Genomic DNA, 88999 nt, shown 5'->3' on the forward strand with positions numbered 1-88999 from the left:
AGAAGCAGGATACAGCATCGATGACCTGCAGGACGCTGATTGGGAGAAAGTAATTGAAATCGGTAAAGCAGTGAAAGATGCTACAGGCAAGCAAATGATCACGCAGGATCCAAAAGATCTAGGTCTGTTGCGTATGATGATCCAGACAAGTGGTGCATGGTATTTGGAGGAAGATGGAGTAACTCCGAATATAGCTAATAATGATGCGCTGAAAGAAGCATTCCGTCTGTATAAGGAAATGATCGATGCAGACTTGGTGAAACCTCATGCAGACTGGAGCCAGTACATTGCCACAATCAATAATGGAGACATTTCCATGCTGCCAAGTGGTAACTGGATCACTCCTTCTGTTAAAGCGGAAGCATCTCAGTCAGGTAAGTGGGCAGTAGCACCATTCCCGAAACTTCCTGGCATGGAATCAGTGAATGCATCCAACTTAGGCGGGAGCTCCTGGTATGTATTGAACATCCCTGGTAAAGAAAAAGCAGCTGAATTCTTAGGCCAGACATTCGGTGCCGACGGTGATTTCCATCAGCAGTTCGTTGAAGAAGTAGGCGGTGTCGGAACCTATCAGCCTGCAGCTGAAGGAGAAGCTTATCAAGCAGAAGATGAATTCTTTGGCGGTCAGAAGATAATGTCTGATTTCGCAGCTTGGACAGAAGAAATTCCACAGGTCAATTACGGTCTTCATACGTATGTGATCGAGGATATCCTTGCGAATGAAATCCAGAAATATTTGCAGGGCGAAGATTTAGATACGGTTATGGAAAACGCACAATCGCTGGCAGAACAGCAAGCGAAGTAAACCAAGTGCCCTGGGACGCCGCGAACAAAAGCTGCCTCCCGGGGCTTCTTTCGAAAGGAGCCCACATTCATGAATATTCCTGAAAAACTAGGACCGGAAAAACTTGCAGAAAAACCAGCACCTCGTCCAGCACGATCCCTCAGGCTGAAAAATACATTGGTCGGCTGGTCATTTGTTGCGATAGCTTCACTTTTAATTGGAATATTTTATTTCTTCCCGATGGTGCAGGCATTGATAATGTCGTTCCAGTCTGGCAGCGGTGTGAATCTGTCATTTGTCGGATTTGAGAACTATATCCGTCTATTTCAGGACCCTGTATTCCTGACTACGGTTAAGAATACGGTCATCTATTTGATCATTCAAGTACCAGTCATGATTTTGTTAGCATTATTCCTGTCTGTTGTACTGAACAATAAGACACTGAAATGGAAGGGATTCTTCCGAACAGCCATTTTCCTTCCATGTGTAACATCACTTGTTGCTTACTCAGTTGTGTTTAAATACCTGTTTGCACCAGACGGTATCGTGAACATGGCCTTGCTGAAGATCAATCTGGTTTCTGAGCCAATTCAGTGGTTGACAGACCCGTTTTGGGCGAAAATCACCATCATCCTGGCAATCACATGGAGATGGACTGGTTACAATATGATCTTTTATTTGTCTGCTCTTCAAAACGTGGATCGATCCATCTATGAAGCTGCAAAAATCGATGGTGCTTCTGCTATCCAGCAGTTCTTCAAGATTACGATTCCAATGCTGAAGCCGATCATTCTATTCACATCCATCACATCGACAATCGGGACATTGCAATTGTTCGATGAGGTAATGAACATTACAGCTGGGGGACCAGGAAATGCCACCATGACCATTTCCCAATATATTTATAACTTGTCCTTCAAGTACACGCCTGACTTTGGCTATGCTGCAACTGTTTCCTATGCCATCGTAATCTTGATTGTTATCTTCTCGATCATCCAATTCAAAGCGGCAGGTGATAAGAAATGAGACTATCCAACAAAGTAATCGGTTATCTTTTCCTCAGCATCTGTGCGATCATTTCCATCTTCCCGTTTTACTGGATGGTTGTCAGCATGACAAACACGTCTACTGATGTTACGAGAGGGAAATTACTGCCCGGTGGACATTTTATTGAGAACTTCAAGAATCTGCTTCAAACAGTAGATTTAGTTCCAGCGTTGACGAACTCAGCAATTATTGCAGTCGCTACAACAGTCCTTAGCTTGCTGATAGCTTCTTTGGCGGGATATGGATTTGAGATTTATCGCAGCAAAGCAAAAGATGTCGTATTCAATATCTTACTATTGTCGATGATGATTCCATTTGCGGCCTTGATGGTGCCTTTGTTCCGTATGTTCGGCAGTATCACACCAATCTTTCCGTTTCTCGGAATTGATACACTAACTGCTGTAGTTCTGCCGAGTATTACGACAGCATTCCTTATCTTTTTCTTCCGTCAGAGTACAAAAATGTTTCCTAAAGAAATTTTGGAAGCAGGCCGGATCGATGGCTTGAAGGAGATTGGTATCTTTTTCCGAATTTATGTACCAACGATGAAGACAACATACGCCGCTGCAGCCATCATTACATTCATGGCCAGCTGGAATAACTATCTCTGGCCGCTAGTCGTCTTACAGTCACCAGATAAACAGACGATTCCATTGCTTATTTCGAATCTAGGTTCCAGCTACTCGCCTGATTACGGCATGATCATGATGGCAATCGTTATTGCGACATTGCCGACAGCGATTATCTTCTTCTTCATGCAGAAGCATTTCGTAGCTGGAATGATGGGTTCCGTGAAGTAACAGAAAGAGAGGGAGGAAGTAAATATGACAATCAATACAAATGTAATTCCAAGTTTGGATTGGCTTTCGGATACAAGTGTGTTCGCGGTGAATCGTGTGCCAGCTCATTCTGATCATGTGTATTTTGAGACTTTGGAACAGGCCAAGGCAAAGAAGGAAATGCCTTGGCGCCACAGTCTAAATGGAAAATGGAAGTTCCATTACGCACAGAATCCTGCTGTTCGTCCTGCGGATTTTTACAGTGCAGCATACGACAATAGTCGTTGGGATTCCATTACTGTCCCAGCTCATATCCAACTGGAAGGGTACGGGACACCGCAATATGTGAATACGATGTATCCATGGGATGGAATACATGATATCCGGCCTCCTCAGGTGCCGATGGAGGATAATGCCGTCGGCAGCTATGTGAAACATTTTACTGTACCAAAGCATATGGAAGACATGCCGTTATATATCTCTTTCCAGGGTGTAGAGTCGGCATTCTACGTTTGGCTGAATGGTCAATTTGTCGGTTACAGCGAGGACAGTTTTACCCCAGCAGCATTCGATCTGACAGCATATCTCCAGCCAGGTGAGAACAAATTGGCGGTAGAGGTGTATCAGCGCAGCACAGGCAGCTGGCTGGAGGACCAGGATTTCTGGCGCTTCTCGGGTATTTTCCGAGATGTGTATCTATACACGACACCAGAGCTGCATGTTTTTGATTTGTCTGTACAAGCACGATTGGATGAAACATATTCAAAAGGATCGCTAAAGGCAGCAATGCTATTCCAAGAGGATATACCAGCGGCTGCAAAAATAACAGGCAGCCTTTATGACAAGCATGGAAGCTTAGTACAGGAAGCTGAAGGATTATTCCATGAAAAAACAGCTGTCGTTTCATTTCATGTAGATTCACCGCAACTATGGAGTGCGGAAAATCCTAATCTATATTCTCTTTATCTGCAAGTTTACAATGAGGAAGGACTGCTTGTCGAAGTCATTCCGCAGACCGTCGGCTTCCGCCGTTTCGAGATGATAGACAAAGTGATGTGCCTAAACGGTAAGCGGGTTGTTTTCAAAGGTGTCAATAGACATGAGTTCAATGCGAGATCAGGAAGGGTCGTTACCGAAGAAGATATGCTGTGGGATATTAGAACGATGAAGCAGCATAATATCAATGCAGTCCGGACTTCTCATTACCCGAACCAGACTCGGTGGTATGAGCTATGTGATGAGTATGGTTTGTATGTTATCGATGAGATGAACCTGGAATCGCACGGTTCCTGGCAGAAGCTTGGACAAGTGGAGCCATCCTGGAACGTACCGGGCAATTTGCCTGAATGGCAGGATATCGTAATGGACCGGGCAGTATCCATGCTGGAACGGGATAAAAACCACCCGTCCATTCTGATCTGGTCCTGTGGTAATGAATCGTACGCTGGCGAAGTCATCGTCAATGTTGCGAATTACTTCCGTGAAAAGGACCCGAGCAGACTTGTCCATTATGAGGGCGTGTTCCACGCACGGGAATACGATGAAGCAAGTGATATGGAAAGCCGGATGTATGCCAAAGTGGAAGACATTATAGAGTATTTGGAAAGTGAACCGGAGAAACCATTTATCAGCTGTGAATATTCCCATGCGATGAACAACTCGTTGGGCGGCATGTACAAATATACTGATTTGGAAAATGCCTATCCAATGTACCAAGGCGGTTTTATCTGGGATTACATGGACCAGGCACTTCTGAAAAAGAATCGTTACGGTCAGGAATTCCTGGCATATGGCGGCGATTTCCAGGATCGGCCGACTGATTATATTTTCTGTACAGATGGCATCGTTTTTGCCGATCGTAAACTTTCTCCGAAAATGCAGGAAGTGAAATATCTTTATCAGAATATCAAATTGGATATAGATGATAAAAAAATTGTAGTGCGCAATGAAAATCTCTTTGCCGATACAAGTGCCTATGAATTGGTCTTGGCAGTGCGTAGAGAAGGAGAAAGCTGTTATGAACGAAGCATTGAACAAGATGTTTCAGCTGGTCAGCAAGCAGAATATGAGATGGATATTCCAGCAAGTGTTATAGCAGAACCAGGAACATACACAATCGATGCCAGCATGAGATTGCGTGAAGCAGCATTATGGGCGGATGCGGGATTTGAAATCGCATTCGGACAATATGTTTGGGAGAGAAAAGCAGAGATTCCTAAAGCTTCTGGTACGCTCCGTGTTGTCGAAGGAGATGTAAATATCGGCGTATATGGCAATGATTTCAGTGTTCAATTCTCAAAAGCAGCAGGCAGTTTGACGTCGCTTCGTTATGACGGAGAGGAACTGATTGAGACACCTCCTCATCCGACATTCTGGCGGGCAAGCACGGATAATGACAACGGCTATCAGCATAGCTATACAGCAGGGGTCTGGCTGGCAGCCAGTGTTGCGAGGAAATGTACGGATGTGGCTTTGGATATAGGGACTGAGCAAGTGGATGTGACATTTACCTATGCATTTTCAATAGCACAAAAGCTGCAAGTCCAAACAATCTATTCCGTGTTCCCGGATGGTTGTATCCGTGTGAAAGCAGTGTACCAAGGGGCAGAAGGATTACCAGATCTGCCGACATTTGCTCTTTCTTTCCGGACTTCTGCAGATTATAGCAATTTGGAATGGTTTGCCCAGGGGCCAGAAGAGAACTACGCGGACAGAAGTCATGGAGCGAGGCTCAGCCGGTTCCGGAATACGGTTCAAACAAACGGTACAGCTTACGTACGACCGCAGGAATCTGGCACAAGGACGGGAGTTCGCTGGCTGAGGCTTACCAGTGAAAAGGGAAGCGGGATTGAACTTCAATCTGATGATAAGCCGATTACATGCAATGCATCTCCGCATACTGCCCTGGAGATTGAGCAAGCCGGTCATGCTTATGAATTGCCGCCAGTACATTATACTGTGCTGACTGTTTCTGGCAAGCAGATGGGTGTGGGGGGCGATGATAGCTGGGGAGCACCGGTGCACCCGGAGCATAGGCTATCATCTGATGGAGATCACAGCTTCACTTTTACTATCAAAAGGGTATAAAGAACCCCCCCCTCTGCTTAGGCAGAGGGGGGGTTCTTATTATACGAAGCTTGCTTCTTCATATTGCAGCAATGTCTTCGTCATGACAGGTGCTTGATCTTTGTCTTTATTTTCTTTGCGCATTGCACGGTGCTCTGCTACATGTGATTCTCGGGAGATCCAGGCTACGAAATCAGCTTTTTGATCCCACTTGGTAACAATAGCATAAGCGACTGTATCACTTTTTTTCGTATCTTTGTTCCAGCATTCGGCTGAATGCAAGCCAGCCACATCAGTCAGTTCTTCCATCGTATGCTTTACTTTATTTATAATTTTATCTTGGGCGTCGAGTGCACCTTCGAAAATAACTTGATTGACAAACATAGGATTGCCTCCTCATAAATCTCGTTCTCCTTTAAAGCTACCAGAAAGCTGGGGAACAGTCAATGAGAATGATTATCAGTGTTGAAGGGGAAGTTGTAGAATATAAACTGTCTGTCATACTTTTACAACGTGAGGATGTCCTGTCATATATATATATATATATATAAACTGAATTTTTCGATATAAGGAGCGCGGTATGCTTAAGTCTGACTTCGTTAATCTGATTTAGAAATTATAAGCATGTTGGCATTATATCTCAGTGTAACCTATACCATTTTTGACGATATTAGACAGGATGCGTTTATGCTTATATTATTCATCATTATGTCTATTGTGTTGATCAAATCTATCGTCATGAGAATAGTGAAATTCATTTAGAGCAATCAAAAAGCTGACTGATGTATCAAATGAAATACGTCATGAAATAAAAAACTGGCTGTCGGTATTAACGCGACAGCCAGTTTTATCAATAAACTTTATCGCCATTAAAGATGCTGTTTTTAACAACAACATAATCAACGTTGCGGATTGCTTCTAATTTTGTACCGCCAGCATAAGAGATGGAAGACTGAAGGTCTTGTTCCATTTCTGTCAAAGTATCTTGAAGTGAACCTTTGTGCTCAACGAACATTTTCTTGCCTTCGACATTACGTTTTTCGCCTTTTTGGAACTCAGATGCAGAACCGAAGTATTCTTTGTACAGCTTGCCATCTTTTTCTACCGTGTCGCCAGGTGATTCTTCATGACCAGCGAACAAGGAGCCGATCATGACCATAGATGCTCCGAAGCGAACTGATTTGGCGATGTCGCCATGAGTGCGGATACCGCCATCAGCGATGATTGGCTTGCTTGCTGCTTTCGCGCACCAGCGCAGTGCTGCCAGCTGCCAGCCTCCAGTTCCAAAGCCAGTTTTGATCTTTGTAATACAAACCTTACCTGGACCGATGCCTACTTTCGTTGCATCAGCTCCAGCATTCTCAAGCTCCCGGACTGCTTCTGGTGTACCGACGTTTCCAGCAATGACAAAGCTTTCCGGCAAATGCTTCTTGATGTGCTGAATCATGCGGATAACAGCATTGGAATGACCGTGAGCGATATCAATCGTAATAAATTCAGGTACCAAAGCTTTGCTTGCCAGTCCTTCTATGAAACCATATTCGTCTTCTTTTACTCCTACACTAATGGATGCGATCAGATTATTTTCCTGCATTTTCTTGATAAAGGCTTCTCTTGTTTCAGGTTCGAAACGATGCATCACATAGAAGTAATTATTTTCAGCCAAATAAGTGGCGATGTTTTCGTCAATGATCGTCTGCATATTTGCCGGTACGACTGGCAGACGGAATGTATGGTTTCCAAGTGTAGCAGTCGTATCGCATTCTGAACGGCTGTCTACTACGCATTTTGCGGGAATTAATTGAATATCTTCGTAATCAAATACATTTTCCATGTTTATACCCCTCTAAAGACGAATTATTTTTGGTGGTGTCTTTTATTTCGTTCGCCCTTTGGTACTATACAATAATTCAGAAAACAAAGCAAAGGTTTTATTCAAAAAATAAAAATATAATGAAATGGGGTAGAATAAGAGGGGAGGGATAGTAAAGTGAAATTGCGAATGAAGATGATCTATCGTACACCTAAAGGAACAGAAGCGGAATTCTTATCAGATTATTTGCTGCCAGGTGCTGCGCTTTTACTGATGGAAGATATGCAGCAGAGCGGAAGAGTACCGCAGTTAGAGCTTCTGGATCAATATGAGACAGAATGGACCATAAAGGAATTGCGCAGCTACATGAAGGAACTGGAAACAGAACCGCATAATGTCCGCGTGTATGTGGATGGAGGTTTTGATAAGGAAACAGGCAGAGGCGGCCTGGGATGTGTTGTTCATTACGACCAAAATCAAAAGGAGTACCGTCTTCGGCGTAACCAGGAGATGGAGCAGCTTATCTCAAATAATGAAGCGGAATATGCAGCTCTGCATTTTGCGATAGGAGTTTTGTCGGAAATAGGAGTGAAAGATCAGGAAATAGAGGTATACACAGATTCCCGAACCGTCGTCAATCAGATGTCGGAAGAGTGGCCAGTTTATGAGAAAGAACTGAAATACTGGGCAGATAAAGTGGATGATGTCGTGAAGAGAATTGGGTTAACGGTGCAATATGCCCATGTGGATAGAAATCAAAACAAAGAAGCAGATCAGCTTGCAAGCCAAGCTTTGAAAAGTATCCAAATCGACAGCACGATACAAAAATAACCGCCCAAGCTAGGCTTGAGCGGTCATTTTTATTTGGAAGTCTGTTGATCAAGAGCTTCAATCAAGCTAGTCTTGGTAGAACCAGATGCTGCTTCCACTAATGCTTGGAAACGTTCTGTCAGCAATTCCTTGTTTTTATACTCCTGCGGATGGTTCTGATTGTAATAGAAACGGAAGATAGCTTCCTCAGAGAAATGCTGTTTTCCGATCTTAATCATGAATCCTACTGGAAGCTTATCATAAGCATATGCTGCTTTTGTCTCGACTAGCGGCGTTTCCGCTACAGCTGTTTGGTGTTCAGTTGCCAGCTGTTGAATTGCCTGCTTGATGAATTTCTTGCGGGCACGCTTCTTCTTAGAACGCATGTTCATCTCAGCAAGAACTTTATCCAGACTTTCGGTTTTCGTAAGTACTGTCACGACTAAAAACTCCTCTATTATTGTCTGCAACCTCTATCATATGATATTTTCGCAGATTTTAGAAGTCTAGCAGTAGAATTGCTAACTTTCTGACAAGTTATCAATAATAGTATGTGTCGGAATACGTTGGATCTGATTCAAATAGTGCGATGCCGAGAATCATGAAAATCATGAAGATAATGAAATAAATTACGATAACTGCGGCCATTACAATAAATGTAGCAATGGCAAAGTTCCTTCTTGGATTGGCACGATCAGCTGCCCAGATGATCAGCATGATGATATTGACTAGAGGGATACCTGTTAATACCAATGTCCATACCCATTGCATGATTCTCATTTGACCATTGCTTTGATGGTCTCTTTGTTGTGGTTCCATAAAAAATCGCTCCTGACATAGGTAAAATAATGACAAAAATAACTATAATGGATAGTTTCTGTTAATTCAACCAGTGTCAGTAAGTTTAGAAAAGCTGTCGTTGAGCCATTTTAAGGACTTTTTTCCTGATTTGCAGCTTGTTCCAGCCTTTGCTTTGTTTCCAGCATTTCCAGTCGCGTCATTGGGTCAAAAAGTCCTTCGGCAAGCGTCATATCAATGTATTGGATAGCTTTGTCCAATTGGGAATCCATTTTATTTACACTCCCTCTCCATAGGTTTTCTCTACTACCGTGTTTTGTTAACACTTCCAGTATAATGGCACATAATCGCATCCTTTATACTAGGTAAATTGCAGCCTGTTCTCCGAAAATACTTCTTTCTAGAAGTTGTCCGCCAACTCCTCTTTCGATATGCTTAATTTACTGAAAAGATGAGGTGAGGAACATGCTATACGACATCATCATTCTCGGAGCTGGTTCAATGGGAATGAGTGCAGGTTATCAGCTGGCAAAGCAAGGACAGAAGGTATTGATGCTGGACAGCTATCATCCTCCGCATACCCACGGAAGCCACCACGGGGAAACAAGGATTATCCGTCATGCATATGGCGAAGGGGAGGCTTATGTGCCATTTGCTCTCCGTGCCAGAGAATTGTGGAAGGATCTTGAGCAGAGGATCAAAAGAAACATTTTGCTTGAAACAGGTGTATTAAACTGCGGGCCTGAATCAAGTCCTTTTATACAGAATGTCTTAAAGAGCGGTGAAAAATATGACTTGGATGTGCAAAAGCTTACTTCGGACGAAATGAAAAAACGTTGGTCAGGTTTGACTATTCCCTCTGATTATTTCGGCGCTTATGAAAAGGATGCAGGTTATCTGTTAACGGATCAGATCTTGAATGGATACGCTGAACTTGCTGCTTCCCATGGAGCCAAACTTGCAGGAGGCCAGCGTGTAGAAAAAATACATATAAAAAAGGGCAAAGTCAAAGTAAAGACTGATAATGAGATATATAGTGGAAAGAAGCTGATCGTAACAGCAGGAGCATGGGGAGGAGAATTGCTGTCACAGCTAGGACTGCAGCTGCCGATTACAGTCACCCGGAAGACATTCGCTTGGCTGCACGCTGATGAATCTTTTCAGGAAGGCAAATTTCCTTGTTTCAGCTTTGACACGGATATGGGTACATATTATGGGTTTCCTGATGTAAACAGGACTGGATTGAAAATCGGACGTCATGACACCGGGTTGCAGATACACCCAGATCGGAAGAGTGATCCATTCCATGATGGTGACGCAGAAGAGCTGTTAAGCTTCCTGTCTCGATTTATGGGCGGCGGAACATTTCGGCTTCGGGAAGGGAAAACATGCATGTACAGCATGACTCCCGATGAAGATTTTATCATTGATCATCATCCGGATTACCCTGAAGTCATGTTCGCACTCGGCTTTTCAGGCCATGGATTCAAATTCGCCAGTGCAGTAGGTGAAGCTCTCAGTGAAATGGCACTGGAGAAGGAATTGACAGTGGATATGAAGCCTTTTCGTTTAAATAGATTTGAATAGATGCAGTGTTTGAATGTTATTGTTAAAGAATGGACATAAATCAAAGCAAGGTGACTTTCTATCATGTTATAATAAAGGAATAGACTATTTTTTGTAAGGAGATGCTGTATCATGCCACCAAGCGTGCGTTTGATTCTGATCTTGGCGGTGGCCTTGCTTACTGTCGGGCTCTTATTTTATGGAGCTGTCAAAAGTAAGCAGATGAGGGTGCCTTTCATGATTTTGGGGATATTATTAGCATTCATCTATATCGTTTCATTTATCGTATTATTTGTTATATAAAAAGCATGCACAACTATCGTGCATGCTTTTTATATTTTCTACAGGAAAGCTTACCATTCATTTCTAGTAACGGTGAAATTGAAACATTATTGTAATGTTTTGTCACACTTTCGTATAGTATACTGTTTCCGGAGATTACTTTATTTTCTATTCATTACAGATTAATCATACTAGGGCTATAAGAAACAAAAATCAAATAAATAGATTCACAGGGGGAACGGATTTGAGAAAAAAATGGCTGCATATCGGTTTGGCTGCAGTGATCGGAACTGCTGCACTTGTCTTGCCGGTATCTAGTAATGTTGCTTTTGCCTATGAGGATTTGGATGAACAAAGAGAAGAAGTCGAACGGAAGAAATCGGAGAATGAAGAGCAGCAAACAGAGAAGTCAGAGAAGCAGGATGACTTGCAGGCTGCTGCTGAGAAACTCCGCACTGAGTTAGAGGAAATCGATGGCAAAATCGGTGAAACGAACACCAAACTAGCAGATACAGAATCTGAGATTTCCAGCTTGGAATCTGATATTGATACATTGAAGAAGGAAATTGCTGATCTTGAAGTCCGGATCGAAGAGCGTCACGGTTTGCTGAAGGATCGGATGCACTCTTTGCAGAAAAGTGGGGGTCAGGTAAAATATTTGGATGTCATCATGGAATCCAAGAGTTTTTCGGACTTCCTGAACCGTGTTGATGCTGTAAGCACAATCATGGGAGCCGATCAGGATTTGATGGAAGCTCAGCAGCAGGACTTAGAAGATGTTGAATCCAAGAAATCAGAGCGTCAAACAAAGCTTGTTCGTGTAGAGAAGCAGGCAGATGTCTTAAAAGAGACAAAGCAAACCTTGACAGATCAGCAGAAAGAGAAGGACAAGCTTATTGCAGATGTTATGGAAGAATATGATGTAACTTCTGAAGAACTTGTCAGTCTGAGTGAGGAATCCGCATTGCTGGCTGCCCAGGAAGAAGCTATTGCTGCAGAGGTTGCTTACCGTGATAAGCAGAAAGCAGAGGAAGAAGCACGCAAGGAAGAAGAGCGTCAGCGTGCAGAGCAAGCAAAGCAGGAAGAAGCTGCTAGAGTAGCAGCAGCTGAAAAAGAGGCAGCTGCCGAAGCGGAAAAAGCTTCTGCATCTGCTGCAAGCGAATCGGCAGTAAAACAAGAGCCGAAGCAGAAAACATCTGAGCAGAAGCAAATAGCAGATACGAAGTCGGCATCTGCTAAGTCAGCTTCAGCTCCAGCTAAACAGGCAAATACTGCACCAAAACAGAAGCAGCAAACATCCAAGGCTCCTGTGTCCAGTGGTGATTTCATTACACCAGCACCTGGCAGTATTACTTCCGGTTTCGGACCAAGATGGGGTACATTCCATTACGGAATCGATATTGCAAAGCGTGGATCTAATGTGCCGATTTGGGCAGCAGCTTCTGGTACGGTGTCACAAGCCTATTATTCTTCCAGCTACGGAAATGTGATTTTTGTGAGCCATTCTATTGATGGAAAAACATATACCACTGTATATGCTCATTTAACCTCGATGAAAGTTAGTGCAGGTCAGCGTGTCTCCCAAGGGCAGCAGATCGGAACAATGGGGAATACAGGTATGTCACAAGGACAGCACCTTCATTTCGAATTGCACACAGGTGCATGGAACGGCAGTAAATCAAATGCAGTGAACCCGATTCCATATTTGAATTAAGTAATACTCCAACACTCGTAAAGGGTGTTGGAGTTTTTTTGCATTTCGTGTAAAGTGGAAGGAATATATGGAAAAAGGAGGGAGCTGAATGCACCAACCAGCATTAGATAGACTAGCAGATATTTTAGCAAATGAAGAGGAAGTCAAAGCCATATTCGTAAAAGGATCTTTTGGCAGAGGAGAACAGGACCCGTACTCTGATATAGATTTATATTGCCTAGTGGAAGAAAATGACTTAAATCACTTTCTGATGAAAAGATTGACCTTGCTTTCCGCATATAAAAATGTGCTTTATAGCGAAGAGCTATTTATAATTGCGCCACAGTTAATTGTTGTTTACGAGGACTTCCTCCATGTGGATTTGTTCACAGTAACGGAAAAGACGTTTAAACAGAGCGACTATTTTCAAACTCTTTTAGATCCGCATCACTTGCTGGATCAATTCAAAGAAACACAAAACCTGACGATGTCAGATGAAGAATATGGCAGCCAGATAATAGATTTGACATGGTTTCTCTTCCAGTATCGAAAAGCTGCTCTGCGAGGGAATGGTGCATGGGCAGCTGCTATGCTTCAGCAAGTTACCGATCCGCTCGCCAGAATGCTTTTGCATCATTATGCACCTGGTCGTGCACAACTTGGTTTGAAACGAGCGGAGCAGCTGCTGCCTTTCTCTATTTTTTCCGAGTTCAAAATAATCTTGGATAATGTCACTCCATCAGGGCATCAAAAAGCAGCAACGGCTATTCTTCATCTGCTCACCCGAGAACAATCTTTTCTGGAAAATCATCTTAGAGAAGCAGAAAAACAAGTAGTCTATCCTTTTTTTCAAAGGTTGATTGCAGAAGTATCTCTTCTTAATAAGTAAAAGAAAAAGCGATATCCTTCAGGATATCGCTTTTAATCTATACTAGCTTGAACCGACCACCGGACATCGCTATTCGTCTGTGAATTAAGCTTCTCCATCAGATCTGTTGCTTCCATTTCATTACGGAACAGCATATCTGAAGATGAACTAGAATGTTTTAGGTAGGTTTTCGTTCCGTTCGCTTCTCGGACAATTCTGTAGAGCATCGAACCCACTTCCTTACCTATTTATTATATTTCTATATCCATTGTCTCATAGGAAATGACGAATGTATATGAATTAAATCGAATATACCATTAAGATTCTGTGGCAAATTAGTATAATCTGCATTTTCTTAGCGGACTTCTAACGGAGAGTAGGTCAAAAGTAATCACAAGATTTTCTATGCTCATGAAAAGAATCAATTTATGTATATGTTGTAAATTATTTACATTCAAACAGACAGAGTGATAGATAAATGGCTGTTCTTATTGAGAATAAGTCTCCCGTAACAATTTTCTTTCTTTTACAACAATTAAACATATCTTCACAATACTTTAAACACTAGCTTCACAATCAGCTTGTACAGTTAACAATATAGGAACAATTGAAAGGAGTAATGCTGTGAAGGCTATGTATTTTTCTTTAATGTTGCCTTGGAATGAACCTCAGGAAAAGATAGTGCAGGATGCAGCTGAAAGCTGTCTGTCTGGCTTTATGCAAGCAGAGGAGGGCGTCACATGAAAATATTGGTTACCAATGATGACGGTGTCTTCTCTCCTGGTGTAGAGGCGATGATTGAGACACTGCAGCATTTCGGCGACGTATATGTCGTTTGCCCAGATCAGGGATTCAGCGCTGTCAGCCAATCTATTACTTCACGGCAGCCTGTTCGTGTAAAGGAGATGTATCATTTTCCGGGTGTTGCTGGAGCTTGGAGCCTTAACGGTACTTCTGCTGATTGTGTCAAGCTCGGTGTGGAAGTATTGCTTCCGGAAACACCGGATTTCCTTTTCTCAGGGATCAATCTGGGACCTAGTCTGGGGAGGGATGTGTATTACTCCGGCACGATGGCCGCGGCTGTGGAGGCTGCCCTATATAACATCCCGTCTGCCTCCGTCAGCTTGAATATTAGCTCTGTTCACCATGTGAACTATTCCAAGGTAAAGACTCTTTTCTATCAGGTTGCAGAAGTTCTGCTCCAGCATAGATCGAAATCGGTCGGTTTACTGAATGTTAATTTGCCGAATGTCGATAAACGGGAGTACAAAGGGATTCAAGTCATCCCGATGGACATGAGTGTATCGCGGTATCGCTTCGTTGGCCTGCATGATCCCCATGGTGAAGTATATTATTGGCTGAAGGATCAGCTTCGGGAGCTGGAGAACTTTCATCCGGCAAGCGATTATCTTTTGTTGAAGGAAGGATACATAACCGTCTCACCGATTGAATTGCGCACCCACTATAAACGCAAACAAGAACAAGTAGAACGCTGGTTTAAGTCTATGGAGACAAATATATCAGAGTAAAGGGAGAGATTGGGATGAAAAGAAAATGGATGGCAGGTATCGTAGGTACTGCATTGTTTGCACTTACAGCATGCGGGCAAGAGGAAGCCGGTACCAGTGCAGGTGCTTCGGACGGAGAAATCGCTGGTACGCTCAGCTTCTATACATCCCAGCCGGATGCGGATGCTCAGAAATTGGTCGAGGGCTTTGAAAAGCTCTACCCGGAGGTGGAAGTAGAAACATACCGTTCTGGTACCGAAGAAGTGATTTCCAAGCTGAATGCGGAGAAGATGGCAGGAGATGTACAAGTCGACGTCCTGCTCGTTGCGGACAGTGTGACATTTGAGGATTTGAAGGAGCAGGATATGCTGCAGGCCTATGAGTCTGGAGAATTGGCTAGCGTCCCGGATGAATTTGAAGATGCTGATCATTATTATACAGGAACGAAAATCATGGCAACAGGAATAGTAGCCAATACCGAATCAGGTGACGTACCAACTAGCTGGAGTGCATTAGAAGAAGCTGATGCAAAGGCTCAGACAGTCATGCCTAGTCCGCTTTACTCTGGTGCTGCAGCATACAATCTTGGTGTTTTGACCAGACAGGATGCTTTTGGCTGGGAATTCTATGAAAAGCTCAAAACCCAAGAAACTGCAGTAGTAAAGGGAAACGGTGATGTATTGAAATCTGTTGCTTCCGGTGACAAGCAGTATGGTGTAATTGTCGATTATCTTGCTGCCAGGGCCAAAGCGGATGGATCTCCAGTTGAGCTCGTTTATCCAGAGGAAGGTGTCCCGGTCATCACGGAACCGATCGGTATCACAAAGGATACAGATAACACTGCAGCAGCAGAAGCTTTTGTTGATTATGTTTTATCTGAAGAAGGACAAAAGCTGGCAGCAGAGCTGGGCTATACCCCGATCCGTGAAGGAATCGATGCTCCGGAAGGGCTGAAGACATACGATGACATGAAAGTATTACAGGCTGATACAGAAGCATTGTATACATCACGCAATAAAGACAAACAGCAATTTGAGGACCTGTTCGGTAAATAAGCAAATGGAGGGCAACCCATGCAACTAACTATGAAATCAAGACAGCTGGAAGAAGGCGGGCATACCGCCCTCCGCAAGCTTCCTACTATAATCGGGATGCTGATCCTCATCTTCTTTTTCCTGCTGCCGATTGTCAGGCTGATACTAATGAGTTTCACCTCTGGAGAGAGCCTCTCTGTCAGTGCTTATTCAGAGGTGCTCAGGGAGTCTGTCACTTGGAAAACACTTTGGAATACAATTTATATCGTCCTCGGTAGTACTGTCTTGTCCATGATACTCGGCATAACGATGGCTGCAATGATGGCATATACAGATGTTCGCGGTAAGTCTGTTATGCAGCTGTTCATCTATTTGCCTTTCATCATTCCGTCTTATATTACGACACTTGCTTGGGTACAGTTTTTCAGCAGTTCAGGTCCGCTTGGTAGATTGCCTGAATGGCTGATGCCTAATCTATACAGTGTCGGAGGAATTATATTCGTACTCGGTATATCACATTACCCGCTTGTCTATTTGATGACAGTACAAGTGTTCCGCAGAATTCCTCGTGATGCAGAACTTGCTGCAATGGTCTCGGGTGCGTCACGTATCTCAACCTGGAGAAAAGTGATTCTTCCGATGGCCCTGCCTGGTATTTGCAGCGGAGGTTTGCTAGCGTTCTTGTCCAATCTGGATAACTTCGGTGTGCCAGCTTTTCTAGGTATACCTGCGAATATCCGTGTACTGAGTACATACATCTATGAACAAGTCATCGGCTATGGACCAAGTGCCTTCAGTCGGGCAGCTGTTCTTTCCGTATTGCTTGGTATCGTTGCTGCAGCTGCTACGCTGATTCAAGTATGGCTTTTAAGAAGAAGCAAAGTTGCAGAAACAACTGTGCCGGATAATGAGCCTCGAATCCAGCTGCGCCCAAGCCGGAGGAAAATCTTGCAGACAGTCCTTTGGATATTTCTGCTAAGTACAAGCCTGGTGCCTTTTTTGGCAATGGGTACAGTCAGTTTGGTTCAAGCATATGGAATCGATTTGACATGGGAGAATTTATCTCTGGAAAATTATCGCTATATCTTATTTGAGGATGAAAAAGTAATTCGATCCTTAAACAATAGTCTTCTGCTAGGACTCATCACTGCATTTGTCTGTCTTATTTTCGGAACTATATTTGCTTATTACCGTTCCCATAGGCAAGGAAGATTTCCAAAGATATTGGAAGCGATTATTACGATGCCTTACGCCCTTCCAGGGACGGTACTGGCGCTATGCATCATCTTGATGTGGATGCAGCCATTACCTGGCTGGTATCCAGGTGTGTATGGCACACCAGCTATTCTATTGATCGCTTATATAACGCGGTTCTTTGTATTACAGTTCCGAGGCAGCTACACTGCTTTCTCGCAGTTGGATGCTCGGATGGAGGAGGCAGCGCGGACGAACGGCGCTAATCTTATTACAAGATGGAGGCAAATTCTCTTGCCGCTTATTTTGCCGGGTGTCCTGAGTGGTGCGCTGCTTGTTTTGCTGACATCGCTGACAGAGCTGACTGTCTCCAGTATGCTTTGGTCCAGCGGTGCCGAGACAGTCGGAGTGATCATTTTCAGTTTCGAGCAAGCTGGTTACAGCACGTACTCGACTGCATATTCGTCATTGATTGTCCTGGCAATTCTGCTCGGGGGTATTGCTTATCTCGTGTTGCAGCGTAAATGGAGTCAAAGGGGGAAAAAAGCATGATCACATTACAAGGATTGGAAAAGCATTATGGGAAAACCGCTGCATTGAGCCAAGTGGATCTGACGATACCAGAGGGGGAATTCCTCGCTATTCTCGGTCCGTCTGGCTGTGGAAAAACTACATTGCTGCGATTGCTGGCTGGTTTCATGAAGCCTACGGCCGGTGCTATACGATTCGGTGATAAAGAAGTAGCTAATTCCAAACATAGCAGCAAGCCGGAAAATCGTAATATAGGCATGGTTTTCCAATCTTTTGCCCTTTGGCCTCACATGACGGTCGAGGAACACATACGCTTTGCATTGAGAAATCATCGGTTTACCCAAAAACGGACGGTCGAAGAACAGGCAGAAAGAGTAACTGAGGTATTACAGCTTGTCGGAATGGAATCTTTCCGGAAAAGATATCCTGCAGCACTATCAGGCGGACAGCAGCAGCGTGTAGCCTTAGCTCGGGCAATCGCTCCGGAACCTGATATTCTGCTAATGGATGAACCGCTTAGTGCTCTGGATGCGGAATTGCGTATCAGTATGCGAAAGGAAATCAAGCAGATTCACAAGAAGCTGGGTGCCACCATCATCTATGTTACGCATGATCAAGGAGAGGCTTTGGCAATGGCTGATCGAGTGCTTGTCATGAAGCAAGGCAAGATTGAACAAGCAGATGCTCCAGAAACAATCTATCAGCGTCCGGAAACTCCTTTTGTGGCTACGTTTGTTGGGAAAGCAAATTTAGTAGAAGGTACGTGGCATGGTGACCATTTTGTACCTGCCGGCAGTCAAATACGCTGGAGGGATAATGGCGTATCAGAAAAGCTGAAACAAAAGCAGCTTTATCCTGTCCGACCGGAGGAATGGCAGCTGTTACCGGCAGAAGCGGATGGATTGAAAGGAGAAGTAATCATAAGCCAGTTCCAAGGCACAGAACGGCATTACGTGATTCGGGTGGACAGTCAGGATTATCAGGCATCTCAGCCAATTGCTGCTTCAGCATGGCGTGAAGGAGAGCTGGTGTCGTTGCAGGCAAGAGCAAAAGAGACGCAGTATACAACCGAAGAAGTGCTGATAGAATTAAGATGATAGTAAAACTGGACTCCCGTGAAAGGGAGTCTTTTTTCTTGAAGGAAATTGGATACAAAGACAGAAATAATGGATAGAGGTGATGCATTTGAAACGGGATATGTCTCTTATCAGAAGTCTCCTGCTGGATATCGAAGCAGAATTCACAGAGGGAGGTTTTGCGCTGGAAGTAACAGAAGAAGATGAGTATTCCGAAGAAGAAATGAATTATCACTTGCAGCTGATGAAGGAAGCGAAATTAATTAAAATGGATACCGTTCTTGATGAGGAAGAGGAAGAAGAGGAGCTGCTCATCTATGGGTTGACCTGGGATGGACATGAGCTCTTGGACAGTATCAGGGAAGAGGAAGTATGGCAGCAGCTACTCGTAAAGCTGAAGAGAGAGAAGGGCAGTATGCCGTTTTCCGTTCTGCGTAAACAGGCGGCGAAAGCAGCGGAAGCATTTTATGCTTCCGAATAATTTATCAAAAATACGATGGGATTTTTGAAAAAAAGAAGTTTTAATTACTAGCCAACTTGGCAAAACAGAAGTATCAAGATTATGGGAGGGTTAGATATGCTCTGCATCTTTTCCGCCGCGAGGGATAAGTTCCGGGAAGACTACCAAAAACAGCAGCAGGCGGCTAAGCAAGGCGCCAAGACTGATACTGCTGCCAAGAAATAAGAAAAAGCTGCGCACTTATAAAAAGCGGATGCGAAGTAAAGACTACAGATAAAAAGCAAAAGAGGTGCAGGCAGGTGCGCAGTCGGTCTACATTCATCAAAGGATTCATGTTAGGGATTGTCATTGCCCTGGCAGTATGGTTCGTCGTAACTTATATAGCTTCTAAATTTGTATGATATAAGAAAACACAGCTGTTATAGCTGTGTTTTTTTCTGCTTGTGGGCGTTGTTTTCATATTCTGTTTCCGGATGACCGTATTCGCCATTCATCGCTTGTTCATCCTGATCCAAACCGATCGCTTCTGCTGCTTCATCACGCTGATTCGATTTATCTTGTCTTTGCTGCATCTATCCCACCTCCTGCCGATAGTGTGGCACTCCTGGCAGTAATTATGTAAGGACAGTCTAGCTGCCCCTCTATTTTAACGCTGCTGCGTGGAATAGTAATAGTTGTTATACGGATAAGGTGTTGGATATGGATAAGGAACAGGATAAGGCACTGGGTAAGGAGCGTTATATCCATATTTATAACCATAGCCCGGTCCGCTGATTAAAGCACTGCCAAGAAGACCTCCTGCCAATCCGCCAATGAATGGGATGAAAGCGAATCCGAACCGCTGATCCTCCTGGTTTGTTCTGTAGTCTGCTGTATATGCTGATTGTCCATATGGATGCGAATAGTGTGTATAGCTCATAAACATTCCTCCTGTCCCTTTACTTTATGCACAGCAGTCTAGGGAAGGATGGGCAAGTATCTTGACGATCGAGAAAAGATTTCCAAGCTAGAAACTCATTGGCAGGACTAGTTTTCAGGCAAGGACATACACTAGTAATGACACGTTCATGTTTGTAAGCCAAGGTGACTGGGTATTAAGCGTTATGGACTAATTTTGGACATACATAACGAGAAAAGGACTTGATTATGCAGAAACTTCTTACGCTTTTTTTATTGACTTTCTTTTTTATCAGTAACCTATGTCTGGTTTTATACCTGCCATTAAAGGATCTGAAACAGAATGTCTATCCTGCAAGAGTTTATGCGGATGAAAGAACCCAGCCTATGCTATCGGAGAAGGATACGCATTCTGAAAACGGCCCTGCATCCATCGTCTTATCTGAAAGAGATGATCGAACGAAAGACTTGGCAGAAGCGACAATTGAACAAAAACAGTATTCAGCTGAAGAAATCGAGCTGCTTCAAAGGTTAGTACAAGCTGAGACGAGCGGAGAGGACTATCCCGGCAAGGTGGCAGTGGCTACTGTCGTCCTTAATCGTATCGAAAGTGATGAATTCCCTGATTCAATTCATGATGTAATCATGCAGAAGGGGCAGTTTCAGCCTGTAAGCTCGGGTGTCATATGGCGAAGTGAACCAACAGAAGAAACGGTACAAGCAGTGGCGGATGCATTGATGCAAAAAGATAATATGCAGGACATAGTCTGGTTCATGAATCCGGAAACAGCTACTACAAACTGGATAGCAGAAACACAGGAGCATGTGGAACAGATTGGCAACCATGTATTCTACCGTTAATATGGAAGTGTTTTTTGATGGGTACTGTCGCACTCAATAATTTAATTAAATCATGTAATTTAGGCTCATCAGGAATGGCAATAAGCTCTAGCAGATTTGAATCTCAAACCCAGCGCGTTGTCACCAAAGTATGTTTTATATCTCCTCTGATCGGCAAAACATTAGGGAAGCCTAATAGAAGGAGATGTTAGCATTGGGGAAATTAGATGATCGTATTGCAGTCGTGACCGGCGGAGCTACCGGTATTGGTCGAGCAACTGCTTCTTTATTTGCAAAAGAAGGAGCTATAGTACTAGTAGCGGATATAAAGAAAGATGAGATGACAGGTTTGGTAGAATCCATTCTATCGGATGGAGGAAAAGCAGAAGCCTTCGAAGTAGATGTTTCTGACGAAGATAGTGTGAAGAAATTTGCTGATCAGGTAAAAGACGCTTATGGAAAAGTGGATGTGCTCTTCAATAATGCCGGTATTGATCAAGAAGGCGGCAAAGTGCATGAATATCCAATTGAATTATTCGACAGCATCCAAAAGACAGATCTGAGGGGAACCTTCCTGATGAGCAAATTTCTTATACCGCTTATGCTGGAAAATGGGAAAGGCGCTATCGTGAATAATGCTTCGATGAGCGGGAGTTTTGCCGATCTGGACAGATCTGGCTATAACGCAGCCAAGGGCGGTATTATCAACTTTACAAAAGCAACTGCCATTGATTATGGCAGACAAGGAATACGGGCTAACTCTGTGTCGCCAGGCACTATCGAAACACCATTGATTGACGAACTGACAGGTTCAAAAGAAGAGGAACAGGGAAAAGCTTTCCGTGAATCGAATAAATGGCTTGCTCCAATGGGCAGACTCGGAGCACCGGAGGAAATTGCCAAGGCTGTTTTATTCCTTGTATCAGATGACAGCTCCTATATCACTGGTCAGGACTTGATCGTTGATGGAGGACTAACAGCTTACACATGGCCAGGCAAAATGGTAATGGACGACAGCTGGAAAGAAACGACGCAATAAGGGTGGTGGTGCGGTTAAATACTGCCCAAATTGTGAAGTGATAAAGAAAAAATATACAAACAGTCGATCACCGATATTGCATCGGAGATTGGCTGTTTTTTTGTATAATAAGTTTTCTTCTTTGATGGTGTTTGTAGGTTCTGCGGACTGCCTCTATTTTGAAAATGCAACATATTGTTCTTGATAAATGCCTATTTATGAATCGAATTTTTTTGATAAAATGAGTGGTTATTTAAAAGAAATAATATTTAAAAAATACAGATATTTAATTGATATTTGAAAGGGCTTTCATTTATACTGTTACTAAATCAGTTTACAAAACCGATTTAGTAAAGGAAACTCCGGAGTGCAGATACAAAGAGTTTGTTACTCTTATCTCGGTCTTCGAGGTTCCACCATCTCCTTACCCCATATATAGCAGCTCAGCATGTAAACGCCTGTCCATTGCTTAGTAAGAGTTTGCCCATCTATTTTTCTCCTCGACCCAGCTATCATAGACAGTTTTAAATGCAAGTTAAAAACATCGGAATGCTTCGTGAAAATCGTTCAAATTAAGAGTGAGTGGGAGGCAAGTAACATGTCAACAGTAGTGATTGAAGCGGAAAAAATAAAGGAGCTTGCAAGCAGGAAATTGAAAGAAGCTGGCCTGAACGGTATACATGCTGAAAAAGTGGCAGAGGTTTTGGTCCATGCTGATCTTCGAAATGTTAATTCTCATGGTGTGCTGCGCACAGAACATTATGTAAACCGTTTGAAAGCGGGAGGGATTAATCCTGACGCCCAAATCTCATTTAAAGCGACAGGACCTGTAACCGGGATAGTAAATGGTGACGATGGATTTGGCCATGTGATTGGCGATGTGGCCATCGATCATGCTATAGACATGGCAAGACAGAGTGGAGTAGGCATGGTTACAGCTATTAACAGCAGCCATTGCGGAGCATTAAGCTACTTTGTTCAAAAAGCGGCCGAAGCTAACCTGATCGGGATTGCCATGACCCATACTGACAAAGTGGTGGTTCCGTTTGGGGGCAGTGCTCCCTTCTTTGGAACAAATCCGATTGCTTATGGTGTTCCAGCCAAAAACAATAAGCCTTTTATCTTGGATATGGCCACCTCCAATGTAGCTTTGGGAAAAGTCCTCCAGGCCCGTGAGGAAGGAAAAGATATTCCGTCTGGCTGGGGTGTGGATGACAATGGCGCACCAGTGACAGACCCGAACAAAGTTGTTTCCCTCTCCCCATTTGGAGGTCCAAAAGGGTATGGACTTGCTGTCATTGTTGATATTTTTTCTGGTTTATTAGCTGGAGCGGCTTTCGGTCCTCATATTTCCAAAATGTATGATGACTTAGATCAAAAACGTAAATTGGGTCATTATTTCTGTGTCATCAATCCATCATTCTTTACCGATACCGACACATTCCTCGAACAAATGGACAGGATGATGGATGAGCTTAAACAGGTACCGCCCGCTCCAGGTATTGAGCGTGTATTTGTTCCGGGGGAAATAGAACAAATTCATGAAGAAAATAATACGGAGAATGGGATTAGAATCGCCTCCAGCGTTTATGAATACCTGACAGGGGAGAACAAAAATGAAAGCATTACAAGTTAAAGGTCCTCGTGAATTAGCTGTCATTGAAGCTGAGCTGCCTAAAATAAAGAGCACTCAGGATGTATTGGTAAAGGTTAAAAGAGTAGGGATTTGCGGGTCTGATATGCATATTTATCATGGAACGAACCCGCTTGCAACCCTTCCGCGTGTGGTTGGGCATGAAGTTACGGGTGAAGTTGTGGATATTGGAAACGAAGTAAAAAATATCAGAGTAGGAGACCATGTCGTAGTAGAACCAATTCGATATTGCGGAAAGTGTTATGCGTGCCGAAAAGGCCGACAAAATGTATGCGCTTTATTGTCTGTGTTCGGCGTTCATGAAGATGGTGGAATGAGAGAATGGCTCGTTCTTCCTGAAAAGCAGCTGCATGTGGTTGACTCAGAACTTCCTTGGGAAGAAGCTGTAATGGCTGAGCCGTACACGATCGGTGCACAGGCGGTATGGAGAGGAAGTGTCGCCCAAGGGGACACTGTTTTGATACAAGGAGCAGGACCAATAGGGATTTGTATCTTGAAGCTTGCAAAGCTTCATGGAGCAGAAGTTCTGATTACGGATTTAAGTGAATCGCGTCTTGATTTTGCGAGAGAGAATGGTGCCGATGTTACAGTAAACGCTGCAAAAGAAGATGTGAGGCAGCGAGTTTCTGAATGGACAAATGGAGAGGGTGCAAATGTAGTGATAGATGCCGTCTGCCTGCCATCCACCTTCGAACTGTCCATAGAAGTGGTATCAGAAGCCGGACATGTGGTTGTTCTTGGCTTTGACGAGAGATTCTCTTCTATTTCCCAGCTGCCGATTACGAAAAAAGAAATAACTATAACTGGTTCGAGGCTGCAAACCCACCAGTTTCCGAAAGTAGTGGATTTACTGAATAGCGGGAAGCTCAAGGCGAACGGTTTGATAACACACACTTTCACTCTCGATCAAGTGCGGGAAGCTTTTGAGTTCATTGAAAACAATCCTGATCAGGTAAGAAAAGCAGTTATCATATTCGACTAAGGAGAGATAACATGATCGCTAAACATTCAATCTTAGCCCGTATAACTGAATTGAAAGTGGTAGCTGTCATTCGCGGCAATACAGCAGAAGAAGCTATTGAACTATCAAAAGCAGCCGCTGATGGGGGGATTGAAGCCATTGAACTGACATACACAACCCCCAATATCGATCAAGTGTTCAAGGAGTTAGCGGGAATAAAAACGCTTCTTGGAGCCGGGTCTGTTCTAGATCCTGAGACAGCGAGGCATGCTATTCTTTCTGGCGCCCAGTTTATCGTAAGTCCGTCTTTGAACCCTGAGACCGCTACAGTATGCAACAGATATGGAATTCCTTACCTGCCGGGGTGCATGACGATCAAGGAAATGATTCAGGCGCTGGAAACTGGATGTGATGTTATCAAGCTATTTCCTTCCAGTCAATTCCCGCCATCGTTTATCCGCTCCATTAACGGTCCACTTCCAAATGTGAAAGTGATGCCTACAGGCGGTGTAAACCTGGATAATATAACAGAATGGTTGAAGGCAGGGGCAATTGCAGTTGGCATTAGCAGCGACTTAAACAGAGCCTATCAAAGTGGCGGTTATGATTCCGTGGTGGAACTATGCAGTGAGTATCACGATAAAGCAAATAAAGCTGCTGGAGGAGTATCATGAACATTACATTTCGTTGGTATGGAAGAGACAATGACACAGTTCAACTCGAACACGTCAAACAAATCCCAGGTGTTAAAGGTATTGTATGGGCCCTTCACCAAAAACCAGTAGGTGAAGCATGGGAAAAAGATGAGATTAAAGAAGAAGTCGAATATATTCAATCATTTGGGTTTCATTCGGAGGTTGTAGAGAGCGTAAATGTCCATGAATCTATTAAATTAGGCAATGAGGAAAGACTGCACTATATTGAGAACTACAAGCAGACGATACGTAATTTATCCGAATTTGGGGTTAAGGTGATTTGTTATAACTTCATGCCGATATTTGATTGGACGCGAACGAATATGTTCCATCCGTTGGAAGACGGTTCCACTGCCTTGTTTTACGAAAAAGCAAAAGTGGCAGATCAAGATCCGCAGGATTTGATCCGTACTGTGATGGAAGCTTCGGACCTTACTCTTCCGGGTTGGGAACCAGAAAAAATGGCAAAGATCACTGAGCTCTTTGAAGCCTATAAAACGGTCGATGAAACCAAGCTATGGGATAATCTAGCGTTTTTCCTGAAAGAAATCCTACCTGTTGCGGAAGCTTCTGGCATCAAAATGGCTATCCATCCGGATGATCCACCATGGTCGATTTTTGGTCTTCCACGGATCATTACTGGGGAACAAAGCTATGAAAAACTGATATCTATATCCGATTCTCCTGCCAACGGCTTTACTATATGTACAGGGTCCATGGGAGCAAATCCGGAGAATGATATGGTCCAGGTAGCAAGAAAATACGCATCGCGTGCACCATTCTCCCACATTAGAAATGTGAAAATATATGATAATGGAGATTTTGTAGAGACTTCCCATTATACGCAGGATGGTTCCATCAATATCAATGGCGTCGTAGCTGAGCTACATAGACAAAACTACGATGGATATGTAAGACCAGACCATGGCCGCCATATATGGGGCGAGAAATGCAGACCAGGCTATGGGCTTTACGATCGTGCACTTGGTATTATGTATTTGCTTGGATTATGGGATGCATATGAAGCAAGGAAGTCAGGTGAAAGCACTTGATACCAATTCATGAAAATTTAAAAGGAAAAGTGGCAGTCATTACAGGCGGGAGCGGTGTCCTCTGCTCCCAAATGGCCAGCGAGCTTGCCCGACAAGGCGTGAATATAGCTGTTTTGAACAGGGATGCTAAAAATGGCCGTGATGTGGTTGGAAGGATTCAGACATCAGGGGGTACTAGTATCTCCGTGAAAGCTGATGTTCTAGACAAAAGTTCTATGGAAAAGGCTCGTGAAGAGATTTTAGGAACCTTTGGACAAGTGGATTTCCTAATCAATGGGGCTGGTGGAAATCATTCTGATGCTGTTACAGATACGGAAACATATCAAAATGAGGATACAGGGAAATCGTTCTTCGATCTAGAAGAAAATGGATTTTCAAAAGTGTTTGCGACTAATTTTACCGGCTCCTTCATTTCCAGTCAGGTATTTGGAAAGGATTTATTGCAGGCAAAGGCACCGTCCATTTTGAATATTTCTTCCATGAGTGCCTATGCACCAATGACAAAGGTTCCAGCATATAGTGCGGCTAAATCATCCATCAATAATTTCACGATGTGGATGGCAGTTCATTTTGCAGAGACCGGACTAAGGGTAAATGCCATTGCACCAGGCTTCTTCTTAACGACACAAAACCGGAACCTTCTTGTAAATGAAGATGGAAGCTATACGGCTCGATCCAACAAAATCATAAACGGTACTCCAATGAAGCGATTCGGGAAACCGGAAGATCTGCTGGGAACAATGCTTTGGCTGCTGGATGACAGCTATTCCGGTTTTGTTACAGGTATTACCGTACCTGTTGATGGAGGGTTCATGGCATACTCAGGTGTATAATTAAATTGATATTTTTGAAAGGTTAATACATCTATCATTCTACCGTGCTTGCTTCTGCGTTATAATAACCAAGAAATGAATCGTACTGCAAAACAGTTTATAAATAGAAGTACGGAACAAATCAGGCGAGGTTGACAGAATGAGACCAATTACAATCACAGACGTAGCAAAGCAAGCCAATGTATCTAAAAGCACTGTATCTCAATACCTGAATAAGCGGTACGAGTATATGAGTGAAAAAACACGCCAAAAAATCGAATCAGCCATAGAAGAATTGAATTATCAGCCTAATATTGTGGCTCGAAGCCTAAAACAAAAAACTACTTTCACGGTTGGAGTCATTGTAGCGAATATCCTCCATACATTCTCTACACATGTGATCCGTGCAGTTGAGAATTTCTTTCATGAAAAAGGTTTTCAAATAATTGTATGTAATGCGGATGATGAACCTGAAAAAGAAAAGAAATATATCGAAATGCTCAGGGCAAAACAGGTAGACGGAATCATAATCTTTCCAACTGGAGGCAATTTGGATCTTTATGAGCGTATGCTAAATGATAATTTTCCGATTGTATTCATGGACAGAACCATCAAGGACTTGAATATTGCAACAGTGATGCTTGATAACCATCTGGCATCTAAGCTGGCAGTTGACCATTTTGCTGATAAAGGCTACGAACGAATTGCCATACTCACTACTTCTGTTATCAGAAACATTAGTCCAAGGGTGGAGAGAATTGAAGGATATAGAAATGCTATGGAAGCCTGTGGACTGCAAGTAAAATCAGAGTATATAAAAACAGCTGATGTCGATCAGATTGCACCAGCATTAGAGGAACTTTTTCAATTGGAAACTCCACCGCAAGCTTTGCTGGCTGGTAATGATATCGTACTTATTGAAATACTGAAATATATAAAAGAACAGGGCTTGAGAATACCCGAGGATGTAGCGGTCATTGGAATTGATGAAGTTCCTTTTGCCAATTTCTTCACTCCTCCCATTACAACAGTATCTCAACCGGCAATCGAAATGGCTGGCAAAGCAGTCGACTTATTGCTGCAGCAAATGAATAAAGACTTGGAAGAGAAGGACAAAAGCGTTATTCGCCTAAAGCCGAGTCTTCTAGAAAGGAACTCTTGTCTTTCCTTAAAGCAATAAAGGCTGCTTCCGCCTTTTACTTCAAAAGTAAATCGGTTTACTATCTATATGCCTAGTGGGTTTATGGATGTAAGGTAAATCGATAACCCTAAAATGTAAGCGCTTTATCTAAAATTGTTACAACCCTAAGGAGGTAAATCCATGAAATCATTGTTTACTAAAGGGAAACTAGCTGTCATGATTTTGTTGTTTTTTGCCGGAATCATTAATTATCTTGACCGTTCAGCCTTGTCCATTGCAGCACCGTTCATTACGGAGGATCTGGAACTTACCGCTACTCAAATGGGGATTATTTTCAGCAGTTTCTCAGTCGGATATGCGATTTTTAACTTCTTGGGAGGGGTAGCTGCTGACAGGTACGGGGCTAAACTCACTTTATTTGTAGCTATGATTGTCTGGTCTGTATTTAGCGGGGCCATTGCGCTTGCTGTCGGATTCACTAGCTTAATCATTATCCGTATCTTGTTCGGAATGGGGGAAGGCCCTCTTTCCGCCACTATTAATAAAATGGTGAATAACTGGTTTCCATCTGATCAGCGGGCTTCTGCTATAGGACTAGCGAACAGCGGAACTCCGCTAGGTGGTGCTATAGCAGGTCCGATCGTGGGCTTCATTGCCATCTCATACAGCTGGAAATTATCTTTCGTCCTAATAATGATTATCGGTTTTATATGGACGATTATATGGTGGAAGGTTGTAAAAGAAAAGCCAGCTGAGCCTGCTGTGGAGAAAGATATTACAACAGAAGCCGCTCCAAGGGAAAAGAAACCATTGACCTTCTATCTAAAACAAAAAACTGTCTTGTTCACTGCATTTGCTTTCTTTGCATATAACTATATTTTGTTCTTCTTTTTAACCTGGTTCCCTAGTTATTTAATAGATGCAAGGGGAGTCAGCGTTCAGGAAATGAGTATCGTCACAGTCATTCCCTGGGTTCTTGGTTTTATAGGCCTTGCTGCGGGAGGTTTTGTTTCTGACTTTGTATTGAGAAAGTTTGCTAGAAAAGGCGTGCTGTTCTCCCGTAAAGTCGTATTAGTTACATGCTTACTTGCCTCTGCAATATGCATTGGTCTAGCTGGCCTAGTTACTACAACGTTTAGTGCTGTTGGGTTAGTGGCATGTTCAGTATTCTTCTTATACCTAACTGGTTCTATTTATTGGGCAATCGTTCAAGACGTTGTTGACCAAGGTAATGTCGGTTCAGTCGGGGGCTTCATGCATTTCCTTGCCAACACAGCGGGTATTATCGGCCCAACGCTAACTGGTTTCCTTGTTGATAGATCTGGCACTTACACTGCAGCGTTCCTGCTTGCAGGCGGATTAGCAATATTTGCTTCGCTGGCTGTCATTCGCTTTGTTCGTCCGATTAAAGGGACAGTTGTTCCTGGTAACGCAGATAAAACGATTACCGGAAACTAAATTCCGCAGGATGGTAGAAGAGGTTTCTTTATAGTTTAGTAAACGTAAAGAGACCTCTTTCCGTTTAATGTAATTTCGGAATCAACATCGGAAAGGACGAAGGACCTTGCTAAAACAAAGGGGCATGGAAGAAGTAGTCAATGATCGTAAGGATCGTAAAACGCTGCCAGTAAAAATCCTTCAGATCGGGGAAGGAAACTTTCTAAGAGGCTTTATTGATTGGATGATACAAGAAGCAAATAGACAGGGGAACTTCAATGGCGGAATTGCCGTAACAAATCCACGCCAATCTGGCAGTGAGAAGATGGAGAAGCTGAAAAAGCAGAAAGGGCTGTTTACCCTCCTGACCAGGGGGATTCAGAACGGAGAAACGGTTGAGAATGGTCAGATCATTGATGTCTTTTCTAAGATAATAGATCCTTACCGGGAATGGGACGAATTTTTGCTGTTGGCAAAAGAGCCGGAGCTGAAATTTGTCATTTCCAATACGACGGAAGCAGGCCTTGTCTATATCGCAAGCGATGTAGTCGAGAACAGTCCCTTGGAAACGTTCCCTGCCAAACTGACTCATTTCCTTTATAAACGTTTTGAAATATACAACGGTGACACTGATAAAGGGCTTATTATGCTTCCTTGTGAATTAATCGAACACAATGGGCAGCTCCTTAAGGAAATAGTGTTATTACATTGCAGGGATTGGAATCTGCCGAATGAATTTATTTCCTGGTTGCATGATCATAATCTTTTCCTGAGTTCTCTTGTTGATCGGATTGTCCCTGGTTTTCCAGAGCAGGAGGCCGAGACGATATTCAGAGAATCGGGATATGAGGATCCCTTTTTAAATGTTGTCGAACCTTATCATTTATGGGTAATCCAAGGGGATGGCAGGCTCGATGATCTCCTCCCTTTAAAAAAATCTGGTCTAAACGTTAACTGGGTAGATGATTTAAAGCCTTTCCAGCTTAGAAAAATTCGTATTCTGAATGGGTCTCACACACTCATGGCACAACTAGGCATCTTGATGGGCATTGAAATCGTGAGGGAAGCAGTAACACATAAAGAGATGGCACTTTTTATTAAGAATACGATTATTGAGGAGATAATACCCTCGCTAGATCTTAATCCTATGGAATCTTTAGCATATGGAGAGGCTGTGTGGGAACGTTTTCTCAATCCCTTTTTGCAGCATAGACTCTCAGATATATCTCTTAATGCCTGTTCCAAGTTCCAATCGAGGCTCCTGCCTACACTAAAAGCATATGTTATCAAGAACGGTAGACTGCCGGAAAACATCATGAAGGCTCTAGCGGCCATCATCTGCTTCTATAAGGTTGAATTGTTAGATGGAAGATATGTAGGAAGTGATTTTAACGGCAAAACCTATATTATCCGTGATAATGAACGAGTTCTTGAATTTTTCCATTCACAATGGGGTCTTCTGCAAAGTGAAGAACGATCGCTTCACACAATGGTGAAAGGAATCTTGCAAAACAAGGAAATATGGGGAGAGAATTTACATGAAATCCCAGGTGTGACTGAAAAAACTGCTGCGTTAGTAGCGGAATTGGAGGGCAAACGATGAGCTTAAATGCATCTATTCTATTGCATGAAAATGATGGAGCAGCTGTTGCATTGCGTGACATCCGCATGGGGGAAACAATCTTGATTGAGGAACTATCTAAATCCATAAAGGTTACCGAAGACATCACAAAAGGCCATAAGTTTGCAGTCAAAGAGATTGCTCAAGGAGATAATGTCCTGAAATTCGGTTATTCCATTGGGATAGCTACCGAGCACATCATGGAGGGTTCCTGGATACACACCCACAATGTAAAAACCGGCTTGAATGGATTGCTGGAGTACTCCTATGAACCGGATGTGGCATCCAATCAACCAATAAGGAAGAGCAGTTTTTACTTTAATGGGTATGTTCGGGAAAATGGAGAGGCCGGCATTCGGAATGAGATTTGGATCATCAACACAGTGGGCTGTATCAACAAAATGTGTGAGCATCTGGCTAAAATGGGCGGATCATTATATGGAGATCAAATCGATGGTATTTACCACTTTTCCCATCCATATGGATGCTCTCAGCTAGGGGATGATTTAACCTATACCCAAACATTATTGGCTTCACTGGCAAATCATCCAAATGCAGCCGGTATTTTGGTGGTCGGTCTTGGCTGTGAAAACAATCAAATCGAAGAGTTCAAAAAGGTAATAGGAGAACAGCCAGCTGGAAGAATCAAGTTTTTAACATCACAGGAAGTGGACGATGAATTCGAGGTCGGAATGGAGCTGATCGGGGAGCTTGTGGAGTATGCGGAACAATTCAAAAGACAGTCTGTTCCGGTTTCAAAATTGAAAATTGGTCTTAAGTGCGGTGGTTCAGATGGGTTATCTGGTATTACTGGCAATCCATTAGCAGGCATGATTTCTGACTGGATCATCTCTGAAGGAGGGACTTCCATACTGACCGAGGTACCAGAAATGTTCGGTGCAGAAACGATCCTCATGAATCGAGCAGCCAATGAAGAAGTCTTTCATAAAATTGTTCATCTAGTAAACGATTTTAAAGAGTATTTCATAAGACACGGACAGGAAATTTATGAAAATCCCTCTCCAGGTAATAAAAAGGGTGGCATTACGACACTGGAGGAAAAGTCGCTTGGCTGTACCCAAAAAGGCGGTCATTCGATCGTCCAGGATGTAGTCCCTTATGGGGAAAAAGTCAAAGTGACTGGATTGAATCTGGTCCAATCACCAGGTAATGATCTTATTTCTGTCACGGCTCTTGCGGCAGCTGGTGCACATATCGTTCTATTCACTACTGGCAGAGGAACTCCTTTTGGAGGTCCGGTTCCTACAGTGAAAATCTCCACTAATACAGAGCTGGCACATCGAAAGAAAAACTGGATTGACTTTGATGCGGGCCGGCTTGTAGACGGAATGAAAATGGAGGATTTGACTGATGAGCTGATTGAAGACCTTATCAATCTTGCCTCCGGAAAAAGCCGTACGAATAACGAAAAGTTTGAGTTTAGGGAAATTAGTATCTTTAAAGATGGCGTTACGCTGTGATTCAGGTATCTTATCCTAAACCTGGGGGAATTTTTATGAAAACGATCGTATGCAATAGTCCCAATCAATTATTAGTGACAGAGAGGAAAAGGCCTGCTGTTAAAGAAGGGGAGGCCTTAGTGAAGATTCATAGGATCGGGGTATGCGGAACAGATATACATGCATACCATGGCAGACAGCCCTTTTTTTCCTATCCAAGAGTTCTGGGACACGAGCTTTCCGGTGAGATTGCTGAATTGAATGAAGAAAACCAAGACCTTTCCCTAGGAGATAAAGTGGCAATCATTCCCTATCTGGAATGTGGAGAATGCATAGCTTGCCGAAAGGGAAAACCGAATTGCTGCCGTAATATCCAAGTGCTTGGTGTCCATACAGATGGTGGCATGCAGGAGTATATTTCGGTACCCACCAGCCATTTGATAAAAATCAATCAATTGTCTTACGATCAGGCTGCTATCGTGGAATGTTTGAGTATAGGCGCACATGCGGTCCGTCGGGCTAATATCCAAAGAGATGAATATGTGCTGGTGATTGGGGCAGGTCCAATCGGGTTAGGAATCATGCAATATGCAAAGCTCGCTGGAGCAAAAGTCATTGTTATGGATATGAGTATGGAAAGATTGAAATTCTGTCAAAAATGGGCCTCCCCGGATTATACAGTAAATGCAAAAGAAAACCCTGCGTATGATATTGCTGAAATCACTGATGGGGATTATCCGACAGCGGTGTTTGATGCGACAGGTAATATTAACTCCATGAATAATGCCTATAAATATGCTGCCCATGGAGGAAGCATAATTTATGTAGGCTTGGTACAGGCTGAGCTTCAATTTTCAGATCAGGAATTCCATAAGCGGGAATTGACCATATACGCAAGTAGAAATGCTACCAAGGAAGATTTCGAAACCGTTATAAATTCGCTGGAAGAAGGAAAAATAGACATTCAACCATTCATTACCTGTAATGTATCCCTAGAGTCCCTCCCGGAACGTTTTGAGGAGTTGACTGCACCTGAAACAGGCAACATTAAAATAATGATTGAGTTACCGTAATAAAAGCTGGGGGATGAACCTCCAGCTTCTTTATATTTATAGCAGATATGGCGAAACCCCCATGAGCCTAAAGATGAAACAGAATCTTACTCATCAAACCGAGAAAATGCTTATTCAAAAGTACTGAACATAAAAGGCCATCACAAAATAGAAAAGGTAAAAGTAGGAGCAGGATTATTGACATACAATAAATTTAGATATATGATTGACCTATCAACTATTGATGCATCAACTATTAGGAAGAGGTTATGACGATGACTGCTTGTTCTGTCCGTCTGCAGATTTTCCTGCAGCTACAGGCTGTAAATAAAGAGCTCTGCTCAAAGTTTGAGGTATGCTTAGGCGCCAGCCCATCCCGGGTGGAGATTCTTCATTATTTGCTGCAGCATGAGGAAGTGACCCAATCAGCATTACAAAAGGAAGTCAATATCGATGCCGCCGCTGTAACGAGACACTTAAAGCAGCTTGAGGCTGCCGGTACGATTGTGCGCTACAAGAAAGCTGATGATCAGCGAGCTACATGGGTGAAGCTGGAGGAGGAAGCAAAGCGTCATATCGAGCAATCCTATCTGGAAAAAAGCCAGTTCGTGAATGAGACTCTCGCTGGATTTTCGGAAGGCGAGCTAGAACAATTCCTGCAAATGCTGAGCAAAGTCAGTGAAAATGTGTCCCGTGTTACAAAGAATCAGCTAGGAGGAGAAAACAAATGAACGAAACATCCATATATAACAAGGAAGCTTTCTCGCAAATCGTACAGGATCGCCGTTCCATCCGAACGTATGATGAAAACGTGAAAATCAGTAAAGAAGAAATGTCTGAAATGCTCACTGTAGCAACGAAGGCGCCATCATCAGTCAACTTGCAGCCTTGGCGCTTTGTTGTCATCGAAAGCCCGGAAGCGAAAGCAAAGCTTGCGCCGCTTGCCCGCTTCAATCAGCAGCAAGTGAAAACTTCTTCTGCAGTAATCGCCGTATTTGCTGATATGAATAATCTTGACTACCTGGAAGAAATCTATGGAAAAGCAGTAGAGCATGGTCTGATGCCGAAAGAGGTCAAAGATCAGCAAGTGGTCTCTATTCGTAATTTGCTTTCAGGTATTACGGAACAGAAAAATAGGGAATCAATCCTTATCGATAGCGGTTTAGTATCCATGCAGCTTATGCTGACTGCAAAGGCATATGGTTATGATACAAATCCGATAGGCGGATTTGAGAAAGACCAAATTGCTGAAGCATTCGATTTGGATAAAGAACGTTATGTTCCTGTCATGCTGCTTTCTATCGGGAAAGCAGCAGATGCTGGCTACAAATCCTATCGTATGCCGGTAGAACAAATTACAGAATGGAAATAAGGAGAGAGAAACTATGATTATCATCCACGCTAGAATGTCAGTCAAACCAGAGAAGAAAGAAGAATTCCTTCAAGAAATCGAAGCAGTTATGGAAGGAAGCCGTGCAGAAGCAGGTAATAACAGCTACGACCTATTCCAGGATCCAAAAGATGGTAACAGCTTTGTCATGGTGGAGAATTGGAAGGACATGGAGGCTGTCCAAGCGCATAATACTAGCAGCCACTTCCAAAAATTCAGCGCAGCTGCCCAAGAAATGCTTAGTGCACCACTGGCAGCAGATGTGTATCAAGGTGAGAAACTGAATTAATCAAAAGGATGACCACAATGGTCATCCTTTTTCTATTCACGTCACTTACATCATGGAGAGCAGCCAATTCTTGAGTTCCTGAAGTCCATCCTTACCCCATCGGCCTAAATACTGCACAGATCTCATTTTGATTTCGATAGCAGCAAAAACCAGATGATTGATTTTGCACTTGGACTAAATAGACAAAACTCTCGTCAGATAAATTCATACACACGAAAAAGAGGACGCATTTTATTGCGGCCCCTGCATGTCAAATCTAGTTTGTAACAATTCCTTATATTCATCCTTGCCAATCGTCTGCTTCTCAGGGACACCGTGCTGCCATTTCGTAAAGGAAGAAGGAGTGAGAATATACAGACCGTCTGTTGTCCTTCTTGTAAGCAGCGGTGACTTATTGAAAGGGGAAGCAGGATGTGTTTCAATAATATGCTGCATTTGTTCCAGTTCAGTCATGTCGGTAATCTGTTTTTCTACCGAGAAAAAATATCCTATACGCCAATCGTCGTCTCGATCCGCTAATTTTACATCCAGCGTGTAACCTTCATCAGAGGGCATAATACGGAATTGGCCATTAGCAGTTGCCATCATTTCGCCTGACAAAGGAAGTGGAGCAAGAGGTATATTAGCTCCAAATCCGGCATCGACAATATATTCTTCATCATCACGCTTCAAAAGGATAGTGACATGTGTATTACCGGTAGCACTCCAGTCATTTTTATCCTGATCGTAAATACAGGCAGATACTAACGTTACATCGAATCCGCTATCCACTAAGAAATGATAAAGAAGCGTATTAAGTTCATAGCAAACGCCGCCTTCGCTGTGAAGAAGGATTTTTTCCTGCAGACCTTCTTTAGATAGAAGACTTTTATGTTTCTCAATAATGCGCAGGTTCTCAAAGGGGATGGACTGAGCAAAACGTTGTAATAGTATAGGAAGATTCTCAAATGTCACTTCGCTATCCATATTGATCCGCTGTTGAAATAAGTTTCTGAATGATTGCATCGTATTCCTCCTGACTTAGCTAGTATAAATACTTTGTATCAGAATTGCTTGCATCGTGCTTTTGTATCCTTTATAATGGCCAGATGAATATGGCAGATAGTTTTCTAGGGTTCCGCAGTTAATAGCTGGTCTGGTCCGAGAGAAAACGCACAGCAATGCTGTGACACGGAAGGATAAAAGCCTGGGAGATTTCTATCTCCCAGGCTTTTTTTTGATTGGAGGAAATGAACATGACAAAACAGTGGCTTAGCGTAGTGCTGGCAGGACTGGTTGAAGTATTATGGGTTATTGGGTTAAAGCACGCAAATAATGCGCTTGAATGGTCGGGTACGATTGTTTGTATCCTGCTTAGCTTCTATTTGATGCTGAAGGCGAGCAAACATATGCCTGTTGGTACCGTATACGCAGTATTCGTTGGGATTGGGTCGACCGGTACCGTGATTGTAGATATGTTATTCTTCGGGGAACCTTTTAAACTGGCAAAGGTAGCATTGATTGCAGTTCTTCTCATAGGTGTTATTGGACTTAAGCTGGTAACTGGGGACAAACAGACAGAGGAGGGTGCCTGATGGCTTGGATTGTGCTTATCATAGCAGGTATGTTTGAAGTGCTTGGTGTGACAATGATCAATAAACTAAATGAGAAGCCCAGCTTCAAGAACATCAGCTTATTCGTTCTCGGATTCGCCGGAAGCTTTGGCTGTTTATCCTATAGCATGTCGTATCTGCCGATGGGGACTGCTTATGCGATTTGGACCGGAATAGGAACTGCAGGCGGAGCAGTCGTCGGGATGCTTTTCTTCCAGGAATCGAAGGATTGGAAGAGACTCGTCTGTATTGCGCTGATCTTGGCTTCAGCTGTAGGTTTAAAACTGATTGCTTAAAAGAAGAGCATGTGGAGACACATGCTCTTCTTTTATTTAATACTGACGTTTTGTACGTACTTCTTTACGTAAAATAATTGTAAAGTCCTCTTTTGCTACAATTCGTCTTAATTTTGCAAAAAACCTCAAATTACCAGTTTATAAGACTATTATAATGGTACTATATTATTTCTTTTCCTAAACCGGGATATCTGCCTATAGAGTCTCGGGACTTACCGCTTAATTTCTGGAAATCGTTTCATACTCCGTTGACTTTAAATTTTCCTTTCTTTAGGATTTATTTTAGAAGGTAATGGGTATACATTTATTGGAATCGTTACAACCTTCTGTAAAATTTAATTAAATGAGGAGCTGAGCAAATGTCAGGACAAATTCGCATGACCCCTGAGCAGTTACAAAACCATGCAAAGAGATATGGTAAGGGTTCTCAAACAATTGATGACGTTCTTACAGATCTAAGTAATCTGCAGGTACAACTTCGTTCAGAGTGGGAAGGTAGAGCTTTCGATCGTTTTGATGATCAATTCATCCAGCTGAAGCCTAAAGTTCAAGAGTTCTCCCAGCTTATGCTAGATATCCAGCAGCAGCTCGAGAAAACAGCTCAAGCAGTACAAGAGCAGGACGAAGCACTATCACAAAACTTCGGATTCAGATAAGCACCCAACTGGCTGCTGTTTGACCGTCGCATGACACGACAGGGTGGGCTGCATGACGCATGCGTTATGTAGCCCAATTACTGTAAAAAAACAAGTTATATGTACCATCCATCATTACTGTAAACGATACTTAAAAACACATACTATACAAACTGGAGACACCAGGAGTTGATAATACATTGAAAAAGTTTGATAAAAGATGGATTTTATTTTTAGTACTTATCGTATTGCTAGCGTCTGGTTTATCTTACTTAACCTTGCACCAGGAAACGACGAAGACCGCGGAACAGCCGCAAACACAGAATATGTCGGTTGCACTTGTAAATGAAGACCAAGGTTCTACGTTTAATGGTACCGAGCTTGCTTTCGGGGATGCCTTTGTCAATTCGGTTAGTGAGAATGAGAATCATGAGTGGTTCGTCGTAAGTCGGGGAGTTGCGGAAAGCGGCTTGAAGAATAATACATACGATATGATGATCGTAATTCCCAATGACTTTTCGGAGAAATCACTCAATATCACTGCTGAAGCACCTGAGCAAGTAGTGCTGCAATATAAGATCAATGCATCTGAAAATCCGCGCATGAAGGAAGAAGCGGAAAAAACAGCAAGTGATATCCTGAATGATTTTAACAGAAGAGTTATTGATGTGTATTTTGCCAGCATCATCGGGAATCTGCAGAATGCACAGGATAGCATTGGTCAGATGGTCAACCGTCAAGCGGCATATACGAATTCCTATAACTCAAATGTGTTCCAGCCGCTGTCTGGCTATACCGATCAATTTGGTATGGTAAGAGACAATACCGAAGTTTCAAAAGAAAGCTTCACAAGTTTCGGTGAGCTACTGGCTTCCTATGAAGATCAGCTAGTTGACGAAACGCAGCTCGGAGAAGACTTCGTCAGCAACCTGGAAGAAGTGATGAGTTTAAAAGAAACGAATAACACGGAACTTGTAAACTTCCAGGATCAAATCAATCAATTCAGTCAAGGTTTGACGGCTGGGGAAGTCGACCAGCGACTGGATCAGCTTGTTGCTGCGAATGAAGCAATCAACCGTCAATTCGCAGCAAGTCAGCGGAATGCTGTTGATACAGTAATGAACCGTCCAGTTACTTCATTAAATACGACTAATATCTATTCGGGTTCTGTATCACTACAGCAGCAGCTGCAGGATTCCTCTAAAAGAGTTGCAGCCTTACAGCAGGATATTGATGCGTATCTGACGGAAAGCAATGAGCAATTCAGGGCTAAGATTGAGGATAGAATCAGGGATACGATTGAGGAAGAACTTGATGAAGATCAGTATTTAAATATCAATGCGCTGTTTGAAGATCCTAATCAAGTTGCTGTTAATAGAATTAACCGAGCTATTGGAAAGCTGCCTTCTTTGAATATTGAAGATTTTCAAAATGTAGGCTTGCCTGATAGTACAGTAAATGAGATTACGAATGTCATTGCAATGACAGAAAAATATCAGAAAGAAATTAAGAATGTAAACATTGATCGGGATCCTTCCCCTATTTTGAAAGATGAATTTGACAGATTGAATGAGAAGCTGACAGGAGAAGGTGTTCAGGTAACCGATAGTGTCAACATTCCTGAAAATAAAAAAGAAGGTCAGATTTTCCGTTTACAAGTTCCAGAAGGTTTCAAAGTTAGTCATTTGGGAATCCAGCTTCCAGGTGAAGCAGAGCAGTCTTACACAGGAGCAATAGAAAGTGGCGAAGTAAAATTACCAGCTAACCGTGAGGGCGAATTTAAGGTGAATCTCACCCTACGGAAAGAACAAGGAAGCTTCGATGTTTACAAGCCCATCGATTGGAGCTGGACTCTAGAGCAGAAGGATATAGGAGACGTAGATAAACCAGATGATTTGGCTTACGCACCTACAAAAGGAAATCTGCTCGCAACGACCCAAGTCAAAAATGACGATAACCAGCCAGCTCAAGAGGATGCGATTACCGAAGATACACCTGCAGAAGATACACCATCTGATAATGGAGAAAATGATCAAACTTCGCCTGATGAAGGAAATCAGCCTGATGGAGATAATGCTGAAACTCCAGTAACTCCGCCTGATAATGATCAGGGTGAAAACCCAGCTGATGGAGGAACCGATCAGCCAAGTGAACCAGGTGAGGGCGAGGAACCAGGAGATTCCAACGAACAGCCAGGCAATGATAAACCAGATGAAGAAGATAAAGATGAGCCTGAGAAGCTCTATATCAAAGACAATATCATCGAGCATCAAATCAGTACGCCTGTAGAAGACTTGGATGATACGACTGAGACGTTGATTCGCACTGTGACAAATACAATCACTGCTTATCAAGAACTTGGCTCACTATACGAAAGTTATTATGGTTTTGGATTGCATGGACTACCAGATAATTTTAGTTCCGTAAGCTTAAATGATTTGGCTACCAATGACTCTCTGTATTACTTGTTTAAGAAAAAAGACATTAAGGATCTTCTTGCTGGCTATATGACAAACCAAATCACTGGCAGCGTCACAGAACAGCTTCAAACACCAGCGGAAGCATTCCGTCAGCAAGTAGGAGACTACCAGTCGCGGGTGCAGCAAGCTATCGCAGATGCTGATACACTGACTGGCCAGGTTGCTGCAACGACTGAGCAAGCAGCGGTCTTGAATGACAATGTCAGCCAGACATTAGAAGATGTAGCAGCATGGCGCGAACAAATGATGACGTTACTGGATGGTCAGACAGAAATCCAAACGAATGCTCAGGGTGAGCAGGAAGCTGTCCTGACATTGGGCAGTGAATTCCAGCCGCTTCTGATGTCGAGTCAGTCATTAGCTGAGCAAGCACAAAGTAATACGAATACAGCTGATCAAGTATACGAAACCTTTGATAGTATCGATACGCAAGCTAGAGAAATCGAAGAGAGCGGTACAAATCTAGTAAGCGATGCGGAGACGCTTGCTTCCAATCTGACAGACAAGCTGTCGGATGATCAGAACTTCACGGAGAACTTCACGGAAGTGCTGGCAAACAGCCGAGTCGGTGACAGGCAGAATGAAAATCTATATGATTTCCTTTCCAATCCTGTCCAGACAAGCAATGAAGGTACGATTGCAGCACAAGCTGAGACGATTTTCACGCCTTATTATCTAGTGCTGATCAGTTTCATTGTCGTTCTCTTCACGGCTTATGTCATCTCAACGTTGCATATGAGACGAAAACAGGATGATCAATTTGCATCAGATATGTCACTGATGGTACAGCACGCACCAGTCACTATCATTACAGCTGGTATTGGTCTGTTGGAAGGTATCGTCATTGGTATCGTATCGAGCTATTATTTGCCAATTGACGATCTGAACAAACTGCAATTGACAGCTGTCATGGCTCTCCTTATCACGGCGATGCTGTTGATAGCGACATACTTGTTAAGACAGATGAAAATGATCGGAATGTTCATCCTGCTGGCGATATTCAGTTTGTATCTGTTCTTTACAGATGCGATCGGTACTGCAAGCACAGCATTCCCGACAATTGAGAAGTTTTCTCCTCTTCAATACATGGAAACATTCATGCTTCGTATTGTAGAAGGCTCGGTCAACTATGCTGTTGCGATATTTGCACTGGTCATCGCAGCGGCTGTAGGTGCCTTAGCCAACCTATTGGTCATTAGCCAATCGGATAAAGGAGTAGATAATGCCGATGATAACCAAACGGAAGCTGGTTGATTTGGCGTTCATATTCACCATTATTCTGCTGATACTTCTACCTATAGAAGTATCAGCAGAAACTAATTCTGATGAAAATGAACGTGGAAGTCTGCAGATGCAAATCGACCGTATACAGAAGGAAAAAGATGTTGGGACAGATAACAAGGAAACGGAGAAGGAAAAAGTTTTCCCAGGACTATTCAATGAGGAAACGACAGAGGTTATTCAGCAAAAAGCGGAAGGCAAAAGAGCGGCTGTAGAATCATTGCGAGATAGTGTTTTTACACTGGACATCAATAAGCAATCTTCATTAGAGGAAGTGCAGGATACATTATTTACCGCAGACTATACCTCTGAAGCTGCCAGTGGTCAGAAGGCAGCGGATCAAGCTGAAGAGGATTCCGGAAATGGAGTACTTTATTTCCTGATTGGAATAGCGCTCGCGTTATGCATCGGCTTATATATGATGATGCGAAAATTATTAGACTAGGAGAAAGACGATGGCCAACACGAAACATATTAACGTCACGATGGACTTCCAATCTGTCAGCGGAGAAGGATCTGTCTATGACTTGCGAATCCCCACCCAACTAACGGTGAAGCAGCTGCTTCATCACGTAATGGATACATTGCATATCGAAACAAATGACATTCATTCCACGATCAAGATCGTAACCAAGCATCTTGTCCTGGCGGATGATGACTATCTAAGAGACTATCCAGTCACAGACGGCGATGTACTTGTAGTCTTATAATGTAAAGAGCCGTGTGTGCCAATTGTGAAGGAGCCAGCAAAACATGAATGAGAGAAAAATAGAATTGGATAACGCTACATATACCCTGCAGCAGGATAAACAAACTATCCGGATAACAATGCCCAAATCACAAACCTCGGTAAAAGATATCCGGCAGCTTCATTTGATGCACCAACCTTCCGATCAGTTTGTACCAATGGAGGTACAAGAAGAGGAAGATACTTTAGCTTTCATCTACAACACCAATCCCAATCATAAAAAGTGGTCTGACGTCCAAAAGCTGCGCCAAGATGATAAACTGCGCATTTTGAGCAATATTGGCAAACTTGAACGCTTTTTGTCCAGTCGGATCACGTTTTTCCTTCATCCTGACAATCTCGTCTTCGATGAGAACTTGATGCCGCAAGTGATTCATCGCGGTGTCCGTGAAATCGTACCCCCATTCGATATGCAGTCAGAGACATTCCTTAAACAATATAAATGCTTGAGCATCGCCATGTTCTCGAAGAAATATTCATTCGATCAGCTTTATCATGGCTCCCTTGAGAATGCAAATGAATCAGATTTTGAGAAGAGAATCCAAAAGCTTGAAACGATTGATGCATTAAGGCAATTCCTGCAAGAGAGCTATGCAAAGGAACAGAAAAAAACGGATAAAACGATGAGCTTTTTACCGACAAAACGTTTTAGGTTATATAAACACTTATCCATCATCATGATTATCCTTAGTGTTTTGCTGGCAGCGCCGCTTGTTTACTTTGCGCTGATCAAGGACCCTTTCCAAGATAAGCAATTGGAAGCGCACGGTGAGTTCCTAGCGGACAATTACAATGACGTTATTTCAACTTTGGCAGAAGAGGATCCGGAAAAGCTGCCGAGCCAGACAAAATATGCACTGGCGTATTCCTATATCCAAGTAGAAGCTTTATCTGATGAAGAAAAAGAATCAATTTTAAAAAATGTATCCTTGAAGAGTGACCAAGATTATCTGCTTTATTGGATCTATAACGGTCGTGGAGAATTCGATACTTCCTTGAATAAAGCCAAGTATATCGATGATCCGCAGCTGATCATCTACGGCTTGATCAAGAAAATCGAACAAGTGAAGAACAATCCGGATCTATCGGGTACGGATCGTGACAGACAAGTTGATGATTTCCAAAATCAGCTGGATAAATTGCTGGAAGAATATAATATGGATCCACTTGGTGAGGAATCCGGTAATGAAGCGGCACCTGATCAGGAAGCTGCAACAGAGGAACAGCAAAACACTGAGGATCAAAATGCTGATGAGAATAAACAAGAAGAAGAGAAATGATGTCTTCAGCGATGGATGGAGTGCATAGAGAGGAAGAAGAATAGATGGCACATAAAACACTGCTCATAGCATATAAAGATAAACTGCATAAATGCCATTTGCCAGAACAATCAGGTCAGACTGTAATCATCGGGGATAAGCGCAAGGACCAGGTAACGATAGCTGGACTGACAACTATGATAGAACTGGACTGGGACGGACAGAAACTATCCTATCAGCAAGAGGAGATTCGTGCTGCTAAACAAATAGGAGAACTGCAGCTATATGTAATTGATACGAATATGTACAACGTATTTGATATTGCCGGCCAGCAATCTGTCACATGCGGTGCGGCGACCTACAATGATATAAGTAAACAGCATTGGAAAGCCGATTTTGTACTTTTGCGTGAAACAGGTGTGGATGGTTTTCGAATAGATTTACGTAGCGGAAGCGTCTACCATAACTACCGCCTGCTCCAAGATGATGCACTGGTGGAAGATGGAGATATCCTGTTTGTAGATGGCGTCATGATGACAATCTACGCCGATACGATCGAAATCAACTCGAATGGAGGTTTGGGTGCTTCCTTCACGGAGTTGATCGGTCAAGAAAAACCATACGGCGGGGAGTATCCGGACTACCATCGTTCTCCGCGCATCATTTACCGGGAACCGGAGGAGAAACGCACGATTGCCAAACCAGCCAATAAGCCTAGTAAGCCAAGCGAGCAATTGGCGAGGAATATTGTACCGCCGCTTGTCATGATAGCGGCTTTGGTCGCTATTTCACTGGTTCAGCCACGCGGGATTTTCATCATCGTTATGGTGATCGCCACTTTGGTTACGGTCATCTTCTCCATCACGTCTTATGTGAAAAATGTGCGTAAATACAAAGAGGACATGAAACACAGAGAAGCAACGTATAAGAGTTACCTAAAGAGAAAAACGAAGGAACTATATCATGCAAGTGAAGAACAGCGACATGCGCTTCATTACCACTATCCTGATGTTCAGAAAATATCTGAGATGGCAGCTGCGACAGAAGCACGTATTTATGAGAAAACACCTTACCACCACGATTTTTTGAACTTCCGTACAGGGTTAGGGCGCGTGGATACAAGCTTTGAAATTCTCTACAACGAGGAAGAATTCACACAGGAGCAAGATGATTTGGTGGATGAAGCAAGACATTTACTAGACCAGTTCAAAGAATTGCAGGATGTTCCGGTCATCACGTCCCTGACGAAGGGACCGGTCGGTTATATCGGACAAAGAAAGCTTGTTCTGGAGCAGCTTCAGCTATTAGTGATGCAGCTTTCTTTATTCCACAGTTATCATGATTTGCAGTTCGTTACGATTTTCCCGGAAGAAGAAAAGCAAGAGTGGGATTGGATGCGCTGGCTGCCGCATGCAAGTGTGCGAGACATCAATGTTCGAGGCTTCATTTATCATGAACGTTCCCGCGACCAAGTACTCCATAGCTTGTATCAAGTGCTGAAAGAGCGGAAGCTGCAAGTAGATGAAAAAAGCAATTCGAATGAGAAGCTTTATTTCTCACCACATTATGTTGTCCTTATTACCGATGAAAAGCTGATATTGGATCATACAATCATGGAATTTTTCAATGAAGATCCAAGTCAATACGGCGTATCGCTAGTCTTCGTTCAAGATGTGATGCGGGCATTGCCGGAGCATGTGAAAACAGTCATCGATATCCGTGATAGCAATGACGGAAAAATCATCCTGGAAGAAGCTGAGCTCGTCAACAAAGCATTCAAACCAGATCATTTCCCGGAGGATTTCAACAAAGAAGCGGTCTCTCGGGCTTTGGCTCCACTAAACCATCTCCAAAACCTGAAGAATTCCATCCCAGAACAAGTAACGTTCCTGGAGATGTATGGAGTAGAGAAGGTAGAAGAATTAGCGATTCAAGCACGCTGGCGCAAAAATGAGACATACAAGACTCTTGCTGTACCACTTGGACTGCGAGGAAAAGAAGATATTGTCCAACTTAATCTTCATGAGAAAGCACATGGTCCGCACGGATTGGTAGCGGGTACGACAGGATCTGGTAAATCGGAAATTATCCAGTCGTATATTCTTTCGCTTGCTGTAAACTTCCATCCTTATGAAGTAGCATTCCTCCTGATTGACTATAAAGGAGGGGGAATGGCGAATCTGTTCCGCAATCTGCCGCATTTGATGGGTACAATCACCAACTTGGATCGTGCACAATCAATGCGTGCTTTAGCTTCCATTAAAGCAGAGCTGCAAAAAAGACAGCGTCTGTTTGGCGAGTATAACGTCAACCATATTAACCAATATCAGAAGCTATTCAAACAAGGAAAAGCAGCTGAACCAATGCCGCATTTATTCCTTATTTCAGATGAGTTCGCCGAGCTGAAGTCCGAACAGCCTGAGTTTATGAAGGAACTTGTTTCTACGGCCCGTATCGGACGTTCCTTGGGTATCCACTTGATTCTTGCGACACAGAAGCCAAGCGGTGTAGTAGATGATCAAATTTGGTCCAACTCCAAGTTCAAGCTGGCATTGAAGGTACAGAATGCAAGCGATTCGAATGAAATTATCAAAACACCTGATGCAGCAGAAATCACACTGCCCGGCCGTGCTTATTTGCAAGTTGGAAACAATGAAATCTATGAACTGTTCCAGAGTGCATGGAGCGGAGCAGACTATATTCCGGATAAAAACGATGAAGACCATGTGGATCTTACCATCTACAGTATCAATGATCTGGGGCAATATGACATTCTAACGGAAGATTTAAGCGGACTGGAGAAGAAGGAATCCATCGAAAAGATTCCATCAGAGCTTGATGCCATCATTGATCATATTGCGGATTACACAGAACAGCAGCGCATTGAACCTTTAGCACGTCCATGGCTGCCGCCTCTGCCAGAAAAGATTTTCGGGCCGGAACTTCACCCAGTTTCATTCCGCGATGCATGGAAAGAACCGAAAAAGCCTTTGGAGCCGATGATTGGTTTACTCGACCAGCCGGAAATGCAGCAGCAGATTCCATTGACGCTAAATCTATCCAAAGACGGACATATTGCTGTATTTGCGAGTCCAGGTTACGGGAAATCGACATTCCTGCAGACAGTTGTCATGGATTTGGTGAGACAGCATAACCCGGAACAGCTGCATGTATATTTACTCGATTTTGGTACAAACGGATTGTTGCCTCTGAAGAATCTGCCGCATGTAGCCGATACGTTCCTCGTCGATCAAGTCGAGAAAGTAGGCAAATTAATCCGAATGCTGAATGGGGTCATGAAGCAGCGTAAACAAAAGCTGAGCCAGTACAGTGTGGCGAACATAGGCCTGTTCGAAAAAGCAAGCGGAGAGACTGTACCGAATATCTGTATTGTGATTGATAACTATGAGTCTGTCAGAGACAGTGATTTCGGTGACGATTTCGAGAAGGTCATCACACAGATTGCACGGGAAGGTGCCAGCATCGGAATTCATCTGATTATCAGTGCCGGCCGCCAAAGTGCGATGCGCATGCCTTTGCTGTCCAATATCAAGACACAAATCGCTTTGTACCTGATCGAGTCCAACGAAGCAAGATCGATTGTAGGACGCACCGATATAGAAATTGAAGAAATCGCAGGCCGAGGTCTTGTAAAAATGGAGGAACCAGCATTATTCCAGACCATGCTGCCTGAACACGGGGAAGAAGCATTGGAAATCCTTGATCGGATTCAAGACTTAGCGAAAGACATGAACGAAGTATGGGATGGAGACTATCCAGATGCTATCCCGATGATGCCAGAAGGTGTCGTCGACTTCCTTGAATTCAAGGAACAGCGCCGTACCAAACGGATATTGGAAGAGAAGAAAGTACCGCTTGGGCTTGATTTTGAAGAAGTATTGCCTGTTGCCTATAATCCGGCGCAATATGATCATATGACAGTCATCAGCGACCGGAAAGATGGATTGGATCGTATGATCAGATCTGTCGCGAAGAACGTTACTTTATTAAAAGACGTTTATCAAACGATGCTTATTGATACAGCAGACCAGGATATGGCTGACGTAGGGAAAGACATGCACGCTTATGTATCTGAATCAATTGGTATCTCAACTATCAAAAATGAGCTTATAAATGAGATCAAGCAACGAAATTCAGATGGAGTATCGGAACCAAAATGGCTCGTTCAAATTGCAGACCTGCAGGACTTCACGGAACGTGCCGGACTTACTCTTGAAGAAGCTACTCTCATGATGGAACGCGGCAGCAAAGCGGGCATTCATTTCATCATTTGCAGCGACTACAACTATCTTGGCATGAGCTATGAACAAGTACCAAAGTATCTTCGCAATCAAGCCATATTCGGTCTCGTAGGTATGCGATTGGGCGATCAGGATATCTTCAAACAGCCTTTTATCCGCCAGGAGAAATATCCTGAGCCGTACGAGTGCTATGTAGCCTTGGATCACCAGCATGTGAAAGTGAAAATACCGGAGTAGGAGGATATTTCTTTGAGTAAGAATCTGAGCATTTTGCAATCACGAAAACGATCTTTGCTGAATGGAATCAGTGATGCAAGAAGCCAAGCAAATATCTGGGGCGATAAAATCAGTCGCCTCCAGGAGGCTTCTAACAGTCTTCAGGCAAATATCACTGCACTCGAAGCAGACAAAAGTAAAATTGACTCCTTTGAAATAGACAAAAAGCGCTGGAAGGGGAAAGAAGAAACCCGCTTTTCAGACGCTTATGCGGAATACAAAGAACAAGTCCAGCTCTTTCTTAAAAAAACAAAACAAGCGAAAGAAACAATTGATGATGAAATAGTCCGCTTCGAAGCGAATCGTGCTAGTTGTCTAGCCAGTGCAGAGAACTTAACTATGTCTTTGAGCAACGTGGAAGGTCGAATAAGGCAGGAGAAGGAGAAGGAGTGAGAGTATGGCTAAGGAAGTAGCTATAAACATGGAAGTATTCGAATCCAATGTCAGTAGTCTAAAAGCATCGGCAGAAGCTTTACTTTTTAGCGAACATAAAAGTTATACGCTGGAAAAAACAAATATTGCGCCATTTACGAAAGATCTAGAACAAATGATAAAAGCACTAGAACTTTTGGACAAATATAAGACCTTACTGACGCAGGATATCCAAACATTGAAAGAGGTAGGAGAAACAATGCGGGACACTGATGAGCAGTTAGGTAAGAAATAAAACAACAGTCCGAAGAATAGATTGTTCGTGGAGGTTAGAATAATGGGGCATAAAGTGGACATGAGTGAGGTTAGTAGATTTTCGGAGGACTTGGCCAATATTTCAAGTAATATTAAAGAGGTTTTAGAAAAGTTAAATTCAGATATAGATAAAATTACTAAGATGGATTCCTTTAGTGGAAAAGCAGCGGATAATGCAAAAAGTTATTATACTAATGTACATGGAATGACTATCAAATTGTTTCAAGATTTATGGAGTGAATTAGAGGTAAATTTAACCACTCACATAGAGACTTTTGCTACTGTCGTGGATACAGATAAAGCTGCTATCATTGAAAATGACTATCTCACAGAAATTAATAAAGAAGTAGGTTCTCAACATGCTAAGCTAGAAACTGAGGAAGATTCCATCCATAAAACAATCAATGGAATCTTGGATATTTGCAGCTTGGATAAACCACAGCTGAAGGAATCCACCATACAAAAAGAAAAATCTGAAGAGGTCGCAAAGACTACAAACGAGAACCTGAATAGTTATCAATCATCCAATTACGATGACATTGGTGGATTGAATAAAGTAATTGATCAAATAGGTAACGCCATGACGGAAGCAGGCAAGAAATCGGGAACTGAACGTTTTAATACAGGAGCTGATTCATCATTTGCAAATGTCATGGCAGCGTTAAACAAGGCAACTACAAATATTACCTACATGAAGGATGCTGTGTCTGGATATACGACCAATAAGCCCGTAATGCAAGCGGCAAAGGATTTAGGATTAACAGTATCACGTTCAGTTGATAAGACTACAGGTAAACCTATATACCGTATTTATGCATCAGAAGATGCATTAAAAAAATTAGGTGTAGAACCGGACTTTCATGCGAGACAGCAGCTCAAACATAAACAGTCTGGTATTGCAAAAAAACACTGGACCTATGATACGAAAGTAAAGTATAAACAGAAAGCAACGTTAATGTATTATGATAAAAAAGCAGGAAAGCATGTATGGTCTACTACAGGAAAGCCAGTTGTTGAGAAATACCCAATGCTTAATGGCTGGAAAAAGAAAGCATCGATTGGAGAGAAATACGAATCTTTCAAACAAGAATGGCGTAAAGGGTTTAAAGGCGGGATAAAAGATACTTTTAATGTGAAATCATTAGTAAGTGATCTAGACGATACGGTCAAAGGTATTTCCAAAACAGCTGGAAAAGCGATAGCACCTCTCGGAGTTGGCCTTGGTTACTATAGTAATTATAATGACGCTAAAAAAGAAGGCTTAAAGGGAGCAGACGCCCATATAAGAGCTGTTGAGGATACAACGATTGATACAACAGTTAGTACAGCTGTACAAGCAGGTTTTACCGCGGCAGGAACAGCATTTATTCCAATTCCTGGTGTCGGGACAGCTATAGGAGTAGCAGCAGGTGTGGCAGCAAATGCAATGCTGAACCTGAAATTTGGTAAGAGTGAGAAATCGATTATGGATAGAGCTAAAGGAGGATTCCAAAAATTAAAAGGCTGGTTTAAATAAATTTTTGTAAGTCAATCCATTTAATTCTCTAGTTAATTTTCACATAATCTTACATCAAGTAAATGTAAGTAGGGGGCGATCCTTTGAAAGAATTAAAACAACAAGATTTTGCAGCATTCAGAAGTTCTTTAGAATCTGACCGACAAAGTATTGAAAGTTTACGCATTATGATAATCGTATCGATTATTTTAACAGCTATTTTGTTCTCGTTAACTTATATAGTCGTTTTTGATTATTCCACCTTTCCAAATAAAGAGATTATTAGGGAGTATCATCTATGGATTACAGTTGGGATTACTTTCTTCTCTCTAATCTTCAGCTTCCCATCAATCTCCAAAAAGTACCAAAGGTTACAATACTTACTGACGATAATAATATCACAAAATTTGTTTGGATGGATTTTCTTCATGGCAGCTCTTTTATCAATCGGAAGACTGCCAGAGGTAGATGAGTCAAAAGTAATTAGCCTTGCAGGTATGTTAATAACCGCAGCAATCCTTGTCTTAGTGTTAACTTTACTCCGGTTATTAATACTATTAAATAGAGGTGCTTTCAGGATTGATTCAAACAAAGTAGAGTCAAGATCAAAATGGGAGTCACTTATCAATAGTAAAAAGCCAATTATTATGGTTGGAAGTGTTGGTTTAGCATTGATAATTATTTCTATTTTGAATTCTATTGATATAAATTATATCCAAGAGATTTTCATATTTGTAATATCTTCTTTGATATTCTTGGCAATGCAATTCGTACTTCCAGAACAACTTATTATCCTATATTGTAAAATTAGATTTAAAAGCTTTAATTATAGCAAGAATGGGAATTTATTTCCATATAATTCAAGTTTTAAACGTACGAAAAAGAAAAAAGGTCTCAATCCTTAATCAATGTACATAAGAAAAGAAAGTTTAACACCATATATTCTGAGAAGGGAAATAATTTTCATGAACATTGAAGCAAAGCAAGTTTATTTTTCCAATGTATTAGTATATAAGGATACCATGCTGCGTGAGGATTGGCAGGAAGGTGTAGTTGTCATGGAAAACTTCACCTTGAACGAAGATATCTATCGAAATGGTCCAATTTTCTTTTCAGTCAAAACAGTAGAAAATGAGCCTAAGTTTGGAAAGTTCGAATATTTTCTACCAATAAATGAATGGGTGGAACTAGAGGCACATCCAAATTTTCGATTTGAGCCAGAGTTTGAAGTAGGAGAGGCATTGGTTTTGCGTCAGGCTTCAGAAGAAATAGATTTTCAAACAGCATACTCCAAAATCAAGGATTATGCAGATTCGAAAAATATAGAGTTGGAAGACACATATTATTGTTTTTTGCTAGAAGTATATGAGGACATTATTATAGATGTCTATGTACCTATAAAGCGGGGCGATTCCAATTGATAACCAACCACAAGTTTTCTTATCGCAATGTAGCTTCTAAATATTACGAGTTCCGACCTCAAGATATCGATAAAGCGATGGATGATTTTAGACGTATTTTAGAAGGCTGTGGTCTGCATTTGTCTGGAAATATGTTCTTTTCCATATTAAGCGATCCTCAAAGTGAGATTATGATGGCAGAAATTTTCTTATCAGTAGAGGAAGATTCAATAAAAGGTCTAGTTACTTCAGAGGAAGAGATTAGATTTCACAGTTATTTTACTCTAAGCCCAATGGTGATGAAGAGAATAATGAAGAATTTTGATCGTGAATCTCAAAAAAAATATTGGGAACTAGTGAGTTATTTACAAGTGAATCATTTAGAGCAAGCTACTCCAGTTTTTATAGAGTTTAAGAACAGTCTCTCTGGAATTGATTATGTGGAAATGAGTATTGGGTATAAGATAAATGCAGATAATTATAATTTTAGTTAAATAAACATCTACATAAAAAGGAGCATGTCTGCATGCTCCTTTAACAATCTATTAATCAATTCCTCATTATTATTCCTCGGCAATTCACCAACATTAAAACTGGATAAGCTGTCAATTCCTCGCAATATGGTTTTAGCAATGGCTGTAATTTATCAAGATCTGCTGTTCCTGATTGAGCCATTTGTCCTGGGAGGTAGCCGACAGGATGACAGATATTCGGTTATGGGTCAGCTGCATAAGGTCGTTTGCTTCGGTTATGATCAAGGTACAGGTGAAGATATCGCTTCCCTCATCATTATGCCATTTCCCCTACGGATCGAAGTTTAAATGTCGCATTGCAACTGCTATTAGAAAAGAAGATTAAAGAATATCCTAAATTTGAGTTTAGATAAGTAAGTGAGAATATGTCAGGAAGAAGAATGGTAGATAGATGGCAGGATGATAATAAAATGATTTTTAAGGCTGAATATAAAAAATAGAGTCCTTCCAACTATGTATAGTGCTTTTTTAGGGAATTAAATTGGAGTTCCTGTGGAGTTTAAAAAAAAGGGGTACTTTTAATATAGATGACATATAAGGTTATGGTACTTATAACCAACCTCCAGGTACCTGGTCAGATGATACCTCGTTAACATTGTGCTTAGTTGAGAATATCATAGAAAAAGGAACATTAGATGACTTATTGGATAAATTTGGACAACACATGGGTTTGGGTTATTGTACCCCTTTTGATAAAACATTTGATATTGGCATCGCTACTAGAGAAGCTATTCAAAGATATAAAGCGGGTATACCCGCAGCAAAATGTAGTGGAGATTCTGAATATGAGTTTACACGAAAGTAATAGAACCAAAAGAATTAAAGAGGAGACTCCATTTTATCCAAAAAGATTCTAGTCTTAAATATTGAGTATACAATTTACTGCAAAAAAAGAGCATGCCCCCGGGCATGCTCCTTTCACAATGGATTAATCAATTCCTCACTATTATTCCTCGGCGAATTCACTAGCGTAGAGACAGGATAAGCCGTCAATTCCTCGGAATAAGGCTTCAATAATTCCTGCAATTTATCTGGGTCTTGCTGTTCCCGATCAAGCCAGATGTCCTGGGAGGCAGCTGACAGTATAACCGGCATTCGGTTATGTATCTGCTGCATGAAGCTGTTTGCTTCGGTTGTGATGATGGTGCAGGTGAAGATGTTGCTTCCATCTTCATCCTGCCATTTCTCCCATAGACCTGCGAATGTGAGTGGGTTTTTATCTTTGCGCTGGATGCGCATGGGCTGTTTTTTACCGTCTTCGGTTTTCCATTCGTAGAAGCTGTCAGCGGGAATGAGGCAGCGCTGTTTCTGAAATGCTTTCTTGAAGCTGCGTTTTTCCAGCAGTGTTTCGGATCGGGCATTGATCATTTTGCTGCCGATTTTCTTATCTGGTGCCCAAGGCGGGATGAGTCCCCAGCGCAGGGTTCCGAGCCGGCGTTTGGTCCCGTCATGGATGACTGCTGCAATTTGCTGCGTTGGAGCGATATTGTAGCTTGGTTCGAGTGCTTCCATCTCTGAGACAGCATCATAGGTTCGCAGGAGCTCTTCCCAGGGAGTGAGTAATGTAAATCTGCCGCACATCTTCATCTCTCCTTTTTTCTCCATTATAACCCTTCTGCCGTTTACTGAAACGACTTGGAAACGATGATACATAGCGCAATGGCGGCAAGCATGACTGCAGCAAACATCCAATCTGTCCAACTAGTATGATACGTACGGTAAAATGTGCGGTCTTTTTCTCCTGTGAAGCCTTTGGATTCCATGGCTATGGCAGTCCGTTCAGCTTTGCGGATCGCACTTGCCAGCAGGGGAATCGTGTATTGTTTATATCTGCTGAATCTGCTTGTTTTCGTTTTGGCTCCCCGAATAAGATGCGCAGAGCGGATCGTCGTCAATTCATCTTTTAATAAAGGCAAAAAGCGATAGCCAGCTAAAATGCCGTATGCCAGTTTCGGTGAAACGCGACATTGCTGTATAAGACTTAAGATGAACGCCACCTTGTCTGTTGTCAGGACAAATAGCAAGGACAGTGTAGCGTAGCTGAAAACTCGGATAGCTAATGCAAGTGCATCCTGCACCGTTTCTTTCGGCAAGTCCCAGAAGAGGAACTGCTGTGTGACAGAAGGATTTTCCGGTGTTTTCGCAAACAGCAGAGTGGATACGAGCATACCGATAGCGAACAGGGTGAAGGGAAGCAGATAGAGGAGGTACTTCCTTATCTGTACTTTACCCAACAGCAATGTGACAGCCATGGTCCAGCCTATATACAAAAGCAGTGCCAATGGATCAAAGAGGAAAGCAATGACGATTGCTGCTATCGTCACTGTCCCTGCTTTGATGCTAGGATTGATATGATGCATAGAGACTGTCCTCCTGTGTCCGCTTATTATAAGCTTCTTTTGCGGGAAGGGAGAGTCCATAGTCTGACAGATCTTTTCTCTTCCAAATTCCTGCAGGCTGGTCATCTGCTACTATACGCCCTTGATCCACAATCAACACGCGCGAAGCAAAACGATCGACCAGTTCCATATCATGTGTAATCATGACAATGGTGCACCCGCGTTGATGATGTCTCCAGATTAGATCCATCAGTACTTCAGTAGTATGGCTGTCTTGACCGAATGTCGGTTCATCAAGCACGAGCAGTTGAGGTTTTTGAACAAGCATGGTCGCTACACTGAGCCGTCGTTTTTGACCTTGGCTCAAGGTGAAAGGATGCTTATCGGCTTGTACAGCTAACTGGATTTCCTCCAAGACCCTCTGAATTTCATCCGTGTTTACTGTCTGTCCGAAGGCGATTTCATTCCAAACAGAGTCTGTAAGAAACTGATGCTCAGGATTTTGAAATACATAACCGATTTGCTGGTAGAGTTCATTTGTTTTCCAACGACGTAACTTCTTTCCGAGAAATTCGATATCTCCGGCTGTGGGCTTCAGCAATCCAGTAATTTGTCGGGAAAGAAGTGTCTTTCCGCTGCCGTTTTTACCTGTAATAGCCAGGAATTCTCCTTGCTTAATAGTAAGGGCAGGGATATCCAGCAAGACCTTTTCTTTATTACGAAAAACAGCATTCTCCACCTGAATGATTTGCTCTTTCTTCTGCAAAACCTCTGAAGTTTTCGTCTGAAACTGCAAACCATGAGGGAGAAGGTCAACAGTAAGCGGCCAAGGCTTTGGAAGCTGTGCTTGCTTGGCAAGCAGAACTGCTTCTGGCAGCCAAATGCCGCGCTGCTGCAGCTCCTCGTCATAGAGATTGACTGCTTCACTCAAATCTCCGTCAAAGAATAAAGAGCCATCTCGCTCCAATAGCATTGTCCGGTCAATAATTGGCAGCCAATAGTCAATATTGTGCTCTATGATAAAAAGTGTGATATCCTGCTGTTCTTTTAACTTACGTATTGTTTCGACAAGGTCTTTGCTCGCAGCCGGATCCAGGTTGGCCGTCGGTTCATCTAAAATAAGCATCCGAGGCTCGAGAGCCAAAACTGCAGCCAGTGCAAGCTTTTGTTTCTGTCCGCCGGATAGGGTGTGAATTTGATCTTTTCTCCGATGCTGTAAACCTACAAGGGAAAGGACACGATCGATTTCTGAATTCATCAAATCAGGAGCCATTTTTTTATTTTCTAAGCCGAAAGCAATCTCGTCTTCTAAGGTTAGCATGCAGAACTGTGTTTCGGGGTCCTGAAATACAGTACCAACCTCTAAGTTGATTTTTCCACTTTTGAAATCCTCGATCTTGGATCCAGCGAAGTAGATACTGCCGCTCATCTTTCCATCAAGTTCTTTTGGATACAACCCGTTCAAACAGTACGTGAGTGTGCTCTTACCGGATCCGCTTGGTCCAAGCAGGAGTATGCTGTCTCCTTCCTGGACCGTAAAACTCAAATCAGATAAGGTAGGATTGCTTTCTTCCTCAAATGTCACGGTAAGCTGGTTTACTTCCAGAAGGGGTTGTTTCATCCTGCTTTTCGCTGGCGATAAGTTTTGCCAAGAGGAAAGCTAGTCAATGTTCCTGTTTTCGCCAGCGCCTCACTGATTGCTTTGCCGATCAAGCCACTTATGACAGCTCCGCTGATGATCCGGACAACAAGCATAAGCACAACGTAAGAAGGGTCAAGAGCCACAAAGCCGCCGCGGAAATAACCCCAGATGAAACTTGTGATGGCAGCTCCAACACCAGCACCCATCAATACAAGGACATGATAAGAGCGATAGCGTGTGATAGCAAATGCTGCTTCAGCACCGAGTCCCTGCACAATAGCAGAAAGGATGACAATTGGTCCGACGCTGCTTCCGATCAGCACTTCGACAACTCCTGCTATTGTTTCCGATACAAGGGCAACTCCGGGTTTTTGAATGATATACGCTGCAACGATGGAGACGAGGAACCATACCCCGAAGATGATATCGGTTCCGATTGGTCCGACAAGTCCCATCATGACGACGTTGACCGGAAGGAATAAGAGATAAACAATACCGAACACGACAGCGAGTGCTGCCATGACGACGATATCTTTCATGCGCCAGCTTTTCATTTGACTACACCCTTGGCAGACGGGCTGTTCGCAGACATTGTCACCGTCATAACTGTATGGGATGATCCGGACGCCTCAGTCTCAGTGAAAACATGCTCCAAACCATCGAAGACGTCAAAAGCATTGCCATCAAGACGAGTAGAGTAATGTGACTTGGAAACAGTGATCCCTCGAGTGCGCATATTCTCTATCTGAGTATAGATGGTATCCATATAATTTCCGCCGCCTAAAGGATAAAGCGAGAATTTGGATGCTGTCTCAAGCTTTATATCTTTAACATTCGGAAGGTTCAGCTTCGTTTCATCCTCAGCCATATAAACATCCCCAGTAGAATCTCCAGGACAGCCGATGGAATATGTACCATTGAACACAACATGATCGCCATCTTTGGCTGCTGCCAGGAAAATAGCAGAGGTGACATCGAATACATGCGGTATTCTCCCGCGCACTAGTGTAGTGACATCGTCCGTCTCAATCCATACTTTCGACGTATCCACGGTTCTTAGTGCCTCTAATATAATTTCTTTGAACCTGTCGGCCATTGGATAAACCGAAAAACTGCAACCGGCAATCCGGCTGGTCCCGCAATGATTTTGGATTTCCATCATGATTCCTCCTATTTTTTTGCATATAAAAAGCGACGGCACCATAGGGCGCAGTCGCAGAATATACAGAAAGAAATAGGGCAATTCTGGCTGCACTTCCCCACGCTGGTATTATCCAGATCGAGTTCTAAGGGTCAGAATCACTTGATTCCTCTCAGCCGTTACCAGCTCCCCCAGTGCGTCGCAAGCTTATGCAATTGATACGTCTATAGTAAAAAAGATAGCTCGATTTGTAAAGGATTTCTTGCTGAAACATTCTGATTTATAGAGTGGTGACAGTGGAAAGTGAGGTGAGAAGAAAGGATTATCCCGCAACATATAAGGGAAGTAGAAAAGAAAAAATGGAGGGAAAAACATGGAGAAGCACGCTTTTTCAGGTACTGCATGGGAGTGGCTTCAGTTAGATGAGAAGAAGGATTTAGAGAAAAAAGACGAGCTAAACGCATACACCATACATATTCCATGGGTAAAACATATACATTCTTCCGACACGAATAGTCTGCAGATGGAGACGACAAATCAGGACTCTCTGGCTCTTTGGGGCTCGCTCATATACGTTCAGGAAGCAGACAAGAAGGAAGAAAAGCACCTTTTTCACTTTTTTGTAAAGGAGACCACGCTGCTGACAACTGCACTAGATTTTAAGCTGCTGCCGACTACAAACCAAGATGATATTCTCGCTAAAATGCAACATGCGGACAATGCGATTGAAGGATTTATGATCCTCCTGGGAGAAATCATTTCAGCATTTTTACATAAAATCGATCAATATGAAGTCAGATTGAAGGACTTGCTTTGGCAGGTAAAAGAGAATAATGATACAAAGCTGCTTAACAAAATTGCTGAAAATCGGCATGAGATATTAGTATGGAAGAACTTTTTGATTCCGTTTATAGAGGTTAAAACTGGTGTAGTCGAAGCATTTGGGGAGAAATATACAGAGAACATCTATTTTAAACGAACACATTATCGTTTTGAACGCTGTGAGAATCTTGTTCGGGCGTATGAAGAGGAAATCAGAGGATTGATTGATTTTGAAGATGTCGTCTCTTCTTTCAGGGGCAATGAGATTATGAAGACACTGACTGTTATGACTGTCCTTTTTACACCAGTCATGGCGCTTGGCGCATTATGGGGCATGAACTTTGATGATATGCCAGAATTGAAGTGGAAGTTCGGGTATGCAGGAGCCCTCATCTTAATACTACTTTCGACTCTTCTGGTTTACTGGTTCTTGAAGGCGAAGGGCTGGACAGGAGATATGCTGAAATCCAAGAAAAAGCAAAAATACGTCGATTAAAAGTGGCAGAATATTAACTGAAGGTATTTTTTCATCACATTAATCACAATTTAAACCTAACACACTTCAAAGTGAAAGTTGGGTTTTTAAATGGATTTAAAGACAATACAATCGATTAAAAAATACGCAATACCATTAACTGGTGAAGCGGAATTAAGTATCGTAACTGAAAGGACCGGCAATGCAAAATTTGTTTTGCTTGGAGAAGCGTCGCATGGTACATCTGAGTTCTATACCGTACGTGCGGAGATAACCAAAAAGCTGATCATGGAGAAAGGTTTTGCTTTTGTGGCGGTAGAAGGGGACTGGCCTGCTTGTCAGGCTGTAAACCGCTACATCAAAGGCTATGATACAGAAAGCCAATCAGCTCGGGAGGTCCTTAGCAGCTTTAATCGATGGCCGACGTGGATGTGGGCGAATGAAGAAATTCTTGATTTGATTGAGTGGATGAAGACATACAATGAAAATCACGACGTGCAGCCGAAAGTTGGCTTCTATGGAATAGACATGTACAGTCTTTGGGAATCCATGGAGGAAGTGATTTCGTACTTAACGAAGATTGATTCCCCTGACGTCGAAATTGCCAAAAAAGCATTTACTTGTTTTGAACCATTCAACAGAGACAATCAGGAATATGCTGTTTCTGCTGGTCTATATTCTGAAGGCTGTATTGATGAGGTTGCAAAGCTATTAGCAACGATTCAAAAAAAGAAAGATCAGTATCCATGTGAAGAGGAGCTCCGTCTTAACCTGGAGGTAAATGCGCTCGTAGCTTATAATGCCGAGCATTTTTACCGCTCGATGGTCGTTCGAGATGAAGAATCATGGAATATAAGGGATACACATATGGTGCATGCTCTGAACGAGGTTATGAAGTTTTATGGCTCAAAAGCTAAGGCGATTGTCTGGGAGCATAATACACATGTTGGAGACGCCAGAGCCACTGACATGGCGCATAATGGAATGGTCAATGTCGGCGAGCTTATACGGCAGCAAAATGCTCAGGAAGATGTGTATATCATCGGATTCGGTACGAACAGAGGAACAGTAATAGCTGCGGATGAATGGGGAGTCAATCATGATGTGAAGATTGTTCCAAAAGCAATTGGGGGATCATGGGAGGACCTCATGCATAGAGCCGGCGCATTTGATAAAATACTCTTTTTCGATATAGAGAATAAACATTTATTCCAGCAGAAGATCGGACATCGCGCGATAGGTGTAGTGTATCGACCGGAGTTTGAACAGTTCGGTAATTATGTGCCTTCTCATATGTCACAGCGGTATGATGGATTCATCTATATTGATGAAACGAGCGCTTTAAGGCCTTTGGCAGTTGAGAGAGTTTTGCTATAAAGTTAAAATTTATTTTTCCGAGGAGCCGTTATATATTTCGGCTCCTCTTTTAAGTTGTAAAAATCATGTTTGAACTGCTTAATAAGATATAAAGAAGAAGTCCGAATTAATGCACGCCTAGGTAATCCAAAGCATCTTTTACTGTAGACATAGTTGGTGATGATAACAAGCTGATATCCATTTCAACTGCTTCTATCGCAAGCTCTGGTCTCATGCCGGTAAAGACAGACTTTATACCAAGCATAGAGAGAACGTGATTAATCTTGAAGAGATAATCTGTTACAACTTTGTCTAATTGCAAGATACCTGAGAAATCAATAATCAAAGAGTGTACATTCTGTTGTTTCGCTTTAATAGGAACAAGATTCAAAAGATGTTTTGCCCGCTCCTCGTCAATTGAACCAACTAAAGGAAGAATGGCTATTCCGTTTAAAAGAGGCACGAGAGTAGCTGAAAGTTCATTGATTTGATTCATCAATTCCTGGCTTTTTCTCTCCGTTAGTTTTTTCTCAGAGATATCTCTTACATAAGTTTGAATGGCCTTCGTATCCTCAATCAAGACCGGGTGACAATATAACTCCACATCTGCAGTTGTACCGTCCAGCTTGAAGATGGATTCTTCTATCACTTCTGCAGGCTTAGCATAAGCCGACTGAATTCTTTTTCGAATCGCTGATTTAGAACTCTCATGAAAAATATCTAACGGGCTAGCTCCAATGATATCTTCTCTTCTTCCATTAAAGAATAATTCAGCCGCATGGTTGACATAAATGATCTTTAGATCTGTATGTACAATTAAGGGATCCAATGAATACTCAATAACTTCGCGGTAATTAATCTTCGATATGTCTTCACTCATTATTATCCCCTCCTAGTGAAAGTATAGAGAACTTTGAGTACGTTAACAAGTTAAGTAGTTTTTGCCTCGGGTCCACAAAGAGTATTGTTGCGGATTGTCACTTCATTTAATAGAAAAAGATTGCAGAGAATATAGAAGTTTCTCTGCAATCTTTTTTATTTCTTTTTTATTGTAATAGTCCAGGCAGCTTCGCCTAATTGTTCATATGCCGTTACTTCATGACCTGCCTCGGCAGCCCAGCGTGGGATGGATTCAGTACCTTGTGTACAGTCAAATTGAACTTCCAGCTCATCGCCTGTTTGAATTTCCTTCATTGCTTCTTTTGCTTCTACTAGCGGGAATGGACAAACCATCCCCATTACTTCCAATGTTTTTTTCATTCTTATACACTCCTTTTAAGCAGTCGCTGCTTGTGTAGTTTGACTAGCCTTTTTTCGTGGACGTACAAATACAAAGTATGACGCAGTCCATGTACCTAACATCATGAACCCTAGAGATATCCATCCTTGCCATGTCATCATTGCAGTCATAACTAGACCATTCCCAATCGAACAGCCTCCGGCTAAAGCTGCTCCAAAGCCCATCATCAATCCGCCGCTAAAACTATTGATCGTCGTTTTAAGGTCAGGCAGCCTGAATCTGAATTCACCACTCATTTTTGCAGCAAATAAAGAACCTAAGAAAATACCGAGTACAAGGAATACGCCCCAATTGATAAAGCTTAGTTCCCCTGTAATTAAGTATTGCAGAATATTAGCAGAAGGAGTTGTAATTCCTAATCCGGCAATCCGACCGGTAGCGATACTTAAAGGCCAAGCAAGTATAGCGATGAGTCCGATAAGAGTTGCAGTGACAAATGGATGCCAGCGTTTTTCAAAAAGAATGTGTGCAAGACCGGTTTTCTTCGGTTTTAACCCGGGAATTTTGACTTTTGGTTTTCTTAGAGTGCGGAAAACAACAAACCCGACAATCACGACAAGAATAGCTATTAAAACCCAGTTATTCAAACCAAATGTTGCGGCAATTGAGTTAGACTCTACCTGTACTTCTTTTACTGCTGTGTCCAGTGGCAGCAAAACGCCTGTTTTCATCATGGCAGCTACAAGCATATAGCCAGCCAATGCAATCCAGCTGCCGATTAATCCTTCTCCTGCGCGATACCAAGTACCTGTGGCACATCCGCCAGCAAAGATAATACCGATACCGAAAATAAAGGATCCAATGATTACAGCAACAATCGGCAGTGAACCAGCATTAAATTCGAATACCCCTAAACTTATCAATGTATAAACGCCAACGCTTTGGATAGCTATTGCGATTAATAGTGCGTAAAACATGCGATTATCTTTCGATAAATACATGTCACGAAAGCCGCCTGTTAAACAAAAACGACCACGTTGCATCACAAATCCAAGCAACGACCCGCATAGTAAACCTGTTAAGATCATTTGAAGCATGGAAGCACCTCTCTTATTCCGAGTATTTCTATAGGTTTTATAATAATGTTTAGCTACTTCGGAATCAACCCCTAATTTTTTATACTGAAATTTATTCGTAAAACAAATGAAACGAACAAGGGTACACGTAGAACCGATCAGCTTTATAGCTTCTGCGGTCTGTTTGATGTGATGCGTATTCATCATATCGACGATTGGTTAATTTGAATTGGGTATTTTTGTAAGGGTATAACTATGATAAAGTTTGCTTATGGAGGGGGATTATTGTGAAGCAAATCATTTTTCTATTGTTATTGATCTTTATAGCTGGTTGTGAGACAGAGCTTGAGCCAAGTAAGTATGCAGATGAGTTGACGTCTGCAAAGGACGTACTGCTCGAAATAGAAGCTGATAACATTAAAACGGAAGATGGCTTTAATTTTCGTATAAAAAACAATAGTGAATTTCCCATTGCTATAGGTCGTGCATATGTACTTGAAAAGTATGATAAGAAGAAAGAAGAATGGTTACAGATACCACTTAAAGACAATGTGGGTTTTCATGAGGATGGCATAATCATTGATCCTGGTTCTGAATCCAGTTTTTTTGCATCATTCGATGCTTTCAATTACAGCTTTCCAAAGGGTGATTACCGCATAATAAAGGTTCTGTCTTCAGAAGGAGATGGGATTTTATTGTATGATGATTTCAAAATTGATAGATAAGCGAGGAGTAATAAATATGAGAAAAGTGGTCATAGCTGGAGGAACAGGATTTATCGGGGAATTCTTTCAAAAGAGATTTCAGGAATTAGGTTATGAGGTCAGTATTATCTCAAGGCAAAAACAACACATCCACTGGGATGATAAATTATCCATTCAAGAAACATTGGAAGATGCTGAACTTCTCATCAACCTCGCTGGGAAATCTGTTAATTGCCGATACAATGGAACGAATAAGCAGGAAATAATGAATTCCAGGATTACTACTACTAAGATATTGGGTGAGGCTGTCCAGTCCTGCAGCAATCCTCCTGAACTTTGGATTAATAGCAGTACGGCCACCATCTATCGTCATGCGGAGGATCGTCCGATGACAGAAGCTGATGGAGAAATTGGTTCAGGGTTCTCAGTCGATGTTGCCACGAAATGGGAGGATGCATTCTTTTCGTTTAGGTTGTCCGAAACAAGGCAGGTCGCTTTGCGCATTGCTATTGTTCTAGGTAAAGATGGAGGAGTCATGACCCCGTATCGGAATTTGGTCCGTTTCGGATTGGGAGGGATACAAGGCTCGGGAAAGCAGATGTTTAGCTGGATACATATCGAAGATTTATTTCAAATCATACTTTTCTTAAGAGAAAAGAAACACCTGAGCGGCGTTTTCAATTGTTCTGCACCGCAACCTGTTACAAACCGTGAATTGATGCATACACTGAGAAAGGAATTGAATACTCCATTCGGCTTGCCTGCTCCTAAATGGATGCTGGAGATTGGATCCGTTTTCATTCGGACTGAACCAGAGTTGGTTCTGAAGAGCCGTTGGGTTATACCTGACCGATTGGAACGTGAAGGGTATAACTTCAGATTTAAAACACTTGGCCATACTTTACAAGACATTCTGCATACATGAATAGACCGGAAGAATGAATAGTATTCTGATGTTTATTCCGTGTTGAGATGTATACTGATTTGCTTAAAGAACTTCTGCAGAGGTTCTTTTATTTTTCGACTGCTAAATAATCTGGTAAATAATTCGGGATATTGGTACCTATTAAATGTAAGCGCTTTAATATTATGATGAATGAAGATAGAGTAAGGCTTATAACAGCAATTGAAGGGAAGGATTAAGACAATGCATGTTATAAAAAGATTGTCGAAACCATTTTTCATTGTTCTTATTACTGTTCTTATCATTTCAATGAATCCAGGCTTTACGCTTGCCAAATCTAAGCAAGAAGAAGTGAAGGTATGGTTCAGCTCGGAAAATGCTCCAGCTGACAGAAGCTGGTACGAGGGACCGAAAGAAATCACGTATAAGCTGGATCAGCAGCCATCTATCGACATAACAGAAGAAAAGGAAATTGACGGAACGACGATTTTTGTAGACCCTGACAAGCAGTACCAGGAGATGCTTGGAGTTGGTACTTCTTTAGAGGAATCATCGATCTACAATTTGTCAAAAATGGCACCAGGTAAGCGGAAGCAAGTGCTGAAAGATCTGTTTGATCCGAAGAAAGGAATAGGGATGGATGTTATCCGGCTTACGATTGGAACTTCGGATTTTACCGCACAAGATGCATTTTATACCTATAATGATATTCCTATTACGGAGACGGATTATGATCTAAGCGAGTTTTCCATTCAGCGTGATATCGATCTAAATATTGTCTCAACAGTAAAGGAAGCATTACAGATCAATCCAGACATCAGAATATTTGCCTCACCATGGAGCCCGCCTGCTTGGATGAAAACAAATAAAAGTTTGATAGGCGGGCGGTTAGAAGATAAGAATACAGAAGTACTTGCAGCTTATTATCGGAAATTTGTCCAATCATATGAAGCACAGGGAATTCCGATATATGCGATGACTATGCAAAATGAACCGCTGCTTGAAATCGATTATCCTAGTATGTACATGCCGCCGGAACAGCAAAGAGAACTGGCAGTTTTACTCCGAAACGAACTGGATGCCCATCACTTAGATACAAAACTATGGACATTTGATCATAACTTCAATGAAGCTTGGGATTACGTTTCAACCGTTTTCGAGGACGGAACGGCAGATAAATCAATAGCAGGAATCGCATTTCACGATTATGCTGGTGAACCTAAAGCAATGGGAGAAATTAGCCGGGCTTTTCCGGATAAAAGCATTCATCTTACCGAAAGATCTGTCTGGGGTACTGCTGGAGCAGACCGAATTGCTCAATACTTCAGAAACGGTGCAGCAAGCTACAATGCATGGGTAACGATGCTTGATAGCGACATAAGCACTCACCATTGGATTGGTACACCCGATCCAACAATGTTGATTCAAAATGCAGATAACGTAAATAAGTACTGGAAAATACCGATTTATTATATGACTGGAAATTACTCGAAGTTTGTAGATCGTGGTGCGAAGCGGATTGACAGTAACTACGGATCTCGTGATTCGGTTACAAATGTCTCATTCCTTAATCCTGACGACTCTATCGTAACAGTGGTTATCAACCAGACTGACAAAGCCCAAAAGTTTCGAATTGTATCAGAAGGCAAGCAATTTACTGCAGCATTGCCGGCAGGAACGGTAGGGACCTATGAGTGGCCTCGTCCTTCTCCTCAGGAAGACGATAACCTGATTGAAAACAGCAGCTTTGAAACAGGAACATTAAATCAGTGGATGGAATGGAATAACGGTGTTTCAGCACACAAAGCAGATGCAGATGAACCTTTTACTGGAGTTTACAAACTTACGCACTGGCACTCGGATGCTTATCAACAGCGGACTGCACAAACGGTAGAAAACATACCAGATGGAACCTATGAGGCAAGCGTTTGGGTTCGCTCAGGTGGTGGTCAGAACAAGCTTCACTTCTATGCAACAGATTACGGCGAAACTAAGAAAATAACTGAAATAGGCTCAAGAGAGGTAACAAATTATACAAAGTACAAAATCGATGATATTCGGGTCTCAAATGGACAGCTTGAAATTGGAGTATGTTCTGACGCAAAAGCCGGTAATTGGGCTGCATTCGACAGATTTGAACTAAAACAACTGAAATAAACAAGTAATCCATTAAAGGACTGGTTTTAAAGCAGTCCTTTTTATCTTCAATAGATATTAGATGGCAGTTTAATTGCTTATTTGTGTCCTCTTGTATTACTTTACCTTCTCATAGGGCAAATAAATTAAACAAGGAATTCAACAAAGGCATGCAGAAAAAGTAGTTATGTAATGTTTGGTATTGCTCTGGTATTTTGTCACCGTTTAATTATCTCCAAACTGGGAGGGTTTTCTTTGCAATTATTTTTTAAATATAACTGGATGGTTAGAGAAGAATGGTATCAATGGTGTGAAGAGTTGAATGAAGAAGAACTGCTACTAGACCGCACGGGTGGAAAGGGAAGTATATTACATACACTTTTCCATATAGTTGATGTCGAATGGAGCTGGATACGTCTCATACAAGACAAAACCGACTTCCAGGACAGTTTCGATGCTTATAAGAGCTTGAAAAAGGTTCGAGAATTAAACGCTGATCTTCATTTAGAAGTAGAAAGCTTTGTTAACAAATGGGATGCTAATATGGAGGGACGTATATTTTACGATACCTTATCAGATGGAAGAGTTGTAACGGATACTTGGGGTGAAGTCATGCGACATATTATTGCTCATGAAATTCATCATATAGGGCAATTATCAATATGGGCAAGGGAAATCGGAAAAAGCCCAGTTTCTGCAAACTTCATAGGGCGAGGTCTTACTTCTTACTTCAATAAATAACACTGCATGTAATGGCTTTCGAAAAGTTATGTGTAGATGGCGCAAGTACCTACTTAACTAGCAGTAGACTTTAAATATTTTTAAAATGGACCTGCTGGTGAACTATTCTATTCACCAGCAGGTCCATTTTTGTTTGCCAAAACGCTTATGTCCAGCTTCCTTTTTAGCTGCATCAATAAATGGAATTATATGTTAAAATTATTTTTGGGAGGAGTTATCTTAATGTATGAATTTAATCGTGCAGGATTTGGAATCAGGTTTTTCGCTAGTATCATCGACATGTTTATTCTTATTATTCCTATCAGTATCCTGCTCTACTTTATACAGAGGGAATTTTCTATTGAATGGTCAGATGGCTCCTTATGGGATATTGGATATGTTATATATTTGACAGTACTTCCTGTTCTATGGAAAGGATATGTCATTGGAAAGCGGCTAATGGGAATTAAAATCAAACGAACAGACGGAGGAGATGTCACGTTTACCAACATGATTCTTGGAGAGGTCGTAGGCAATGGACTGCTGGTATTAGTTACTTTAGGTATATCCTTACTGATTAGTGCTGTTATGGTGCTTGTGATGGAGGATAGGCGGGGGCTTCATGATTTGATTGGCGGTACATATGTAATACACACGCGATGAGATGAAACTTTTTCTTCCTTTATACCGTATAGGTATTACGACATCAAAAGGAGGAACAGCATGATCTTTTTAATTGCTTTAGCCAGTCTTGCTGGCTTTATCCTGATCGCTCTGGCTGACTTGGCAGCTGGAGGAGGAAAGGCAAAGCTCCAGCAATACGTGGCAACAGGTATTGCTGCTTACATCGTACTAGTCATTATCATCTATTTCGTGTTACCAGCGTTCATAATCCAAAATATCCTTTGGCTGAACGCAATCGGTATTTTCTTTGCCGCTTTTCCGCTTCTTGCAAGCAAAAAAGCAGAAAAGAAATCGAAAAATGCAGGTGTTCCACTTGCGGCAATACTATTAGCAGTTATTATTATCGGAGCAGTTGTTTGTGTGATTGCTAATTTTGCAGTTTATCAGTCTACGTATGACCACGTAGTTAAATCAACAGAGGAAGAAGCAAAACCGCTTGATGAAGATAAGACACCTATAGCAATTGCGCCGAGCTCAGTCCGGAACAAAATGAACAAGAAGATGAGCGTAGTACCGGATACACAGCTCTATCATCTCGGCAGCCTTCAGACGCAAACTGTTGGCGGGACGAATGAATACATCGCGCCAGTGGAATTTGACGGTTTCTTCAAATGGCTGAAAGGCGGAGAGACTTCCGGCTACTTTGTCATTGACGCGACAGATCTTGGGGCACAGCCTGAATTTGTGGAAAATAAATTATCCTATGTACCATCGGCATACTTCCATAAAGATTTGCAGCGGATTATTTACTCCCGTTACCCTTCCTACATCCAGGAGGGAGACGCACGCTTGGAAGTCGATGAAGAAGGAAAAGCATGGTACATTCAGACAGTATACCAGCCGAAGCTTTTCACCAAAAAAGCAAACGGCGATGATATTCAGGTTGTCGTTGTGAACCCGTACAACGGAGAGTCAAAAATTTATGACGCTGATCAAGCGCCTGATTTTATTGAGAACACAATATCACCAGAAATGGCCAGTAAGCTTAATACGTATTATGGCGAATACAGCGGCGGTTTTTGGAACCGACACTTCGGGAAAGCCGGCGTGAAGATTCCGAACAACAACGGAACGGAGCATGGCGTGACAGCTGTCTTCTCTGAAGATGGCAGCATTCAGTATTTCACCGATTTCAAATCACCGAAAGAAAATATCGACTCTGCCCTTGGCTACTCAATGGTCGATGGCCGGACAGGGGAAGTCACATTCTTTGGTGGTGAGAAGAACAATGGCATCATGGATTCCTCTGGTGCTGTGCAAGTGGTGGAGAAGGAATACCCTGAGAAAAAATGGGAAGGAAAAATGCCCGTACTCTACAATATAGACGGTAATCCGACCTGGGTCATCAGTGTGCTCGATTCCAATGGTATTTTCAAGCAGTATGCATACGTCCGGGCAGCAGATTCTGACTATGTTGTGTTTGGAGATAATGCTAAAAGTACGTTAGAGGCGTATCGACTCCAGCTTAGTGCAGACACAAGTACAGCAGAATCCACAGGAGACGCTCCTAACCAGCAAGTGAGCGGGGAAGTGAACCGTCTCTATATTTCCTCGGACAATGCCGGGGCGAAAACAATTCAATTCTTGCTGAAGGACCAGGATGTTATTTACAGCATTAATTCGACAGATGCACCCTATGCAATCTTCCTAAAAGAAGGAGATCAAGTCAGCTTTGAGGCTGCAATGCAGGATGGTGCAACATCCGCCACCATTGAGCAGATTACGATTGACGGATTAAATTAACTTATCTTAGCCAGCTTTCATCTAGAAAGCTGGCTTTTTTTAAAAAAGCAGAATTGAAAGAGGAGTGCTGTTATGATTAAAGAGAGAGAAACTCCAGAGATGAAAAGAGAACGATTGAGACAAGAAGAATTAAAAATAAATCCAGCAGGAATTGTCAGTGATGCGTTCAACAGAGTTGAAAATGGAAACCTTGCTGATTTGGCAGGCGGTATAGGATGGAAAGTAATTGGGGTCATTCTGCTTATCCTGATTGGCTTCCTTGCATTTATATTTTTAAATTAAAAAGACCTCTTTTGGAGGTCTTTTTTGATGCTTATTTTCATTTTGTAGTAATTCGATTTGTTTCATGATCTTCCAGTTAGGGGTATAAGATAGAAAAAAGAGAAAGAGGCGGAAGCTGTGCGGGCAATGCTTATTATCAATCCTTCATCAGGGAAGGAAAAAGCGATGCAATATGAGGAACAAGCTGTAGGACTACTTGGCAAGCGGCACGAACAAGTGGTAGTAAGGTATACCGAAAAAGAGGGGGATGCAACCGAATTTGCTGCTTCCGCTTGTGATGGTACATATGAAACCCTGCTTGCGATGGGCGGGGACGGCACGATAAACGAGTGTATCAGTGGATTGGCCGAAAAGGAACAGCAGCCCAATTTTGCTTTTGTCCCGCTCGGCACAGTGAATGACTTTGCTCGTGCTTTGCAAATACCACGAAAACCGGAGCAGGCACTAGCTTTACTCGAGGACTACCACATAAAAGCAGTAGACATTGGTAAATTAGATAATCGTTATTTTATGAACGTTTTAGCTGTAGGGGTAATTGCCGAAGCAGTATATGATGTCACCCCGGAGGAGAAAAGCAAATATGGCCATTTTGCTTATTTGTTGGAAGGTGCAAAAGCATTCCGAGATAAGACACCCTTCCGCATCAATGTCCATAAAGGTGAAAAGGAAGCTTATAATGATAAGGCATATATGATGCTTATTGCACTAACAAATTCTGTAGCTGGTTTCGAAAAGTTTGCCGAGCAAGCTGAAGTGGATGATCATTTGTTTCATGTCTTCATTTTAAATGATTTGTCCATTACAAAAGCGGTCAAGCTGATACCTGATATTTTTAAAGGGAATTTGGCTGCCAATGAACAAGTTGCCTACTTTCAAGCGGATGAAATCAGCGTTGCTTCCGATACAGAGCTTGTGGTCAATATAGATGGAGATGAAGGGGAGCCGCTGCCTTTTGAAGCCAAAGTTTTACCCGGGGAAATTCGTGTCGTCGTACCAAAAGAGACATAAAAAACCTCGCCTTTTTTAAGGCGAGGTTGTAGAGGTATTATCAAGAGCAGGAAGCTCTAACTGATCACGCATCGTCTGCGTAGCATTAGCCAATGATGTTGCATCAGGAAGGAAAGCATAGGCGCTATAACCAGGGACAATTCCGTTTCCGCCTTGGCCCTCGAGCTTCAGGCTTTCTACTGTTAATTTATTGTTCACACCGTAAGAAATGAAGCTCTTCATCTCATCGAACGTCATATTTGTCTGCATATTGCTGCCGACTGCATCCAAAAGACTGGAATATTTAAGAACGGAACTCATGTCCGTCGCTTTATCCATCATTGCTTCAATGATTTGCTGCTGACGTTCACTGCGGGCAAAGTCACTATCTTGCTTCCTTGTTCTGGCAAGTGCAAGTGCTTCTTCCCCGTTCAACGTCTGGACACCTGGCTGTAGGTGGATGGCACCTTTTTCATCTTTGGAGTTCATTTCTTCCAGTTCATAAGGTACATCAACTGAAATTCCATCTAGTGCTTCGACAACGCTGATGAATGCCTCGAAGTTTACATCGATATAATAGTCTACTGGAACCTGAGTCAGTTCTTCGACTGCTTCCACTGTTGCCGTAGGACCGCCGTTATACGACCCATTTATTTTCGTGTTGCGTTCTAGATAAGGTACGTAGGTATACGTATCACGCGGAATGCTAAGCATTTTAATGCTTTTATCATCTTTATTGAAGGTAGCCAGAATCATCGTATCGGAGCGTTTACCGATATTGTCCTGTTCCCGTTTTTGGCTTGAATCAGATCCGATGAACAAGACGCTGACACTATCTTCGGCAGGATTTACTGCACTGTCGCGAAGGGATGATTTGTCCCGGCCATCATCTACGAAAGAATCATTGGCCAAATTACCTGCTTTTACATAAAGATAACCAGCATATGCTGCCGGAATGAGAATCAAAAGCAATACAATTATAAATATATTGCGGATAACGCGCTTCTTGCGGGATTTCTTCCGCTTTTTCTGTGAGCGGCGCAACTCCTGTTTATCGTCTTTTGCCATATATATGTTTCTCCTTTAATCTGCTAATCCAGAATTTTGTCAAAATATGTTTGAATATCCCCAGAGTCTACTATATCATATCATTCGCCATCAAGGGGTATGATTCTATATGATGGAGGAAAACACAACGAAAAGCGGGTGGATGGAATGAAGTTGCATAGCATCGACGATGTGGAAGGTTTTATCAGTACGAATAGACTTGCTGTCTTATTCATATCCTCACCAGGCTGCAGCGTCTGTCAGGCCTTGCTGCCGCGAATGGAGGATATGCTGCAGACTCATCCACAAGTAGAACTTGGATATGCAGATGCCAGTGAGGTGCCGGAAGTTACAGGGAAATTTCTTGCATTTGGAGCACCGACTATCCTGGTATTTGCAGAAGGGAAAGAACAGATCAGAGAAGGCCGGTTTATTCGGATGGAAGATTTCGAGGCTAGAGTGGAAAGACTCATTTCGCTGACAAATTATTAAGAATTTGTAAAGAAACGTACTTCTTGAAACTAACATGGTATCATTTGCGTTAATAGACAAGTTGTTATTTAGGGAGGGAAATCTATGTTCAAGAAATTCATCCGTAAAATACAGGAATCCGCCGGTGGGAGCAGCCATCGCCGCGGGAGAAGATATGATTCCAGCGGGCATCGAGGACGTCGCTATGACTCTAGTGGTTATCGAGGACGCCGTGGCTCTAGCGGCAGCAGCGGCTACGGTCGCAACCGTTATGGCGGCAGCAGCCGGTATAAACGCCGTGGATATGGAAGCAGCAGTTAATCTGCTGCTTCTTTTGCTTTTCTCAAGGAATCAATCGCTTCAAACACAGAAGGGAAAGGTTCCTTGATGCCTAATAATCTTTCGAGCACATGCTTGCATGCGGGTGTCAAAGTGAGCTCTTCCGTCCAAGGGAGGGCTTTTTTAGTTGTTTTTTCAAATGTGGTGTACAAAAGATAAAGCAGGATGTCACCTAAATCAAACAGATCCTGTTCCAGACGACTCTGCTCCTCAGAATTCCTTGTACTTCTGAATTGTTTCGCTAGTCCAAAGTCGATGAGAAAAGCATGTCCATCTGCAAGCATGACATTCGGTATTCGGATATCACCATGGTAGATACGATGTGTATGCAGGTGGTCTACAACTTGAGCTATATCGATTGTCAGTGCAAGTGCTTCTTTTTCGTTATATTGCTTTTTTGTATCAAAGATATGCTGTTCCAGATTTTCACCAGAAACAAAATCCATCACGAAAAAATAACCATCCTCTGTATGAAAAAAGGAGTTGGCAGCCGGAATGGAAGGGTGCTTGAGTTTGCTGAGCAACTCATATTCCTGCTGGAACATACGGAAATATTTCTTCCGGCCCTGACGGCTGCGCCGAAGCTGTTTCACTGTACATGTCTTCTGCTGGATGCTATCAACGCACAGATAAGTAGTACCATAGCTGCCGGAACCAAGTTTACGGATGACGCGGTATCTCTCGGCGATATACGCTCCTTTAGGATATTTTTTATCGACAAGGTAGCGATGCAATAATCGAAATGGTCTGAAGACCTGATATAACATGTGAATTCCCCGATCTTTTTTCTTTAAGTATATAGACTTGTCTCCGGGTTGCAAAGTATGTTGTCAGAATATATAATAATATTAAAGTGATATCACTTTAATATTAAAATGTAGGAGTGACGTGTATGAAAGAAAAGCAAGCTGCTGCTTTAAATGGTTTCCTCGGGGTGCTGATCATCCTTGCTTGTGCGGGTGCTGGTATTTTCAGTTTGACACAGGAGGGTGTCGTTGTAGCAGTCATTCTCTTCCTTGTTGCTGTATTGCTGGTAACCGGAATCGTGATTGTACCTCCTAATCAAGCCTACGTTGTAACATTCTTCGGTAAGTATATCGGTACAATCCGTGCCAATGGTTTATTCCTGACTATCCCTCTTACTACGAGACAGCGAATCACTTTGCGTATTCGCAACTTCAACTCCAAGACACTAAAAGTAAACGACATAGAAGGGAATCCAATTGAAATAGCTGCAGTGATTGTGTATCGTGTAGTAGATACAGCAAAAGCAGCATTCAATGTAGATGATTACGAAGAATTCGTCGCTATTCAAAGTGAAGCAGCAATCCGTCATATCGCTTCAAATTATCCCTATGACAATTTCAACGAATCCGGTTATTCTCTGCGTGAGAATGGGGATGAAATTACTGGAAAACTACAGGCAGAATTGGAAGCACGTCTGAATGAAGCAGGCGTGGAAGTGATGGAAGCACGTTTCACGCATCTTGCTTACTCAACAGAAATTGCCCAAGCGATGCTGCAGCGTCAGCAGGCGGCAGCAATCATTGCTGCCCGCAAAATGATTGTGGAAGGTGCAGTCGGTATGTCGATGGATGCTGTGGAAGCATTGAACGAAGGCGATTTGGAACTGGATCCAGAGCGCAAGGCGCAGATGGTGAACAATCTGATGGTGGCCATTGTTTCCGATCGCGGGACACAGCCCGTCGTGAACAATGGATCACTATATTAAAGCAGGGGTCTTATGGCAAAAAAGAAGAGTTTTCCGTTGCGCATCAACCAGGATATCTATGATATGGTGCAGAAATGGGCAGACGATGATTTTCGCAGTGTGAATGCTCAAATTGAGTATTTACTTCGTGAGCAGCTGAAGCAAGCTGGCAGACTGAAGCCGGAAAAAGAAAAATAGAGCAGGAAGCAAAAGGCTTCCTGCTCTTTCTTATGCCATGCTGTTGGCGGGGAGATGCATAGTAAGTGCGTGCAGCTCAGACAGCTTATGAAGATCGAAGTTCCCACCGCTGATGACGATTCCGCAATGTTCGGAACGTATACTTTGATGATGGCGCATCAGTCCCGCAAAGCCAGCGGCGCCGGCACCTTCAGCGAGCGTCTTATGCCTTTCGAGCAGCTGTAAGACACCAGCAGCGATTTCACGCTCTGAAACAGTGACAATATCATCCACATATTGCTGTATCAGCGGCAATGTCACCTTGCCAGGCTCATTGACAGCAATCCCTTCCGCAATTGTCGTGCAAGGGAGGGATGGTATCAAATGTTTGTGGAACGCATGGTAGGTTGCGCACACAGCTTCTGTTTGCACACCGATGACGCGAATAGAAGGCTTGATCTGTTTGGCAGCAAAAGCGATACCGCTTATCAGGCCGCCACCCCCTATCGGAACGATGAGCGTGTCGAGTTCAGGCTGATCGGCCAGCATTTCTACGGCAATCGTGCCCTGTCCAGCGATAATATCGATGTCATCGAAAGGATGGATGAAAGTACCTCCAGAATGCTGCTGTTCCTTTTGGGCAGCAAATAGTGCCTCCTGGAAAGTTTCACCGGCTAACTCAACCGTTGCACCATAGCTTTTAGTTGCTTCTACTTTCGGCTTCGGAGTATGAATTGGCATATAGATTTTAGCTGGAATAGCGCGTTTTGCTGCTGCGAGAGCGACACCTTGTGCGTGGTTGCCAGCAGAAGCAGCAAGAACACCGCGCTTTGCGTCGTCTTCACTCATGCTGCCAATTTTAAAAATGGCCCCGCGTGCTTTAAAGGCACCTGTCTTCTGCTGGTTCTCCATCTTCAGATATACGTTCCTGCCCATCATTTTGTCCAATGAAGTGGATGTCCTGATTGGCGTGTGATGTACCAAATCCTTCAAATAAGCTGTTGCTGCTTGTATCTTTTTCTGACTTAAGCAATCCCCAATGCCTTCACACTCCTTTAATGTGTTTGTTCAAATTGTGTTATCTGATCAGCATAACTTAACGTAATGCCGATCTCGTCTAGTCCATTTAAAAGCATATGTTTATTATAGGCAGGAATGTCAAAGCCTGCCTCAAAACCTAGCTTATCATATACTTTCTGTTTTTCCAGGTCTATTGTCAGGGTATAAGCATTCTTTTCTGCCTGATCGAGCAAATAGTCTACTTGTTCCTCGGAAAGACGGATTGCAAGTATCCCGTTTTTAGTTGTATTGTTGTAGAAGATATCGGCAAAACTCGGCGCAATGATCACTTTGAAACCATAGTCCAAAAGAGCCCAAGGAGCATGCTCGCGTGATGAGCCGCAGCCAAAGTTGTCACCGCCGACCAAAACAGATGCACCTTCATATTTCGGCTGATTCAAGGAGAAGTCTGTACGCGGCTTGTCATTTTCATCGAAACGCCAGTTATAAAAGAGAAATTGCCCGAAACCTGCTCGTTCAATGCGCTTTAAAAATTGCTTTGGTATGATCTGGTCAGTGTCGACGTTACGTTTTGGCAACGGGTAGACAAGACCATTATGCGTTTTGATAGGTTCCATTTTCTATCCTCCTTACACAGTTGGTGCGACTACCTGCCGGACATCGACAAATCGCCCCTCGATTGCTGCCGCCGCAGCCATTTCCGGGCTGGCCAAATGTGTGCGAGCTCCAGCTCCTTGACGCCCCTCGAAATTTCGATTCGACGTTGAAGCACAGCGTTCGCCTGCTGGCACGACATCTTCATTCATTGCCAGGCACATACTGCAGCCAGCATCACGCCACTCGAATCCTGCATCTTGGAAAATTTGGTCCAAGCCTTCTTGTTCTGCCTGCATCTTGACTGTGAAAGAGCCGGGAACGACCATCGCACGGACAGAAGGGTGGACCTTCCTTCCTTTGATGACACTTGCAGCTTTACGCAGGTCTGTAATCCGCGAATTCGTACAGGAGCCGATGAATACATGCTGGATCTCAATGGAAGTCAGCTGTTGGTTTGCCTCCAAGCCCATATAAGCAAGGGCCTGTTCGACAGAAGCTCTTTCATCCCTATCCTCGATAAGTGCCGGGTCTGGTACGCTTGCAGATATCGGCAGACACATACCAGGGTTTGTTCCCCATGTCACTTGCGGTTCTATTTCTGATGCATCCAAATATACGGTATGGTCATAAACAGCGCCGTCGTCAGTAGCAAGGTTTCTCCACTCAGAGACAGCAGCATCAAAATCAGAACCTTCAGGTGCATATCTTCTGCCGCGCAAGTATTCGAACGTCGTCTCATCCGGGCTGATCAGGCCGGCTCTGGCACCAGCTTCTATGGACATGTTACAAACGGTCATCCGTTCCTCCATTGATAACTCTTGGATAGCTTTGCCGGTATATTCCAGCACATAGCCGGTTCCGAATTTGACGCCGAATTTACCAATGATGGCCAGGATCAAGTCTTTCGCAGTCACGCCTGTTCCTAATGATCCTTCAATATGCACATTAAGCGTCTTTGGTTTGTTTTGCCAAAGTGTCTGAGTAGCAAGCACATGTTCTACTTCACTCGTCCCGATTCCGAATGCCAGAGCACCGAATGCACCGTGGGTGGAAGTATGACTGTCGCCGCATACTATTGTTTTACCAGGCTGCGTCAGCCCGAGCTGCGGGCCAATGACATGCACGATACCTTGATCAGGATGGTCAATGTCAGCTAGGCGGATTCCAAATTCGGCACAATTCGTACGCAGCGTTTCCATTTGTTTTCGTGCAACTTCATCACGAATCAGCGGACGGTGGATTGTCGGTACATTGTGATCAACTGTGGCATAGGTGCGTTCTGGCTGCCGTACTTTGCGACCTGCCAGGCGCAGACCTTCAAAAGCCTGCGGGGATGTTACCTCGTGCACAAGGTGCAAATCAATATACAAAAGATCCGGCTTATCCGTTTCCTGTACAACAGTGTGCTTTTCCCAGATTTTTTCGATAATCGTCTTTGGTTGCTTCATTGTTCTCAGGTCCTTTCTTAAGAACTCACTTTTGCTGTCGTCAGCTGTTCGATGACAAGAGAAGTCATTTCTTTCGTACCGACGATTTTCTCTGGATCCACCTGCATATCGGTTGTTCCGTATCCGTTTTGCAGTACATTATCTACAGCTGCTTCCACAGCGTCGGATTCTCTTTCCATTCCGAATGAATACCGAAGCAGCATGGCTGCTGAAAGAATCGCTCCAAGCGGATTGGCAATATCCTTGCCGGCTATATCCGGAGCGGAGCCATGCACTGGCTCATACAAACCGAGCTGATCCTCACGCAGGCTGGCAGAAGGGAGGAGGCCCAGAGACCCGGTAAGCACGGATGCTTCATCGCTCAGGATATCGCCGAATAGGTTCTCAGTGACAATAACATCGAAATAGGTTGGGTTTGTAATGAGTTTCATAGCAGTAGAATCCACGAGCATATGCTCAACCGTTACTTCCGGATAGTCCTTTCTCTTTTCATCAACGATTTCACGCCATAGTTTGCTGGATTCGAGTACATTTGCTTTATCGACGGAGGCTAGACGCTTATTCCGGAGCATTGCGCTCTGGAAACCTGTATCGACAATCCGTTCGATTTCGCTTTTTTCATAATGCAAGGTGTCGACAACGATTTGACCACCTTCACGGCGTTCGCTTGGTAGCCCGAAATAAAGTCCTCCGGTCAGCTCCCTTACAATCAATAAATCGCTGCCTTCAACGATTTCCTGCTTGAGCGGAGAACTAGCAAGCAGGGAAGGAAAGGTTTTGACGGGACGAAGGTTTGCAAATAGACCCAGACCCTTGCGCAGCTGGAGCAGCCCTTTTTCGGGCCGCAGATGAGGAGGCTGCTGATCCCATTTTGGTCCTCCTACAGCACCAAGTAAAATGGCATCTGATTCTTTACAAGCTTGAAGGGTGTCTGCTGGCAGCGGTTCCCCGAATACATCTATGGCTGCACCGCCAATCGTTTTACTTGTGAAACTGAAGTTGTGGGAAAAGATGTCGGCCACTTGCTGCAGGACGGAAGCCGCAGCTTCTGTCACAGCAGGACCAATTCCATCTCCCGGAAGCAGTACGATGTTTTTATGCATAGTTAACACTCTCCAGGTCAGGGTTTAAATTAATGCTTGAACCTTTTTCATAGTTGCGGCACGCAAAGCGCGGTTCACGCCGTTGACAAAGGCATGGCTTGACGCCTTCAGCACATCATTCGCCGTGCCGCGGCCGGTAAAGGGATCACCGTCCACTTGAAGCTGTACATGTACTTCAGCGAGAGCATCTTCGCCTTTTCCGACAGAATGAATGCGGTAGTCAGTAAGTGTTACTTTTTCATCGATCAAAGCAGCCAATGTATTATAAATAGCCTCGACTGTTCCATGACCGGTCCGGGCGGTTTCCTTGATGCCATGATCCGGAGTCTGCAGGGCAATTGTTGCAGTGGGCAGATTTTGCGGACCCATTGTTACTTGAAGGGCTTTCACTTCATACGTTTTCACTGGATCATGCTTTGTCTGGACATCTAGTGCAATGGTAAAGAGATCATCATCCGTGATTTCTTTCTTTTTATCTGTCAGGCGCTTGAAGCGGTCGAATGCTTCCTGCAGCTGTGTTTCAGATAGTGTGAAACCAAGTTCTGCGATTCTAGTATTGAAAGCATGTCGTCCGGAATGCTTTCCAAGTACTAGATTGGTAGCATTCATCCCGACTAGTGCCGGCGTAATGATTTCATAGGTTTCTGCATGCTTCAGCATTCCGTCTTGGTGGATGCCAGATTCATGAGCAAAGGCGTGATCGCCGACGATTGCTTTGTTTCCTGGCACCGTCATGCCCGTCAATTTGCTGATGAGGCTGCTCGTTCGTTTGATTTCATGCAGAATGAGGCGGGAGGAGTGCTCATACGCATCCTTACGAATGTGAAGGGCAACCGCGACTTCCTCTAGGGCAGCATTTCCTGCACGTTCTCCAATGCCATTAACCGTTCCTTCAATTTGAGTTGCGCCGTTTTCGATAGCAGCAATGCTATTGGCTACAGCCATTCCCAAATCATCATGGCAGTGTGCGGATAGATCTGCTTTTTCGATATTCGGAACGTGCTCCTTCATATAAGCAAACATTCTGCCGTACTCGGCAGGTGTCGCATAACCGACAGTATCAGGCAAGTTTACAACCGTCGCACCAGCATCTATGACAGCCTCAACAACTTCGGCAAGGTAGGGAAGTTCAGATCTGGAAGCATCTTCTGCAGAAAATTGGACAATCGGGAACCGTTCCTTCGCATAAGTAACCATCTCAACAGCTGTTCGAAGCACTTCCTCAGGTGTTTTCTTCAGCTTGTATTCCATATGGATAGGGGAGGTGGCCAAGAATACATGAATTCTTGGCTGCTCTGCACCCTTCAATGCTTCCCAGGCGGTATCAATATCGCTTTTCTTTGCCCGGGCCAATGCTGTGACAGCGGTAGTTTTAATGGTCTTGGCAATTTCCTGTACAGCGAGGAAATCACCCTCGGAGGAAGCGGGGAAGCCCGCTTCCAATACATCCATTCCGAGGCGTTCCAGCTGTCGGGCAATTTCAACCTTTTCCAGTTTGTTTAGATTGACTCCCGGTGTCTGTTCGCCGTCTCGCAGTGTTGTATCAAAAAATTTTATTTGAGCCATGGACAATCACTTCCTCAGCGGATTGATTTTTCTTGCCTTGTTTGACGAATGGCATCAATTCGCGGAGTTCGCGCCCAATTGTTTCGATTTGGTGATTTGTTTCTCTGGCATTGATTGCATTGAATTGTGGTCGGTTGGCCTGGTTCTCCAAGATCCACCCTTTCGCGAATGTACCGTTTTGGATATCGTCCAGCACTTCTTTCATACGAGCTTTTGTTTCATCATTGACAACTCGCGGACCAGAAACGAAATCACCCCATTGAGCTGTATCAGAGATGCTGTAACGCATTCCCTCCAGACCATCCTCGTACATAAGATCGACGATCAGTTTCAACTCATGCAGACACTCAAAGTAGGCAACTTCTGGTTGATAACCAGCTTCTGTCAATGTTTCAAAGCCAGCTTTGACAAGGCTTGTAAGTCCGCCGCAAAGGACTGCCTGCTCACCGAACAAATCTGTCTCCGTTTCTTCCTGGAATGTTGTTTCCAAAATTCCAGCACGACCTGCTCCGATACCTTTCGCATATGCCAATGCGATTTCTTTTGCAGTTCCGCTGACATCTTGGTAGATACCGAATAGGGCAGGAACGCCAGCGCCTTCTGTGTACGTACGGCGGACAAGATGACCCGGGCCTTTCGGTGCAACAAGAAATACGTCCACATTGGATGGAGGTGCGATTTGGTTGAAGTGAACGTTGAAACCATGTGCAAATACAAGGGCATTTCCAGTTTCCAGATTCTGCTCGATGCTTTCTTTATAGATAGCAGGCTGCAGCTCATCCGGAACAAGCATCATGATGATATCCGCTGCTTGAGCTGCTTCAAAAGCAGAACGCACATCATGTCCGTCTTCGACTGCTTGATCCCATGATTTACCTTGCCTTACTCCGACAACAACATCAAATCCGCTTTCTTTCAAGTTTTGCGCGTGAGCATGGCCTTGAGAGCCATAACCGATTACTGCGATTTTCTTTCCTTTTAATACCTCTTCTTGAATGTCATTGTGATAGATAACTTTTGCCATGATCTCGTCATTCCTCTCCATTTTTAATTGGTTATAAGTGAATACGTGTTTCCATCCGCAGCTTGCGGCTGATGCCCACGTAGGAAGGCCGTTACACCAGTTCTCGTTAATTCCTTGATTCCATAAGGCCGGACAAGCTCGAGGAAGGCCTCGATTTTATCCGAATCACCGGTTACCTGAACAATCATGCTGTCCTTGCTGATATCAACTGCGCTGGCACGGAAAGGAGCAATGATACTTTGCAGCTCATTCCGGCTGGCAGGGGGGCAGACGACTTTTACGAGTGCCAGCTCCCTAGCAACTATGGCGTGATCGGTAATATCGGCTACTTTCAGTACGTCAATCTGCTTATGAAGCTGCTTTGTGAGCTGTTCCAGCTTCTGCATGTCTTCTACTTCAACGACGAAGGTCATACGGCTGATTTGCTCCACCTCAGTTTTGCCTACTGAAATACTATCGATATTGAATTGTCTTTTCTGCATCAAACCTGTTATCCGGTTCAGCACACCGCTCCTATTCTGAACGGTTGCCGTAATGATTCGCTTCATCGACTCACTCCAATCATTTCATGCAGTCCTTTTCCTGGTGCAATCATCGGGAACACATTCTCCTGACGCAGCACACGACAGTCAATTACAACTGGTTCGTCGGATTGAAGCAGGGAAGGAAGCTCTGCCACTAACTGCTCTTGTGTTTCCAAGCGGACTCCTTTTATGCTGTAGCTATCAGCCAACTTGATGAAATCCGGCTGGATATCCAGCAGCGACTCGGAATAACGCTCTTGGTAAAAGAATTCCTGCCACTGCCTGACCATGCCGAGACTTTGGTTGTTGACTATCAGTATCTTCACCGGCAGTTTTCGCTCTTGCAGGACGGAAAGCTCCTGCATGGTCATCTGGAATCCGCCATCCCCGACTACGCTGATGACTGTACTGTCGGGACTTGCCAGCTGGGCCCCGATTGCAGCAGGGAAGCCGAATCCCATCGTGCCGAGTCCGCCAGAGGTCACCCAGCGATTGGGCTGGTCAAAACTGTAATATTGTGCGGCCCACATTTGATGCTGCCCGACATCGGTCGTGACGATGGCATTTCCTTTCGTTGCTTTATGAACGGCCTGCATGACCCATTGCGGAATGAGATCCTGTGCAGGGTTGTTGAACCATAGCGGATAATCTTCTTTGTACTGCTGCAGATGATTTCTCCATGTCTGGATGTCTGGAATATCTGCTTCTGCTTTTTGAAGTTCTTCCAGTGCAGCCTTGGCATCAGACACGACAGGAATGCTGGTAGGTATGATTTTCCCGATTTCTGCCGGATCGATATCGATATGTGCGATTGTTGCTTGCGGGGCAAAATGCGCCAGGTTGCCTGTAAGGCGATCATCGAATCTGGCACCTACATTAATTAGCAAATCGCATTCATATAGGGCACGGTTGGCTGCGTATGTCCCGTGCATGCCTGCCATACCAAGAAATTCCGGTTCACTGGCTGGAAAGGCACCTAGTCCAAGCAGGGTAGATGTGACAGGCAGCTGGAAACGCTTTGCGAATGCTAAGACTTCTTTCGACGCTTTTGCATGCAGGATACCTGCTCCTGTCAGCAAAATAGGGCGTTTCGCAGTCGATATGGCATGGATAAGCTTTTTGATTTGATTGTTATTTGGCTTCAATGTCGGTTGATAACCTGGAAGGTGAATAGGTTCCTCAGCAGCAGCTCTTTGGTAAACCTCACCCGAGATGTCCTTTGGAATATCGATTACTACAGGTCCTGGCCGTCCAGTTGTGGCGATATAAAACGCTTCTTTAATAATGCGCGGCATATCTTCCTGCCTTTGGACTTGGTAGTTGTGCTTTGTGATAGGAGTGGTGATTCCCATCACATCTGATTCTTGGAAAGCATCTGTTCCGATGACACTTCTGCCTACTTGGCCGGTGAATACGACAAGCGGCAGGGAATCCATCATTGCATCGGCAATTCCAGTTATAAGGTTTGTCGCACCAGGTCCAGAAGTCGCAATCACAACCCCGGGCTTTCCGGAAACACGTGCATAGCCTTCTGCGGCATGTATTGCTCCTTGTTCATGTCGAGTCAAGATGTGCTGGAACTGAGGTTCTGCGCGATACAAGGCATCATAGATCGGGAGTACAGCTCCCCCTGGATAGCCGAAAATAGTATCAACACCTGCTGCTTGCAGTGCCTCTACAAATAAATCAGCACCCGTTTTTGGAACTTCGGCAGCAGGATTTCTTTCTTGTACGGCTTGAGCCTTCACCTTCATGGTTATATCCCTCCAATAGATTTTGATATATAAAAAAAGCCTTTTTTCTCCATTCAAGCAATCTTGCAAGAAATGGGGAAAAAAGACTTTGCTTTTCTCGGTACCACCCAAGTTCACAGCTTCCTTACGGTAAACTGCCTCATGGAGCTGCATTTGCCAGCTCCGTTTTGGTAACAGGTGCTGTACACCTGGCTCAGCCTACTGTAATTCAGCTTCGCACTCAGGGAAGAGAGATGACGGATTATATTGCCAGGCTTCCAGCGCCCCTGGCTCTCTGTGAATATAATGCTTCCGTCTCTATGGTCCCGTCTTCGTTTTGGTTATATTTTCATGACCCCGCCAGTGTTAGCTGAGGTTACGAGCTTTGCATATTTTGCTAAGTAACCAGACTTGATTTTAGGTTCGGGCTGTTTCCAATTCTGTCGGCGTGTCTCCAGAACATCTTCATCCACAAGCAATTCAATGCTGCGTGCTTCCAGATCGATCAAAATTGGATCACCATTCTCAACAAATGCTATTGGTCCGCCTTCAGCTGCCTCCGGAGAAATATGACCGGCAGAAATGCCTCGGGTCGCACCTGAGAAACGGCCATCTGTTATCAAAGCGACTTCTTTAGCTAGACCGCGTCCCGCAATAGCAGAAGTAGGGGAGAGCATCTCGGGCATCCCTGGTCCGCCTTTTGGACCTTCATAACGGATGACGACGACATGTCCTGCCTGCACGGTTCCGTTCGTGATGCCTTCCTGTGCCTCATCCTGTGAGTCAAAGACAATTGCCTCACCGAGGAATTTCTTGATGGAAGGATCAACAGCTCCGACTTTTATGACACTGCCGTCGGGTGCAAGGTTACCGTACAGAATACTCAACCCGCCAACTGGACTGTAGGGATTATCCAATGGACGAATAACCTCTTTATTTAAGATCTCGTAGTCTTCCACATTCTCAGCTATTGTCTTACCAGTGATGGTAATACGCTCCTTATGAAGAAGGCCATCGATCTTGCATAACTCATTGATGATTGCACTGACTCCTCCGGCTAGGTGGACGTCATGCATGGAATAATCTGAAGCTGGACTGATTTTGGAAAGGTAAGGAACCTTCTCTGCAATCTTATTTATGTCTGCCAGATCATAATCAATGCCGGCTTCATGAGCGATGGCGATTGTATGAAGAACTGTATTCGTTGAACCGCCCATAGCCATATCCAAAGCGAAGGCATTATCAAAGGTTTCCTTTGTCATAATGTCCCGCGGACGGATATCCTCTTTAACAAGCCGGATCAGGTGTCTGGCAGCTTCATAGATCAGTTCATGCCGTTCGTCGGATGTGGCTAGCAGTGTTCCGTTTCCAGGAACGGTCATACCGAGCATCTCCATTAGGCTGTTCATAGAGTTTGCTGTGAACATACCGGAGCAGGATCCGCAAGTCGGACAAGCAAGCTGCTCGATTGTTGCTAATTCCTGTTCGGTCATCGTACCGTTTTGCACGGCACCTACACCTTCGAACATGGATACGAGATTCAATGGTTTCCCTTCTGGACTTACACCAGCTTCCATTGGACCTCCGGAAACAAAGACAGAAGGGACATTCGTCCTTGCTGATGCCATCAGCATACCCGGTGTGATTTTATCGCAATTCGGTATATAGAAGACGCCGTCGAACCAATGCGCCTGTATAACAGTTTCTGCACTATCTGCAATGATCTCCCTGCTCGGTAAGCTGTAACGCATTCCGATATGGCCCATTGCGATGCCATCATCTACACCAATCGTATTGAATTCGAAGGGGATACCGCCTGCTTGGCGAATAGCGTCTTTTACTACTTCAGCGAATTTGTTTAGATGCATGTGTCCTGGAATGATATCGATGTAAGAGTTGCAAACACCGATGAACGGTTTTCCTAAGTCAGACGTTTTAACACCGGTCGCATGCAGCAAACTGCGGTGCGGAGCGCGGTCAATCCCTGTTTTGATCATGTCACTACGCATTGGATCAAAACACCTCCCAGTTGCAAAAGTTCTTTTTCTCTTTACATGTTGGATGCTCATAGATTGATTGAATTGAATAATTTGAAAATTCATTTATTTGATTAATTGTCAGTTATCATAACGCCTAACACAAGCTAGGTCAACAGCTTATTGGATAAATTTTCAGATTCTTTAAATCATTCAAACTACTTGTAAGCGCTACCAATACAGTGGTGCAAGGGTTGTTGTCAGATAATCTGGCAGAAAACTTTTTTATAGCTCTTGATTTAATGAAAAGAGCGGACTTGTACAATTTTGGAAAACTTATAGGAATATAGGTCAAACAAGGGTTCATGTAGCTTTTGGTTTGAATAGTTATAGGAGAGAAATTATGTGGATTGGAATTCTTTTATTATTTGAAGGAGGCAGAATTAAACGATGCCTGACCAGAACATCGTAAGGAATGGCGGATTCGAATCTGGCAGTCTTGTACCATGGGTTTCATCTTTTGCATCAATCACTCAGCAATATACGCATAGCGGCAACTATGCAGCAAGGCTGGATGGTGGTCAAAAGACTGCGTTCATAGCGCAATACGTGTCACCTGTTATAGCAGGCTATAGTTATAATCTGTCAGTTTACTTGGCGAGGGAAAGTGAACAGCTTGCACCGACAGTACAGATACAAATAATCTTTCTAACGGGAAACTTCCAAACAGTGGGGAGAGGATTGCTGCTGGATATACCTTCAGATAACATACCTATAGCTCCACAGGGAGGTTGGAGAGAAGTTACTGGTATCTCCGTCACAGCACCTCAAGGAACAGCACAAATTTTCTTGTTGATTAATACACTTCCGGGTCCTGCTATAGGCAACATCCTCGTAGATGACGTTACACTGTCAATTTATAGAGGCGGAATTGGTATTACTGGAGCAACAGGACCTACAGGACCAACAGGGGTTACGGGTAATACTGGTGTGACCGGTGCTACTGGAATCACAGGCATTACTGGGGGAACTGGACCAACCGGACCCACTGGAGTAACAGGAGTAACAGGAGTAACAGGATCGACAGGGATCACTGGAGTAACAGGAGAAACTGGATCGACAGGGCTTACCGGGGTAACGGGAGAAACCGGCTCAACAGGACTTACCGGAGTAACAGGGGAAACTGGCGCGACCGGACTCACTGGGGTAACAGGAGAAACCGGACCAATCGGACTTACGGGAGTAACAGGCGAGACTGGATCAACGGGACTTACTGGAGTGACAGGAGAAACCGGAGCTACGGGGATAACTGGAGTAACAGGGATCACCGGAGTCACTGGAGAAACCGGAGCAACAGGAATCACTGGGGTAACAGGAGAAACCGGATCAACAGGGCTTACCGGAGAAACCGGATCAACAGGGCTTACCGGAGAAACCGGATCAACAGGGCTTACCGGAGAAACCGGCGAGACTGGGGCAACAGGGATCACCGGAGTAACGGGAGAAACCGGCTCGACAGGAATCACCGGAGTAACGGGAGAAACCGGCTCGACAGGAATCACTGGGGTAACAGGGGAAACCGGATCAACAGGGCTTACCGGAGTGACGGGAGAAACTGGATCAACAGGAATTACTGGGGTAACGGGAGAAACTGGATCTACAGGAATCACTGGAGTTACCGGGGCAACCGGCTCTACAGGAATCACTGGAGTTACCGGGGCAACCGGATCAACAGGAGTTACAGGAGAGACTGGAGCAACGGGAGTTACTGGAGTAACAGGGGAAACAGGATCAACAGGACTTACTGGAGTAACGGGAGAGACTGGATCAACGGGACTTACTGGAGTGACAGGAGAAACCGGAGCTACAGGGATAACTGGAGTAACAGGAGAAACCGGCTCGACAGGAATCACTGGGATAACAGGAGAAACCGGCTCGACAGGGATTACCGGAGTAACGGGAGAAACCGGCTCGACAGGAATCACTGGGGTAACAGGGGAAACCGGGGAAACCGGATCAACAGGGCTTACCGGAGTAACGGGAGAAACTGGATCAACAGGAATCACTGGAGTAACGGGAGAAACAGGACCGACAGGGCTCACCGGAGTAACGGGAGAAACCGGCTCGACAGGAATCACTGGAGTAACGGGAGAAACCGGAGCTACGGGGATAACTGGAGTAACAGGAGAAACTGGATCAACAGGAATTACTGGAGTAACGGGAGAAACCGGATCGACAGGAATTACTGGAGTAACGGGAGAAACCGGATCCACAGGATTTACTGGAGTAACGGGAGAAACCGGATCCACAGGACTTACCGGAGTAACAGGAGAAACTGGATCCACAGGACTTACCGGAGTAACAGGAGAAACCGGAGCAACAGGGCTTACCGGAGTAACAGGAGAAACCGGAGCAACAGGGCTTACCGGAGTAACGGGAGAAACCGGAGCAACAGGACTTACTGGAGTAACGGGAGAAACAGGATCAACAGGATTTACTGGAGTAACGGGATCAACAGGATCTACTGGAGTTACCGGAGAAACCGGACCGACAGGGCTCACCGGAGTTACGGGAGAAACAGGATCGACAGGGCTCACCGGAGTAACGGGAGAAACCGGGTCCACAGGCATCACTGGAGTAACAGGAGAAACCGGGTCCACAGGAATCACTGGAGTAACAGGAGAAACCGGTTTAACAGGACCTACTGGAGTAACGGGATCAACAGGATCAACAGGGCTTACCGGAGTAACAGGAGAAACCGGGTCCACAGGCATCACTGGAGTAACAGGAGAAACTGGATCGACAGGGCTTACCGGAGTAACGGGAGAAACTGGATCCACAGGACTTACTGGTGTAACGGGAGAAACTGGATCAACAGGACTTACTGGAGTAACGGGAGAAACCGGGTCCACAGGAATCACTGGAGTAACGGGAGAAACCGGATCGACAGGGCTTACCGGAGTAACGGGAGAAACCGGATCGACAGGACTTACTGGAGTAACGGGAGAAACCGGGTCCACAGGAATCACTGGAGTAACAGGAGAAACCGGATCAACAGGACTTACTGGAGTAACGGGAGAAACCGGAGCCACAGGATCCACAGGATCTACTGGAGTTACCGGAGAAACCGGACCGACAGGGCTCACCGGAGTAACGGGAGAAACGGGATCGACAGGAATCACTGGGGCAACGGGAGAAACTGGATCCACAGGACCTGCAGGAATTACCGGTCCAACGGGAGTAGAAGGAGCGACAGGAACAACAGGACCTGCAGGAATTACCGGCCCAACGGGAGCAGCAGGAGAAACTGGAATAACAGGACCTGCAGGAATTACTGGTCCAACGGGAGCAGCAGGAGAAACTGGAACAACAGGACCTGCAGGAATTACCGGTCCAACGGGAGCAGCAGGAGCGACAGGAACAACAGGACCTGCAGGAAT

At 43.5% G+C, this 88999-nt stretch carries 86 protein-coding genes, 1 pseudogene and 2 riboswitches (1 of these 89 only partly in view); of the genes and pseudogenes, 59 read left to right on the plus strand and 28 right to left on the minus strand.

Annotated features, from left to right (window positions below):
* The 4 genes from ACH6C1_RS12980 to lacZ all read left to right on the plus strand — a co-directional run.
* Window positions 1–805, plus strand: the 3' portion of a protein-coding gene (locus ACH6C1_RS12980) for an ABC transporter substrate-binding protein (RefSeq protein ID WP_374077638.1). The gene continues 470 nt to the left of window position 1, outside the view; only the last 805 of its 1275 coding nucleotides appear in the window; its start codon lies off the left edge, out of view; its stop codon occupies window positions 803–805.
* Window positions 806–874: 69 nt separating this feature from the next.
* A complete protein-coding gene (locus tag ACH6C1_RS12985; RefSeq protein WP_374077640.1) occupies window positions 875–1810 on the plus strand; it encodes a carbohydrate ABC transporter permease in 936 nt (311 codons plus the stop codon).
* The gene (locus ACH6C1_RS12990; RefSeq protein WP_366249379.1) at window positions 1807–2631 is read left to right on the plus strand and encodes a carbohydrate ABC transporter permease; all 825 of its coding nucleotides are present in this window, start codon (window positions 1807–1809) and stop codon (window positions 2629–2631) included. The genes ACH6C1_RS12985 and ACH6C1_RS12990 overlap by 4 nt, the downstream gene beginning before the upstream one ends.
* A 24-nt stretch (window positions 2632–2655) precedes the next feature.
* Window positions 2656–5697, plus strand: coding sequence for a beta-galactosidase, LacZ type (gene lacZ / locus ACH6C1_RS12995; protein WP_374077642.1), 3042 nt, complete (start codon window positions 2656–2658; stop codon window positions 5695–5697).
* A 39-nt stretch (window positions 5698–5736) separates the two neighbouring features.
* Here the strand turns inward: lacZ and ACH6C1_RS13000 are convergent, their stop codons facing one another.
* Window positions 5737–6060, minus strand: a complete 324-nt coding sequence (locus ACH6C1_RS13000; RefSeq protein WP_374077644.1) for an antibiotic biosynthesis monooxygenase — start codon at window positions 6058–6060, stop codon at window positions 5737–5739.
* A gap of 466 nt (window positions 6061–6526) precedes the next feature.
* Entirely contained in the window at window positions 6527–7510 is a 984-nt protein-coding gene (gene guaC / locus ACH6C1_RS13005) for a GMP reductase (RefSeq protein ID WP_095222877.1), read from the minus strand.
* A gap of 156 nt (window positions 7511–7666) precedes the next feature.
* On the opposite strand from guaC, the gene ACH6C1_RS13010 reads away from it, so the two are divergent.
* Window positions 7667–8320, plus strand: a complete 654-nt coding sequence (locus ACH6C1_RS13010; protein ID WP_374077646.1) for a reverse transcriptase-like protein — start codon at window positions 7667–7669, stop codon at window positions 8318–8320.
* A gap of 29 nt (window positions 8321–8349) precedes the next feature.
* Here the strand turns inward: ACH6C1_RS13010 and ACH6C1_RS13015 are convergent, their stop codons facing one another.
* From ACH6C1_RS13015 to ACH6C1_RS13025, 3 genes are all read right to left on the minus strand, one after another.
* Window positions 8350–8739, minus strand: a complete 390-nt coding sequence (locus ACH6C1_RS13015) for a hypothetical protein (RefSeq protein ID WP_374077648.1) — start codon at window positions 8737–8739, stop codon at window positions 8350–8352.
* A gap of 100 nt (window positions 8740–8839) precedes the next feature.
* A complete protein-coding gene (locus ACH6C1_RS13020; RefSeq protein ID WP_095222880.1) occupies window positions 8840–9118 on the minus strand; it encodes a hypothetical protein in 279 nt (92 codons plus the stop codon).
* 110 nt (window positions 9119–9228) lie between these two features.
* Window positions 9229–9369 (minus strand): hypothetical protein, encoded by a 141-nt coding sequence (locus tag ACH6C1_RS13025; RefSeq protein WP_374077650.1) that lies wholly within the window; start codon window positions 9367–9369, stop codon window positions 9229–9231.
* A 193-nt stretch (window positions 9370–9562) separates the two neighbouring features.
* Here ACH6C1_RS13025 and solA point away from each other — a divergent pair, with 193 nt between their 5' ends.
* The 4 genes from solA (at window position 9563) to ACH6C1_RS13045 (ending at window position 13527) form a co-directional block, all read left to right on the plus strand.
* Window positions 9563–10684, plus strand: coding sequence for an N-methyl-L-tryptophan oxidase (solA, locus tag ACH6C1_RS13030; protein WP_374077652.1), 1122 nt, complete (start codon window positions 9563–9565; stop codon window positions 10682–10684).
* A gap of 111 nt (window positions 10685–10795) precedes the next feature.
* A complete protein-coding gene (locus ACH6C1_RS13035) occupies window positions 10796–10966 on the plus strand; it encodes a hypothetical protein (protein WP_176465717.1) in 171 nt (56 codons plus the stop codon).
* Between the two features lie 223 nt (window positions 10967–11189).
* Window positions 11190–12659, plus strand: a complete 1470-nt coding sequence (locus ACH6C1_RS13040) for a murein hydrolase activator EnvC family protein (protein ID WP_374077654.1) — start codon at window positions 11190–11192, stop codon at window positions 12657–12659.
* 88 nt (window positions 12660–12747) lie between these two features.
* A complete protein-coding gene (locus ACH6C1_RS13045; protein WP_374077656.1) occupies window positions 12748–13527 on the plus strand; it encodes a nucleotidyltransferase domain-containing protein in 780 nt (259 codons plus the stop codon).
* Window positions 13528–13559: 32 nt separating this feature from the next.
* Here the strand turns inward: ACH6C1_RS13045 and ACH6C1_RS13050 are convergent, their stop codons facing one another.
* Entirely contained in the window at window positions 13560–13733 is a 174-nt protein-coding gene (locus ACH6C1_RS13050) for a hypothetical protein (RefSeq protein ID WP_176465718.1), read from the minus strand.
* A 513-nt stretch (window positions 13734–14246) separates the two neighbouring features.
* On the opposite strand from ACH6C1_RS13050, the gene surE reads away from it, so the two are divergent.
* The 5 genes from surE to ACH6C1_RS13075 all read left to right on the plus strand — a co-directional run bounded on the left by surE (window position 14247) and on the right by ACH6C1_RS13075 (window position 19330).
* The gene (gene surE, locus ACH6C1_RS13055; RefSeq protein WP_374077659.1) at window positions 14247–15035 is read left to right on the plus strand and encodes a 5'/3'-nucleotidase SurE; all 789 of its coding nucleotides are present in this window, start codon (window positions 14247–14249) and stop codon (window positions 15033–15035) included.
* Between the two features lie 14 nt (window positions 15036–15049).
* Window positions 15050–16069, plus strand: a complete 1020-nt coding sequence (locus ACH6C1_RS13060; RefSeq protein WP_374077661.1) for an ABC transporter substrate-binding protein — start codon at window positions 15050–15052, stop codon at window positions 16067–16069.
* A gap of 18 nt (window positions 16070–16087) precedes the next feature.
* On the plus strand, window positions 16088–17794 hold the full coding sequence (locus ACH6C1_RS13065) for an ABC transporter permease (protein ID WP_374077663.1): 1707 nt from the start codon (window positions 16088–16090) through the stop codon (window positions 17792–17794).
* Entirely contained in the window at window positions 17791–18870 is a 1080-nt protein-coding gene (locus ACH6C1_RS13070) for an ABC transporter ATP-binding protein (protein ID WP_374077665.1), read from the plus strand. The genes ACH6C1_RS13065 and ACH6C1_RS13070 overlap by 4 nt, the downstream gene beginning before the upstream one ends.
* An 88-nt stretch (window positions 18871–18958) precedes the next feature.
* Entirely contained in the window at window positions 18959–19330 is a 372-nt protein-coding gene (locus ACH6C1_RS13075) for a DUF2513 domain-containing protein (RefSeq protein WP_374077667.1), read from the plus strand.
* A 398-nt stretch (window positions 19331–19728) separates the two neighbouring features.
* Here ACH6C1_RS13075 and ACH6C1_RS13080 read toward each other — a convergent pair whose 3' ends face one another.
* Window positions 19729–19881, minus strand: coding sequence for a DUF4021 domain-containing protein (locus tag ACH6C1_RS13080; protein ID WP_366249394.1), 153 nt, complete (start codon window positions 19879–19881; stop codon window positions 19729–19731).
* A 74-nt stretch (window positions 19882–19955) separates the two neighbouring features.
* On the minus strand, window positions 19956–20228 hold the full coding sequence (locus ACH6C1_RS13085; protein WP_374077669.1) for a hypothetical protein: 273 nt from the start codon (window positions 20226–20228) through the stop codon (window positions 19956–19958).
* Between the two features lie 227 nt (window positions 20229–20455).
* Between ACH6C1_RS13085 and ACH6C1_RS13090 the strand changes: the two genes are divergently transcribed.
* From ACH6C1_RS13090 to ACH6C1_RS13160, 15 genes are all read left to right on the plus strand, one after another.
* Entirely contained in the window at window positions 20456–21067 is a 612-nt protein-coding gene (locus ACH6C1_RS13090) for a cell wall hydrolase (RefSeq protein ID WP_374077670.1), read from the plus strand.
* A gap of 184 nt (window positions 21068–21251) precedes the next feature.
* On the plus strand, window positions 21252–22085 hold the full coding sequence (locus ACH6C1_RS13095; protein WP_374077671.1) for an SDR family oxidoreductase: 834 nt from the start codon (window positions 21252–21254) through the stop codon (window positions 22083–22085).
* 577 nt (window positions 22086–22662) lie between these two features.
* A complete protein-coding gene (allD, locus tag ACH6C1_RS13100; protein WP_374077673.1) occupies window positions 22663–23700 on the plus strand; it encodes an ureidoglycolate dehydrogenase in 1038 nt (345 codons plus the stop codon).
* Entirely contained in the window at window positions 23681–24700 is a 1020-nt protein-coding gene (locus ACH6C1_RS13105; RefSeq protein ID WP_374077675.1) for a zinc-binding alcohol dehydrogenase family protein, read from the plus strand. Before allD ends, ACH6C1_RS13105 begins: the two co-directional genes overlap by 20 nt.
* A gap of 11 nt (window positions 24701–24711) precedes the next feature.
* On the plus strand, window positions 24712–25353 hold the full coding sequence (locus tag ACH6C1_RS13110; RefSeq protein ID WP_374077677.1) for a bifunctional 2-keto-4-hydroxyglutarate aldolase/2-keto-3-deoxy-6-phosphogluconate aldolase: 642 nt from the start codon (window positions 24712–24714) through the stop codon (window positions 25351–25353).
* Window positions 25350–26426, plus strand: a complete 1077-nt coding sequence (uxuA, locus tag ACH6C1_RS13115; RefSeq protein ID WP_374077679.1) for a mannonate dehydratase — start codon at window positions 25350–25352, stop codon at window positions 26424–26426. The genes ACH6C1_RS13110 and uxuA overlap by 4 nt, the downstream gene beginning before the upstream one ends.
* A complete protein-coding gene (locus ACH6C1_RS13120; RefSeq protein WP_374077681.1) occupies window positions 26423–27259 on the plus strand; it encodes an SDR family oxidoreductase in 837 nt (278 codons plus the stop codon). Before uxuA ends, ACH6C1_RS13120 begins: the two co-directional genes overlap by 4 nt.
* A gap of 139 nt (window positions 27260–27398) precedes the next feature.
* A complete protein-coding gene (locus ACH6C1_RS13125; RefSeq protein ID WP_374077683.1) occupies window positions 27399–28418 on the plus strand; it encodes a LacI family DNA-binding transcriptional regulator in 1020 nt (339 codons plus the stop codon).
* Between the two features lie 150 nt (window positions 28419–28568).
* Entirely contained in the window at window positions 28569–29837 is a 1269-nt protein-coding gene (locus tag ACH6C1_RS13130) for an MFS transporter (RefSeq protein ID WP_374077832.1), read from the plus strand.
* 106 nt (window positions 29838–29943) lie between these two features.
* Window positions 29944–31419 carry a tagaturonate reductase gene (locus ACH6C1_RS13135; RefSeq protein WP_374077685.1) on the plus strand — a complete coding sequence of 492 codons (1476 nt, stop codon included), beginning with the start codon at window positions 29944–29946 and terminating at the stop codon, window positions 31417–31419.
* Window positions 31416–32918 (plus strand): UxaA family hydrolase, encoded by a 1503-nt coding sequence (locus ACH6C1_RS13140; RefSeq protein ID WP_374077687.1) that lies wholly within the window; start codon window positions 31416–31418, stop codon window positions 32916–32918. The genes ACH6C1_RS13135 and ACH6C1_RS13140 overlap by 4 nt, the downstream gene beginning before the upstream one ends.
* Before the next feature lie 35 nt (window positions 32919–32953).
* Window positions 32954–33970 carry a zinc-binding alcohol dehydrogenase family protein gene (locus ACH6C1_RS13145; protein WP_374077689.1) on the plus strand — a complete coding sequence of 339 codons (1017 nt, stop codon included), beginning with the start codon at window positions 32954–32956 and terminating at the stop codon, window positions 33968–33970.
* Between the two features lie 254 nt (window positions 33971–34224).
* Window positions 34225–34680, plus strand: coding sequence for a MarR family winged helix-turn-helix transcriptional regulator (locus tag ACH6C1_RS13150; RefSeq protein WP_374077691.1), 456 nt, complete (start codon window positions 34225–34227; stop codon window positions 34678–34680).
* A complete protein-coding gene (locus ACH6C1_RS13155; protein WP_374077693.1) occupies window positions 34677–35321 on the plus strand; it encodes a nitroreductase family protein in 645 nt (214 codons plus the stop codon). The genes ACH6C1_RS13150 and ACH6C1_RS13155 overlap by 4 nt, the downstream gene beginning before the upstream one ends.
* Window positions 35322–35334: 13 nt before the next feature.
* Complete coding sequence (locus tag ACH6C1_RS13160; RefSeq protein ID WP_374077695.1) at window positions 35335–35628, plus strand: putative quinol monooxygenase; 294 nt, start codon at window positions 35335–35337, stop codon at window positions 35626–35628.
* Window positions 35629–35859: 231 nt separating this feature from the next.
* Here the strand turns inward: ACH6C1_RS13160 and ACH6C1_RS13165 are convergent, their stop codons facing one another.
* The gene (locus ACH6C1_RS13165) at window positions 35860–36633 is read right to left on the minus strand and encodes an arylamine N-acetyltransferase family protein (protein ID WP_374077697.1); all 774 of its coding nucleotides are present in this window, start codon (window positions 36631–36633) and stop codon (window positions 35860–35862) included.
* Between the two features lie 93 nt (window positions 36634–36726).
* Window positions 36727–36823: riboswitch (guanidine-I (ykkC/yxkD leader) on the plus strand.
* Between the two features lie 40 nt (window positions 36824–36863).
* Between ACH6C1_RS13165 and ACH6C1_RS13170 the strand changes: the two genes are divergently transcribed.
* From ACH6C1_RS13170 to ACH6C1_RS13245, 16 genes are all read left to right on the plus strand, one after another.
* Entirely contained in the window at window positions 36864–37202 is a 339-nt protein-coding gene (locus ACH6C1_RS13170; protein WP_374077699.1) for a DMT family transporter, read from the plus strand.
* Window positions 37202–37516, plus strand: coding sequence for a DMT family transporter (locus ACH6C1_RS13175; RefSeq protein ID WP_095222908.1), 315 nt, complete (start codon window positions 37202–37204; stop codon window positions 37514–37516). Before ACH6C1_RS13170 ends, ACH6C1_RS13175 begins: the two co-directional genes overlap by 1 nt.
* A 359-nt stretch (window positions 37517–37875) precedes the next feature.
* On the plus strand, window positions 37876–38172 hold the full coding sequence (locus tag ACH6C1_RS13180; RefSeq protein ID WP_095222909.1) for a WXG100 family type VII secretion target: 297 nt from the start codon (window positions 37876–37878) through the stop codon (window positions 38170–38172).
* A gap of 179 nt (window positions 38173–38351) precedes the next feature.
* On the plus strand, window positions 38352–41885 hold the full coding sequence (gene esaA / locus ACH6C1_RS13185) for a type VII secretion protein EsaA (RefSeq protein ID WP_374077701.1): 3534 nt from the start codon (window positions 38352–38354) through the stop codon (window positions 41883–41885).
* Entirely contained in the window at window positions 41860–42357 is a 498-nt protein-coding gene (gene essA, locus ACH6C1_RS13190; RefSeq protein WP_374077703.1) for a type VII secretion protein EssA, read from the plus strand. The genes esaA and essA overlap by 26 nt, the downstream gene beginning before the upstream one ends.
* Window positions 42358–42367: 10 nt before the next feature.
* Window positions 42368–42622, plus strand: coding sequence for an EsaB/YukD family protein (locus ACH6C1_RS13195; protein ID WP_095222912.1), 255 nt, complete (start codon window positions 42368–42370; stop codon window positions 42620–42622).
* 43 nt (window positions 42623–42665) lie between these two features.
* Window positions 42666–43940, plus strand: a complete 1275-nt coding sequence (gene essB / locus ACH6C1_RS13200) for a type VII secretion protein EssB (protein WP_374077705.1) — start codon at window positions 42666–42668, stop codon at window positions 43938–43940.
* 44 nt (window positions 43941–43984) lie between these two features.
* Window positions 43985–48418 carry a type VII secretion protein EssC gene (essC, locus tag ACH6C1_RS13205; protein ID WP_374077707.1) on the plus strand — a complete coding sequence of 1478 codons (4434 nt, stop codon included), beginning with the start codon at window positions 43985–43987 and terminating at the stop codon, window positions 48416–48418.
* Between the two features lie 12 nt (window positions 48419–48430).
* A complete protein-coding gene (locus ACH6C1_RS13210; RefSeq protein WP_374077709.1) occupies window positions 48431–48850 on the plus strand; it encodes a YwqH-like family protein in 420 nt (139 codons plus the stop codon).
* Window positions 48851–48854: 4 nt separating this feature from the next.
* Window positions 48855–49124, plus strand: a complete 270-nt coding sequence (locus ACH6C1_RS13215; protein WP_374077711.1) for a TIGR04197 family type VII secretion effector — start codon at window positions 48855–48857, stop codon at window positions 49122–49124.
* Window positions 49125–49166: 42 nt separating this feature from the next.
* A complete protein-coding gene (locus tag ACH6C1_RS13220) occupies window positions 49167–50660 on the plus strand; it encodes a T7SS effector LXG polymorphic toxin (protein ID WP_374077713.1) in 1494 nt (497 codons plus the stop codon).
* An 83-nt stretch (window positions 50661–50743) separates the two neighbouring features.
* Window positions 50744–51544, plus strand: coding sequence for a hypothetical protein (locus tag ACH6C1_RS13225; protein ID WP_374077715.1), 801 nt, complete (start codon window positions 50744–50746; stop codon window positions 51542–51544).
* Between the two features lie 60 nt (window positions 51545–51604).
* On the plus strand, window positions 51605–52060 hold the full coding sequence (locus ACH6C1_RS13230; protein ID WP_374077717.1) for a DUF5085 family protein: 456 nt from the start codon (window positions 51605–51607) through the stop codon (window positions 52058–52060).
* A complete protein-coding gene (locus ACH6C1_RS13235) occupies window positions 52057–52533 on the plus strand; it encodes a DUF5085 family protein (RefSeq protein ID WP_374077718.1) in 477 nt (158 codons plus the stop codon). The genes ACH6C1_RS13230 and ACH6C1_RS13235 overlap by 4 nt, the downstream gene beginning before the upstream one ends.
* Before the next feature lie 24 nt (window positions 52534–52557).
* A complete protein-coding gene (locus tag ACH6C1_RS19565; RefSeq protein WP_483887690.1) occupies window positions 52558–52860 on the plus strand; it encodes a hypothetical protein in 303 nt (100 codons plus the stop codon).
* A 307-nt stretch (window positions 52861–53167) separates the two neighbouring features.
* Window positions 53168–53377, plus strand: a complete 210-nt coding sequence (locus ACH6C1_RS13245; RefSeq protein WP_374077722.1) for a hypothetical protein — start codon at window positions 53168–53170, stop codon at window positions 53375–53377.
* Window positions 53378–53490: 113 nt separating this feature from the next.
* Here ACH6C1_RS13245 and ACH6C1_RS13250 read toward each other — a convergent pair whose 3' ends face one another.
* From ACH6C1_RS13250 to ACH6C1_RS13270, 5 genes are read right to left on the minus strand one after another with little or no spacing between them, the layout of a single operon-like run.
* Window positions 53491–54153, minus strand: coding sequence for an SOS response-associated peptidase (locus ACH6C1_RS13250; protein ID WP_374077834.1), 663 nt, complete (start codon window positions 54151–54153; stop codon window positions 53491–53493).
* Window positions 54154–54194: 41 nt separating this feature from the next.
* Entirely contained in the window at window positions 54195–54932 is a 738-nt protein-coding gene (locus tag ACH6C1_RS13255; RefSeq protein ID WP_374077724.1) for an energy-coupling factor transporter transmembrane component T family protein, read from the minus strand.
* Window positions 54913–56532, minus strand: a complete 1620-nt coding sequence (locus ACH6C1_RS13260; RefSeq protein ID WP_374077726.1) for an ABC transporter ATP-binding protein — start codon at window positions 56530–56532, stop codon at window positions 54913–54915. Before ACH6C1_RS13260 ends, ACH6C1_RS13255 begins: the two co-directional genes overlap by 20 nt.
* On the minus strand, window positions 56529–57107 hold the full coding sequence (locus tag ACH6C1_RS13265; RefSeq protein ID WP_374077728.1) for an ECF transporter S component: 579 nt from the start codon (window positions 57105–57107) through the stop codon (window positions 56529–56531). Before ACH6C1_RS13265 ends, ACH6C1_RS13260 begins: the two co-directional genes overlap by 4 nt.
* A complete protein-coding gene (locus ACH6C1_RS13270; protein ID WP_374077740.1) occupies window positions 57104–57715 on the minus strand; it encodes a YkoF family thiamine/hydroxymethylpyrimidine-binding protein in 612 nt (203 codons plus the stop codon). Before ACH6C1_RS13270 ends, ACH6C1_RS13265 begins: the two co-directional genes overlap by 4 nt.
* Before the next feature lie 77 nt (window positions 57716–57792).
* Window positions 57793–57897, minus strand: a riboswitch (TPP riboswitch).
* Window positions 57898–58067: 170 nt separating this feature from the next.
* Here ACH6C1_RS13270 and ACH6C1_RS13275 point away from each other — a divergent pair.
* The gene (locus tag ACH6C1_RS13275) at window positions 58068–59012 is read left to right on the plus strand and encodes a magnesium transporter CorA family protein (protein ID WP_374077746.1); all 945 of its coding nucleotides are present in this window, start codon (window positions 58068–58070) and stop codon (window positions 59010–59012) included.
* Between the two features lie 90 nt (window positions 59013–59102).
* Window positions 59103–60368 (plus strand): erythromycin esterase family protein, encoded by a 1266-nt coding sequence (locus ACH6C1_RS13280; RefSeq protein ID WP_374077748.1) that lies wholly within the window; start codon window positions 59103–59105, stop codon window positions 60366–60368.
* Window positions 60369–60474: 106 nt separating this feature from the next.
* Here ACH6C1_RS13280 and ACH6C1_RS13285 read toward each other — a convergent pair whose 3' ends face one another.
* From ACH6C1_RS13285 to ACH6C1_RS13295, 3 genes are all read right to left on the minus strand, one after another.
* On the minus strand, window positions 60475–61227 hold the full coding sequence (locus ACH6C1_RS13285) for a PAS domain S-box protein (protein WP_374077750.1): 753 nt from the start codon (window positions 61225–61227) through the stop codon (window positions 60475–60477).
* A 155-nt stretch (window positions 61228–61382) separates the two neighbouring features.
* Window positions 61383–61607 (minus strand): sulfurtransferase TusA family protein, encoded by a 225-nt coding sequence (locus ACH6C1_RS13290; RefSeq protein ID WP_095222928.1) that lies wholly within the window; start codon window positions 61605–61607, stop codon window positions 61383–61385.
* 15 nt (window positions 61608–61622) lie between these two features.
* Complete coding sequence (locus tag ACH6C1_RS13295) at window positions 61623–62684, minus strand: YeeE/YedE thiosulfate transporter family protein (RefSeq protein WP_374077754.1); 1062 nt, start codon at window positions 62682–62684, stop codon at window positions 61623–61625.
* 266 nt (window positions 62685–62950) lie between these two features.
* Between ACH6C1_RS13295 and ACH6C1_RS13300 the strand changes: the two genes are divergently transcribed.
* The 8 genes and pseudogenes from ACH6C1_RS13300 to ACH6C1_RS13335 all read left to right on the plus strand — a co-directional run bounded on the left by ACH6C1_RS13300 (window position 62951) and on the right by ACH6C1_RS13335 (window position 70844).
* Entirely contained in the window at window positions 62951–63388 is a 438-nt protein-coding gene (locus ACH6C1_RS13300) for an immunoglobulin-like domain-containing protein (protein ID WP_374077757.1), read from the plus strand.
* A 16-nt stretch (window positions 63389–63404) separates the two neighbouring features.
* Window positions 63405–64292, plus strand: a complete 888-nt coding sequence (locus tag ACH6C1_RS13305; RefSeq protein WP_374077760.1) for a TIGR01777 family oxidoreductase — start codon at window positions 63405–63407, stop codon at window positions 64290–64292.
* Between the two features lie 288 nt (window positions 64293–64580).
* Window positions 64581–65969 (plus strand): annotated as a pseudogene (locus ACH6C1_RS13310) (glycoside hydrolase family 30 protein); the annotation flags it as partial.
* A gap of 693 nt (window positions 65970–66662) precedes the next feature.
* On the plus strand, window positions 66663–67148 hold the full coding sequence (locus ACH6C1_RS13315; RefSeq protein WP_374077762.1) for a DinB family protein: 486 nt from the start codon (window positions 66663–66665) through the stop codon (window positions 67146–67148).
* 222 nt (window positions 67149–67370) lie between these two features.
* A complete protein-coding gene (locus ACH6C1_RS13320) occupies window positions 67371–67790 on the plus strand; it encodes an RDD family protein (protein ID WP_374077765.1) in 420 nt (139 codons plus the stop codon).
* A 60-nt stretch (window positions 67791–67850) separates the two neighbouring features.
* Window positions 67851–69554 carry a Yip1 family protein gene (locus ACH6C1_RS13325; protein ID WP_374077768.1) on the plus strand — a complete coding sequence of 568 codons (1704 nt, stop codon included), beginning with the start codon at window positions 67851–67853 and terminating at the stop codon, window positions 69552–69554.
* 72 nt (window positions 69555–69626) lie between these two features.
* Entirely contained in the window at window positions 69627–69836 is a 210-nt protein-coding gene (locus ACH6C1_RS13330; RefSeq protein ID WP_374077770.1) for a DUF6366 family protein, read from the plus strand.
* A gap of 126 nt (window positions 69837–69962) precedes the next feature.
* Entirely contained in the window at window positions 69963–70844 is an 882-nt protein-coding gene (locus tag ACH6C1_RS13335) for a diacylglycerol/lipid kinase family protein (RefSeq protein ID WP_374077837.1), read from the plus strand.
* A gap of 15 nt (window positions 70845–70859) precedes the next feature.
* Here ACH6C1_RS13335 and ACH6C1_RS13340 read toward each other — a convergent pair whose 3' ends face one another.
* Window positions 70860–71891 carry an LCP family protein gene (locus ACH6C1_RS13340; protein WP_374077772.1) on the minus strand — a complete coding sequence of 344 codons (1032 nt, stop codon included), beginning with the start codon at window positions 71889–71891 and terminating at the stop codon, window positions 70860–70862.
* Window positions 71892–71990: 99 nt separating this feature from the next.
* Between ACH6C1_RS13340 and ACH6C1_RS13345 the strand changes: the two genes are divergently transcribed.
* A complete protein-coding gene (locus ACH6C1_RS13345; protein ID WP_374077774.1) occupies window positions 71991–72362 on the plus strand; it encodes a thioredoxin family protein in 372 nt (123 codons plus the stop codon).
* A 296-nt stretch (window positions 72363–72658) separates the two neighbouring features.
* On the opposite strand, the gene ACH6C1_RS13350 is transcribed toward ACH6C1_RS13345, so the two are convergent.
* Window positions 72659–73447 (minus strand): serine/threonine protein kinase, encoded by a 789-nt coding sequence (locus ACH6C1_RS13350; protein ID WP_374077776.1) that lies wholly within the window; start codon window positions 73445–73447, stop codon window positions 72659–72661.
* 125 nt (window positions 73448–73572) lie between these two features.
* On the opposite strand from ACH6C1_RS13350, the gene ACH6C1_RS13355 reads away from it, so the two are divergent.
* Together ACH6C1_RS13355 and ACH6C1_RS13360 are read left to right on the plus strand one after the other, a co-directional pair.
* Window positions 73573–74412: an SPFH domain-containing protein gene (locus ACH6C1_RS13355; protein ID WP_374077778.1), complete on the plus strand. Its 840-nt coding sequence runs from the start codon at window positions 73573–73575 to the stop codon at window positions 74410–74412.
* Between the two features lie 12 nt (window positions 74413–74424).
* Window positions 74425–74589 carry a type II toxin-antitoxin system antitoxin gene (locus tag ACH6C1_RS13360; protein WP_095217437.1) on the plus strand — a complete coding sequence of 55 codons (165 nt, stop codon included), beginning with the start codon at window positions 74425–74427 and terminating at the stop codon, window positions 74587–74589.
* A 30-nt stretch (window positions 74590–74619) separates the two neighbouring features.
* On the opposite strand, the gene ACH6C1_RS13365 is transcribed toward ACH6C1_RS13360, so the two are convergent.
* From ACH6C1_RS13365 to ilvD, 9 genes are all read right to left on the minus strand, one after another.
* Complete coding sequence (locus tag ACH6C1_RS13365) at window positions 74620–75561, minus strand: threonine/serine dehydratase family protein (RefSeq protein WP_374077781.1); 942 nt, start codon at window positions 75559–75561, stop codon at window positions 74620–74622.
* A 62-nt stretch (window positions 75562–75623) separates the two neighbouring features.
* Complete coding sequence (leuD, locus tag ACH6C1_RS13370; RefSeq protein ID WP_374077783.1) at window positions 75624–76205, minus strand: 3-isopropylmalate dehydratase small subunit; 582 nt, start codon at window positions 76203–76205, stop codon at window positions 75624–75626.
* A 12-nt stretch (window positions 76206–76217) separates the two neighbouring features.
* On the minus strand, window positions 76218–77633 hold the full coding sequence (leuC, locus tag ACH6C1_RS13375) for a 3-isopropylmalate dehydratase large subunit (protein ID WP_374077785.1): 1416 nt from the start codon (window positions 77631–77633) through the stop codon (window positions 76218–76220).
* Window positions 77634–77650: 17 nt separating this feature from the next.
* Window positions 77651–78736 carry a 3-isopropylmalate dehydrogenase gene (gene leuB, locus ACH6C1_RS13380; RefSeq protein WP_374077788.1) on the minus strand — a complete coding sequence of 362 codons (1086 nt, stop codon included), beginning with the start codon at window positions 78734–78736 and terminating at the stop codon, window positions 77651–77653.
* 24 nt (window positions 78737–78760) lie between these two features.
* Window positions 78761–80302: a 2-isopropylmalate synthase gene (locus ACH6C1_RS13385; protein ID WP_374077790.1), complete on the minus strand. Its 1542-nt coding sequence runs from the start codon at window positions 80300–80302 to the stop codon at window positions 78761–78763.
* Window positions 80280–81326, minus strand: a complete 1047-nt coding sequence (gene ilvC, locus ACH6C1_RS13390) for a ketol-acid reductoisomerase (protein ID WP_095222946.1) — start codon at window positions 81324–81326, stop codon at window positions 80280–80282. The genes ACH6C1_RS13385 and ilvC overlap by 23 nt, the downstream gene beginning before the upstream one ends.
* A gap of 23 nt (window positions 81327–81349) precedes the next feature.
* A complete protein-coding gene (gene ilvN, locus ACH6C1_RS13395) occupies window positions 81350–81874 on the minus strand; it encodes an acetolactate synthase small subunit (RefSeq protein WP_038559726.1) in 525 nt (174 codons plus the stop codon).
* Window positions 81871–83604 (minus strand): biosynthetic-type acetolactate synthase large subunit, encoded by a 1734-nt coding sequence (gene ilvB, locus ACH6C1_RS13400; protein WP_374077793.1) that lies wholly within the window; start codon window positions 83602–83604, stop codon window positions 81871–81873. The genes ilvN and ilvB overlap by 4 nt, the downstream gene beginning before the upstream one ends.
* A gap of 320 nt (window positions 83605–83924) precedes the next feature.
* A complete protein-coding gene (ilvD, locus tag ACH6C1_RS13405; RefSeq protein WP_095222947.1) occupies window positions 83925–85592 on the minus strand; it encodes a dihydroxy-acid dehydratase in 1668 nt (555 codons plus the stop codon).
* A 417-nt stretch (window positions 85593–86009) separates the two neighbouring features.
* Here ilvD and ACH6C1_RS19570 point away from each other — a divergent pair.
* A partial coding sequence (locus ACH6C1_RS19570) for an NTTRR-F1 domain (RefSeq protein ID WP_483887691.1) occupies window positions 86010–88999 on the plus strand: 2990 nt, incomplete at its 3' end.

This window comes from Terribacillus sp. JSM ZJ617, assembly GCF_044383785.1.
Lineage (GTDB): Bacteria > Bacillota > Bacilli > Bacillales > Amphibacillaceae > Terribacillus.

Coding starts and splice junctions, on each gene's coding strand:
- ACH6C1_RS13320 (WP_374077765.1), top strand. CDS start 67,371: ATGTATGAATTTAATCGTGCAGGATTTGGAATCAGGTTTTTCGCTAGT.
- essB (WP_374077705.1), top strand. CDS start 42,666: ATGAATGAGAGAAAAATAGAATTGGATAACGCTACATATACCCTGCAG.
- ACH6C1_RS13025 (WP_374077650.1), bottom strand. CDS start 9,369: ATGGATTCCCAATTGGACAAAGCTATCCAATACATTGATATGACGCTT.
- leuC (WP_374077785.1), bottom strand. CDS start 77,633: ATGAAGCAACCAAAGACGATTATCGAAAAAATCTGGGAAAAGCACACT.
- ACH6C1_RS13340 (WP_374077772.1), bottom strand. CDS start 71,891: ATGGCAAAAGACGATAAACAGGAGTTGCGCCGCTCACAGAAAAAGCGG.
- ACH6C1_RS13195 (WP_095222912.1), top strand. CDS start 42,368: ATGGCCAACACGAAACATATTAACGTCACGATGGACTTCCAATCTGTC.
- ACH6C1_RS13295 (WP_374077754.1), bottom strand. CDS start 62,684: ATGCTTCAAATGATCTTAACAGGTTTACTATGCGGGTCGTTGCTTGGA.
- ACH6C1_RS13125 (WP_374077683.1), top strand. CDS start 27,399: ATGAGACCAATTACAATCACAGACGTAGCAAAGCAAGCCAATGTATCT.
- leuB (WP_374077788.1), bottom strand. CDS start 78,736: ATGCATAAAAACATCGTACTGCTTCCGGGAGATGGAATTGGTCCTGCT.
- ACH6C1_RS13080 (WP_366249394.1), bottom strand. CDS start 19,881: ATGCAGCAAAGACAAGATAAATCGAATCAGCGTGATGAAGCAGCAGAA.
- ACH6C1_RS13180 (WP_095222909.1), top strand. CDS start 37,876: ATGTCAGGACAAATTCGCATGACCCCTGAGCAGTTACAAAACCATGCA.
- ACH6C1_RS13280 (WP_374077748.1), top strand. CDS start 59,103: ATGGATTTAAAGACAATACAATCGATTAAAAAATACGCAATACCATTA.
- essA (WP_374077703.1), top strand. CDS start 41,860: ATGATAACCAAACGGAAGCTGGTTGATTTGGCGTTCATATTCACCATT.
- ACH6C1_RS13165 (WP_374077697.1), bottom strand. CDS start 36,633: ATGCAATCATTCAGAAACTTATTTCAACAGCGGATCAATATGGATAGC.
- solA (WP_374077652.1), top strand. CDS start 9,563: ATGCTATACGACATCATCATTCTCGGAGCTGGTTCAATGGGAATGAGT.
- ACH6C1_RS13045 (WP_374077656.1), top strand. CDS start 12,748: ATGCACCAACCAGCATTAGATAGACTAGCAGATATTTTAGCAAATGAA.
- ilvB (WP_374077793.1), bottom strand. CDS start 83,604: ATGAAGGTGAAGGCTCAAGCCGTACAAGAAAGAAATCCTGCTGCCGAA.
- ACH6C1_RS13250 (WP_374077834.1), bottom strand. CDS start 54,153: ATGTGCGGCAGATTTACATTACTCACTCCCTGGGAAGAGCTCCTGCGA.
- ACH6C1_RS13265 (WP_374077728.1), bottom strand. CDS start 57,107: ATGAAAAGCTGGCGCATGAAAGATATCGTCGTCATGGCAGCACTCGCT.
- ACH6C1_RS13215 (WP_374077711.1), top strand. CDS start 48,855: ATGGCTAAGGAAGTAGCTATAAACATGGAAGTATTCGAATCCAATGTC.
- guaC (WP_095222877.1), bottom strand. CDS start 7,510: ATGGAAAATGTATTTGATTACGAAGATATTCAATTAATTCCCGCAAAA.
- ACH6C1_RS13285 (WP_374077750.1), bottom strand. CDS start 61,227: ATGAGTGAAGACATATCGAAGATTAATTACCGCGAAGTTATTGAGTAT.
- ACH6C1_RS13230 (WP_374077717.1), top strand. CDS start 51,605: ATGAACATTGAAGCAAAGCAAGTTTATTTTTCCAATGTATTAGTATAT.
- ACH6C1_RS13290 (WP_095222928.1), bottom strand. CDS start 61,607: ATGAAAAAAACATTGGAAGTAATGGGGATGGTTTGTCCATTCCCGCTA.
- ACH6C1_RS13345 (WP_374077774.1), top strand. CDS start 71,991: ATGATTCTATATGATGGAGGAAAACACAACGAAAAGCGGGTGGATGGA.
- ACH6C1_RS13175 (WP_095222908.1), top strand. CDS start 37,202: ATGGCTTGGATTGTGCTTATCATAGCAGGTATGTTTGAAGTGCTTGGT.
- ACH6C1_RS13305 (WP_374077760.1), top strand. CDS start 63,405: ATGAGAAAAGTGGTCATAGCTGGAGGAACAGGATTTATCGGGGAATTC.
- ACH6C1_RS13335 (WP_374077837.1), top strand. CDS start 69,963: ATGCTTATTATCAATCCTTCATCAGGGAAGGAAAAAGCGATGCAATAT.
- ACH6C1_RS13360 (WP_095217437.1), top strand. CDS start 74,425: ATGGCAAAAAAGAAGAGTTTTCCGTTGCGCATCAACCAGGATATCTAT.
- ACH6C1_RS13095 (WP_374077671.1), top strand. CDS start 21,252: ATGTTAGCATTGGGGAAATTAGATGATCGTATTGCAGTCGTGACCGGC.
- ACH6C1_RS13220 (WP_374077713.1), top strand. CDS start 49,167: ATGGGGCATAAAGTGGACATGAGTGAGGTTAGTAGATTTTCGGAGGAC.
- lacZ (WP_374077642.1), top strand. CDS start 2,656: ATGACAATCAATACAAATGTAATTCCAAGTTTGGATTGGCTTTCGGAT.
- ilvC (WP_095222946.1), bottom strand. CDS start 81,326: ATGGCAAAAGTTATCTATCACAATGACATTCAAGAAGAGGTATTAAAA.
- ACH6C1_RS13270 (WP_374077740.1), bottom strand. CDS start 57,715: ATGATGGAAATCCAAAATCATTGCGGGACCAGCCGGATTGCCGGTTGC.
- ACH6C1_RS13325 (WP_374077768.1), top strand. CDS start 67,851: ATGATCTTTTTAATTGCTTTAGCCAGTCTTGCTGGCTTTATCCTGATC.
- ACH6C1_RS13255 (WP_374077724.1), bottom strand. CDS start 54,932: ATGCATCATATCAATCCTAGCATCAAAGCAGGGACAGTGACGATAGCA.
- ACH6C1_RS13020 (WP_095222880.1), bottom strand. CDS start 9,118: ATGGAACCACAACAAAGAGACCATCAAAGCAATGGTCAAATGAGAATC.
- ilvN (WP_038559726.1), bottom strand. CDS start 81,874: ATGAAGCGAATCATTACGGCAACCGTTCAGAATAGGAGCGGTGTGCTG.
- ACH6C1_RS13065 (WP_374077663.1), top strand. CDS start 16,088: ATGCAACTAACTATGAAATCAAGACAGCTGGAAGAAGGCGGGCATACC.
- ACH6C1_RS13050 (WP_176465718.1), bottom strand. CDS start 13,733: ATGCTCTACAGAATTGTCCGAGAAGCGAACGGAACGAAAACCTACCTA.
- ACH6C1_RS13260 (WP_374077726.1), bottom strand. CDS start 56,532: ATGAAACAACCCCTTCTGGAAGTAAACCAGCTTACCGTGACATTTGAG.
- ACH6C1_RS13350 (WP_374077776.1), bottom strand. CDS start 73,447: ATGTTATATCAGGTCTTCAGACCATTTCGATTATTGCATCGCTACCTT.
- ACH6C1_RS13275 (WP_374077746.1), top strand. CDS start 58,068: ATGGAGAAGCACGCTTTTTCAGGTACTGCATGGGAGTGGCTTCAGTTA.
- ACH6C1_RS13060 (WP_374077661.1), top strand. CDS start 15,050: ATGAAAAGAAAATGGATGGCAGGTATCGTAGGTACTGCATTGTTTGCA.
- ACH6C1_RS13155 (WP_374077693.1), top strand. CDS start 34,677: ATGAACGAAACATCCATATATAACAAGGAAGCTTTCTCGCAAATCGTA.
- ACH6C1_RS12985 (WP_374077640.1), top strand. CDS start 875: ATGAATATTCCTGAAAAACTAGGACCGGAAAAACTTGCAGAAAAACCA.
- ACH6C1_RS13160 (WP_374077695.1), top strand. CDS start 35,335: ATGATTATCATCCACGCTAGAATGTCAGTCAAACCAGAGAAGAAAGAA.
- ACH6C1_RS13035 (WP_176465717.1), top strand. CDS start 10,796: ATGCCACCAAGCGTGCGTTTGATTCTGATCTTGGCGGTGGCCTTGCTT.
- ACH6C1_RS13145 (WP_374077689.1), top strand. CDS start 32,954: ATGAAAACGATCGTATGCAATAGTCCCAATCAATTATTAGTGACAGAG.
- ACH6C1_RS13385 (WP_374077790.1), bottom strand. CDS start 80,302: ATGGCTCAAATAAAATTTTTTGATACAACACTGCGAGACGGCGAACAG.
- ACH6C1_RS13140 (WP_374077687.1), top strand. CDS start 31,416: ATGAGCTTAAATGCATCTATTCTATTGCATGAAAATGATGGAGCAGCT.
- surE (WP_374077659.1), top strand. CDS start 14,247: ATGAAAATATTGGTTACCAATGATGACGGTGTCTTCTCTCCTGGTGTA.
- ACH6C1_RS12990 (WP_366249379.1), top strand. CDS start 1,807: ATGAGACTATCCAACAAAGTAATCGGTTATCTTTTCCTCAGCATCTGT.
- leuD (WP_374077783.1), bottom strand. CDS start 76,205: ATGGAACCTATCAAAACGCATAATGGTCTTGTCTACCCGTTGCCAAAA.
- ACH6C1_RS19565 (WP_483887690.1), top strand. CDS start 52,558: ATGTCTGCATGCTCCTTTAACAATCTATTAATCAATTCCTCATTATTA.
- essC (WP_374077707.1), top strand. CDS start 43,985: ATGGCACATAAAACACTGCTCATAGCATATAAAGATAAACTGCATAAA.
- ACH6C1_RS13000 (WP_374077644.1), bottom strand. CDS start 6,060: ATGTTTGTCAATCAAGTTATTTTCGAAGGTGCACTCGACGCCCAAGAT.
- allD (WP_374077673.1), top strand. CDS start 22,663: ATGTCAACAGTAGTGATTGAAGCGGAAAAAATAAAGGAGCTTGCAAGC.
- ACH6C1_RS13170 (WP_374077699.1), top strand. CDS start 36,864: ATGACAAAACAGTGGCTTAGCGTAGTGCTGGCAGGACTGGTTGAAGTA.
- ACH6C1_RS13090 (WP_374077670.1), top strand. CDS start 20,456: ATGCAGAAACTTCTTACGCTTTTTTTATTGACTTTCTTTTTTATCAGT.
- ACH6C1_RS13070 (WP_374077665.1), top strand. CDS start 17,791: ATGATCACATTACAAGGATTGGAAAAGCATTATGGGAAAACCGCTGCA.
- ilvD (WP_095222947.1), bottom strand. CDS start 85,592: ATGCGTAGTGACATGATCAAAACAGGGATTGACCGCGCTCCGCACCGC.
- uxuA (WP_374077679.1), top strand. CDS start 25,350: ATGAACATTACATTTCGTTGGTATGGAAGAGACAATGACACAGTTCAA.
- ACH6C1_RS13330 (WP_374077770.1), top strand. CDS start 69,627: ATGATTAAAGAGAGAGAAACTCCAGAGATGAAAAGAGAACGATTGAGA.
- ACH6C1_RS13085 (WP_374077669.1), bottom strand. CDS start 20,228: ATGAGCTATACACACTATTCGCATCCATATGGACAATCAGCATATACA.
- ACH6C1_RS13150 (WP_374077691.1), top strand. CDS start 34,225: ATGACTGCTTGTTCTGTCCGTCTGCAGATTTTCCTGCAGCTACAGGCT.
- ACH6C1_RS13355 (WP_374077778.1), top strand. CDS start 73,573: ATGAAAGAAAAGCAAGCTGCTGCTTTAAATGGTTTCCTCGGGGTGCTG.
- ACH6C1_RS13110 (WP_374077677.1), top strand. CDS start 24,712: ATGATCGCTAAACATTCAATCTTAGCCCGTATAACTGAATTGAAAGTG.
- ACH6C1_RS13105 (WP_374077675.1), top strand. CDS start 23,681: ATGAAAGCATTACAAGTTAAAGGTCCTCGTGAATTAGCTGTCATTGAA.